68 protein-coding genes, 1 tRNA gene and 7 pseudogenes are annotated in these 81308 nt (G+C 64.8%); 37 read left to right on the top strand and 39 right to left on the bottom strand.

All coding sequences use genetic code 11. From position 1 onward, the window contains the following. Window positions 1-288 (top strand): hypothetical protein (locus AC629_RS23570; protein ID WP_210419101.1); only part of this gene is annotated, 288 nt, incomplete at its 5' end. A gap of 349 nt (window positions 289-637) precedes the next feature. Here the strand turns inward: AC629_RS23570 and AC629_RS23580 are convergent. Together AC629_RS23580 and AC629_RS23585 are read right to left on the bottom strand one after the other, a co-directional pair. Further along, entirely contained in the window at window positions 638-823 is a 186-nt protein-coding gene (locus tag AC629_RS23580; RefSeq protein WP_084807352.1) for a hypothetical protein, read from the bottom strand. 72 nt (window positions 824-895) lie between these two features. Next, window positions 896-2176, bottom strand: a complete 1281-nt coding sequence (locus AC629_RS23585) for a flavin-dependent oxidoreductase (protein WP_084807353.1) — start codon at window positions 2174-2176, stop codon at window positions 896-898. A 128-nt stretch (window positions 2177-2304) separates the two neighbouring features. On the opposite strand from AC629_RS23585, the gene AC629_RS23590 reads away from it, so the two are divergent. Further along, window positions 2305-2925 (top strand): glutathione S-transferase family protein, encoded by a 621-nt coding sequence (locus AC629_RS23590; RefSeq protein ID WP_084807400.1) that lies wholly within the window; start codon window positions 2305-2307, stop codon window positions 2923-2925. A gap of 102 nt (window positions 2926-3027) precedes the next feature. Here the strand turns inward: AC629_RS23590 and AC629_RS23595 are convergent, their stop codons facing one another. Continuing rightward, complete coding sequence (locus tag AC629_RS23595; RefSeq protein ID WP_084807354.1) at window positions 3028-3780, bottom strand: FkbM family methyltransferase; 753 nt, start codon at window positions 3778-3780, stop codon at window positions 3028-3030. 88 nt (window positions 3781-3868) lie between these two features. Then, on the bottom strand, window positions 3869-4783 hold the full coding sequence (locus tag AC629_RS23600; protein ID WP_084807355.1) for a LysR family transcriptional regulator: 915 nt from the start codon (window positions 4781-4783) through the stop codon (window positions 3869-3871). Between the two features lie 91 nt (window positions 4784-4874). Here AC629_RS23600 and AC629_RS23605 point away from each other — a divergent pair, with 91 nt between their 5' ends. After that, complete coding sequence (locus AC629_RS23605) at window positions 4875-5303, top strand: nuclear transport factor 2 family protein (protein ID WP_084807401.1); 429 nt, start codon at window positions 4875-4877, stop codon at window positions 5301-5303. A gap of 149 nt (window positions 5304-5452) precedes the next feature. Here AC629_RS23605 and AC629_RS23610 read toward each other — a convergent pair whose 3' ends face one another. The 3 genes from AC629_RS23610 to AC629_RS23620 form a co-directional block, all read right to left on the bottom strand. Beyond that, a complete protein-coding gene (locus tag AC629_RS23610) occupies window positions 5453-6139 on the bottom strand; it encodes a glutathione S-transferase family protein (protein WP_084807356.1) in 687 nt (228 codons plus the stop codon). Between the two features lie 142 nt (window positions 6140-6281). Continuing rightward, a complete protein-coding gene (locus AC629_RS23615) occupies window positions 6282-6608 on the bottom strand; it encodes a hypothetical protein (RefSeq protein WP_084807357.1) in 327 nt (108 codons plus the stop codon). A gap of 184 nt (window positions 6609-6792) precedes the next feature. Then, window positions 6793-7923, bottom strand: a complete 1131-nt coding sequence (locus AC629_RS23620) for a site-specific DNA-methyltransferase (RefSeq protein WP_084807358.1) — start codon at window positions 7921-7923, stop codon at window positions 6793-6795. Between the two features lie 444 nt (window positions 7924-8367). Between AC629_RS23620 and ypfJ the strand changes: the two genes are divergently transcribed. Next, window positions 8368-9309, top strand: a complete 942-nt coding sequence (gene ypfJ, locus AC629_RS23625) for a KPN_02809 family neutral zinc metallopeptidase (RefSeq protein WP_084807359.1) — start codon at window positions 8368-8370, stop codon at window positions 9307-9309. Between the two features lie 136 nt (window positions 9310-9445). Beyond that, complete coding sequence (moaB, locus tag AC629_RS23630) at window positions 9446-10009, top strand: molybdenum cofactor biosynthesis protein B (protein ID WP_084807360.1); 564 nt, start codon at window positions 9446-9448, stop codon at window positions 10007-10009. A gap of 260 nt (window positions 10010-10269) precedes the next feature. Here the strand turns inward: moaB and AC629_RS23635 are convergent, their stop codons facing one another. Continuing rightward, a complete protein-coding gene (locus AC629_RS23635; RefSeq protein WP_084807361.1) occupies window positions 10270-11199 on the bottom strand; it encodes a bifunctional helix-turn-helix transcriptional regulator/GNAT family N-acetyltransferase in 930 nt (309 codons plus the stop codon). Window positions 11200-11261: 62 nt separating this feature from the next. Further along, window positions 11262-11837, bottom strand: coding sequence for a glycosyltransferase family protein (locus AC629_RS23640; RefSeq protein ID WP_084807362.1), 576 nt, complete (start codon window positions 11835-11837; stop codon window positions 11262-11264). Window positions 11838-12172: 335 nt separating this feature from the next. Here AC629_RS23640 and AC629_RS23645 point away from each other — a divergent pair, with 335 nt between their 5' ends. Next, entirely contained in the window at window positions 12173-13012 is an 840-nt protein-coding gene (locus AC629_RS23645) for an RMD1 family protein (protein ID WP_084807402.1), read from the top strand. A 190-nt stretch (window positions 13013-13202) separates the two neighbouring features. On the opposite strand, the gene AC629_RS23650 is transcribed toward AC629_RS23645, so the two are convergent. Then, entirely contained in the window at window positions 13203-14399 is a 1197-nt protein-coding gene (locus AC629_RS23650) for an acetate/propionate family kinase (RefSeq protein ID WP_084807363.1), read from the bottom strand. 4 nt (window positions 14400-14403) lie between these two features. After that, a pseudogene (locus AC629_RS23655) lies at window positions 14404-16790 on the bottom strand (phosphoketolase family protein). Window positions 16791-17000: 210 nt separating this feature from the next. Here AC629_RS23655 and AC629_RS23660 point away from each other — a divergent pair. From AC629_RS23660 to rnhB, 3 genes are all read left to right on the top strand, one after another. After that, window positions 17001-18176, top strand: coding sequence for a PA0069 family radical SAM protein (locus AC629_RS23660; protein WP_084807364.1), 1176 nt, complete (start codon window positions 17001-17003; stop codon window positions 18174-18176). A 24-nt stretch (window positions 18177-18200) separates the two neighbouring features. Further along, window positions 18201-18656, top strand: coding sequence for a VOC family protein (locus tag AC629_RS23665; RefSeq protein ID WP_084807365.1), 456 nt, complete (start codon window positions 18201-18203; stop codon window positions 18654-18656). A 76-nt stretch (window positions 18657-18732) separates the two neighbouring features. Then, window positions 18733-19605 carry a ribonuclease HII gene (gene rnhB / locus AC629_RS23670; protein WP_084807403.1) on the top strand — a complete coding sequence of 291 codons (873 nt, stop codon included), beginning with the start codon at window positions 18733-18735 and terminating at the stop codon, window positions 19603-19605. Here rnhB and AC629_RS47055 read toward each other — a convergent pair. Then, window positions 19602-19757, bottom strand: a complete 156-nt coding sequence (locus AC629_RS47055) for a hypothetical protein (RefSeq protein WP_168195572.1) — start codon at window positions 19755-19757, stop codon at window positions 19602-19604. The genes rnhB and AC629_RS47055 overlap by 4 nt on opposite strands. Here AC629_RS47055 and AC629_RS23675 point away from each other — a divergent pair. Continuing rightward, entirely contained in the window at window positions 19756-21264 is a 1509-nt protein-coding gene (locus AC629_RS23675; protein WP_084807366.1) for a glycosyltransferase family 39 protein, read from the top strand. The genes AC629_RS47055 and AC629_RS23675 overlap by 2 nt on opposite strands. Window positions 21265-21432: 168 nt before the next feature. Here the strand turns inward: AC629_RS23675 and AC629_RS23680 are convergent. After that, a pseudogene (locus tag AC629_RS23680) lies at window positions 21433-22238 on the bottom strand (uracil-DNA glycosylase). Window positions 22239-22373: 135 nt separating this feature from the next. On the opposite strand from AC629_RS23680, the gene AC629_RS23685 reads away from it, so the two are divergent. The 3 genes from AC629_RS23685 to AC629_RS23695 all read left to right on the top strand — a co-directional run bounded on the left by AC629_RS23685 (window position 22374) and on the right by AC629_RS23695 (window position 27097). Next, a complete protein-coding gene (locus AC629_RS23685; RefSeq protein ID WP_084807367.1) occupies window positions 22374-24035 on the top strand; it encodes an electron transfer flavoprotein-ubiquinone oxidoreductase in 1662 nt (553 codons plus the stop codon). A 294-nt stretch (window positions 24036-24329) separates the two neighbouring features. Next, on the top strand, window positions 24330-26126 hold the full coding sequence (locus AC629_RS23690; RefSeq protein WP_084807368.1) for a tetratricopeptide repeat protein: 1797 nt from the start codon (window positions 24330-24332) through the stop codon (window positions 26124-26126). A gap of 86 nt (window positions 26127-26212) precedes the next feature. Continuing rightward, window positions 26213-27097: a 4-(cytidine 5'-diphospho)-2-C-methyl-D-erythritol kinase gene (locus AC629_RS23695; RefSeq protein ID WP_084807369.1), complete on the top strand. Its 885-nt coding sequence runs from the start codon at window positions 26213-26215 to the stop codon at window positions 27095-27097. 78 nt (window positions 27098-27175) lie between these two features. On the opposite strand, the gene AC629_RS23700 is transcribed toward AC629_RS23695, so the two are convergent. The 6 genes from AC629_RS23700 to AC629_RS23725 all read right to left on the bottom strand — a co-directional run bounded on the left by AC629_RS23700 (window position 27176) and on the right by AC629_RS23725 (window position 32827). Further along, window positions 27176-28051: an alpha/beta fold hydrolase gene (locus tag AC629_RS23700; protein ID WP_084807404.1), complete on the bottom strand. Its 876-nt coding sequence runs from the start codon at window positions 28049-28051 to the stop codon at window positions 27176-27178. 240 nt (window positions 28052-28291) lie between these two features. Continuing rightward, the gene (locus tag AC629_RS23705; RefSeq protein WP_084807405.1) at window positions 28292-28708 is read right to left on the bottom strand and encodes a RidA family protein; all 417 of its coding nucleotides are present in this window, start codon (window positions 28706-28708) and stop codon (window positions 28292-28294) included. A 68-nt stretch (window positions 28709-28776) separates the two neighbouring features. Next, a complete protein-coding gene (locus AC629_RS23710; RefSeq protein ID WP_084807406.1) occupies window positions 28777-29409 on the bottom strand; it encodes a LysE family translocator in 633 nt (210 codons plus the stop codon). A 144-nt stretch (window positions 29410-29553) separates the two neighbouring features. After that, window positions 29554-30816, bottom strand: a complete 1263-nt coding sequence (fabF, locus tag AC629_RS23715) for a beta-ketoacyl-ACP synthase II (protein WP_084807407.1) — start codon at window positions 30814-30816, stop codon at window positions 29554-29556. A gap of 1 nt (window position 30817) precedes the next feature. Then, window positions 30818-31333, bottom strand: coding sequence for a winged helix-turn-helix transcriptional regulator (locus AC629_RS23720; protein WP_084807370.1), 516 nt, complete (start codon window positions 31331-31333; stop codon window positions 30818-30820). A 486-nt stretch (window positions 31334-31819) separates the two neighbouring features. Further along, on the bottom strand, window positions 31820-32827 hold the full coding sequence (locus AC629_RS23725) for a polyprenyl synthetase family protein (RefSeq protein WP_063692598.1): 1008 nt from the start codon (window positions 32825-32827) through the stop codon (window positions 31820-31822). A 129-nt stretch (window positions 32828-32956) separates the two neighbouring features. Between AC629_RS23725 and AC629_RS23730 the strand changes: the two genes are divergently transcribed. From AC629_RS23730 to glyS, 6 genes and pseudogenes are all read left to right on the top strand, one after another. After that, window positions 32957-33184, top strand: a complete 228-nt coding sequence (locus tag AC629_RS23730; RefSeq protein WP_084807371.1) for a putative signal transducing protein — start codon at window positions 32957-32959, stop codon at window positions 33182-33184. Next, a complete protein-coding gene (locus AC629_RS23735) occupies window positions 33177-33944 on the top strand; it encodes a tRNA1(Val) (adenine(37)-N6)-methyltransferase (RefSeq protein WP_084807372.1) in 768 nt (255 codons plus the stop codon). Before AC629_RS23730 ends, AC629_RS23735 begins: the two co-directional genes overlap by 8 nt. 214 nt (window positions 33945-34158) lie before the next feature. After that, the gene (locus AC629_RS23740; RefSeq protein ID WP_084807373.1) at window positions 34159-35067 is read left to right on the top strand and encodes a S49 family peptidase; all 909 of its coding nucleotides are present in this window, start codon (window positions 34159-34161) and stop codon (window positions 35065-35067) included. A gap of 115 nt (window positions 35068-35182) precedes the next feature. Continuing rightward, window positions 35183-35374: a hypothetical protein gene (locus tag AC629_RS23745; RefSeq protein WP_084807408.1), complete on the top strand. Its 192-nt coding sequence runs from the start codon at window positions 35183-35185 to the stop codon at window positions 35372-35374. A 163-nt stretch (window positions 35375-35537) separates the two neighbouring features. Continuing rightward, window positions 35538-36486 (top strand): annotated as a pseudogene (locus AC629_RS23750) (glycine--tRNA ligase subunit alpha). Beyond that, window positions 36486-38591: a glycine--tRNA ligase subunit beta gene (glyS, locus tag AC629_RS23755; RefSeq protein WP_084807374.1), complete on the top strand. Its 2106-nt coding sequence runs from the start codon at window positions 36486-36488 to the stop codon at window positions 38589-38591. The pseudogene AC629_RS23750 and the gene glyS overlap by 1 nt, the downstream one beginning before the upstream one ends. A 294-nt stretch (window positions 38592-38885) precedes the next feature. Here the strand turns inward: glyS and AC629_RS23760 are convergent, their stop codons facing one another. After that, window positions 38886-39230 (bottom strand): DUF1236 domain-containing protein, encoded by a 345-nt coding sequence (locus AC629_RS23760; RefSeq protein ID WP_074122885.1) that lies wholly within the window; start codon window positions 39228-39230, stop codon window positions 38886-38888. A 223-nt stretch (window positions 39231-39453) separates the two neighbouring features. Between AC629_RS23760 and AC629_RS23765 the strand changes: the two genes are divergently transcribed. The 3 genes from AC629_RS23765 to AC629_RS23775 all read left to right on the top strand — a co-directional run bounded on the left by AC629_RS23765 (window position 39454) and on the right by AC629_RS23775 (window position 44615). After that, window positions 39454-39609, top strand: a complete 156-nt coding sequence (locus tag AC629_RS23765; RefSeq protein WP_074077234.1) for a DUF3096 domain-containing protein — start codon at window positions 39454-39456, stop codon at window positions 39607-39609. A 102-nt stretch (window positions 39610-39711) separates the two neighbouring features. Continuing rightward, a complete protein-coding gene (gene ppdK, locus AC629_RS23770; protein WP_084807375.1) occupies window positions 39712-42660 on the top strand; it encodes a pyruvate, phosphate dikinase in 2949 nt (982 codons plus the stop codon). 503 nt (window positions 42661-43163) lie between these two features. Continuing rightward, window positions 43164-44615, top strand: coding sequence for a cell wall hydrolase (locus AC629_RS23775; protein WP_084807376.1), 1452 nt, complete (start codon window positions 43164-43166; stop codon window positions 44613-44615). A gap of 160 nt (window positions 44616-44775) precedes the next feature. Here the strand turns inward: AC629_RS23775 and nadC are convergent, their stop codons facing one another. From nadC to nadA, 3 genes are all read right to left on the bottom strand, one after another. Beyond that, entirely contained in the window at window positions 44776-45654 is an 879-nt protein-coding gene (nadC, locus tag AC629_RS23780; protein WP_084807377.1) for a carboxylating nicotinate-nucleotide diphosphorylase, read from the bottom strand. A 10-nt stretch (window positions 45655-45664) separates the two neighbouring features. Then, window positions 45665-47272: an L-aspartate oxidase gene (locus AC629_RS23785; protein ID WP_084807378.1), complete on the bottom strand. Its 1608-nt coding sequence runs from the start codon at window positions 47270-47272 to the stop codon at window positions 45665-45667. A 173-nt stretch (window positions 47273-47445) separates the two neighbouring features. Continuing rightward, the gene (nadA, locus tag AC629_RS23790) at window positions 47446-48552 is read right to left on the bottom strand and encodes a quinolinate synthase NadA (RefSeq protein WP_084807379.1); all 1107 of its coding nucleotides are present in this window, start codon (window positions 48550-48552) and stop codon (window positions 47446-47448) included. 337 nt (window positions 48553-48889) lie between these two features. Here nadA and AC629_RS23795 point away from each other — a divergent pair, with 337 nt between their 5' ends. From AC629_RS23795 to AC629_RS23825, 7 genes and pseudogenes are all read left to right on the top strand, one after another. Next, the gene (locus tag AC629_RS23795) at window positions 48890-50140 is read left to right on the top strand and encodes an MFS transporter (protein ID WP_084807409.1); all 1251 of its coding nucleotides are present in this window, start codon (window positions 48890-48892) and stop codon (window positions 50138-50140) included. A gap of 206 nt (window positions 50141-50346) precedes the next feature. Further along, entirely contained in the window at window positions 50347-51333 is a 987-nt protein-coding gene (gene acuI / locus AC629_RS23800; RefSeq protein WP_084807380.1) for an acrylyl-CoA reductase (NADPH), read from the top strand. Window positions 51334-51447: 114 nt separating this feature from the next. Next, the gene (locus tag AC629_RS23805; RefSeq protein ID WP_084807410.1) at window positions 51448-52035 is read left to right on the top strand and encodes a hypothetical protein; all 588 of its coding nucleotides are present in this window, start codon (window positions 51448-51450) and stop codon (window positions 52033-52035) included. A 285-nt stretch (window positions 52036-52320) separates the two neighbouring features. Continuing rightward, window positions 52321-54078 (top strand): methyl-accepting chemotaxis protein, encoded by a 1758-nt coding sequence (locus AC629_RS23810; RefSeq protein ID WP_084807381.1) that lies wholly within the window; start codon window positions 52321-52323, stop codon window positions 54076-54078. Between the two features lie 110 nt (window positions 54079-54188). Then, on the top strand, window positions 54189-55895 hold the full coding sequence (locus AC629_RS23815) for a methyl-accepting chemotaxis protein (RefSeq protein WP_084807382.1): 1707 nt from the start codon (window positions 54189-54191) through the stop codon (window positions 55893-55895). Between the two features lie 300 nt (window positions 55896-56195). Next, window positions 56196-58166 (top strand): annotated as a pseudogene (locus tag AC629_RS23820) (methyl-accepting chemotaxis protein). Window positions 58167-58444: 278 nt separating this feature from the next. After that, complete coding sequence (locus AC629_RS23825) at window positions 58445-60133, top strand: methyl-accepting chemotaxis protein (protein ID WP_084807383.1); 1689 nt, start codon at window positions 58445-58447, stop codon at window positions 60131-60133. Window positions 60134-60136: 3 nt separating this feature from the next. On the opposite strand, the pseudogene AC629_RS23830 reads toward AC629_RS23825, so the two are convergent. The 6 genes and pseudogenes from AC629_RS23830 to ygfZ form a co-directional block, all read right to left on the bottom strand. Further along, window positions 60137-62837 (bottom strand): annotated as a pseudogene (locus AC629_RS23830) (DUF2339 domain-containing protein). A gap of 47 nt (window positions 62838-62884) precedes the next feature. After that, the gene (locus AC629_RS23835) at window positions 62885-63856 is read right to left on the bottom strand and encodes an NUDIX hydrolase (protein WP_084807384.1); all 972 of its coding nucleotides are present in this window, start codon (window positions 63854-63856) and stop codon (window positions 62885-62887) included. Between the two features lie 19 nt (window positions 63857-63875). Continuing rightward, a complete protein-coding gene (locus AC629_RS23840) occupies window positions 63876-64382 on the bottom strand; it encodes a tyrosine phosphatase family protein (protein ID WP_084807385.1) in 507 nt (168 codons plus the stop codon). Window positions 64383-64509: 127 nt separating this feature from the next. Continuing rightward, window positions 64510-65125 (bottom strand): annotated as a pseudogene (locus tag AC629_RS23845) (YfbR-like 5'-deoxynucleotidase). After that, a complete protein-coding gene (locus AC629_RS23850) occupies window positions 65122-65748 on the bottom strand; it encodes a DNA-3-methyladenine glycosylase I (RefSeq protein WP_084807386.1) in 627 nt (208 codons plus the stop codon). Before AC629_RS23850 ends, AC629_RS23845 begins: the two are co-directional and overlap by 4 nt. Then, entirely contained in the window at window positions 65745-66626 is an 882-nt protein-coding gene (gene ygfZ / locus AC629_RS23855; RefSeq protein ID WP_084807387.1) for a CAF17-like 4Fe-4S cluster assembly/insertion protein YgfZ, read from the bottom strand. The genes AC629_RS23850 and ygfZ overlap by 4 nt, the downstream gene beginning before the upstream one ends. Before the next feature lie 101 nt (window positions 66627-66727). Here ygfZ and AC629_RS23860 point away from each other — a divergent pair, with 101 nt between their 5' ends. From AC629_RS23860 to AC629_RS23880, 5 genes are all read left to right on the top strand, one after another. After that, entirely contained in the window at window positions 66728-68062 is a 1335-nt protein-coding gene (locus tag AC629_RS23860) for a dihydroorotase (RefSeq protein WP_084807388.1), read from the top strand. Between the two features lie 278 nt (window positions 68063-68340). Continuing rightward, entirely contained in the window at window positions 68341-69210 is an 870-nt protein-coding gene (locus AC629_RS23865; RefSeq protein WP_084807389.1) for a sulfurtransferase, read from the top strand. A 109-nt stretch (window positions 69211-69319) separates the two neighbouring features. Then, window positions 69320-70009: an RNA polymerase sigma factor gene (locus tag AC629_RS23870; RefSeq protein WP_084807411.1), complete on the top strand. Its 690-nt coding sequence runs from the start codon at window positions 69320-69322 to the stop codon at window positions 70007-70009. 90 nt (window positions 70010-70099) lie between these two features. Continuing rightward, window positions 70100-70633 carry a DUF4142 domain-containing protein gene (locus AC629_RS23875; protein WP_084807390.1) on the top strand — a complete coding sequence of 178 codons (534 nt, stop codon included), beginning with the start codon at window positions 70100-70102 and terminating at the stop codon, window positions 70631-70633. Between the two features lie 10 nt (window positions 70634-70643). Then, window positions 70644-70964: a cupredoxin domain-containing protein gene (locus AC629_RS23880; protein ID WP_143199391.1), complete on the top strand. Its 321-nt coding sequence runs from the start codon at window positions 70644-70646 to the stop codon at window positions 70962-70964. Between the two features lie 180 nt (window positions 70965-71144). Here AC629_RS23880 and AC629_RS23885 read toward each other — a convergent pair whose 3' ends face one another. The 4 genes and pseudogenes from AC629_RS23885 to AC629_RS23900 all read right to left on the bottom strand — a co-directional run bounded on the left by AC629_RS23885 (window position 71145) and on the right by AC629_RS23900 (window position 73067). Next, complete coding sequence (locus tag AC629_RS23885; protein WP_084807391.1) at window positions 71145-71411, bottom strand: hypothetical protein; 267 nt, start codon at window positions 71409-71411, stop codon at window positions 71145-71147. 276 nt (window positions 71412-71687) lie between these two features. Continuing rightward, on the bottom strand, window positions 71688-72065 hold the full coding sequence (locus tag AC629_RS23890) for a TIGR02301 family protein (RefSeq protein ID WP_084807392.1): 378 nt from the start codon (window positions 72063-72065) through the stop codon (window positions 71688-71690). 46 nt (window positions 72066-72111) lie between these two features. Continuing rightward, window positions 72112-72547, bottom strand: a pseudogene (locus AC629_RS23895) (NUDIX hydrolase). 19 nt (window positions 72548-72566) lie between these two features. Next, entirely contained in the window at window positions 72567-73067 is a 501-nt protein-coding gene (locus AC629_RS23900; protein ID WP_084807393.1) for a hypothetical protein, read from the bottom strand. A 63-nt stretch (window positions 73068-73130) separates the two neighbouring features. On the opposite strand from AC629_RS23900, the gene AC629_RS23905 reads away from it, so the two are divergent. Beyond that, window positions 73131-73889: an SOS response-associated peptidase gene (locus tag AC629_RS23905; RefSeq protein WP_084807394.1), complete on the top strand. Its 759-nt coding sequence runs from the start codon at window positions 73131-73133 to the stop codon at window positions 73887-73889. A 189-nt stretch (window positions 73890-74078) separates the two neighbouring features. On the opposite strand, the gene AC629_RS23910 is transcribed toward AC629_RS23905, so the two are convergent. The 6 genes from AC629_RS23910 to AC629_RS23935 form a co-directional block, all read right to left on the bottom strand. After that, a complete protein-coding gene (locus AC629_RS23910) occupies window positions 74079-75272 on the bottom strand; it encodes a CaiB/BaiF CoA transferase family protein (RefSeq protein ID WP_084807395.1) in 1194 nt (397 codons plus the stop codon). Window positions 75273-75308: 36 nt separating this feature from the next. Further along, entirely contained in the window at window positions 75309-76238 is a 930-nt protein-coding gene (locus tag AC629_RS23915) for a glycine reductase (protein ID WP_084807396.1), read from the bottom strand. 169 nt (window positions 76239-76407) lie between these two features. Further along, the gene (locus tag AC629_RS23920; RefSeq protein ID WP_084807397.1) at window positions 76408-76989 is read right to left on the bottom strand and encodes an NUDIX hydrolase; all 582 of its coding nucleotides are present in this window, start codon (window positions 76987-76989) and stop codon (window positions 76408-76410) included. 20 nt (window positions 76990-77009) lie between these two features. After that, the gene (locus tag AC629_RS23925; protein WP_084807413.1) at window positions 77010-77459 is read right to left on the bottom strand and encodes a GNAT family acetyltransferase; all 450 of its coding nucleotides are present in this window, start codon (window positions 77457-77459) and stop codon (window positions 77010-77012) included. A gap of 2 nt (window positions 77460-77461) precedes the next feature. Next, the gene (locus AC629_RS23930) at window positions 77462-78889 is read right to left on the bottom strand and encodes an FAD-binding oxidoreductase (RefSeq protein ID WP_084807398.1); all 1428 of its coding nucleotides are present in this window, start codon (window positions 78887-78889) and stop codon (window positions 77462-77464) included. Window positions 78890-78911: 22 nt separating this feature from the next. Further along, a complete protein-coding gene (locus AC629_RS23935; protein ID WP_143199392.1) occupies window positions 78912-79901 on the bottom strand; it encodes an L-threonylcarbamoyladenylate synthase in 990 nt (329 codons plus the stop codon). 68 nt (window positions 79902-79969) lie between these two features. Here AC629_RS23935 and AC629_RS23940 point away from each other — a divergent pair. Together AC629_RS23940 and AC629_RS23945 are read left to right on the top strand one after the other, a co-directional pair. Beyond that, window positions 79970-80046 (top strand) — tRNA-Pro (locus AC629_RS23940). A 338-nt stretch (window positions 80047-80384) separates the two neighbouring features. Beyond that, complete coding sequence (locus tag AC629_RS23945) at window positions 80385-80894, top strand: hypothetical protein (RefSeq protein ID WP_245331982.1); 510 nt, start codon at window positions 80385-80387, stop codon at window positions 80892-80894. The last annotated feature ends 414 nt before the right edge of the window (window positions 80895-81308 follow it).

An 81308-nucleotide genomic window follows, 5' to 3' on the forward strand; every position in this document is an offset into this window, starting at 1 on the left:
AGATCAGATTGCGGAAAGCTGTTTCCAAACTGGGCGACCGATCCGGACAAGGTCGAGGTGCTCAGCCTGCGCGAGGCCTGCAACAAGATCATTCACGCAACCGACATTCGGTTCGATGTGGAGGTCCCCGATGCAGCCATCAACCCAGATGAGGAAGGCGCTTACTACCAACCGCGCCTCTACCTGTATGGAAGCAAGGGGCGCAATGATTGGCGCGCCGAGCTGTCGTTGATCGACTTCGCACGATGGGGCGCGGTGGCGTTCAAATGGTTTGCCTTCTTGAAGTGAGGGCCACGGACCAGCAGGGGAGCCCGCTGACGCGCGTCCGGCAACTCGGCCGATGCTGATGCGCGGAGCTGGAATTGACGTATGGGCGGGGCTCGCTCTCGGTCAGGCAAGCCGAGCGGCAACGTCCTTGAGGACCCGCCGATAGGCCTTCTGCTTGCACGCCGCCGAGCAGAACTTCGCGTCACGGCGCTTCGGCACGAATCGAATCCCGCAGATGCAGACAGCTCTGCTGCGCTGACGGTGACGCTGCCTCCGCTCGCGCTGGGCGCAGCGGTCCGAGCAAGCGATGATCTTCCTCCCGAATGCTTCGTTGAGCCTCATCCGCTGGCCGCAACCCTTGCAGGTCGCATCAACGGTCGCCATCGCCGCTTCCTGCGGCGTCACGCAAGCGTCGCACACCGGATTGGCTGAAGCCGAATCCTTTTGCGTAGATGGTCGTCCAGTACGCGCCTTGCCCGTCGCTGACCTTCGCGACCGATGTGCCGTTGGCCTTGTTGCGCCGATAGAGCAGACTGGCACCGCGCGCGATGTGCACCTCGCCTCGTGCGAGAGCCTTGCATATCCTAAGGCGAGCGCGATGCTTTCCTTCGGTGCCTCTCTAGAAAACTCAAGCCCCCGCGCGCCTCGCGCCCGCGCTCACGATCGGCGGTTTCGCATTCAGCGCCTCGACCTGGAATCCCGCGACGCGCTTGTAGTTGGCGGCGATGTCTTCCAGCTCCTTTTGCGACAGCACGTCGGTGACGACCTTGTAGCCGTCGGGCGCGCGCTCCTCGACGAGCTGCATCACTTGCTCGGGGCCGTTCCTGCGGTTGAGCAGGACGAGGTCAGTGGTCGCGGGTCTCCGCTCGGCTTCATAAGCCAGCAGCGCCGCGGTCGTCGGGCCATGCGCAAGGATCTCGCGGGTCAGGACGCGGGCATCGAGGATCGCCTGCGAGGCGCCGTTCGAGCCGATCGGGTACATCGGATGCGCGGCATCACCCATCAGCGTGACGCGGCCGAACGTCCACTGCGACACCGGATCGCGGTCGACCAGCGGATATTCGTAGGCGTGCGGGCAGTTCCGGATCAGGCCGGGCACGTCGAGCCAGTCGAACTGCCAGCTCTCGAACCAGGGCAGGAACTCCTCGAGCCGCGCGGTGCGGTTATAGTCCTCGCGCCGCCACTGATAGGTTGGCGGCATGTGGCGTTCGGCGACCCAGTTGATCAAATGGTTGCCCGCGGCATCCGGCTCTTTCGAGATCGGGTAGCAGACGAATTTCAGGATCTCGTGCCCGGCCATGATCATGGTGCGGCCGGTGAGGAAGGCCTTTGCCGGCGTGACGCCGCGCCAGAGAATGCGGCCGTTCCAGATCGGCGGGCCTTCCTTCGGATAGAGCTTTTCTCGTACGGCGGAATGGATGCCGTCGGCGGCGATCAGGATCGCGCCTTCGTAAGTCCCTGCGGCCTTGCCAGTTGCCCTGTCGATGAAGTCGGCGCGCACGCCGTTTGCCGTCTCGCTCCAGCCGGTGAGGTGATGGCTGGTGAGGATGTTGTCGCGCCCGAGCCGCTCGATCGCGGTGTCGAGCAGGAGCTGCTGCAGCGTGCCGCGATGGATCGAGAATTGCGGCCATTTGTAGCCGGCCTCGAGCCCGCGTGGCTCGCTCCAGATCGGCTTGCCGTGCTTGGAGAAATAGGCGAGCTCGCGGGTCCGCACGCCGCTGGCATCCAGCTTGTCCATCAGCCCGAGCTCGATCAGCTCGCGCACCGCATGCGGCAGCACGTTGATGCCGACGCCGAGCGGCTTCAGTTCTGCGACGCTCTCGAACACTTTTACGGGAACGCCGATCTGGTGCAGGCTGAGCGCAAGCGTGAGCCCGCCGATGCCGCCGCCGGCGATGAGTACGGTCATGACAAAACCCCTCCGATTGCGGGCGTCTTGGCACAGGCGGGCGGCGGTGGGCAACTGCGAAGAGAAGGTCGTGCTATGGACCTCGGGGACGACAGTCGTTAATTTCCGGCTTTCCCATGAGGTTCGACATGCTCAAGCTCTACTACGCCACCGGCACCTGCGCGCTCGCCACCTACATCACGCTGGAAGAGGCGGGGGCCGACTACACGGCCGAGCGGCTGAGCTTCAAGACCAACCAGCAGAACAGCCCGGAGTACCTGGCGATCAACCCGAAGGGCCGCGTCCCGGCGCTGGTGACCGATCGCGGCGTGCTGACCGAGACGCCGGCGATGCTCGCCTATATCGCGCAGACTTTCCCCAAGGCGAAGCTCGCGCCGCTCGACGATCCCTTTGATTTTGCTCAGGCGCAGTCGTTCAATTCCTATCTCTGTTCGACCGTGCACATCAACCACGCCCACAGGGTGCGCGGCGCGCGCTGGGCGACCGAGGAGAGCTCGTTCGCCGACATGAAGCAGATGGTTCCGAAGACCGTGGGCGCCTGCTTCGCGCTGATCGAGCAGAAGATGTTCAGGGGACCCTGGGTGATGGGCGAGCAGTTCACGATTTGCGATCCCTATCTTTACACCCTGTCGACCTGGCTCGAAGGCGACAGTGTCGACATCAACGCCACGCCGAAGATTGCCGATCACTTCAAGCGCATGTCCGACCGCCCCGCAGTGCGCAAGGTGATGGACGCGCAGAAGGCGTGAGGCGTCAGGGAACGTAGGGCGGCTGACCAACCCGCCCTGCGAAGTTTTCCAGCTACAGCGTTTTCGAGCGAAGTGGATACCGGTTCGCGTAAAGAAAACGCGTCAAAACAAGAATCTAGAGCCCCGTTCCGATTCAATCGGAACGGAAATGGCTCTAGAGGACGGAGTGCCCCATAATTCACGCTCTCCGACCGGCTCTATCCGATAGCCATGCTGTTTCAAAATGGCCGGCGCCTGTTCAAAGGCGCCGTCGTGCAAGGCAAGGAAGATCGTGCTCTTGTGTTCGGACAAGAGCCGCGCCGCACCCAAAAGGGCAAGTGTCTCGGCGCCCTCGATATCCATCTTGATCAGGTCCGGGGTGGGGAAGTCGTCGAGCCGAACTGTCCTGACAGGCGTTCCGGACTCTGAAATCTTCCCCATGTAGCCGTATTTGCCGGCATCATCGTTCGTACGGAAAAACGTCTCCCCGGCCCGGTCGGTTACGGCCGCCTCGATCATCTCGACATTCCTGGTGTCGTTGAGGTGAAGATGCTTGCGAAGCGTTGCCGCGTTGGCGGGGTTTGGTTCGAACGCAAAAACCCGGCCTTGTGGTCCAACAAGCCTGGACAGCATCAGGGTGTAGTATCCGGCATGTGCGCCGACATCGAAAACAGTCATGCCTGGCTTCACGCGGGCGGCGATCGCTTTGGCATGATAGCTTTCATATGTGCCGAGCCAGCAACTCTGATTACCGGCTCCGACGACCCACTTCAGGCCGCGGTTCGGTCCGGTGAGCACCCGCATGACGGAAGAGGGCGAAATCAGCTTGAATGGAAGTCGGATCAACCATCCAAGTGGTTGGTGAGGGTCCAGCATGCTTGCGATCCCCTTCGATTTCCGTGGTCGGCCGGCTCATATAGGCGCGTAGATTCCTTTTGCGCTCCGAATGGGGCCCCTTCGAGGCTCATCGGTTGTGCCGGTCAAGCTCCCGTCCCGTCTCCAGCATCAGCCGGCGCAGCCAGATCGAGCCGGGATCCATTTGCGCGCGGGTCGGATAGAACATGAACTGCTCGTCGATTCCGGGATCGAGCGGCGGCGTCACCGTGACGAGGGCGAACTGTTTCGACAGCGCCGCGATCAGCCGCCGTGGCACGAATGCGACGAGGTCGGTGCGCGCGGCGACGTGCAGCGCTTCGAGATAGCCTGAGACGACCAGCGAAATGTGCCGCTCGATGCCCTTGCTGCGCAGCCAGGTGTCGATCAGATCCTCGGGCTGGCCACGGATGATCACGCCGACATGGCGTGCGGCCAGGAAGGCCTCGCGCCGCTTCAGCTTCGCAGCCAGCGGATGGCCGCGCCGCACCGCCAGCGCGTCGCTATCGGTGTAGAGCAGCTGGCGGTGAAAACCCCTGAACGCATTGCCGATCGAGATCACGAGGTCGATGGTGCGGGCGAATTCGGCGTGGAAGATCGCAGGTCCCCGCCACGGCACGACGTCGATGCGGACATTGGGCGCAGCCCGCGTCACCTTCTCCATAAAGGGCGGCATCAGGAGCTCGACCGCGAGATCGGGCATCATCAGGCGGAATTGCCGCTCGCTGCGCGCGGCGTCGAAGTCGTCGGGCACGAAAAGCCCGCGCACCTGATCGAGCGCCTGCGCCAGCGGTGCGCGCAGGGCTTGCGCCCGGGGCGTCAGCTCCATCCGCGCACCGGCGCGCACCAGCAGTGGATCGCCAAAGATATCGCGCAGGCGCTGAAGGGCGTGGCTCGCGGCCGGCTGCGACAGCCCGATCCGCAGGGCGGCGCGGCTGACATTGGCCTCGCGCAGCAGCGCGTCGAGTGCGGTCAGCAGATTGAGGTCAAGCGAATTCAAATTCATGGAGCGAATAGATATCATATTGGTTATCGATTTGAAGAATGATGCTTGCGCGGCCATCATCTCCGCGTTGCCACAAAACGGAGATGCCGCCATGAGCGCGAGCGCCAACAAGAAACTGATGCAGGATATTTTTGCCGCCGCCGCCAATCCCGATCCGGCCGCGCGCGATCGCACGCTGTTCACCGCAAGCCTTGCCGACGACGCCAGATGGATCGTGACCGGGCAGTATTCCTGGTCCCGGACGTTTGCGGGCAAAGAGGCAATCCTCAACGACCTGCACGCCTATGTGCGCTCGCGCCTTCGCGACCGGACGCGGACGGTTGCCCATCGCTTCATCGCCGACGGCGACATCGTCGTGGTCGAAGCCAAGGGCGACAACGTCACGCCGGAGGGCGTGCGCTACGACAACGACTACTGCCTGGTGTTCCGCCTAGAGGACGGCAAGATCAAGGAGATCAGGGAGTATTGCGACTCGGTCCTGACCGAGAGGGCACTGGGCCCATTTCCGCAGGGCGGCTAAAATAGGTAAGCAATCGCGACGGGAGCCGCCGTCGAGTTGATGCCATCCATCGCGGCGGAGATTTCGCGATGAGTGGCCGGCGCGGGCGGTCTTGAAAGATAAGGAAAGGTCCACGCGCGTGCGCGTGGACGTGCCGGCGTCGTAACGGATCAGGCGACCTTGGTCTTCATGTGCTTGAACATGTTGCCGCGGGCCTCGTCGTCCATCTCGGCCTTGAAGGTGAACTTGTCCTTCAGCCCGATCGCGCGTGCCGCCGCAGGCCGCGCCGAGATCTCGTCGACCAGCCGCTTCACGTTCGGATACTTGCTTGGCGCGTCCTCGCCGAGCACGAAGGCAGCCATGCGCGCCCAGCCCCACAGCGCCATGTCGACGATGGAGTAGGCATCGCCGACCATGTAGCGGTTCTTGGCGAGGTGATCGTCGAGGATCTGGTAGTGCCGGTGACCCTCGAACTGGTAGCGGGCATGAGCGTAGTCGTGGTTCTGGTCCTTGGGCGCAAAATGCTTGAAGTGCACGGCCTGGCCGGAATAGGGCCCGAGGCCGGTCGCGATGAACATCAGCCATGACAGCGTCTGGCCGCGAACGTTCGCGGCGGGCAGGAATTTTCCGGTCTTCTCGGCGAGATAGAGCAGGATGGCGTTGCTGTCGAAAACGATCGTGCCGTTGTCGTCGATCGCCGGCACCTTGCCGTTCGGATTGATCTTCAGGAATTCCGGCGTGAACTGCTCGCCCTTGCGGGGGTCGATCGCCACCGGGTCAAAGGGCAGGCCGGATTCTTCCAGAAACAGCGCGACCTTGGTCGGGTTCGGCGACCCGTTGAAGTAGAATTTCAGCATCGTTTGTCTCCCCAGTTCTCCTGCGAATGCCCGTGCCGAGAGCGGACGCAGCGTCATTGCCGCGGGCGGCCTTCTCTTGCCTGAACCTCGTCCGGGAGAGCAACCGACGAGTTTGCCGGGCGGTGTCTGCGCGCCGCGCAGATCAGCCGGCGTAACAGAAGCCGATTGCCGCCGTAATTACAATGGCCGCGCCGGCGGCCTCCAGGCGCAGCCCGCGCCGCGTGGCGAGATGCATGTCGGAAGCCCGCGCCGCGCGCTCCGATCCCCGCCCATAGCCGTGCACGATGGCGTCCTGATTGAAAGTGTCGTGGGCCTCGTTGCTGCTGGCGAGCCCGACGCAGACCACGAGCACGCCGAAGATGGCGAGGCCGAAGAATCCCAGTAGGGCGATCAGGAACATCGGAAACATGCCGAGCAGGAAGATCGGCAGCAGCGGCACCAGCAGCAATGTTTCGGACTGTCGTCGCATGGGAGCCGGCCGGTGAGGACGCACACGATGCGATAATCCTAGTCCTGCCGGCGGCTGCGTTCAACCACGCTCGCCATTCCGGGGCGCGCTCTTGGCGCAAGCCCGCTATCCTTTCGCCGCTTGTTCCCTGGTCCGATGGATTTCCGGGTTCTCGCTTGGCGAGCCCCGGAATGACGAAGGGAAGCTACTCCGCCGCCATGCCGGCGCGGATTTCGGCGCGCAGCTCGTCGATCAGCTTGAGACCTTTCTTGGTCTCGACGTGCCAGAACGTCCAGCCGTTGCAGGCCGCCGCGCCTTGCGCCACCGCGCCGATGCGGTGGATCGAGCCGACCTTGTCCCCTAGCATGATGGCGCCGTCGGCGCGCACCAATGCCCCGAGCTTCTTCTTGGAATCGAACAGCTTTGTGCCCGGCATGATCATGCCACGCTCGATCAGCTCGGAGAACGCGACGCGCGGCGCTTCGCGCGCGGTCATGAATGGGGCGAGGCTCTCCTCCGGCAGCGGCTCGACGGCGGCGATGCGCGCTTCGGCGGCCTTGGCATAGGTCCTGTCGCGCTCGAAGCCGATATAGGAACGGCCGAGGCGCTTTGCGACCGCGCCGGTGGTGCCGGTGCCGTTGAAGGGATCGATCACGAGATCGCCGGGCTTGGACGACGACAGCAGGACACGTGCGAGCAGGCCTTCCGGCTTCTGCGTCGGATGCACTTTCTTGCCGTCCGCGCCCTTGAGGCGCTCCTCGCCGGTACAGAGCGGGATCAGCCAGTCGGAACGCGCCTGCACGTCCTCGTTGGCCGCCTTCAGCGCTTCATAGTTGAAGGTATAGCCCTTGGCCTTCTCGTCACGCGCGGCCCAGATCATGGTCTCGTGCGCGTTGGTGAAGCGGCGGCCGCGGAAATTCGGCATCGGGTTCGACTTGCGCCAGACGATGTCGTTCAGGAGCCAGAAGCCGAGGTCCTGCATGATCGCGCCGACGCGGAAGATGTTGTGATAGGAGCCGATCACCCAGATCGTTGCCGACGGTTTCATCGCGCGGCGGGCGGCGAGCAGCCAGGCGCGGGTGAAATTGTCATAGGCGGCAAACGAATCGAACTTGTCCCAGTCGTCGTTGACGGCATCGACATGGGATTCGTCAGGGCGCTTGAGATCGCCCTTGAGCTGGAGATTGTAGGGCGGATCGGCGAACACCAGGTCGACCGAACCAGCCTGAAGCTTCGACATCTCGGCGACGCAATCGCCGACGACGATGCTGTGCGAAGCGGACTCAAAATTTGTGCGGGGCGCCTTTGCAGACGCCCCGCGACGCGACACTACCATGACTCAAGGACTCTGACTCAGGCGACGCTGTCGGCGACGCGGGACCAAACAACCGACTGGCCATTACATTGCAGCGGCAAAGTAAAAATCGACTTAACCCGCTGCTTTTGTGAGCATGCGTCGCATCGCGCGTTGCGCGCGGGTCGCTGCGCGCATTCATCGTGTTTTACAGTGTATTTCGCATTTCTTCGCGTTGCGGCGGCAATCATGGCTGCAAAAAGGCGCCAAATATCTCTCGGAAAAAACTGCGCGCCCCCCGGAAAAAATTGCTGGCACCGGCATGCTCCCGCACTAGGCAATTTTTGCCGAGCGCGATATTGATAAGTGCAACGGAATTTTTACGTATGCGGCGCGTTCAGCTTTCGCGCAATTTGCGCGCCGACGAGATGCAATCAGGACCTCACAATCCAGACTTCAAGGTCAGGACCTTAAAGGAAGGCCGCCATGCGTTACGATGACTTCCGCCGCAGCGACGACGTCGAGGATCGTCGCGACGAAGGTGGTGGTGGCTTTGGCGGCGGAGGAGGCGGGTTCGGACTGCCGATGGGCGGCGGCGGGCTCGGCATCGGCACCATCATCGTGCTCGGCCTGATCGGCTATGCCTTCGGCATCGATCCGCGCCTCCTGATCGGCGGTGCCGAGATCCTCAGCGGCGGCAACCAGGCGTCGACCTACCAGACCGATCGCCAGGCGTCCTCGGGCAAGCGTGGCGCGCCCAAGGACGAGATGGGCAGCATGATCTCCGGCATCCTCGGCGAGATCGACGACCGTTGGAGCGAGATCTTCCAGGCCAGCGGCCAGTCCTATACCGGTCCGAAGGTCGTCCTGTTTCGCAACGCCACCAATGGCGGCCGCTGCGGCATGGCCCAGTCGGCGATGGGGCCGTTCTATTGTCCGCCCGACAAGACCATCTTCCTCGACACTGCTTTCTTCCGCGAGGTCGAGACGCGTTTCCGCGGTTGCTCCGGCAAGTCGGCGTGCGATTTCACCACCGCCTACATCATCGCCCATGAGGCCGGCCATCACATCCAGAACCTGCTCGGCATCATTCCGCGCGTGACGCGGCTGCAGCAGCAGGTTGGCAGCAAGGCCGAGGCCAATGCGCTCCAGGTGAAGGTCGAATTGCAGGCCGACTGCCTGTCCGGCGTCTGGGTCAATCGCGAGGCGAAGAAGCGTCCGAACTTCCTGGAACCGGGCGACATTGACGCCGCGCTGACCACGGCGAGCGCGATCGGCGACGATACGCTGCAACGCCAGGCCACCGGGCGCGTCGTGCCCGATTCCTTTACTCACGGCTCGGCGGCGCAACGCAAACAGTGGTTCATGACCGGCTACCAGCAGGGCACGGTCCAGGCCTGTAACACGTTCGGCAGCGGGGCGCTGTAATATGGTCGTAGCGTCATCCTGAGGTGCTCGCCCTTGCGAGCCTCGAAGGATGGCGAGCCCCGGGCCCATCCTTCGAGGCGCGCTGACGCGCGCACCTCAGGATGACGCCGGAGAATGGGCAAGGAGGTATGAAGTCGTGGCGTCCATCGACGAGTCAAAGCAGTTCATCCCGCTCAACATCGCGGTGCTCACCGTTTCCGACACGCGCGTCCTCGCGGACGACAAGTCCGGCCAGACGCTTGCTGACCGCCTTACCGCGGCCGGCCATCGTCTCGCCGCGCGCGAGATCGTCACCGACGACGTCGAGGCAATCCGTGCCATCATCCGGCGCTGGATTGCCGACGCGGGCGTCGACGTGGTCATCACCACCGGCGGCACCGGCTTCACCGGGCGCGATGTCACGCCGGAGGCGATCGAGCCGCTGTTCGAGAAGCGCATGGACGGCTTCTCGATCGCATTCCACATGCTGAGCCACGCCAAGATCGGGACATCGACGATCCAGAGCCGCGCCACCGCCGGCGTGACCGGCGCGACCTACATCTTCTGCCTGCCCGGCTCCCCCGGCGCCTGCCGCGACGGCTGGGACGGCATCCTCGCCGCCCAGCTCGACTACCGCACGCGCCCCTGCAATTTCGTCGAGATCATGCCGCGGCTGGACGAGCACCTGCGTCGGCCGAAGGCGCAGGGCGCGACGGCGTAGTCGCAGATAATGGCTCTTCTTCCCTTCTCCCCTTGCGGGAGAAGGTGGCATAGGCGGCCTTCGGCCGCCGTTCTTAAGAACGCCGAAGCGAAGCTTCGGCTATGGCGCCGGATGAGGGGTTCCCTCTGCGGCCTATAATGCGAGAGAGTCGTCCGCGGAGACATACCCCTCACCCAGTGAGGTTGTGACTTCCAGCGGAGTTGCCCTCTCCCGCAAGTGGCGAGGGCACAGTCATGCGCATCTCGCTCGTGGAGATATTGTCAGAGATCTTTTTCCCAGGTCTCGCCGATAAGGTTCTGCCCAAAGCTGCGATGCGGCTCGCTTGCTACCAGCTTGAAGCCGGCGCTCTGGTAGATGCCGCGTGCGGCGACCAAAATGCTCTGGGTCCACAGCGTCATCTTGATATAGCCCCTCTCGCGCGCGCCCCGGATACATTGCTCGACCAGCGCGCGGCCGACGCCGAGCCCCCGCGCTTTCTTCTCCACCTGCAACAGGCGTAGCTTGGCGATCTGGTCCGTGGCCTTGACCAGAAAGATCGAGCCGACCGGCTCGCCCGCCACTTCCGCGATCCAGCAGTGCTCACGCGCGGCGTCGTAATTCTTTATGAATTGCGCGCAGATCTCGGCCACCAGCGCCTCGTAGCTGATATCCCAGCCGTAGTCCGCGGCATAGGCGGCGGCTTGCTTGGATATGACCCAGCCCATGTCACCGACGCAATGGCTGCGCAGCACGACAGAAGCGGGCTCACTTCGATGTTGCTCCAGCACGGCCTCGATGGTCGCCATAGCCTGCGTGAGCCGCGTTGCATCGCCGGCCGATAGCTGGGCCAGCATTGCGGCGACCTCATTTTGCGAGCCAAGGTTCAGCTTGGCGAAGGTCTGCCGACCCTTCGCAGTGAGGCTGAGCTGGTATTGCCTGCGATCTGCGGGAAGGGGCTTTCGCGTGATCAGCCCCTTTTCGTCGAAGCTTTGGACGATTCGGCTGAGATAGCCGGGGTCGAGACCAAGCTCGTTTCCGATCTCTTTTGCCGCAAGGTCGTCGCGATGGGCGAGTTCATAGAGTACGCGCGCCTCGCTGAGCGAGAACGGGCTCTTTCCGAGATGCTGGTCGAGCACGCCAAGCTTGCGGGTATAGAAGCGGTTGAAGGCGCGAACCGCCGCGATCTGATCGTCGTTACCGTCGATTGACATGGTTCACCTCGATACTTGCCATTGTCAAATAATTATTTGACTTTGGCAAGTATGTGGTGGCCTCAGCCGACCATGACGATCCGGCTGCGCAGCATGGTCCGGGACGAGCGGCCGAGCCGCCGGAGCAGCTGCGCCTCGGAATGGCGGGCCTGGGGCGGGTAGCCGCCGATCCGGTCGTAATGATCACGCGCGATCAAAAGCCCCTGATCGCCGAAGGGCCCGACCAGCTTGCGCGCCACGGCCCAGAGGATGTCGCGGAAGCCGGTATCGGCGTAAGGCGAGTGCCCATAGCGGAACACCGCGGCGCGATCCCGGCCGCTAGTCGAGACGGCCTGGATGAACTGGGTGGTCTCCTCGATCCAGCCGGTTTCCAGCACGGCGCCTGCGGGGAGGAACATCAGCCATGGTGAACGGGCCTGGAGCGCGCCGGCGGCCAGCGCCGTGCCTTGCGAGGATCCCTCGAAACCGACGAAACGGCAGCCTGCGACGTCGGCAACGCGCTCGATCACGCCGTTGCGGGTGCCATCGACCAGGAGCACTTCCCGGATGATGCCCGCAGCGGCGCCGGGTACCAGCGCGGCCAGGGTTGCGACCGCCGTCTGTTCGACGCCTTCGGTCGGAATGATAACGCTCAGCATGATTGAGGCTTCGATGTCTGCGCTTCGGGAGAAGCGTAGTTTTGTTATGATGGTGTCATAAACACGCGGCGTTGCCGAGTGCAACTTTTCGGCGGTGCCGTGGCGTTCGAGGGTCAACCGTCCACCGCAGCCAAATGGGTCGTGCGCGGTGGCAAAATTGCCGGATGTTTCGGCGGAATGCGTCCTCCGGCCGGATGAAACCGGGCTTGTGTGATGCGATTGTCGACCACTGGGTGATCACATTTGCGCAAACGTCCGGCGTGTCGAATGGCGGGTTCAGGCAGGGAAAATGTGCCATGATGGAGCCTCGCGGTCGCCCCGAGCAGGATATTCGCGTGAACGTCGATCAACTTCCCGTTGGCACGACGCCAACATCGCCTAAGCCGGACGCCGCGCCTACCCTGCGGATCCGCGCCGTGATGCTGGGTGAACGCATCAATCCGTCCGGGCTCGAGATCGGTGCGCCTGTCTCCTCGACGCCCGCTGCCTTTCGCGTGCATGCCGGCCTCGTTGTGATCTTCCGCTACGGCGTCGTGGTGTTGATCGGCCTGCTTCCTTCGGAGGAGAAGGTCGTCCTCGACAGCCTGAAGCCGCGCGTGATCGGCGAACTCAGCCCCCATGAGGAGGAGACCGCACAGGCGCAGCTTTGCAAGGACGAAAACGCCGAGGTGATCCAGCCGGGCGGGCCGATCAACCTGGCAAAATTCTCCGACGATCGGCTGCTTCTGATCGCGGATGCGCTTGCCAAGAGCACATCGCTGGCCCGCGACGAGCGGCGCGTCGCTGCGGTCTTCGACGTCATCGAGCCGTTCGCGCGGGAGCTCGGCGAGAAAGGCCGTACGCCGCGGCGGCGCAAGGGCATCTTGCAGCTCATCGGCAACGCGCTTCTGGTCCAGCAGCGCGTCGCCGGCCGCGTTGCGGTTGCCGAAAAGCCCGATGTACTCTGGGAAAAGCCGCAGCTCGACCGGCTCTATTCGCGCCTCGAAGACGAATACGAGCTGAAAGAGCGTCTCGACACGCTCGAGCGCAAGCTCAAGGTCGTCGCGGAGACAGCCGATGCGCTGACCGACATCATCGACACCCAGCGCTCGCTCCGCCTTGAAATCGCGGTGGTGGTGCTGATCGTGATCGAGGTCGTAATTGGCTGCATCCAGATATTGTCGGGGACCCACTGAGCTCTTTGGCGATCGCATGTGTTCGCCTCGCGAGGCGTCCTCGGCCTAATGGTTCGAGACGCGCCGCAAGGCGGCGCTCCTCACCATGAGGGTCTAAGATTGCGCCGCGCAGCAGGACCTCATCCTGAGGAGCCCGCCAACGGCGGGCGTCTCGAAGGATGGCCACGAGGGGATTGCCCGCCACGTTCTCTCAAATGCGATGGCCTTGCCGCAGCACCGCCGCGCAATGCTGCGCGATCACCAATTCCTCGTTGGTCGGAATGATGAAGACATCGACGGTGCTGTCGCCGCCGTTGATGCGTTCACGCGCCTCATCATTCGCAGCGACATCGATGCGCACGCCGAGCCAGGCGAGACGTGCGCCGATCGCGCTGCGGATTTCCTTGGCATGCTCGCCGATGCCGCCGGTGAAGACCAGGCAGTCGATCCCTCCAAGCGTGTTCGCCATCACCGCGATCTCCTGCGCGGCACGGAAGGTGAAGAGATCGACCGCCTCCCGCGCCGTAGCCTCGTTGCTCGCGAGCAGCGTGCGCATATCGGAGGAGATGCCGGAGACGCCGAGCAGGCCTGACTCGTGATAGAGCAGCTGCTGGACATCCTCGACCAACATCTTCTCGTGCTGTTGCAGATAGAGCAGCAGGCCGGGGTCGACCGTGCCGCAGCGCGTGCCCATCACGAGGCCATCGAGCGGTGTCAGCCCCATGGTGGTGTCGACGCTGCGGCCATCGCATAACGCGCACAGACTCGCGCCATTGCCGAGATGCGCGATGACGGTGCGCTTCGCGATGAGCTGTGGCGCGATCCCGGCGATGCGCCCCGCGACATATTCGAAGGAGAGGCCGTGAAACCCGTAGCGCCGGACGCCGCGCTCTTCATACCGCCTCGGGATCGCGAAGCGGCTCGCCGGCGGCGCAAGGCCGTGGTGAAAGGCGGTATCGAAACACGCGATCTGCGTCAGCGCGGGCCGGGCGGCTTTGATGGTGCGGACCGGCTCCAGGCAGCGAGGTTGGTGCAGCGGCGCGAGTGGCGTCAGCGCCTCCAGCTTCGCATAGACGTCATCCGTCAGCTCGACCGGGCCTGAATAGTCCGGTCCGCCATGGACCACGCGGTGACCAACAGCGCGCAAGCGATGGTCGCCGAAGCGATCCTCGATGAAGCCGAGCACGTCCGCGAACAGATGACCGCTGTCGGCATCCGAAGCCTCCCTGTGCTTCTCGAACAGGTTCTCGCCCGCGAAGCCTTTCACGACGAGCCTGGGCTTGGCCTCGTGCTCGTCGAGCAGGCCCTTGCAGAGCAGGGCCGGCTCGACCGCGGCGATGTCGAACAGGCCGAACTTGATGCTCGACGATCCCGAGTTGAGCACGAGGACCGAATCTGGCGCCGGCATGACGTCAACCCGTCTTGGCCGGCCAGACCCAGTCGCGCACCGCCGGCATGTCCTCACCGTGCTCGCGCACATAACGCGAATGCTCGATCAGCGCGTCGCGGAATTGCTGCTTCACCTGCGCGGCCTTGGTCGCGAGCCGGGCACGCGCTCGATCGCCTCGATGGCGAGGTGGTAACGGTCGAGCTCGTTGAGCACGACCATGTCGAACGGCGTCGTCGTGGTGCCTTCCTCGGCAAAGCCGCGCACATGCATGCCGGCATGGTTGGTGCGGCTGTAGGTCAGCCGGTGGATCAGGTAGGGATAGCCGTGATAGGCGAAGATCACCGGCTTGTTGCGCGTGAACAGGCTGTCGAAGTCGCGGTCGGAGAGTCCGTGCGGATGCTGCTCCTTCGGCTGCAACGTCATCAGGTCGACGACGTTGACGACGCGGATCTTCAGCTCGGGCAGCGCCTTGCGCAGGAGATCGACGGCGGCGAGGGTCTCCAGCGTCGGCACGTCGCCGGCGCAGGCCATCACGACGTCGGGCTCGCCGTTCGCGTCTTCGTTGCCTGCCCAGGTCCAGATGCCGATGCCGGCATCGCAATGCGTGGCCGCTTCCTGCATCGAGAGCCATTGCGGCGACGGCTGCTTGCCGGCGACGATGACGTTGATGCGGTTATAGGTGCGCAGGCAGTGATCGGCGATCCACAGCAGGGTGTTGGTATCAGGCGGGAAATAGATGCGGACGATATCGGCCTTCTTGTTGGCGACGAGATCGACGAAACCGGGATCCTGATGGCTGAAGCCGTTGTGGTCCTGCCGCCAGACATGCGAGGTCAGGAGATAATTGAGCGATGCGATCGGGCGGCGCCATGGCAGATGCCGCGTGACCTTGAGCCATTTGGCATGCTGGTTGAACATGGAATCCACGATGTGGATGAAGGCTTCGTAGCAGGAGAAGAAGCCGTGCCGTCCTGTGAGCAGATAGCCTTCGAGCCAGCCCTGGCAGAGATGTTCGCTCAAAATTTCCATCACACGTCCGTCCTGGGCGAGATGCACGTCGTAGGGCTCAATGGGCTCCATCCAGACGCGTTCGGTCTCCTCGAACACCGCGTCTAACCGGTTTGACGCGGTCTCGTCCGGGCCCATGATGCGGAAGTTGCGCTCCTGCGCGTTGAGACGGATGACGTCACGAAGGAATTTGCCGAGCTCGCGCGTCGCTTCTCCCGTGACGCCGCCGGGCTGCGGCACCTCGACTGCGAAGCTGCGGAAGTCCGGCAACTTCAGCTCCTTCTTCAAGAGCCCGCCATTGGCGTGCGGGTTGGCGCCCATGCGGCGATTGCCTTCAGGCGCCAGCGCCTGAAGCTCGGGAGCGAGCGCGCCGCTCGCGTCGAACAGCTTTTCCGGCCCGTAGCTGCGCATCCAGTCTTCGAGCACTTTCAGATGCGCGGGATTTTCACGGCAGTTCGCAACGGGCACTTGATGCGCGCGCCAGAAACCTTCGACCTTCTTGCCGTCGACCTCCTTCGGGCCGGTCCAGCCCTTCGGGCTGCGCAGCACGATCATCGGCCAGCGTGGCCGTTCGACGCTCTTGCGCCCGTCGCGGGCGTGCTGCTGGATCGAGCGGATGCTGGCGATCGCGACGTCGAGCGCGTCCGCCATGGCCTGATGCATCAATTTGGGATCGTCGCCCTCGACGAACAGCGGCTCGTGGCCGAACCCGCGGAAGAGATCGCGGATTTCTTCGTCGCGCATCCGCCCGAGCACCGTCGGGTTGGCGATCTTGTAGCCGTTGAGATGCAGGATCGGCAGCACCGCGCCGTCGTGGGCAGGGTTCAGGAACTTGTTGGAGTGCCAGGACGCCGCAAGCGGGCCGGTCTCGGCCTCGCCGTCACCGACGACGCATGCGACGATCAGGTCGGGATTGTCGAGCGCCGCGCCATAGGCGTGCACCAGCGCGTAGCCGAGCTCACCGCCTTCGTGGATCGAGCCCGGTGTTTCCGGCGCTGCGTGGCTCGGGATGCCGCCGGGAAAGGAGAACTGTCTGAAAAGTTTTCGCAATCCGTCCGCGTCGCGCGCGATGTCCGGATAGATCTCGCTGTAGCTGCCCTCAAGATAGGTGTTGGCCACCATGCCCGGCCCGCCATGGCCGGGACCGCAGACATAGAGCACGCTGAGATCCAGCGCTCGAATGACGCGGTTGAGATGGGCGTAAATGAAGTTCAAACCGGGCGTCGTGCCCCAATGGCCGAGCAGGCGCGGCTTGATGTGCTCGGGCCGCAGGGGCTCGCGCAATAGCGGATTGTCCAGAAGATAGATTTGCCCGACGGAGAGGTAGTTCGCGGCGCGCCAGTAGCGATCGAGGAGATCGAGTTCGCTGCTCGTGGCGCCCGATTGTCGTTGATTTGTCATGTTTCTACCAACCTTCAGCCAGCGATCGCTATCAACGATGTTCCCACGCGATCGATCCTTCGACATCATCAAACGGGATTGCGGCGGCTCTACTGTTGCGTGAGGTCAAAGCCGCGCGCCCGAAATTTGGGCGGTTACTTTGCATGGGGTTGTTTTTCAGTTTTTTATTCTTGTTCTTGATTTGTTCCTTTGCCGTGCTATCTTCGCTTCATGAGTCCAGCATCTTCACATGCTCTCAAGCACCCGCCGGTCACGGCGCCCTCCGAGCCGGCGGGTGCGCCTTCTGATTTTCCCGCCGATTTTCCCGAGCTTGGCGTAGCTATCGACCGCGCGCGCAGGCGCGGGCGGGGCGCACAGTCCAATGCCAGCGGCCGCTTTGAGGCCGAGGCGCGCGTTGCCTTCGACGATGGCTGGCAGAGCCTGGAGGAGCTGCCGCCGTTCAAGACCACGGTCGGGCTCGACACCTCGCGCAAGGTGATCACCCGCAACGACTCTCCCGACATCGGCTTCGACCGCTCGATCAATCCCTATCGCGGCTGCGAGCACGGCTGTGTCTATTGCTTCGCGCGGCCGACCCACGCCTATCTCGGCCTGTCGCCGGGGCTCGACTTCGAATCGAAGCTGTTCGCCAAGCCCGAGGCTCCGGCCCTGCTTGAGAAGGAGCTCGCCGCTCCCGGTTACGAGCCGCGGATGATCGCGATCGGTACCAACACCGATCCCTATCAGCCGATCGAGCGCGAGCGCAAAATCATGCGCGGCATTCTCGAGGTGCTGGAGCGTACCGGCCATCCCGTCGGCATCGTCACCAAATCCGCGCTGGTCGTGCGCGACATCGACATTCTCGCGCGCATGGCCAAGCGCAACCTCGCCAAGGTCGCGATCTCGGTCACCTCGCTCGATCCGAAGCTCGCGCGCACCATGGAGCCACGGGCGTCGACGCCACCGAAGCGGCTGGAGGCGCTGAAGCAGCTCTCGGACGCCGGCATTCCGACCACCGTGATGGTCGCGCCCGTGATTCCCGCGCTGAACGATTCCGAGATCGAGCGCATCCTCGATGCGGCGGCTCATGCCGGCGTCAAGGAAGCCTCCTACGTGCTGCTGCGGCTGCCGCTGGAGGTGCGCGATCTCTTCCGTGAATGGCTGATGGCCAATTATCCGGACCGCTATCGCCACGTCTTTACTTTGATCCGCGACATGCGCGGCGGTCGCGACTACGATTCGAAATGGGGCGAGCGGATGAAGGGAACCGGTCCGATGGCCTGGACCATCGGCCGCCGCTTCGAGATCGCCTGCGAAAGGCTCGGGCTGAACAAGCGGCGATCCAAGCTGACGACGGATCATTTTGCGAGACCCAAGCGGAACGGCGATCAGCTCAGCCTGTTCTGAGCGGCGAAGTGGAAGAGGCATAGCATGAGTAAAGAACTACCGGTCCCGGTGCCGCGGCTCACCGTCATCACGCTGGGCGTGAGTGACATCCGCGCCAGTATCGCTTTTTACGACGCGCTCGGCTTCTCGCGCCGGCTGAAGGTGACCGGCGAAGCCGTCGCCTTCTTCGACACCGGCGGTCCGGTGCTCGCCTTGTATCCCTGGGATCAGCTCGCGGCCGACGCCGCGTTACCGGACAATCCGAGGCCAGCGGCCTTCCGCGGCGTCACGCTCGCCTGGAACTGTCGCGCGCGTGAGGAGGTCGACGCGGTGCTGGCTTTCGCCGTCAGCAAGGGAGCCGCGCTGCTGAAAGCGGCGCATGAGACCGACTACGGCGGCTATTCCGGTTATTTTACCGACCCCGACGGCCATCCCTGGGAGGTCGTGGTCGCGCCCGGCATCGAGGTCGGCGAGGACCGGCGGGTGCATCTGGCGGAGTAGGCCACTGGCCTGAATATCGGGAATTGTCCGGGGTTCCCGGTTGCGCTGGCCAGCCCGCTTGCGCACGATACCGGCCATGATTCGAGATAAATCCGCCAAGAAGCCGGCCAAGGGCGCTCCTAAGAAGGATGTTGCCAAGAAGGCTACGTCTGCGAAGGCGACAAAGGCTTCCGCGACCAAGGCTTCTGCGAGCACTTTGACCGGCAAGGGCGTGGGCAGGAAGGGCGTCATCACCGTCGCTTCGCCGAGTTTTCGCCGCGAGCGGGCGCTGATCAAGCGCGGCGTCTGGCCGGTCGCGGGCTGCGACGAGGCCGGCCGCGGGCCGCTCGCCGGCCCCGTGGTGGCGGCCGCGGTGATTCTCGACCCCAACCGCATTCCGCGTGGCATCGACGATTCCAAGCGCCTGACGGCGGAGGAGCGCGAAAAGCTGTTCGACAAGATCTGCGCCACCGCGCAGGTCTCGGTCGCCGTCGCCTCGCCCTCGCGAATCGACCGCGACAACATCCTGCGCGCCTCGCTATGGGCGCTGAAGCGCGCCGTGGTGGCGCTGCCCGAGGCGCCCCGCCACGTCTTCGTCGATGGCCGCGACCGGCTCGATACGGCCTGCGACTGCGAGGCCGTGATCGGCGGCGACGGGATTGTCCTGTCGATTGCGGCGGCTTCCATCGTCGCAAAGGTGACGCGCGACCGTCTGATGTGCGCGCTGGCGCAGGACTGCCCCGGCTACGGTTTTGAGCAGCACAAGGGCTACGGCGTTCCCGAGCATCTCGACGCCCTCGACCGCCTCGGCCCCTCCATCCACCACCGCAGCTTCTTCGCGCCGGTCGCCGCCGCCCGCGCCAAGCACATGCCCTGGACCGTCGAGCCGGTGCGGGACTTGTTTTCTGTCACCGAGATTGAGGTGCAGGTCGAAGCGAGCGTGGAAGTCGACGCGTCGGCGGAGCTCTAGGATTTATCCTTCAGGGGAGAAGAGTTGCCGCGCTTCTCCCTGAATGCTTCCACGGAAGTCCAGTTGCCACGACGAGCAGCGCCCTTTATCAAAATACGGGTGAGCGAATAGGGCCGGCTGGACGGGTTGGCTGCATCTTTCGGACGTTGCATGCGGTTTACCTCCCTGGTCATCGAGCTCATTCGCGCCCGGCCGCGGCTGATCGTGTGGATCGCCGTGCTGCTCCAGGCCGCGATGTGGCTGTTCGTGGCGCTGGTGTTCTACCGCAGCCCGCCCGGCAGCCTCGCGACGCTGCTGGCCTTTGGCCGCGAATACCAGGTCGGCACCGATCTCGGTCCGCCCTTGCCGATCTGGCTTGCCGACATCGCCTATCGCGCCGCCAGCGGCCACATGTTCGGCGTCTATGTGCTGGCCGAGCTCTGCGAGATCGCGACCTTCATCGCGCTCTATCATCTCTCCCGTGCCGTGGTCGGCTCGCAGCAGGCGGTGCTCGCGGTGCTGCTGACCATGACGGTGCTGGCGTTCTCCTCGCCCGCGCTCGACTTCGGGCCGCTGGTGCTGGCGCGGCCGCTATGGGCGCTGCTGCTGTTGCATTCCTGGCAAATCATCGGCCAGCGCCGCGGCAACGCCTGGTTCGCCTGGTCGATCGAGGCGGGCCTGCTGCTGCTCACCACGCCCGCAGCGATCTTCCTCCTCTTGCTGCTCGTCGTCTTCGCGATCTCGACCGCCGGCGGCCGGCGGACGCTGCGTGCGCTCGATCCACTGTTCGCGCTGGTCGTCGTCGCCGTCCTCGCGCTGCCCTACGCGGTCTGGCTGATGCGCGCCGAGACGCTGGTCCTTCCAGCGCTGCCGCGAGTCGCCGAGCTGAACGCCCGCGCGATCCACGCGGCTTGGCTGCTCGGAGGGCTCGTGCTTGGGGCTGCGGCAATCCCGGCGCTGACCTTCCTCAACACGCGCCTGTTCGTCGCCAAGGGCGAGGAGGCGCCGATCATCTTCCGGCCGCCGGTCGAGCCGCTGGCGCGCAACTTCGTCTATTTCTTCGCGCTTGCCCCGGCGCTCGGTGCGGTGCTGATCTCGGGCCTGCTCGGGCTCGATTCTGTCGTGGGCGGGGCCGGTGTCGTGCTGGTCATGTCCGGGCTTGCCGTGGTCGTCACGGCCGGTGACCTCATCGCGATGCGCCGCGCGCGGATGCTGCGGATGGTGTGGGCCGCAGCTGTCGTGGCGCCTGCGATCGGTGTCGTGCTCGCCGTGCTTTTCTTGCCCTGGACCGGCGTCCATGAGATCGCGACCTCGATGCCGGCGCGCGCGATCTCGGATTTCTTCGACGAGAGCTTTGCCCGCCGCACCAATCATCGCCTGCGCGCGGTCGCCGGCGAGACCCAGCTTGCGAGCCTGATCGCGCTGCATTCGGGCCGGCCGCATCTGTTCATCGACGCCCAGCCCGCGCGTACGCCGTGGATGACGCCGGCCAAATTCAGCGAGACCGGCGGCGTCGTGGTCTGGCGCGCCTCCGACACCGCCGGCACCCCACCGCCCGAAATCCTCGCGCGCTTCCCGGGCATCGTGCCCGAAGTGCCGCGCGCCTTCGAATGGTTGGTGACCGGACGCCAGCAGCTGCTGCGCGTCGGCTGGGCCATCGTACGGCCGAAGGGGACGTAGTTGCTCTCGTGCCCCGGACGCAGCGCGGCATGCAATGCTGCGCTGCTGAGCCGGGGCCCATCTTTCAGCGGATACATGGGTCCCGGCTCTGCGATGCAGCGCCATAGCGCGTCAAAGACGCGCGTGAACGCGCTGGTGGCGCTGCATCGCGTCCGGGACACGAGAGCATTATCCCGCCAGCACTTTCGCGATCGTCCGCAGGTCCTGCCAGGCCAGCCGCTTGTACGACGGCGAGCGCAACAGATAGGCGGGGTGGAAGGTCGGCAGCGCGCGGATGGTGCGTTGACCCGTGTCGTAGTCGAACCAGCGGCCGCGGGTGCGCATGATGCCTTCGCGGGTCGAGAGCAGCGTCTGCGTCGAGGGATTGCCGAGCGTCACCAGCAGATCCGGGTTCGCGAGCTCGATATGGCGCTGGATGAAGGGCAGGCAGATCTGCGTCTCCTGCGGCGTCGGCGTCCGGTTGCCGGGCGGCCGCCAGGGAATGACGTTGGTGATGTAGGCCGTGGTGCGGTTGAGCCCGATCGCGCCGATCATGAGGTCGAGCAGCTTGCCGCTGCGCCCGACGAAGGGCAGCCCCTCGATGTCCTCGTCGCGGCCCGGTGCTTCGCCGACGAACATGATGCGCGCCTGCGGATTGCCGTCGGCGAACACCAGCCGCGTCGCGGTGTGTTTCAGCGCGCAGCCCTCGAAGCTCTGCATCAGCTCGCGCAGCGCCTCCAGCGTCGGTGCGGTGCGCGCAGCTTCCCGTGCCGAGGCGATCGCGACGTCGGGCGCCGGTGCGGCCTCGCCGCGCATGACCGCGGGCGCGGCGACCGGCCGCGGAGCCTGGCCGGCGGTGGTGGGCGCGGGGCCGGAGGCGGGGCGTCCACTTCCGCCAGGCGGTCAATTGGTTCCTCCGCCAGCGCGCAGTCGACACCCGCCTCCAGATAGAAGGCCAGGAGCTCGCGGACGGTGGGGGCGGGTTCGGGGATCATGGGAAAGTCTGACTATTAGTTCAGTTTAGGCCGCCTTGCATCCCAGCGGAACGCATTTCCGTGGTTGTCCTACCCGGAAAAATCGGAAACAAGGGAGCGCAAATGACAAGGAACCGTCTCAAGGGCTGAGATCAGATGAGCACCGAAGAACTTCCCCCGCGCGAATCTATGGAATTCGACGTCGTCATCGTCGGCGCCGGCCCCTCGGGCCTGTCGGCCGCGATCCGGCTGAAGCAGCTCAACGCCGATCTCAACGTCGTTTTGGTGGAGAAGGGCTCCGAGGTCGGTGCGCATATTCTCTCGGGCGCCGTGATCGACCCCGCCGGGCTCGACAAGCTGATTCCCGACTGGCGCGAGGATTCCGACTGCCCGCTGAAGACGCAGGTCAAGGACGACCGCTTCTACTGGATGACGGGTGGCGGCGCGATCAAGCTGCCGAACTTCATCATGCCGCCGCTGATGAACAATCATCACTGCTATATCGGCTCGCTCGGCAATGTCTGCCGCTGGCTGGGGCGGAAGGCCGAGGCGCTCGGCGTCGAGATCTACCCGGGCTTTGCCGCCGCCGAGGTGCTCTATGACGAGGAGGGCAAGGTCAGGGGCATCGCCACCGGCGACATGGGCATCGGCCGCGACGGCAAGCCGAAGGACTCATTTACCCGTGGCATGGAATTGCTCGGCAAGTACACGCTGTTCGCCGAAGGCGCGCGCGGCAGCCTGACCAAGCAGCTCATGGCGAAGTTCGCACTCGATTCCAAGAGCGAGCCGGCGAAGTTCGGCATCGGCCTCAAGGAAGTCTGGCAGATCGACCCCGCCAAGCACCAGAAGGGCATGATCCAGCATTCGTTCGGCTGGCCGCTCGACCTGAAGACCGGCGGCGGCTCGTTCCTCTATCACTACGACGACAATCTCGTCGCGGTCGGCTTCGTCGTGCACTTGAACTACGACGATCCGTATCTGTCGCCGTTCGACGAGTTCCAGCGCTTCAAGACGCATCCCTCGATCCGCGGCACCTTCGAAGGCGCCAAGCGGCTCGCCTATGGCGCGCGCGCCATCACCGAGGGCGGCTACCAGTCGGTGCCGAAGCTCAGCTTCCCCGGCGGCGCGCTGATCGGCTGCGCGGCGGGCTTCGTCAACGTGCCCCGCATCAAGGGCGTGCACAATGCGATGGGCACCGGCATGCTCGCCGCCGAGCACGTCGCAGGCGCGATCGCGGCCGATCGCGCCAATGACGAGATCGTCGAGTACGAGAACGCGTGGCGCCAATCCTCCGTGGGCAAGGACCTGTTCCTGGTCCGCAACGTCAAGCCGCTGTGGTCGAAGTTCGGCACCGTGCTCGGCGTCGCGCTTGGTGGCTTCGACATGTGGTGCAACACGCTGTTCGGTGCCTCGCTGTTCGGCACGCAGTCGCATGGCAAGCCCGACCGCTCCACGCTCGATCCGGCCAAGCAGCATGCACCCAGGAACTATCCGAAGCCGGACGGCAAGATCTCGTTCGACAAGCTGTCCTCCGTGTTCCTGTCCAACACCAATCATGAGGAGGACCAGCCGGTCCATCTCCGGGTGGCCGACATGAACCTGCAGAAGACGTCCGAGCATGACGTCTTTGCCGGTCCCTCGAATCGCTATTGCCCGGCCGGCGTCTATGAGTGGGTCGAGGAGGGCGGAAGCCCGCGCTACCAGATCAACGCCCAGAACTGCGTCCACTGCAAAACCTGCGACGTGAAGGATCCCAACGGCAACATCACCTGGGTTCCCCCGGAGGGTGGCGGCGGCCCGAACTACGAGGCCATGTAAGGGCGCCAAGTGACCAAATAGGTCACGAAGGGTGATGTAGCGCACGTTCGCGTGAGAACGGGGGCGCGGCACGCGGTCGCGGCCACGATAAGGCCATAGTAGCAGCGTCTTGGGGCTCGACTGGCCGATTTGGAGCGTGCGGAGGGGACCGCACGGTCCGAATCCTTGCGGTGAAGCGCCAAAAGCGGCATTGTCCGGCCCGACGGTTCCGGGTCCCGATGCCACCGGCCGCGTTCGCATGCGAGACGGCCTACTGCTGCAAACCCAGGCACCACCAACTCAAGGCGAGCCCTGATGTTTTCAAATCGTTTCAACCGCTGGACTGCTGCTGCCATCGCCCTGATGGGCACCGCGATCGCAACAGTCCCCGGCGCGGTCCTGGCGCAGACGCCGGACCATCCGTCCGACACGGCGGCGCAGTTTCCGAGCCGAAACGATCTGAAGTCGCTCACGACCTCGGGCAGCTATCTCGCCGCCCGCCACGCCAGCGTCGAGCGCGACGCGGCTTCGGCCGCCGCCTTCTACCGCTCGGCGCTCCGCACCGATCCGAAGAACAACGAGCTACTCGACCGCGCCTTCATCTCCTCGGTCGCCGACGGTGACATCGACGAGGCGGTCAAGCTCGCCGAGCGCATCCTCACGATCGACAAGACCAACCGCGTCGCGCGTCTGGTCGTCGGGGTGCGTGATCTCAAGCTGAAGAAGTACGCGACCGCGCAGACCAATATCAATCAGTCGATCCGCGGTCCGATCACAGATTTGGTCGCCACGCTCCTGTCCGGCTGGGCCGCCTACGGTGCGGGCGATGCCAAGGGCGCTGTTGCTACCATCGACAAGCTGGCCGGCCCGGAATGGTATCCGCTGTTCAAGGACCTCCACGCCGGCATGATCCTCGAACTCGCCGGCAAGGAGAAGGACGCAGGCACTCGCTTCGAGCGCGCCTACAAGCTCGACGATTCCATGCTGCGCGTGACCGAGGCCTATGCACGCTGGCTGTCGCGCAACAAGGATGCCGCCGCTGCGACCACCGTCTATGAGGCTTTCGACAAGAAGCTCGCCCGCCATCCGCTGGTCGTGGAAGGGCTGCGCGAGACCCGCGCCGGCAAGAAGATGCCGCCGCTGGTCGACTCCGCGCAGGCCGGCGCCGCCGAAGCGCTGTACGGCATCGGCGCGACGCTGACCCGCCGCGGCGGCGAGGATCTGGCGCTGGTCTATCTCCAGCTCTCGCTCTATCTCCAGCCCACTCATCCGCTGGCGCTGCTCTCGCTCGCCGACCTCTATGAGTCGGTGAAGCGGCCGCAGATGGCGATCAAGATCTATGAGCGCGTGCCCTCGAGCTCGCCTCTGAAGCGCAACGCGCAGATCCAGCTCGCCATTGACCTCGATTCCGCCGACCGCACCGACGAGGCGATCAAGATCCTCAAGGGCGTCACGTCAGACGATTCCAAGGATCTCGAAGCCATCATGGCGCTCGGCAATATCGAGCGCGGCCGCAAGAAATTCGGCGACTGCGGTACGACTTATTCGCAGGGCATCGAGGTTCTGCCGGCCGGCAACGACAAGGCCAACAGCGTCTGGTACTATTATCGCGGCATCTGCGAGGAGCGCTCCAAGCAGTGGGCCAAAGCCGAAGCCGACATGAAGAAGGCGCTCGAGCTGCAACCCGACCAGCCTCATGTCCTCAACTATCTCGGCTATTCCTGGATCGACCAGGGCGTGAACCTCGACGAAGGCATGAAGATGATCAAGCGCGCCGTCGAGCAGCGTCCCGACGACGGCTACATCGTCGACTCCCTTGGCTGGGCCTATTACCGCATCGGCAATTACGAGGAGGCGGTGAAGAACCTCGAGCGCGCGATCGACCTCAAGCCCGAGGATCCCACCATCAACGATCACCTTGGCGACGCCTATTGGCGCGTCGGTCGCACGCTGGAGGCCAAATTCCAGTGGTCGCATGCCCGCGACCTCAAGCCCGAGCCGGATGACCTTCCGAAGATCGAGGCCAAGATTGCCAACGGTCTCACCGAGGACAATTCGAACTCTTCAGCGGCACAGGCCGAGAAGAAGAAGGACGACGGCAAGGGCGGTTGATCCAGACGCATGATCCGGAAAAGTGCGTAGCGGTTTTCCGATAAGATCATGCGCGACAAAGAAGTGCGTTTGGGGGTTGGTCGCCAATGTCGGCGTTGATTGAAGAGGGGCGTGCGAAGGTCAATCTGAGCCTTCGCGTCGTCGGGCGTCGCGCCGACGGTTATCATGATCTCGAAAGCGTGGTCGCGTTTGCCGACTGCGCCGACCGGCTCACGCTGGAGCCGGGCGGCGAGTTGAAGCTCGCCACCACGGGACCGCTGGCCGCGGCCTGCGGCGAGGCATCCGACAATCTCGTGTTCAAGGCGGCCAAGCTCCTGGCCGAAGCTGTACCAAACCTGAAGCTGGGCGCCTTCGCGCTCGATAAGGTGCTTCCTGTTGCGGCCGGCATCGGCGGTGGCTCGGCGGACGCCGCGGCGGCGCTGCGGCTGCTGGCGCGTCTCAACGATCTTCCGCTTGATGATCCGCGCTTGCAACAGGTCGCGCTCGCGACCGGCGCCGACGTGCCGGTGTGCCTGCTCTCGTGCGCCTGCGACATGACCGGCGTCGGCGAGCAGCTGCTGCCCTTGAAGCTGCCGAGCATGCCGTGCGTGATGGTCAATCCGCGCGTGCCGGTTGCGACCAAGGACGTGTTCCAGGCGCTGGGCCTGCGCAACGGCGAATTGCTGGTCGGCGCCACTGACGTCCTCGAAGCCCCGGCCTGGCCGGAGGAGGGCGGGTCGATTGCCGATTGGGTCGAGGTCCTCGAAACCGTCGCCAACGATCTCGAAGCGCCTGCGCTGCGCATCGAGCCCGTCATCGGCGACGTGCTCGAGGCGTTGCGGGACTCCGCCGGCGTCAAGCTCGCCCGCATGTCCGGCTCGGGCGCGACCTGCTTTGCGATCTATGGTACGCCGGCCGAGGCCCATGCGGCGGCTGAACAGATCCGCAGGGATCACCCCGGCTGGTGGGTGCATGCGGGGACGTTGAGCTGAGTTTATTCGTCATTGCGAGCCAACGGGTCCGCACAAAGCGCGGCCACGTTGGCTCGCAATGACGTGGATGCAGCGGAGTTAGCCTTCGCAATCCTCGCCGAGCCCCAGAAACGTTCGGATCGCACCCAGCACCTCTTTCGGCTTGTCGTGCTGCAGCCAGTGCCCGGTCCCGGCAATGGTCTCGACGCGCGCCTGCTGGAAATAGCGCTCCAGGCCTGCCGCCCTGGCGCCTGCGAGAAAGCTTTCACCGGCATTCAACAGCAGCGTCGGGCAGGTGATGCGCGACCAGAGTTCGACGTGATCGTCCGGCCAGAGTCGATGCGGCGCACTGGCGCGCTGATAGGGATCGAACTTCCAGCTATAGGTGCCATCCTCGTTCTGCCGTGCGCCATGCGTGGCAAGATGCAGTGCGAGCTCGCGGGACAGCCGCTTGTTGTGGAGCACCATCTGAGCGGCCGCGTCCTCGAGCGTGCGATAGCGGCGCGGCGTGCGGTCGTGCAGTTTGTCGAGCTGGCCGATCCATTTGGTGATGCGCTCATGCGTCGGCGGCTTCGGCGTATCCGGCAGCATGGTCACGCCGTCGAGGACGACCAGCTTCGATACCTGCTCGGGGAACGACCCCGCAAAGATCAGGCTCACCATTCCGCCCATCGAATGGGCGATGAGGGTCACCTTTGACGCTGCGATACTGCGAACGAGCTGGGCGAGATCGTACACATACTCCGTCAGCGCGTAGCTGCCGCCTCTGGTCCAGTCGGAATCGCCGTGCCCGCGGAGGTCGGGCGCGAGCACGCGAAAATGCGGCTGCAACGACCGGGCGATGGCGTCCCAGCTCCGGCAATGATCGCGGCCGCCATGGACCAGGATAACGGTGGGCGCGCTCTCGTTGCCCCAATCGGCATAATGCAGCCGCAGGCCGTGGGATTCGTAATACCGGCTTTGCGGGGCGAGCATCGTGCCGCGATCCTCTTTCATTGGCAGGCAGGGTGATGATTGGATTGGATTAGCCCGCCGCCGGTCGTTCGACAAGCGATGGAGCGTGCGGTCGCTGCCGCCCGCCCGCTCCATCGCGCGCAGCTTCAACGCTTTCTTGGCGGCCGCATTTCGTTGGTCAGCACATTATCCTTCATGCGCAATTCACCGCCCGAGATGCGCTAGTTCCCGCTCCAGTCCGGGGGAGGGCGGACCGATACGTCACGGCTTGTCCGAAGATTCGCCGTGCCGGGTCACCGCCGTCAGATTCATGGTGAGCAGAACCCCCGGCTTGGGAATCTCCTGAACCGCAAAGACGGTACGAGCGGGGCGGTGCTCTCCCATCATGTCGACATAGGCCGCGTTCATCGCCTCGAAGTCGGCCATCCGCTGGAGAAACACGTTGATATGAGTGATGTGATCGAGGCCGGAGCCCGCAGTCGCAAGCATCACCTCGAATGATCTGAAGATCTGTCGGGTCTGGGAGTCCACGTCTGGACCTGCCAGCAGTCCTGTCGCCGGATCGACGCCCGCAGTCCCTCCAATCCAGATCAGCTCACCGACCTTGGCGATGTGATTATAAGGACCGATCGGCTTTGGGGTGTTCGGCGGCGTCAGTGTTTCGACCCGTGACTTCATTGCCGGCCTCGTTCTGTTGCCCATGGACAAGTGTACGGTGAATGCGGCGCAGGCGCATCCGCCGACAGCTAGTCATTCACCGGCCGCCGCGCCAGCGCGAGCGAGAGGCCCAGGCCGGCGATGAAGACGCCGGAGCCTTGCGTGAGACGCCGCATCAGATGCGGCCGGCCGATCAGCTGCGTGCGCGTTGCGGAGGCCATCAGCACCACGACGACATCGGCAAGCGTGTTCAGCATCACCGAGATCGAGCCGAGCATGATGAATTGCAGCGTGGGGCTCGATCCCGCCGGATCGAGGAACTGCGGGATGAAGGCGAGAAAGAACGCGGCGGTCTTCGGGTTCAGGGCCTCGACCAGCACGCCGTCGCGAAATGCGCGCTTGTCGCCGACGGGCTTGCTCTCGAGCGACGGCGTGCGGCCGGCGCTGCGGAAGGTCTTGATGCCGAGCCAGACCAGATACAGCGCGCCGACGAACTTGACGGCGGCAAACAGCTCAGCGCTGGCAAGGATGATCGCGGAGATGCCGAGACTGCCCGCGACCACATGAACCAGGCCGCCCAGCGCGGTGCCAGCAGTCGACGCGAAGCCGCTGGCCCGCCCCTCCGACAAGGTCCGCGCCGCGACGTAGAAGATGCCGGGGCCGGGAACTGCCGCAATGAGAAATGCCGCTGCCAGGAACAGCCAGAAATTCGTCTCGCTCATCCTGAATTCGTAACGGAGCTTGCCGCGATTGCAAGTCCTCCGGTCAAGCGCGATGAGATCGGGATGAATCGTCATCGCGCTTTAGGTTGTTGTTTGAGCATGATCTTTTCGGAAAACCGCCTCACACTTTTCCGGATCATGCATCTAGGCGATCCGGCGGAAGATCGCGCTGGCATTCACCCCGCCGAAGCCGAAGCCGTTGGAGATGGCGTGCTGCATCGGCATCGGTCGTGCGGCACCGGCGACGATGTCGATGCCTTCCGCGCCCGGATCAGGGTTTTCGAGATTGAGAGTCGGCGGAGCGATCTGGTCGCGCAGGGCGAGGACGGTGAAGATTGCCTCCAGCCCGCCGGCAGCGCCGAGCAGGTGGCCGGTGGCCGATTTCGTCGCGCTCACCGCGATGCTTTGATTGCGGCCGAACAGCGCCGCGATCGCGCCAAGCTCGCTCTCGTCGCCGGCCGGCGTCGACGTCGCGTGAGCGTTCAGGTGCTGCAAATCCGCAGGCGCAAGGTTCGCCTGACGGAGCGCGATCTCCATCGCACGCCGAGCGCCGTCGCCATCGGGCGGCCCCGATGTCATGTGATAGGCGTCTGCCGTCGTGCCGTATCCGACGATCTCGGCGACCGGGGAGGCGCCGCGCGCCAGCGCGTGCTCCAGCTCTTCGATCACGAGGATGCCCGCGCCTTCACCCATGACAAAGCCGTCGCGGTCGCGATCGAACGGGCGCGAGGCGCGCACGGGCTGCTCGTTGAAGCCGCTCGACAGCGCGCGCGCCGCCGCAAAACCGCCAAGGCTGACGATATCGATGCAGGCCTCCGCGCCGCCGCAGATCGCCACATCGGCTTCGCCTGCCCTGATCATGCGCGCGGCATCGCCGATCGCCTGCACACCGGCGGCACACGCCGTGACCGGTGTTCCCAGCGCGCCCCTGTAGCCGTATTTGATCGAGACGTGGCCGGCGGCGAGATTGGCGAGGAACGAGGGGATCGTGAACGGTGAGAGCCGGCGCGCGCCGCGCTGTTCGGTGGTGCGCACTGCTTCCGCCATCGCCGGAAAGCCGCCGACGCCGGAGGAGATGATCGTCGCCGTCCGTTCCAGCGCCGCTGCGTCCTGCGGCGCCCATCCGGCCTGCGCGACCGCTTCTGCGGTGGCGAGCAGCGCAAACAGGATGAAGCGGTCCATCTTGCGCTGGTCCTTTGGCGCGGCAGCTTGCGCGGGATCGAAGCCGCCCCCGGGATCCCCGGCTTTATCGGGCACCAGACCGGCAATGCGCGCCGGCAGCGCCTGCGACCATTCGGGCAGGGGGCGCAGCCCGCTTTGACCGGCGAGGAGCCGGCGCCAGGAGAGTTCGACACCGCAGCCGAGCGGTGACACCGCGCCCATTCCGGTCACGACGATACGACGCATGTCAGTCTCCAGCCGGCGCAACGGCCGGGTTCATAGCCCTAAGCGAAGCGAGCCGATTCCGCATCCCGCGGCTTGCGCGGGGACCTGCGATGACGACCGCATTGGCGAGGGTGATGGGACGCTTGTCGGCGGCATCGACGACCACCGGATCGAACGGGCGAGCGTCATCCCGGTTCGCCAGCAGGATGGATCCGCCCTTCGGCGCGAGATGCTTGTTGCCCCAGGCGAGCAGCGCCACGACCACGGGAAAGAAATCGCGCGCCTTGTCCGTCAGTACATATTCGTAACGCGGCGGCCGCTCGCTGTAGCGGCGGCGAACGAACATGCCGCTCTCGGTGAGATGGGCGAGGCGCCGCGACAGGATGTTTGGCGCGATCCCGAGGCTTTGCGAGAACTCGTCGAAGCGGGTCGCGCCTTGGAACGCATCCCGCAGGATCAGGATGCTCCACCATTCGCCGACCGTCTCCACGGCGCGGCCGACCGGGCATTCCTGGATGGAGGAGAGCTTGGGCTGCATGGCGGGAGAGTAGGTGAGTAGCTTTCAAAATGCAAGTTACTGGGTGAGGTGAGCGGGGGGGGGGGACGGAAAGTGGGGTCGGCGGGAAGCAGGTGTGTCTGACGATAAGGTGGGCGAGCGCTTGCTAAACCGATCTCGTGTCCCGGCTCTGCGCAGCAGCGTTTCACGCTGCAGCACGTCCGGGACACGAGAGGGAACCGTGCCGTCGCGCCTTGCTCCGTCATTGCGAGCGCAGCGAAGCAATCCAGTCTGCCGCGGCGACAAGATTCTGGATTGCTTCGCTGCGCTCGAAACGACCATAGGAGCTACGCACATGGATATCGCCGTCACCCTGAGGTGCCGGAGCGTAGCGGAGGCCTCGAAGGGCGACGCCGGCTGCAGGCCGCTCATCCTTCGAGGCTCTCGGCGCGGTGCTAAGCACCGCTCGCACCTCAGGATGACGGAGCTGACGGTTGTGCGAAATCGATGGGGCGCTAAGCGCCGCGCCTAGTGCGACCGAGCCAGACAGAACGCCACGACCTGCTCCAGCGCGCTCTTCATCGGCGAGGACGGGAACAGCGCGAGCGCGTCGACGGCCATGGCGCCGTAGTGCTGGGCGCGGCTGAGCGTGTCCTCGAGCGCGCGGTGCTTGTTCATCAGCCCGATAGCATGATCGAGGTCGGTGTCGCCGATCTCGCCGCGCTCGAGCGCCCGGATCCAGAAGGCGCGCTCGGTGTCGTTGCCGCGGCGGAAGGCGAGTACGACCGGCAGCGTGATCTTGCCTTCGCGGAAATCGTCGCCGGTGTTCTTGCCGAGCTTGGCGCTCTTGCCGCCATAGTCGAGCACGTCGTCGACGAGCTGGAAGGCGATGCCGAGATTCATGCCGACCGAGCGGCAGGCGGTCTGCTCCGCCTTCGGGCGGTTGGCGATCACGGGGCCGACCTCGCAGGCCGCTGCGAACAGCTCGGCGGTCTTGCCGCGGATCACGGCGAGGTATTCGTCCTCGGTGGTCGCGGTGTTCTTGGCGGCGGCGAGCTGCATCACCTCGCCCTCGGCGATGGTGGCGGCGGCCGCGGAGAGGATGTCGAGCGCGCGGAGCGAGCCGACCTCGACCATCATGCGGAAGGCCTGGCCGAGCAGGAAGTCGCCGACCAGAACACTGGCCTCATTGCCCCAGAGCATGCGCGCCGAGAGCTTGCCGCGGCGCATCTCGCTCTCGTCGACGACGTCGTCGTGGAGCAGCGTCGCGGTGTGCATGAACTCGACGGACGCGGCGAGCTTGATGTGGCCGTCGCCGGTGTAGCCGGCGAGGTTGGCCATGGCGAGCGTCAGCATCGGCCGCAGGCGTTTTCCCCCGGAGGAGATCAGGTGGTTGGCGACCTCCGGGATCATGGTCACGTCCGAACCGGTCCGGGACAGGATCGTGGCGTTGACGCGCTCCATGTCGGGGGCGACAAGGGCAACCAGCTCTTCGATCGACGCGCCGGGAGTTTCGAAAGGTACGATGACGGCCACGCCGGTCTCCAATATTTGCCCCGGAAGGGCTATTCTGATGGAAATACAATAGAAACTGGCGGCGGATGCGGCAAGTGCTGCGGTAGCATTGACATTTGCCGCCTGATCCCTCCAGGCAGGAGACGTGATTTGCGTGAACTGGTTCGGACCAACGACATGGTGCTGGTGTCGGCGATTGGCGCGCTGCTCGACGGCGCCAACATCCATCATCTGGTGCTGGACCAGAACATGAGCATCATCGAGGGCTCGCTCGGCATTTTGCCGCGGCGGATCCTGGTCCATGAGGACGACGCCCAGGAGGCCCGGCGGCTCCTGACCGAGGCGGGCCTCAGCCACGAACTGCGCGGCGATGATTGAGGCCGCAGCAGACATCACCGAGGACGCCTTTCTGGGCGGGCAGCTGCGGCTGAAGCAGAAGCGGTCCGGCCATCGCGCCGGGCATGACGCCATCCTGCTCGCGGCGGCGACGGAGGCCCGGACCGGCGACCGTGTGGTCGATCTGGGCGCCGGCATCGGCACGGCCGGGCTGGCGCTCGCCCGGCGCGTCCCCGGGATCAGGCTGAGCCTGGTCGAGATCGATCCGGAACTGGCAGAGCTGGCGCGCGCCAATGCGGCGGCGAATGCGATTGCGGCCGAGACGATCGTGCTCGACATTACGGCCGATGCGCAGACCTTCGCGGCAAACGGGCTGTCGCCTGACAGCGTCGACTTGGTGTTGATGAATCCGCCTTTCAACGATCCCGCACGGCATCGCGGCTCGCCGGATCAGGGGCGCCAGATCGCGCATGTCGCGAGGCAGGAGACCTTGCAGGCCTGGGTCCACGCGGCGCGGCGCATCCTCCGATCGGATGGCGCGCTGACCCTGATCTGGCGTGCAGATGGTATCGCGGAGGTTTTGGCAGCGCTGTCACGCGGCTTCGGCAGCCTGTCGATCCTGCCGGTTCACGGCGAGGCGGGACGGCCTGCGATCCGCGTGCTGGTGCGCGCGGTCAAGGGCGGCAGGGCCCCGACACGATTGCTGCCGGGCCTCATGCTCAACGACCAGTCACGCGTGCCTAAAAAAGAGGTGAAGGAGATTCTGGAGGGGCGGGCGGTTCTACCCCTGGTGGAGCCGTGATGGCCTACTGCGGAAGCGATTCCGACTGCTGTTCCTGCGGGGACGTCAAGCGGATTGCGGTGAAAAGTGCGCCGATCAGCAGCATCAGCAGGTAGATTTTCATGGCGTCCTCCGCTGCCCCATTGCAGCCTCTCGGCGAGAAATCTGCAACACACGTTCCACGCACTTCCAATGACAGTCGCGTGATAAGAAATGGTTAAACAGAGGTAACGGCATGGCCGAACAATTGAACGATCGCAGAGATTCCGGCCTTGTCGACAAGCTCATGCAATATCTGCCGGCGCGCTTCCGTCCCGGCGTCGCAGTCGTGCCGGTGGTGCGGCTGTCCGGCGTGATCGGCGCAGTGACGCCGCTCCGCCCCGGCATGACGCTCGCGGGCGTTGCGCGGGTGCTGGAGCGGGCGTTTTCTGTCCGCCATGCGAAGGCGGTTGCACTCGTGATCAACTCGCCCGGCGGCTCGCCGGTGCAGTCGCGCCAGATTTATCTGCGCATCAAGCAGCTCGCGGCGGAGAAGAAGCTGCCGGTGCTCGTGTTCGTCGAGGACGTCGCGGCCTCCGGCGGCTACATGATCGCCTGCGCCGGCGACGAGATCCTTTGCGATCCCTCGTCCATCCTCGGCTCGATCGGCGTGGTCGGCGGCAGCTTTGGTTTCCAGGAGGCGATCAAGCGGCTCGGCATCGAGCGACGCCTCTACACCGCCGGCGCGCATAAGGCGATGCTCGACCCGTTCCTCCCGGAAAACGCTGATGATGTGGCGAAGCTGAAGGCGATCCAGCGCGAGATCCACCAGATATTCATTGCGCTGGTGAAGGAGAGCCGCGGCGCACGTCTGAAGGGGACGGACGACACCCTGTTCACGGGCGAATACTGGGCCGGCGACAGCGCGATCGCGCTCGGGCTGGCTGACGGGATCGGCGATCTCCGCTCAACTCTTCGTGCCCGCTATGGCGAGAAGGTTCTCACCCCCGTGATCGCGCAGCCGACCGGGCTGCTGTCCGGCCTTCTGGGGCGGAAATCGCCCGGCGCGGGTCAGCTTTCGGCCCTGGAATCGGTCGCCGGCCTCCCGGACGAACTGATTTCGGCGGTCGAGACGCGGGCGATTTGGGCGAAATTCGGGTTCTAGGCGGCGGCCTCCCGCGCCATTTGGTCCGAGGGGAATCGGAGCCGAGCCAATTGCAGCGCAGCCTCATCTGCGCGACAATGATCGTGGGGGCTGAGCATTGAACAAGGATCGACCGATGCCGCCGTTCGTTGCATTTGCGGGCGTCTTGGGCGGGCTTGCCGTGGTCCGCTGGGCCTACAAGACCGCTGTCCGGATCAACCAGGAGCTGGAGGAGATGCGCTTGCAGCGCGTCGCCGAGACCGCCCGTATGGGGGACATCCAGACGCTGAAACGGGACCCCGTGACCGGAGCCTATCGTCCGGGATAGTTGCTGATTTTCCAAACGCGCCCTCATTTCGGGGGCGCCCTCTGGGCGCCCCCGAAGGATGGGCTGTTTGGCCCGAATCCATCCCCCTTTGCCTTGATTCCCATCCCCGCCGTCGATACGGTCCCGCGCGATTCAAAACCCCCCGCGAGAGCCTGATCTGCCGATGGACGCCTCATTGCCCGCCCATATGCGCCCGGAACGCTCGTTCCAGGGCTTTATCCTCGCGCTCCAGCGGTTCTGGGCCGAGCAGGGCTGCGTGATCCTGCAGCCCTACGACATGGAGATGGGTGCGGGTACGTTCCATCCGGCCACAACCTTGCGCGCGCTCGGGCCCAAGCCCTGGAACGCCGCCTATGTGCAGCCCTCGCGCCGGCCGAAGGACGGCCGTTACGGCGAGAACCCGAACCGGATGCAGCACTACTACCAATTCCAGGTGATCATGAAGCCGTCGCCGCCGAACCTTCAGGAGCTGTACCTGAAGTCGCTCGCGGCGATCGGTATCGATTCTGCCGTGCACGATATCCGCTTCGTCGAGGACGACTGGGAAAGCCCGACGCTGGGCGCCTGGGGCCTCGGGTGGGAATGCTGGTGCGATGGCATGGAAGTGAGCCAGTTCACCTATTTCCAGCAGGTCGCGGGCTTCGAATGCGCGCCGGTCGCGGGCGAGCTCACCTACGGGCTCGAGCGTCTCGCGATGTATGTGCAGGGCGTCGACCGCGTCTACGACCTCAACTTCAACGGCCGCGACGGCGACGCGAAGGTCACCTATGGCGATGTGTACCTGCAAGCGGAGCGGGAATACTCGCGGCACAATTTCGAAGTCGCCGACACCGCGATGCTGTTCGAGCAGTTCAAGATGGCGGAAGCTGCCTGCAAGAAATACCTCGATGCAGGCTGGCAAAAAAAATTCTGAGTCCGGCAAGCGCGAGGCCCACCTGATGGCGCTGCCGGCCTATGACCAGTGCATCAAGGCGAGCCATGTCTTCAATCTGCTCGATGCGCGCGGCGTGATCTCGGTGACCGAGCGGCAGAGCTATATTTTGCGCGTGCGTGAACTGGCCAAAGCCTGTGGCGAAGCCTGGTTGCACACCGAAGCCGGTGGAGCGGCCTGATGCCTGATCTGTTGCTTGAACTTTTCTCGGAAGAAATCCCCGCGCGCATGCAGGCCAAGGCGGCGGACGATTTGCGCCGCATGGTCACCGACAAGCTCGTCGCCGAAGGCCTCGTCTATGACGGCGCGAAGGCGTTCGCGACGCCGCGCCGCCTTGCGCTGATCGTGCACGGCATTCCCGTGCGCCAGCCCGACCTGAAGACCGAACGTCGCGGACCGAAAATCGGCGCGCCCGATGCGGCCGTGCAGGGCTTCCTGAAAGCGACAGGTTTGCAGTCGCTCGACGAAGCCAAGATCCAGCGCGACCCAAAGGGCGACTTCTACATCGCGCTGATCGAGAAACCCGGCCGCGACGCGATCGACGTGCTCGCGGAAATCCTGCCCGTGATCATCCGCACCTTCCCCTGGCCGAAATCAATGCGCTGGGGCGCGCGCTCCGGCAAACCCGGCTCGCTGAATTGGGTGCGCCCGCTGCACGCGATAACCGCGACCTTCGGACTTGAGACCGAAGAGCCTGATGTCGTGAAGTTCTCGGTCGACGGCATCGAGACCGGCCAGACCACCTACGGCCATCGCTTCCTCGCGCCATCGGCGATTCCTGTGCGCCGGTTCGAGGACTATGAGGCCAAGCTGCTCGCGGCGAAGGTCGTGCTCGACCCCGAACGCCGCAAGGATGCGATCCTCACCGACGCTAAGCAGCTTGCGTTCGCGCAAGGGTTCGAGCTCGTCGAGGACCAGAACCTGCTCGACGAGGTCGCTGGCCTCGTCGAATGGCCGGTCGTGCTGATGGGCTCGTTCGACCCGGAATTTTTGGCGACGCCTTCGGAGGTCATCCGCGCCACCATTCGCAACAACCAAAAGTGCTTTGTGGTCAGCGACCCCAAGAGCAATGAGGGCAAGCTTGCCGCAAAATTCATCCTGGTCGCCAATATCGAGGCGACCGACGACGGCAAGACCATCATCGCCGGCAACGAACGTGTGATCCGCGCGCGGCTGTCGGATGCGAAGTTCTTCTACGAGACTGATCTGAAGACGAAGCTTGAGGATCGTCTGCCGAAGTTCAAGCAGATCGTGTTCCACGAGAAGCTCGGCACGCAGGCAGAGCGCATTGAGCGCATCGAACGCCTTGCAGGCAAGATCGCGCCGCTTGTCGGCGCCGATGTTGCAAAGGCGACGCGCGCCGCACACCTGGCGAAGGCGGACTTGCTGACCGAAGTCGTCGGTGAGTTCCCTGAGGTGCAGGGCTTGATGGGCAAGTACTACGCGCTGGCGCAAGGCGAGGATGATTCCGTCGCGGCGGCCTGCGAGGAGCACTACAAGCCGCAAGGCCCCGCCGATCGCGTGCCGACCGATCCGGTCAGCGTTGTGGTCGCACTCGCCGACAAGCTCGATACGCTCGTCGGCTTCTGGGCGATCGACGAGAAGCCGACGGGAAGCAAGGATCCGTATGCGCTCCGCCGCGCTGCGCTCGGCGTGATCAGGCTGATTGCCGAGAACGCGCTGCGCCTGTCGCTCATGAAGGTGGCGGCATCCGCGCTCGCGGGCTTGTCGGTGAAGCCCGCCGATGCGCAGAAACTTCCGAGCGATCTGCTCGCCTTCTTCGCCGACCGCCTGAAGGTCCAGCTCCGTGAGCAGGGCGCGCGCCACGATCTCGTCGACGCCGTGTTCGCGCTCGGCGGCCAGGACGATCTTCTGATGATCGTCCGCCGCGTCGAGGCGCTCGGCAAGTTCCTCGATAGCGACGACGGCAGGAACCTGCTCGCTGGCACCAAGCGCGCCAGCAACATCCTCTCGATCGAGGAGAAGAAGGACAAGCGCACGTTCGACGGTGCGCCTGATACCGCGCTCTACAGCCTCGACGAGGAGAAGGCGCTGGCGAAGGCAATCGGCGAGGTCAAGACGGAAGCAAGCGCTGCTGTCGCGAGGGAAGACTTTGCCGCCGCAATGAGCGCGATGGCGAAGTTGCGCCCGCCGGTGGATGCGTTCTTCGACAAGGTCCGTGTCAACGATGACGATCCGAAGGCGCGCGAGAACCGCCTCAAGCTGCTGAACGAGATCCGCAGCGCGACGCGTGCGGTGGCGGACTTCTCGAAGATCCAGGATTGATCGCGCTACAATTGAGGTTGTCATTCCGGGGCGCGCGAAGCGCGAGCCCGGAATCCATAACCACGATCGTGAGTATGGATTCCGGGCCCACGCCTTTGGCGTGCCCCGGAATGACGGCTGCTTCTGAGCACAAAAAAGCCCCGCCCGGCGGGGGGAAGACCGGGCGGGGCCTGATGTCCGATTTGACTTTGCTCGCGCCAGCCTGATGCGGCGCGCCGGACATCGAGTAGAACGGCAGCGTTTTCAAGCGAAGTGGATGCCGGTTCGCGTGAAGAAAACGCGTCCAAACAAGAGCTAGTCCATCACCTCGACGATGCGTCGTGAGCGAGGCTCGACCAGCACGGTCTCACCGTTCACGACGGTGTAGCGATACGTCGTTGCGCCAAAACGTTGCGGCACGTCATAATAGGTGATGCCGGTCTCGGGTAAGGTGGCACCGACCACCACGCGATCCGGAATACGGAAGGCCGGCACACGTTGTTCGATGACATATTCGCGGAAAGCCGGCCGCTGTTCGACCGCTATCGTCGGACCGCCATCGACCACGACGGGCGCGCGTCCCACCGTTTGCGCCTGCGCCGCGACGGGCGAGCCGATCGCGGCCGCGAGCGCTGCAAGAGCAAGAATCCTGTTCCGCATGGTCAACTCCTTCGAGAAGATTTTCGGGAAGCGCCAGTGGCGCAACTGGTTGCCAATGCATGCCTCTTCGCAATGTTCCGGGAAAAGCCCTGCCGCATTCGCGGCAATTTCGGGCAGTTTTCGCGAAGGCAGGAACCCGTGCGGCGCTGCTGCGTCTCTACCCGCGGAACTCGGTCCGCTATGATCCGGCCGCGATTCGCCTCACTCCACAGAAAGACAATCCATGCACATCACCGTCGCCCACATTTCGCCGATCCTGTCGTTGATTGCGGGTGTGCTCATTCTGATCATGCCGCGACTCCTCAATCTGATCGTCGCGATCTTCCTCATCATCAACGGTGCGATCGGGCTTGGGCTCCTGAAGTGGCTCCACCTCTAGCTCCGGTGGTTCATTTTCCGGAACAGTTCGACTTGCGCGGGCCCGCTCAAAGTGGTGTAAGGCCCGCGATTTCCCGTCCCTCTCGCAGGTTGTGTGCAAGCTATGGCCAAAGCCGCCTCGAAGCCTAAGAAAATACCAGCGAAATCAAAGTCCTCTGCCAACGCTAAAGCCGCGCCCCCGGCCCGCAAGGCGCTTGCCAAGAGCGCCCCGAAGCCGGCCGCCAAGCCTGCTGCAAAGGCTGCTGCCAAACCCGCTGCCAAGCCGGCCGTGAAGCCCGCCGCGAAGGCTGCGACCAAGCCGGTTGCGCCGAAGGTTGCCGCCAAGGTCGCTGCGAAGCCGGCACCGAGTAAGGCAGCGCCGAGCGCGGCCAAGGCCGGCAAGTGGGTCTTCACCTTTGGTGACGGCAAGGCCGAGGGCCGGTCGGAGATGCGCGACCTGCTCGGCGGCAAGGGCGCCAATCTCGCGGAGATGGCCAATCTCGGCCTTCCGGTGCCTCCGGGCTTCACCATACCGACCTCGGTCTGCACCTATTTCTACGCACACGACAAATCCTATCCGAAAGAGCTGCAGTCGCAGGTTGAGAAGGCGCTGGACTATGTCGGCAAGTTGACCGGCAAGATCTTCGGCGATGCCAAGAACCCGCTGCTCGTCTCCGTGCGCTCCGGCGCGCGCGCCTCGATGCCGGGCATGATGGACACCGTGCTCAATCTCGGCCTGAACGACGAGACGGTGGAAGCATTGTCGGAGCTGTCGGGCGACCGCCGCTTCGCCTATGACAGCTATCGCCGCTTCATCACCATGTATTCGGACGTGGTGCTCGGTTTCGAGCATCATCACTTCGAGGAAATCCTCGATACCTTCAAGGACAGCCAGGGCTATACGCTCGACACTGATCTGTCCGCCGAAGACTGGGTCGAGCTGGTCGGCAAGTACAAGGACGCGGTCGCGCGCGAGACCGGCAAAGACTTCCCGCAGGATCCGCACGATCAGCTCTGGGGCGCAATCGGCGCGGTGTTTTCCTCCTGGATGAACGCGCGCGCGGTGACCTACCGCAAGCTGCACGACATTCCGGAATCCTGGGGCACCGCTGTCAACGTGCAGGCCATGGTGTTCGGCAACATGGGCGAGACGTCGGCCACCGGCGTTGCCTTCACCCGCAACCCCTCGACCGGCGAGAGCAAGCTTTACGGCGAGTTCCTGATCAACGCGCAAGGTGAGGACGTGGTGGCGGGCATCCGCACGCCGCAGGACATCACCGAGGACGCGCGGAAGGAATCGGGCTCCGACAAGGCGTCGATGGAATCGGCGATGCCGCAGGCCTTCAAGGAGCTGACGCGGATCTACACGCTGCTCGAGAAGCACTACCGCGACATGCAGGACATGGAGTTCACGGTCGAGCAGGGCAAGCTCTGGATGCTCCAGACTCGCGGCGGCAAGCGCACCGCCAAGGCGGCGCTGCGCATCGCGGTCGAGCTCGCCAATGAAGGCCTGATCTCGAAGAAGGAAGCGGTGACGCGGATCGACCCGGCTTCGCTCGATCAGCTGCTGCATCCGACCATCGATCCCAACGCCAAGCGCGACGTGATCGCGACCGGCCTGCCGGCCTCGCCCGGTGCGGCCTCCGGCGAGATCGTGTTCTCCTCGGATGAGGCGGCCAAGCTCCAGGCCGACGGACGTAAAGTGATTCTGGTCCGCATCGAGACCAGCCCCGAAGACATCCACGGCATGCACGCCGCCGAAGGCATCCTGACCACGCGCGGCGGCATGACCTCGCATGCTGCGGTGGTCGCGCGCGGCATGGGCAAACCCTGCGTCTCCGGCTGCGGCACCATCCGCGTCGATTACGGCCGCGGCACCATGAGCATCGGCTCGCGCACCTTCAAGACCGGCGACGTCATCACCATCGACGGCTCGCTCGGCCAGGTGCTCGCCGGCCGCATGCCGATGATCGAGCCGGAGCTCTCCGGCGAGTTCGGCACGCTGATGAATTGGGCCGACCAGGTCCGCAAGATCGGCGTGCGCGTCAATGCCGACACGCCGGAAGACGCGCGCACCGCGATCAAGTTCGGCGCGGAAGGCATCGGCCTTTGCCGTACCGAGCACATGTTCTTCGAGGAGACGCGCATCCGCACAGTGCGCGAGATGATCCTCTCCGAGGACGAGCAATCGCGCCGTGCCGCGCTCGCAAAGCTGCTGCCGATGCAGCGTGCCGACTTCGTCGAGCTGTTCGAGATCATGAAGGGCCTGCCCGTCACGATCCGTCTGCTCGATCCGCCGCTGCACGAGTTCCTGCCGCACACCCATGCCGAGGTCGAGGAAGTGGCGCGCGCCATGAATACCGACCCGCGGCGCCTGGCTGACCGCGCGCGCGAGCTCTCGGAGTTCAACCCGATGCTCGGCTTCCGCGGCTGCCGCATCGCGATCGCCTATCCGGAGATCGCCGAGATGCAGGCGCGCGCGATCTTCGAGGCGGCGGTCGAGGCGCAGCGGCGCACCGGCAAAGCCATCGGTCTCGAGGTGATGGTGCCGCTGATCGCGACCAAGGCCGAGCTCGATCTCGTCAAGGCGCGAATCGATGCGACCGCGCAGGCCGTGATGCGCGATACGAACACGAAGCTCACCTATCAGGTCGGCACCATGATCGAGCTGCCGCGCGCCTGTTTGCTCGCGGCCGAGATCGCGGAGAGCGCCGAGTTCTTCTCCTTCGGCACCAACGATCTCACGCAGACGACGTACGGCATCAGCCGTGACGACGCGGCGAGCTTCCTCGGCCCCTACGTGACGAAGGGCATCCTTGCGGTCGATCCCTTCATCGCGCTCGACCAGGAAGGCGTCGGCGAGCTCGTCAAGATCGGCGTCGCGCGCGGCCGCAAGACGCGTGCTTCGCTCAAGGTCGGCATCTGCGGCGAGCACGGCGGCGATCCCGCCTCCGTTGCCTTCTGCCACAATATCGGCCTCGACTACGTCTCCTGCTCGCCCTACCGCGTGCCGATCGCCCGCCTCGCTGCCGCGCAGGCCGCGCTCAGCAAGGCGATCGCGAGCCAGGCGTAAGCGAAGACTGAGACTACGAGATGCGAGAGAGGCGGGGCCAACCCCGCCTCTTTTCGTTTGAGGTGACCTTCGCGCCACACACTCGCTGTCATCGCCCGCCTTGTGCGCGATTGCGCACTGGGGCGGGCGATCCAGTACGCCGAGACAGTAATGACTGAATCGAGAAGCCGCGGCGTACTGGATGCCCCGCTTTCGCGGGGCATGACAGTGGTGGCGTGGAGACACATGTCGCAACGATGGAGCCGTGCGCGTCCCGCAATGAGACGCGCCGTCAAGAGTTTCTTCACCATACGCGTTGACCGAATCTTTACCGCTTCGCGTGAGGGCGCATTTACCACCCCGCGCGATCACTCCGTGAAACCACCTGTGTTCGCTTGAGTGTGCTGCGCGCGCAACGTCGATTAACGCCCCGGCAACCTAAATTGGATACTGACAATAAAGATCGAATTGCACGGATGTGCTGACGTCGATCAGACGAGCGTAAGCGTTGCGTGAGCGTATCGATGTTTGTGTTGCGTAACCATCCGAAGGGCGCGCGGTTCGCGTCCTTCGGAATCGGTCTCTGCATCTTCGCATTGATGCCGAGAGAGACCGGCTATCAGGACATTGCCTCTCTGCTGGCGCGTCAGCCCGGCGTCGCCGAGCGCTGGCAGAAGCAGGTGTTTTCTGCGGCGTCCTCTATACAGCTCGCCACCTATAGTTTTTCGCGGCCGATCGGAACCTCGGTTCCGCAGAGTGCGATGGTTCGCCTCGCGAGCCTCGACGGTCGCGACGTCACCGGCGCGATCACCCGCAATCCGGCGCTGCAGGCGCCGCCGCGCTATCAGGCCGCCGATTTTCCCAAGGTCGATCGTTCCCTGAAGGGTGATCGCCTTGCAACCGTCACGCCCACGCTGGCTCCCGAGACCGCCGCCCCGGCGGCAGCACCCTCGCAGGACGATCCCGCGACGTCGAACAGCTCGGTGTTCGGAGCCAAGACCGTTGCGTTGCCACAGGCGATGTCGCCGGAGTCCGCGGCCGCGCTCGATCCCGAACTCCAGGAAGCGTTGCGTGCGCCGCCGCTGCCGCAATATGCCAATCCGCCACAAGCCAGTGACGCCGCGCGCTCGCTTGCGATCGAGCCGCTCGAAGCGCTGAAGCAAGCGATTCCGGCTGCACCGCCGCGCGATCCATTCCGGGTGAAGACCTCGAACCTGTTCTTCGGCAGCTCCTCGCTCGGCGGCAGTCTCGAGAGCATCGAGAGCTGGGAGCCCGGCGCCGAGCCGCTGATCGTGATGCCCGACCCGGATATGAAAGCGACGGCCTCGCTGTCGCCGCCGTCTGAGGACGTTGCAAGGGACATTGAGAGCGGCGAGAGCGTCGCGCCGAAAGGCGAAGTCAACGCCGAAAATCAGCGCGGTAAATCACCTGCGGAGCGACTCGCGCTCGACGACAAGTCGCGGGCGAAATCGGAAAAGTGCCTCGCCGAGGCGATCTACTTCGAATCGCGCGGCGAGGCCGTGCGCGGCCAGATGGCGGTTGCGCAGGTCGTGATGAACCGCGTGTTCTCGGGCAAATATCCCGACACCGTGTGCGGCGTGGTCTACCAGAACAAGTATCGCCACTTCGCCTGCCAGTTCACCTTCGCCTGCGACAATAATCCCGACGTGATCCGCGAGCCCGAAATGTGGGAGCGCGCGAAAAAGATCTCGAAGGCGATGCTCGACGGCCAGATCTGGTTGCCCGAAGTCGGCAAGTCCACGCACTACCACGCCTATTGGGTGCGTCCGTCCTGGGTTGCCGAGATGAAGAAGATGTACAAGTTCGGCGTTCACACCTTCTACCGGCCGCGCGCCTGGGGTGACGGCAGCGAGGAGCCGAGTTGGGGCACGCCGGCCCAGACCGCCGCACTCTCCGCCGAGCTCATCCAGGAAGCCAAGAGCTCCGCCGAGATGGGTGTGAGCGAACGGCGGTAGTCTTCCTTACCTCGCCCCGCTTGCGGGGAGAGGTCGGATTGCATCGAAGATGCAATCCGGGTGAGGAGGACTCTCCGCGAATGCGATTCTCACCGTCTTTGCAGCAGCAGCCCCTCACCCCCACCTTCTCCCCGTAAGAACGGGGAGAGGGAGTAGACCGTCACGCCTCGATATCCAGCGCGCAATCGAAGTTCGGCGCCGAATGCGTCAGTGCGCCGGATGAGGCGTAGTCGACGCCGGTTGCCGCAATCGCTGCGATCGACTCCAGCGTGACGCCGCCGGACGCTTCCAGTTTGAGGCGGCCTTCGGAGAGCCGCACCGCCTCGCGCAGCGTTGCAAGGTCCATGTTGTCGAGCAGCACGGCGTCAGCCATTCCGCTGTCCAGGACTTCGCGCAGTTGCGCGAGCGTATCCACCTCGATCTCGATCTTAACGAGATGGCCGGCATGGGCGCGGGCGCGCTCCAGCACGGGGCGGATGCCGCCGGCGACCGCGATATGGTTGTCCTTGATCAGGATCGCATCATCGAGGCCGAAGCGGTGATTGAAACCGCCGCCGCAGCGCACCGCGTATTTCTCGAGCGCCCGCAATCCCGGCGTGGTCTTTCGCGTGCAACAGATGCGCATCCTGGTGCCTTCGGTGCGCGCGACATAGTCGGCCGTCAGCGTTGCGACGCCCGACAGGCGGCCGACGAAGTTGAGTGCGGTTCGCTCCGCCGTGAGAATGGCGCGCGCCGGGCCGGAGATGGTCAGCACGTGCTGGCCGCGGGTAACGCGCGCGGCGTCGCGGACATGCGCGCGCACCTCGATGTCGAGTGAGAGCTTCTGCAGGGTCGCGAGCGCCAGAGGCAATCCGGCGATCACGCCGGGCTGGCGCGCGACGAGGATCGCTTGCGCCTTTGTCGCCTCCGGGATTGTCGCAAGCGAGGTGATGTCGCCGGCGCGGCCGAGATCCTCGTCGAGCGCGCGATGGACCGCCTCGTCGATCGCAAGCGGTGAGAGGAAGGCGTCGGGATTGAGCAGTGAGGTCAGGGTGATCATGGGGCTTCCTTCAGGCGATCATGGATTGCGCGGTGCGTGGCCGTGGACGGACGCGCAGGCTTTCCGCGACATCGCGCGCCGCGGCGAGTGTGGTCGTCGTTCTCCGCGCCAGCGCGGGCACATCCGCCGGATGGTCGGAGCGGAAATGCGCGCCGCGACTCTCGCAACGTATCCAGCCTGCGGCGGCGACGAGCAGAGCCGACGTCGCCATGTTCCGGACAGCGATGCTTGCTGTTTCTCGCTCGAGCGCGGCGAAGCTGCGGACCGCTTCTGCAAGGCCATCTCCATCGCGGATCACGCCGACATGCGCGCTCATCATCGCGCGCAGCCGCTTCACAGCCGCCGCATCCGGTCCACTGCTGCAAGGCGTCACCGGCATGTCGGGAAGGCGGGCAGGCGAGGGGATCGGGCGGCCGGAGATGTCTTCGGCGATACGCGCGGCATAGACAACCGCCTCCAGCAGAGAATTCGAGGCGAGGCGGTTGGCGCCATGCGCGCCGGTAGATGACACTTCGCCACCGGCCCAGAGCCCGTCGATCGAGCTGCGGCCGCGGCCGTCGACCGCGATGCCGCCCATGTGGTAATGCGCGGCCGGTGCGATCGGGATGGCCTGCGTGGCGGGATCGATGCCGGCGGCGATGCAGCTCGCATGCACTGTCGGAAATTTCTGGGCGAAGCGCGTGCCCAGCGCCTCGCGCGCGTCGAGGAACGCGCCTCGCCCGGCGGCGATCTCGGCGAACACGCCGCGGGCCACGATGTCGCGCGGCGCAAGATCGGCGAGCGGATGGCGCGCGATCATGAAGCGCTCGCCTTTGCCGTTGATCAGCGTCGCGCCTTCGCCGCGCAGAGCCTCGGTCGCGAGCGGCGCCGGGGCGCGCCCGACCATAATGGCGGTGGGGTGAAACTGCACGAATTCAGGGTCGGCGATCACGGCACCAGCGCGCGCGGCGATCGCCAGGCCCGATCCGCTGGCTTCAAGCGGGTTGGTCGTGGCTGCATAGAGATGGCCGATGCCGCCGGTCGCAAGCACGACCGCGCGCGCAGCGAGCAGGATCGGTCGTGCAGCGGGATTGCCGGCCTCGCGCAGCTGAAGACCGGTCACGGCGCCGTCCTCCGTCAACAACACCTCGGCGACGAAACCTTCGATCAGGCGGATCGACGGCGTTTGGCGCACGGCCTCGCTCAAGGCCGCGATGATTGCGGCGCCTGCGCCATCGCCGCGCACATGCACGATGCGCCGCGCCGAGTGCGCGGCTTCGCGTCCGACTGCGAGCCTGCCTTCGAGATCGCGATCGAACGGCACGCCATAGGCGAGAAGGTCGTGGATCCGCGGTGCGGCCTCGCGTGCGATCCCGAGTGCGACCGCCTCATCGACGAGGCCTCCGCCGACGGCGATGGTGTCGGCGGCATGCGCCTCGGCACTGTCGCCCTCGGCCACGGCCGCAGCGATGCCGCCTTGGGCCCAGGCGGATGAGGCGCCCTGTCCGAGCGGCGCCGCCGAGATCAGCGTCACCGGCCGCGGCGCGAGTTTCAGCGCACAGAAGAGTCCGGCAAGGCCTCCACCGACGATGACGACGTCGTTGGTGCTGCGGGCGAGGTTGTGTATGTTGTTTGTCATGACTCTCTCCAATCACTCCGCTGTCGTCCCCGCGAAGGCGGGGACCTATACTCCGCGGCGGTAGTTGTTGTGCGAAGCTGTTCGACGTCGTTCTTCGTGACCACATCTCCCTGTGGTTATGGGTCCCGCGCTCCGCTTCGCTGCGCTTGTCCGGGACGACAGCGAGTGTGCTGCTAGTTCTTCAGATTGATCATCCGCTCGACCGAGCGCCGTGCGCGCCTCGCAAGCGCGGGATCGATCGTGACCTCCTCGCGAAGCGTCAGCAGGCTGTCCAGAATGTTGGCGAGCGTGATGCGCTTCATATGCGGGCAGAGATTGCAGGGGCGCAGCATCTCCACATCCGGCAGCTCGGCCCGCACATTGTCGGCCATCGAGCATTCGGTGATCATGACGAGCCGCCGCGGCCGCTTCGCGCGCACCCAGTTGATCATGTGCGCGGTTGAGCCGGTGAAGTCGGCTTCCGCCAGCACGTCCGGCGGGCATTCGGGATGCGCGATGATCTGCACCGAGGGATCGGCCTCGCGAAGGTCGCGCAGCTCCTCGCCGGTGAAGCGCTCGTGCACCTCGCAGGCGCCCTTCCAGGCGATGATCTTCACATCGGTCTTGGAGGCCACATAGGTCGCAAGATAACGGTCGGGCAGGAAGATCACGCTTGGCGCGCCGAGGCTCTCGACCACCTGCACCGCGTTCGACGAGGTGCAGCAGATGTCGACCTCGGCCTTCACCTCCGCCGAGGTGTTGACGTAGGCGACGACGGGCACACTGGGAAATTTTTCGCGGAGCAGCCGCACGTCGGCGCCCGTGATGCTGGCGGCAAGCGAACAGCCGGCGCGTGCGTCGGGGATCAGCACCGTCTTGTCCGGGTTGAGCAGCTTCGACGTTTCCGCCATGAAGTGCACTCCGCACTGGACGATGATGTCGGCCTTCACCTTGGTGGCTTCGACCGCGAGCTGGAGCGAGTCGCCGCCGATGTCGGCGACGCAGTGGAAGATTTCGGGGGCCTGGTAATTGTGCGCGAGGATCACCGCGCCCCGTGCCTGCTTCAGTTCGTTGATCGCCTTGATCGTCGGCGCCATCAGCGGCCACTCGATCGGCGGGATCACGTGCTTCACACGATCATAGAGAGGCGCGGTGGCGCGTTCGACTTCCGCCGTCCATTCCAGCGCGGGCATCGGCAGCGCAGGTCCCGTTCGGGCCGGTGCTGCGCGGGGGAGGGTGATGGTTTGACCCTGCGGCCGGTCGGCAAAGTCGTCGGGGCCGTAAATTCCAGTGATCGGCATTGAAGCCTCCCGTAGATTAATTATGCTCCAAGAGAGCATATATCGAGCCCGAGAAATCCGGCGCAGAGGCCGGGTCAGATTTATCGCTGCTCTAATATGCTCAATATGAGTAAATCAAAGATAGCATGCCGCACGGGAAGCCGCTAGGCCCTGTCGCACACATTCCTGTCAAGTCGTGCCGGACGCGTCAGGTGAGGCCGCGATGAAACGCAATGCTCCCACGGCAGCCCTTCGTGGAACGCAACCATTTTTGACTTGGGGTTTTCATGCATTTGCATTAAACAGCCTGGCTCGCGGCTGCCTATTCCGGATCCGCGAACGACAGATGAGGAAGCGCATGTCGACGCAAGTGGGCGAACTCGGTCCGGTTTCGCGTTCCACCAACTGGCGAACGCCAGCCGTTATCATTCTCTGCGGCTGTGCGATCGGCATGCTGGGCTTCGGTCCGCGCTCGGCGCTCGGCTTCTTCGTGCAGCCGATGAGCCACGAATTCGCCTGGGGCCGCGACGTGTTTGGTCTGGCGATCGCCGTGCAGAATCTGTTGTGGGGATTGGGCCAGCCGTTCGCCGGCGCGGTCGCCGATCGCTTCGGCTTGTTCCGCGTGATGTGCGTCGGTGCTCTGCTCTATGCCGGTGGCTTGCTGCTGATGCGTTACTCCTCGACGCCGCTGTCGCTCAATATCGGCGCCGGCGTCATGGTCGGCTTTGGTCTTGCCGGTTGCTCGTTCAATCTGGTGCTGTCGGCGTTCACCAAGCTCTTGCCGGCCGAGAAGCGCGGCCTGGCGCTCGGCGCCGGCACCGCGGCGGGATCGTTCGGACAGTTCCTGTTCGCACCCATCGGTGTCGCACTGATCGACAATTTCGGCTGGCAGCAGGCGCTCACCGTGTTCGGCTTCCTGATGCTGCTGATCATCCCGCTGTCGCTGGCGCTGTCGACGCCTCCGGTCGCAAGCACGGCAAATGCTGCGCCTGCGGATGAGCAGACCATCACAAGGGCGCTCGCGGAGGCCTTCGGCCATCGCTCCTACGTGCTGCTGGTGCTCGGCTTCTTCACCTGCGGCTTCCAGCTCGCCTTCATCACCGTGCATCTGCCGGCCTTCCTCGTCGACCGCGGCATCTCGGCGCAAACCGGCGGCTGGGTGATCGCGGCGATCGGCCTGTTCAACATCATGGGATCGCTGAGCGTCGGCTATCTCCAGAACAGCCTGCCGAAGCGCTACATCCTGTCGACCATCTATTTCACGCGTGCGCTTGCGACGCTCGCCTTCATCTCGTTCCCGATCACGCCGTTCTCGGCGATCGCATTCGGCGCGGTCTCAGGCCTGACCTGGCTGTCGACGGTGCCGCCGACGTCCGCGCTGGTGGCGCTGATGTTCGGTACGCGGTGGCTTGCGACGCTCTATGGCTTCGCCTTCGTCAGCCATCAGGTCGGCGGTTTCCTCGGCGTCTGGCTCGGTGGCATCGTGTTCGAGCGGTTCGGTTCCTATACGCCGATCTGGTGGCTCTCGATCCTGTTCGGCGTGCTCTCGGCGCTGATCAATCTTCCGATCGTGGAGAAACCTGTCCAGCGACTAGTGCCGGCGATTTGAAGTTCCTGCAGAGCAAGCCGCGAATTCGTTCAGGAACTTCAAATCGATAACCGGCACTAGGATCATGTATTTGCTGGCGCTCCTCTTAATTCCGAAGTTCGCGCCTGTGGTGCCGATAAGGTTTGCGAACTGCGGAATTGGAGCGCCAGTTGCGCAGCCTGCCTGATCGGCTAAACATTCCCTGAAACAAGTCAGGGAGTTCAGTCGTGGCCACATTCAAGGCGATCCGGATCGACAAGGCGGACAAGGGCACCACCGCCGCGCTCACGCAGTTCGACGAAGCCGAGCTGATGGACGGCGACGTCACCGTCCGCGTGGAATGGTCGACGCTGAACTACAAGGACGGCCTCGCGCTCACCGGCAAGGCGCCGGTGGTGCGCCGTTTCCCGATGATCGCCGGCATCGACTTCGCCGGCACCGTGGAGCAATCCTCGCATCCGCAATGGAAGGCGGGCGACAAGGTCGTCTGCACCGGCTGGGGCATGGGCGAGACCCATCTCGGCGCCTACGCCGAGAAGGCGCGGGTGAAGGGCGACTGGCTGGTCGCCTTGCCGCAGGGCCTGTCGGCGCGCGACGCGATGGCGATCGGCACCGCCGGCTTCACCGCGATGCTTTCGGTGCTGGCGCTGGAGAAGCACGGTCTGTCCCCCAAGAGCGGCCCCGTGGTGGTGACCGGCGCCGCCGGTGGCGTCGGTTCGGTCGCCACAGCCGTGCTGTCGAAGCTCGGCTACCACGTCATTGCGTCCACCGGCCGTGCCTCCGAAGCGGATTATCTGAAAGAGATCGGTGCGGCCGAAATCATCGACCGCAACGAACTGTCGGCGGCGGCCAAGCCCCTTGCCAAGGAACGCTGGGCGGGCGGCGTCGACAGCGTCGGCTCGACAACGCTCGCGAATCTTCTGTCGATGACCAAGTATGGCGGCGCGATCGCGGCGTGCGGCCTGGCGGCCGGCATGGACCTGCCGTCTTCCGTCGCTCCCTTCATTTTACGCGGAGTGTGCCTTCTCGGCATCGATTCCGTAATGTGCCCGGTCGAGCCCAGGAAGGCTGCCTGGCAACGCCTCGCGTCCGATCTGGATCGGACAAAACTATCTGAAATTACTAAGGAAATTTCTCTCGACGAGGTTCCGGAGTGGGGCGCGAAAATCCTTGCCGGCCAAGTCCGGGGCCGCATCGTGGTTAAAATTGTCTAACGGCGTTTAGACTTTACCAACCAAGCTGCGCCAATGTTGCCTTGGTTAGTATGGTAAGCAGTGGGTAAAGAGATCGGGCATCGCCCGCTGCGGGGGTTGAGTTCGGAGTTGAGCATGCTTGCGCGTATCATGTTGGGGGCTGTCACGGCGGCAGCGACGTTTGCGCCGGCCATTGCAGGAAGCATGAACGCCGACGAGGCGCGCCGCTTCGTCGCCGGCAAGGTGTTCGCCTTCACCTGTTTCGACGGCACCCGCGGTGCAGGCCGCATCCTCGACGATCTTGGCGCTGCCGGCGCGGTGCAGTTCTCGGGCGCAGGCCCGGTGCGCCATCTCCGCCTGCCCGGCAACACGCTCCAGATTCGCGGCCAGAACGTCTGCGCCTCGATCAAGGGCATTCCGTTCGAGCCCTGCTTCAACCTGGAAAAGACCGACGATCGCAGCTTCCGCGGCTCGGTGTCGGGCATGGGCTTCGCCTATTGCGACTTCCACCACCAGGGCGGCAACCAGATGCTGATGGCGCGCTCGGTGGCGCGTCCGCGCTCGCTGCGCGCCTCGGAGCACACCGGAACGGTCGGCGCGTCGAACACCGAAGTCGCCGTGCGCGTCGAGACGCCGCGTGTCGAGAGCAGCCGGCTCGAGCCGGTGAAATCGGAGCCCGCCAAGACCGAGGCCCCGTTGGAGCTGCGTCGCTCGACGCAGTGAACAGGCCGCGCGGGGCCTCTCGCGTAGCTTTTCGTTGAAGACCCTCATCGAACAGGACGCCACCGCGCCGTAGTCATGCGGACAGCGGCCTTCTGCGGCTATTGCGCGCAGTCGATGCAAGTGCTGCGCGCTTTGAAAGCTTTTTACGTAATTCTACTGAGTTCGAAGCAGCCGTTCTTAACCATACGCTCGAACCTCGGAACTAGCCTCGCCGGATTGGAGCACCGTCGCTCATGCGGCCGAGAACCTCTATGGGCCGGCTAAGCTTTTCGGGGAGGGATTTCGATGTCGCGCATCATCAATATGCGTATTGGGACCAAGCTCGCATTTGCGGCCGTTCTCAGCATCCTTCTTATCGGCGCAATGATCGTCGTTCAGACCAGCGGCAACGGTGCTGTCCGCCATGCCAATCAACTCGCGAACTCGCAGCAGATGTCGGCACGAGATGCGGTCGATGCGAAGGCGTCGATCCGGGCGATGCAGATCGCCGTTCGCGACATTCGCCTGGCGAGCAATCTGGCGGATTTGCAGAAGGCGCGCGAGTTCCTCGAAGAGCGGCGGAAATCGGCGATTGGTTTCGTCGATGCAATCCTGAAGGTTACGACCTCCGGTGAAAATTCGGATCGCGCGACCAGGATGAAAGTGCTGGTCGGGGACTATGCGGCCCGAGCACTGGAGATCGCAGCCGTGCGGAGCGAGTTGATCGGTCTCGAGTCGCGGCGAGTTGCTGGCGAAATGCCTGCCGACGCGTCCGCGCGCGTCGTCAAGCTCAACGAGGAGGCGGTGCGGATCGCCCGCGAAACGACGCTGCCGATCGCTGCGGAACTCGAGACGCTGGCGGGCAAGGCGTCCGAGTTCGCAGCGAACAGGGCTGCCGAGGAGAGTGCCGCGGCGACTCAGGAGATGTCGCTGGCGGAGAGAAATTCGCTGCTCATCGCAGCGCTGGTCACTCTTCTGCTGATCGGGACTTCCCTCCTCAGCGTCTTCACAATTGCGCTGCCCATGAAGGCCTTGACGGCGGCGATGCTCGAACTCGCCAACGGCAATTTCGCCATCGTGCTGCCCGGGCTCGGACGCAAGGATGAGATTGGCGATGTCGCCGCTGCTGTCGAGCGATTCAAGATCGTCTCCGAGCAGAAGGCGCGGGCGGAAGCCGAAGCCAAGGTCCGGCAGGATCAGATCGCAGCGGAGCAGCGCAAGTCGGAGATGCGCAAGCTCGCCGACAGCTTTGAGGGCGCCGTCGGCGAAATCGTCGGGACGGTGTCATCGGCCTCGACGGAGCTCGAAGCATCCGCCACCACGCTGACCTCGACCGCGGAACGCACACAGGGGCTCACCACCATGGTCGCGGCGGCCTCGGAAGAGGCGTCTAGCAACGTGCAGTCGGTCGCATCCGCCACCGAGGAGCTGTCCTCCTCGATCACCGAGATCAGCCGGCAGGTGCAGGAATCCGCCCGCGTGGCAAGCGAGGCCGTCGGTCAGGCCCGCACCACGACCGACCGGGTCAGCGAATTGTCGCAGGCGGCAACGAGGATTGGCGACGTCGTCGAGCTGATCAACACCATCGCGGGCCAGACCAATCTTCTGGCGCTCAACGCCACGATCGAGGCCGCGCGCGCCGGCGAAGCCGGCAAGGGCTTTGCGGTCGTTGCTTCCGAAGTGAAGGCTCTCGCCGAGCAGACGGCGAAGGCGACCGGCGAGATCGGCCAGCAAATCTCCGGCATCCAGGCGGCGACGCAGGAATCGGTCGGCGCCATCAAGGACATCAGCGACACCATCGAAAAGCTCTCCGAGATCTCCTCGACCATCGCCGCGGCCGTGGAAGAGCAGGGTGCGGCAACGCAGGAAATCTCCCGCAACGTGCAGCAGGCCGCGCACGGCACGCATCAGGTCTCGTCCAACATCACCGACGTGCAGCGCGGCGCGAGCGAGACCGGTTCGGCATCGTCACAGGTGCTGTCTGCGGCACAGATGCTGTCCAACGACAGCGATCGTCTCAAGCGCGACGTCGGCAAATTCCTCGAGACGGTACGCGCGGCGTGAAACTCCGTGTTTCTACGACCAACAAGGTTAAGGGAACCGGAATCATTCTTCGCCAGATTGCTCGATATCGCGCCGCCGGCGCAGGCGCTTTCTCCTGAAGGATTCCCGTTATGAATTTCCTCGGCCGCTTCCGCATCCTGAGCAAGATCCTCGGGAATGTCGTTCTGTTGTGTGGAATCGGCGCTGCGATCGCCTGGATTGGCGTCTCCGCACTGAGTGACCTCAGCGAAAAGGCGGACGTGATGTCCACTGCGGCGCGGCGAGCCCTGTTCGCGGCGCGTGCCAACCAGAACGTCATTGCATTGAACCGCGCTGAATTCCGTAGCGCGCTCGATCCTCGTGACGACAACCGCCTGGCCGCACGCGAGATCATCAACAACCAACTCAAGCAGTATCAGGAACGTTTCGACGAGGTGAGCCAGACCCCGGACGAGAAAGCCAAGGCATTGCTTCCCGGTGTGCGCGATGCGTTCGCTGCCTACAAGAGCCAGATGGACGCGACGCTCGCGGCGGTCGAAGCGGAGAAGTCGAGCAAGCTGAGCGAGAGCGCCGACAAGCTGCGCGACACGGCCATGAAGAGCCGGGTCGCCGCCGAATATCTCCAGGGCAAGATTCGCGAGCTGGCCGAACGCCTCAACACTCGCGTCGAGGAGAAGAGCAAGGAGGCGCGCGAGCAATATGAATCGACATCGCGCTTCCTGATCATCCTTGCCGCGCTCGGTGTCGTCGTTGGTGGTGTATTGGGCTTCATCACCGGCCAGTACGGCATTGCCAAGCCGATCCGCATGATCGTCGGCGTGCTTCAGGAGCTGGCCGCCGGCCGCTATCAGGTCGCGATCACCGGCCTCGATCGCAAGGACGAGGTCGGCGAAGTTGCGAAGACCGCGGAAGTGTTCCTCGAGAACGGCCTCGCCAAGATCCGCATGGAAGCCGAGCAAAAGGAGATGGAGCAGCGCGCTGCGGCACAGCGTCGCCAGGACATGCTGCGGCTCGCCGACCAGTTCGAGAGCGCCGTCGGTGAGGTGATCGAGACCGTGAGCTCGGCTTCGACCGAGCTCGAGGCCTCCGCCACGACGCTGACTTCGACCGCCGACCATGCCCAGCAGCTTGCGACCGTGGTCGCCACGGCGTCGGAAGAAGCCTCGACCAACGTGCAGTCGGTGGCGTCGGCGACCGAAGAGCTGTCGTCCTCGATCACCGAGATCAGCCGCCAGGTGCAGGAATCCGCCCGCGTCGCCAGCGAGGCGGTCGGCCAGGCCCGCACCACGACCGATCGGGTCAGCGAGTTGTCGAAGGCGGCAACGCGGATCGGCGACGTCGTCGAGCTGATCAACACCATCGCGGGCCAGACCAACCTGCTGGCGCTGAATGCCACGATCGAAGCGGCGCGCGCCGGTGAGGCCGGCCGCGGCTTCGCCGTCGTCGCCTCCGAGGTCAAGGCGCTGGCCGAGCAGACCGCGAAAGCGACCGGCGAGATCGGGCAGCAAATTGCCGGCATTCAGGCCGCGACCGAGCATTCGGTCGGTGCCATCAAGGACATCAGCGACACCATCGAAAGGCTGTCGGAGATCTCTTCGGCGATCGCCGCCGCGGTAGAAGAGCAGGGCGCGGCGACGCAGGAGATCTCCCGCAACGTCGCGCAGGCCTCGCAAGGCACCCAGCAGGTGTCGTCCAACATCACCGACGTCCAGCGTGGCGCGAGCGAAACCGGCGCGGCATCGTCGCAGGTGCTGGCGGCCGCGCAATCGCTGTCCGGCGACAGCAACCGCCTCAAGCTCGAGGTCGGCAAATTCCTCGGCACCGTGCGCGCCGCCTAAGCCCGGCTCAGAGCCATTTCCGTTCCGATGGAATCGGAACGGGGCTCTAGATTTTGTTTTGACGCGTTTTGCTCACGCGAACCGGTACCCACTTCGCTCGACAACGCTCTAGTACCGACTCGATCGAACGACCGCCGCGCTTGAATGCGCGGCGGTCGTTCGCGTTTATGTTGCAGTGCCGCGACGAATAACGCGCAGGGTTAACGTTCCAGAAAAGCGAAGCAGGCATCATCTGCCGAATTTCTCGGCACGATTCGCTGCCGCCCCGCCATTTGATCCCAAGCCCTTTGGAGCTCGTCCATGAGCGCCCTTTCCATTCGCCTCACCCATAAGGTCATGGCGATCGGACTTTTCGGCCTCGTCGGTCTCGTCGCCTTCGGCGCGATCTATGAGATCGGCAGCTTCTCCCAGGATGCGTCCCGCGACCTTGCCAGCCGCGCCCGCGCGATCGCCGACCTCAACAAGCAGCTCTCGATCGAGATGCTGGAGGCTCGCCGCAACGAGAAGAACTTCCAGCAGCGCCGCAACGAAAGCTACGCCAAGGCGCATGCCTAGCTGATCGGGCCGATCAACCGCGATTTCGACGAGCTCGAGCGAATGACCTCATCCGTCGATACGCGTGTTCTGTCGGACAAGGTCCGGCAGGCGCATGAGGGCTTCAAGCGTTATGCAGCGAACTTCGGATCGGTGGTGGCCGCCGAGATCAGGCTCGGGCTGAACGAGACGCTCGGCCTGTCCGGCTCGCTCCGCGCCGCCGTGCACGACATCGAGGTTAAGCTGAAGGAGATCGACAATCCGCGGCTGACGAGCTCGATGCTGATGATGCGCCGGCACGAGAAGGATTTCATGCTGAGGCGTGATCCCAAATACGTCGCCGAGTTGAAGAAGGCCGCGACCGAACTCTTAAAGGCGATGGAGGCGGCCGCGGTCCCCGCGACGGTAATGACGGACATCACCGCCAAGCTCCAGAAATACCAGGCCGAATTCGTGGCCTGGGCGGACACCGCGCAGCAGAGTGCGGCCCACGATGCCAACATGATGAAGACGTTCCGCGAGCTCGAACCGATGATGCTCGAGGTGCGGGCCGCGGTCGAGAGCCTGTACAAGAAGGCCGACGCCGCGGAAGCCGCAACGCGCGATGCCGTGCGCCTGTGGATGACGATCGCCTTCACCGTCACCTTCATGGTGCTTGCCGTCGTCGGCTTCTTGCTGGGACGCTCGATCTCGAAGGCGTTGTCCGGCATGGTCGCTGCGATGACACGGCTTGCGCGCGGCGAGCTCTCGATCTCCGTCGCCGGCGTCGGGCGCAAGGACGAGATCGGCAAGATGGCCGCTGCGGTCGAGGTGTTCAGGACTAACATGGCGGACGCCGATCGGCTGCGCGCCGAGCAGGCGGAAGCGGATGCGCGCCGCCGCGCGCAGCGCAAGGCGGACATGCAGCGGCTTGCCGATGGGTTCGAAGGCGCAATCGGCGAGATCATCGAGATCGTCTCGTCGGCGGCAACCGAGCTCGAGGCGTCCTCCAACACGCTGACGCAGGCGGCCAAGCGCGGCAACGGGCTTGCCACGGCCGTGGCGGCGGCTTCGGAAGAGGCATCCGCGAACGTGCACTCGGTCTCGTCCGCCAGCGAGGAGATGACCACGTCGATCTCTGAGATCAGTCGCCACGTGCAGGAATCAGCACGTGTCGCCGACGTCGCGGTCGAGCAGGCAAAGCGCACCAATGCGCGCGTCTCCGAGTTGACGAGAGCGGCGGGCCGCATCGGCGACGTGGTCGACCTGATCAACACCATCGCCGGCCAGACCAACCTGCTGGCGCTGAACGCCACGATCGAGGCGGCGCGGGCGGGCGAAGCCGGCAAGGGCTTTGCGGTGGTCGCGACCGAAGTGAAAGCGCTCGCCGATCAGACCGCGAAAGCGACGGGCGAGATCAGCCAGCATATCGGCGCGATCCAGGCTGCGACGCAAGACTCCGTCGGGGCGATCAGGGACATCGGCGACACGATTGCGCGGATGTCGGAGATTTCGTCGACCATCGCCGCCGCGGTGGAGGAGCAGGGCGCCGCGACGAAGGAGATCTCCCGTAACATCCAGCATGCCGCCCATGGCACCTCGGAGGTTTCGGCGAACATCGGTCACGTTCAGCGCGGCGCAGGCGAGACTGGCGCCGCTTCCGCCCAGGTGCATTCGGCGGCCCAGTCGCTGTCGCAGGAGAGTAACCGGCTGAAGAGCGAGGTCGCGCGCTTCCTGGAGTCGGTGCGGGCGGCCTGACGATCCGTTCGAGCGGCACGTTGCATGAAATGCGGTGCGCTGGTGTGGTGCTGCGCGACGTCCGTGTGGCTGCAGCGCATAATGCGGAGCACATAATCTCGGCGACAGCGAATTCCGTACTTTTACGTAGGTTCCTGTTAACGGCTGTTTGTAACTATGGGCGCAATCTTACCGGATAAGAACCAGCCAGCATTGTTGAACCGACTTTCGTCCCATCGTCCGTCGTGGCGATCGCGGCGCAGGCGATTTGCGTTCAGGTATCATCGGGAATTGTTGTGATGTCGAAGTTGTCGATCGTTTTCAAGCTTCTGACCGTGCTGTCGGTCCTGGTGCTCTCGCTCGCCGGCGTCGGCGTGACGGCGATCGGTACCATGCAGAACATCAACTCCCATACCGTCGAGATCGCACAGAGCTGGCTGCCGAGCGTGCGTGCACTCGGCTCGATCCGCGCTGACGTTAATGAGCTGCGTGTCGCGCTCCGTCTGCACCTGATGCAGGACACTGCCGAAGGGAAGGAGGCCGCCGAGAAGCGCCTTGCTTCGCTGCGCGCGCGCATCGAGCGGACGCGGAAGGTCTACGAACCCCTGATCGCTTCGGCTGAAGAGCGGAGCATCTATGAGCAGTGGACGAAGGCGTGGGCCGAGTACCTGAATGGCGTACAGGACGTGATGGCGCTGTCGCGCAAGAGCCCCGGCCGCTTCCCGACCGACGCCAACGAGATGTTGCAGACCAAGGTTGCGAAGATGGCCCAGGCGGCCGACCCGCTGCTTCTGAAAGGTATCGAGCTCAATAACCAGGGCGCCGAGACGGAGACCAAGCAGGCCGCCGACAGCTACGCCACCATCTTCCGGGTGCTGGTCGGCATCATCGTGGCTGCGGTCGTGATCGCGATCGGCGCCGCCTACTATCTCGTGCGCGACGTCTCGCGTGGCATCGCCTCGATCATCCGCCCGATGCAGTCGCTCGGCGAAGGCGATCTCTCGGCCGAGGTACCGCATCGCGGCGAGAGGACCGAGATCGGCTCGATGGCGGATGCGCTGCAGATCTTCAAGGAAGCGCTGATAGCGAAGAAGGCCGCCGACGAGGCGGCCGCGGCTGACGCCGAGGCCAAGATCCAGCGCGGCCGCCGCGTCGACGCCATCACCCGCAAGTTCGAAGCCATGATCGGCGAGGTCGTCGGGACCGTGTCGTCTGCCTCGACCGAGCTCGAGGCCTCCGCGACCACGCTGAGCAGCACCGCGCAGCGCGGGCAGGAGCTCGCCACCGTCGTTGCCGCTGCTTCCGAGGAAGCCTCCACCAACGTCCAGGCCGTGGCATCCGCTTCGGAAGAGCTGTCATCCTCGATCACCGAGATCAGCCGCCGCGTGCAGGATTCTGCGCGCATGGCCGCGGAAGCGGTCGGCCAGGCGGCACGGACCAACGACCGCGTCAACGCGCTGTCGCAGGCGGCCTCCCGCATCGGCGATGTCGTCGAGCTCATCAACACCATCGCGGGCCAGACCAACCTGCTGGCGCTGAATGCGACCATCGAGGCGGCGCGCGCCGGCGAAGCCGGCCGCGGCTTCGCGGTCGTTGCCTCCGAGGTCAAGGCGCTGGCCGAGCAGACTGCGAAGGCGACCGGCGAGATCGGAGCGCAGATCTCGGGCATCCAGGCCGCGACGCACGAGTCCGTCAGCGCCATCCAGGAGATCGGCGGCACCATCGAACGGCTGTCCGAGGTGTCTGCGGCCATCGCCGCCGCTGTCGAGGAGCAGGGCGCAGCCACGCAGGAGATTTCGCGCAACGTCCAGCAGGCCTCGGTCGGCACGCAGGAGGTCTCGGCGAACATCACCGATGTGCAGCGCGGCGCGGTCGAGACCGGCTCGGCCTCGACGCAAGTGCTGTCGGCGGCGAAATCGCTGGCGACCGACAGCACCCGCCTGAAGGTCGAGGTTGCGCAGTTCCTGGATTCCGTCCGCGCGGCCTGATCCTCACGGGCTCGTCTGCGGAGCCGGCGGCGGGACCTGCCGCCGGAACAGGATGCGCTGGTAGAGCCAGCCGATCGCGACGAGCACAACGCCGAGGCACATGAACGACAGCGCGCGGTAGACGCCGGTCAGCGTCGACATGTCGATCACGAAGGCCTTCAGGATCGTCAGGGCAATCACGGCGGCGGACGCCAGCCGTGCCCGTTCGGAGTTGACGAGGATGCCGACGCCGAGCAGCACCACGCCGAAGGCGAGCCAGCCGATCGAATAGGTGTATTGCTCGGCGCCCGTGGTGCCACCGTAAAGCAGGACCGGGCCGTGATAGAAGCGGCGGATCTGCAGCGTCACGTAGGCGAGCGCGAATACCAGTGCACCGCCTGCAAGCGTGTTCGCGTATGCGACAGGGCGACGTCCCGCCACCGCATAGGACAGCAGCAGCATCAGCACCGCCGGAAGCGCGTAGCCGAGCAGCAGCAGGTTGAACACGGCACCGCCGACATTGACGCTGCTGAGCAGCCACGGGTTCTCGAGGATCAGGAGGCCAAACACGCTGATGAGTCCGGCGATCACGGTCAGCGCGACCGCGCCGACATTGTGCACGATGCTGCGGCTCCGCAGCCGCAGCCGCTCCAGTCCGATCGCCATGGCGAGTGAGATGCAGACCTGCAGCGCGAATTCGAGCAGCGACGGTGCTGCCGTCATGTGTCCGCCGGTTGCGAAGTGGCGGATCTCCATGAAAGCGAGCAGCGCGGTGAACAGGATCGCGGCTGCCTCCACCATGCGCAGCGGTGCGTCGTCGCCTCGGCGGCGCAGGAAGATGCTCGCCGCCCAGAACGACAGCGCCGGCAGGCCATAGCCCCACAGCAGCCAGTTGAAGATGGGTGTTGTGCCGACGGCGTCGCCGACGATGCGCGGATCATAGGCGATGCGGGCGGTGACGACGCCTGCGAAGATGGCGGCGAGCCAGCGCAGGAACGGGATCGGCCGCTGCATCGAGATCCATGCGGTCCCGAGTGACATTAGCGCCAGCGCGATGGTGAGCCAGCCCTTCTCTAGCGCAAAGGTCAGCGCCAGTGCCAGCGCGCCGAGCGTGCCGGTCGCGAACAACGCCGTGGAGATTGCGAGGCCGGGCCGCGTCGCGCGGCGGGTGAGCGCTTCAGTCGCGGCTGCAAAGGCGGCGGCGAGCAGGACGGCTAGGATCGCGAATGGGATCGAGCGGTCGAGATGGGCGATACGTGCGTAGAGCGCAATGAGGATCGCGATTGGTGTCGCGACCGATGTCGCAGACCACACCACCGGGATGATCGCTGAGTTCGACCGGCCCTGCGCGAGGAAGCCTGCGATGCCGAAGCCGGCGGCGATGATCGCGGCCATCACCAGATGCAGCGTCACCGCGCTGTCGGTCGCTGCCGGTCCGATGCCGGGCATTGGACCGCCCGGCAGTACCAGCATGTCCGGATTGGCACGCACCGCCCATTCGGCGAAAACGATGAAGACGGTCGCGGCGGCCGCGCCAAGTGCGCCAGTCGCCGCCGGCGCCCGCCAGGCGACGAACAGTGTCGCGAAGACGAGAAGCGTGAAGGCGACCAACGCAAGATCGGCATGCGCGCTCGACAGCACAATCAGCATCGCACCGAACAGATAGGCGCCGAGCGAGCTCGACGACACCGGCTCGATTTCGCCGTTTTCGATCGTCGGTCCGAACATGAAGCCGCAGACGACGAGGAGTGCAGCCAGCACGAAGCCGGCGATCACATGGAAAGCATGCGGCGCGACCTGCAACTCGCCGGTATCGAGACCAGGGAAGATCCAAAGCACCGCGAAGACGATAGTGGTCACCGCGAGCCAGCGCCACAACCGGATGCGGGCAAGGCCGAAGCTCGCGGCGGTGACGATGGCGAGATAGATGTAGAGCGCCCAATAGTCCGGCTTTCCGCTGGACACGAGGATCGGCGTCACGAACGCGCCGACCACGCCGAGGCCGGCGAGCGCGGGCCCATGCAGCAGCGCGGCGGCGAGCGTGCCGAGTGCGACGAGGCCGAGCAGCACGAAGGCGGTGGCGGGAACGAGGAAGCCGTAGAGCGCGTAGGCGGCGTAGATGGTCGCAAACGCCACCGCCGTGCCGGCCGCGGTCAGGATCGCGGGAATGTTGGCGATCGGGAGCGCCTGGATGCTGGAGATGCTTTCCTTGCGCCGCGTCCATTCGCCGGCACCTAGCAGCGCCAGCGCGAACAGGCCGCCGAGGAACACCCGCACGCCGGGACCGACGAGACCGGCCTCGATCGAATAGCGCACCATGAAGAAGCCGCCGAGCGCGAGTGCGAGGCCGCCGATCCACACCACCCAGCGCGTGCCAAGCCGCTCCTCGAAGCCGGGCGCCGGCGCGGGCAGTGGAGGTGGTGTCTCGGCGCCGGTGCTTGCTTCGAGCGGGGGGTGGCGAAACAGCTTCGGCGACGGGCGGCGGCACCGGCTCGACTTCCGGCGCGAGTGGCGGCGGCTCTGCGGCCGTCGTTTCGGCCGCGGGCGCCTGCTCCTGCGCGGGCATCAGAGGCGGCGGCTGGACCTGTCGCTGTGCATACAGCATCGCTTCGAGAGAGTTCAGTCGCCGGCGCAACTCGGCCGCCTGACTGGAGGCCTTGATCGCGATCAGGAAGGCGACGATCGCAATGATCACCGCAAAGACGTCAAACGGGCCGTCGAACATGAAGCCTCCATGCAACCGGCGGACAGGGACCGATCATGCAAACCTTGTTAGCGCCGGGAGCGTACGCGCAAGCCCGGCGCGGGCCGCTCCTGGTGCACGTCACGGCGGAAGCGATAGAGCGCCGCCGGCCGTCCGCCCGTCTGTGTCGACATCACGCCGGTTGGTTCGACCAGGGCTTCGGTTTCGACCAGGCGGCGGAAGTTCTGCTTGTGCAGGTGCCGGCCGGAGACCGCCTCCACCGTATGCTGCAATTCCGTCAGTGTGAACTCGGCGGGCAGAAGTTCAAATACGACAGGACGATACTTCAGTTTCGCGCGCAGCCGCGCGATTCCCGTGGCGAGAATCCGGCGGTGATCGAACCGCATCGAGGTGCCGAGCGCGGGAAGCGTCTTGCGCGCTAATGCCGCAGGGCGGCCGTCGCGCCGCGCCTCCTCGATCAGCCCCGCCTCGTAGAGCAGCTCGTAGCGGTCGAGCACGCGCTCCTCGTCCCAGGGCGCGCCATCGAGGCCGAAATAAAACCGCACGCGATCCCTGCGCGGCAATGCGCGCGTGGTCTCCGGCGTCTCCTCCTCGGCCCACTTCGTCAGCGCGGGAATGATGTCGCGGGCGATGATCGCGGGCGGCTCCTCACGCCAGTCTTCCCAGGGAAAGAAGCGATACCATGGCTCGAAGCTCGCGCCGGTTGCTGCGAGCTCGCCATTGACGGCGCGCGTCAGCGCGAGATAGCCGATCGATACCATGTGGGCGCCGGTGTCGCCGGCCTCCGCATGGCGGCCGCGATCGCCGAACGTGTAGAGTTGCTCGACATAACCGAGCCGCAAGCCCGTCTGCGCCTCGACCCAGGCGCGCAGGCCGATTTCGAAAGTGCGATGGCTCAGCGCATCGAACGGGCCGAACGGCAGTCCGGCAAGACCGTCACTGCCGCGCGCGGTGAGGATCTGCGGCTCATGATCCTCGATCGCGACGATCGCGGCGGTCAGGCCGATCTCGATCGGCTTAAGCGGCGTCGTCTCGCTCATGCGGTGATGATCGCAGCTGTCATTCGAGCTCGATCACGAAAGGACGGCCCTCGACCATCATCGCGCCGGGGCCTATCTCGTCGAGCGCGCGCAGCATCCTGCCGTTGCGTCCGAGCGCGCGGTCGGCGAGGCCAACGATGCGCCGGTTCGGCGAGGCGATGGGCGATGCCGCGCGGATCTTTCGCGCGATCTCGATCTCGTCACGATTTGGATTGAGCGCACACACCGCAGCGAACGCGCTCGCGGTGGAACGGCTGATGCCGGCATAGCAGTGCACGACCAGGGGCGCGCTGCGGTCCCAGCCACGCACGAAGTTCAGCACCTGATCGATATGCGCCTCGGACGGCGCGACAAAACCGTCCATCTCCTCGGTGATGTCGTCCATCGACACCTTGAGATGGTTAGCCGGCAGCACGGACACCGGCCGCGCCACCTGTTCGACATTGGCCATCACGGTCAGCACATGGCTGGCGCCGGTGAGGCGGACGGTTTCGGGAAGCGCGGCGAGGGAACAGACGTGGATCATGATGGACCTTTTTCTTGATTATACGCGGCTGTAGAGTGGGCAAAGCGAAGCGTGCCCACCACTTTTATCGCAATCGCGAAGGGATGGTGGGCACGGCGCAAACGCGCCTTAGCCCACCCTGCGGGACTTACGCAAACACCGCGCTGAACCGCTCCAGAAACTGCTTCTCGGCCCGCGCTGCCGTCCAGGGGGTGAGATAATCGCGCCGGACGCTGTCGGAGAGGCCGGGGTCCTTGCCGAACAGGCGCTTCGCCTCGCTCTCGCTGAAGCCGGCAAGCTCGGTCGCCTCCAGATAGGCCGCGCCGCGATCGGCGGCCTTGATGGCCAGCGTGATCTCGTCCGGCAGCACCGGCGGCAGGCCGAAGCGGATGTGGATGGCGCCGAGCAGGCGTTTCTCGACCGCCTTGTAGTGGCCGTCGAGCACGGCCTTGAACGGCGAGATCATGTCGCCGATCACATATTCGGGGGGCATCGTGCAGCAGCGCGGCGAGCCGCATGCGCTGATCGACGCGTGGCATCTCGTGCCGCATCACGGTTTCCACCAGCAGCGTGTGCTGCGCGACCGAGAATATGTGTGCGCCGGTGGTCTGCCCGTTCCAGCGCGCCACCCGCGCCAGGCCATGCGCGATGTCGGCGATCTCGACATCGAGCGGGGAGGGATCGAGCAGATCGAGCCGCCGGCCTGACAGCATGCGCTGCCAGGCGCGGGATTGCGCATCGCGCGCCGTCTTCTTCGCGGTCATTTGACCTTGAGGCGCGGCTTGCGCTGCGTCTTGCCGCAGGTCGCGTGACAATGGCAGTCGACGAGATGGTCGTTGACCATGCCGGTCGCCTGCATGAAGGCATAGACGATGGTCGGGCCGACGAACTTGAAGCCGCGTGCGGACAGCTCCTTGGAGATCTGCACGGAGAGCGGCGTCGAGGCCGGCACGCTCGCGCTGGTCTTGAACTGGTTGACCTTGGGTCTTCCGTCGAGGAAATCCCACAGCAGCTTCGAGAAGCCCGGCCCCTTCTCCATGATCTCCAGATAGGACTTCGCGCTCAGGATCGTGCCGTCGATCTTGGCGCGGTTGCGCACGATGCCGGCATCGTTCATCAGCGCGTGAACCTTCTTGGCGTTATAGCGCGCGATCTTCTCCGGCTGGAAATCGTCGAACGCTTTGCGGAAATTGTCGCGCTTGCGCAGGATCGTGATCCAGGACAGGCCAGCCTGGAAACCGTCGAGGATCAGCTTTTCGTAGAGCGCGCGGTCGTCATATTCCGGCACGCCCCACTCAGTGTCGTGATAGGCGACATAGAGCGGATCTTCGCCGGGCCAGGGGCAGCGCGTCAGACCGTCAGGATGCAGGCGAGGGGCGCGGCTCATGCGGTGGGCTGCTTTGCTGGAATGCGCACGACTTCGGGTTCGGCGAGCGTTACGGCGAGGCCGCCGGCGGTGAGCGGCTGGCCGGCGTCGAGGGCGTCGGCGACGCGGTCGATGCGCACCAGCGCGATGCCCTTGCCCTGCGCCGATGAGCCGATGGTGCCGACCGGCTTGTCGCCGGCGAGGATAGTGGCGCCGGGCTCGGGCGAAGGGCCGTCGAGCAGGACCTTGATGCTGCGAGTGCGTGCGGTGCCGCGATGCTGCATGCGCGAGACGACCTCCTGGCCGACATAGCAGCCCTTGTCGAAGTCGACGCCGGCGAGCCTGTCCATGTTGGTCTCGTGCGGGAAGGCATCGCTGTACATGAAATCGAGCCCGCCGCGCGGCACACCGAGCGCGATACGGTGCGCCTCATAGGCGGCGGCATCGACCAGCTCGGCGCCGATGAGGTCGGCGAGCTTCTCCTTGAGTCCCTCGGGAATCAGGATGCGATAGCCGAGCTCACCGTTGCGCGGATCGGCGAAGGTGAGGTCCGGCTGAGCGGCAGGCTGGCCGTCCCAGGCCGCGAGCACGCCGAGATCGTCGGAGAGGTTTTCCACCGTGACCTTGGCGCGAAGCTTGTAGAACTTTAGCTTGGTGGCAAAGCCCTCGGCCAGCGCTTTCGGGCAATCGATCAGGAACCCGCCGCCATGGCCGGCGGGCGCTTCCGTGATCAGGAAGTCCACGATGATCTTGCCCTGCGGCGTCAGCAGCGCGCCGAATCGCCCCAGGCCCGGCTTGAGCCTGTCGAGGTCGGTCGTGATGAGGCCGTTGAGGAAGTTGCGCGCATCCTCGCCCGCGACCTTGACCACGCCCCGGTCGGGAAGAAACGCTGATTTCATGCGAAAATCTCTTGCGACATGTTGCTCCGGAACGTAAGCCCGCGAGGATTAAACGACAAGACCTTGAGCCCTGCGCTTGGGGATGAGAGAGGCCTGCAGCCATGACCCAGCGTTTCGATGTGATCCTCAAGGGCGGCACCGTGGTCAACCAGGACGGCGAGGGCCTCCGCGACATTGGCATCGCGGGTGGCCGCATCGCCGAGATCGGCGCGCTGTCGCAAGCCTCCGCCGCAGAGGTGATCGATTGCAAAGGCCTGCACATCCTGCCCGGCGTGATGGACACGCAGGTGCATTTCCGCGAGCCGGGACTGACGCAAAAGGAAGACCTCGAGACAGGCTCGCGCAGCGCCGTGATGGGCGGTGTCACCGCCGTGTTCGAGATGCCCAACACGTCTCCGTTGACCGTGACGGAGGCCGAGTTCACCGACAAGGTGAAGCGCGCCCGTCACCGCATGCATTGCGATTTCGCCTTCTTTATCGGCGGCACCCGCGAGAACGTGCAGGACTTGCCGGTGCTCGAACGCGCGCCGGGCTGTGCCGGCGTCAAGGTGTTCATCGGCTCTTCGACTGGCGCGCTGCTGGTGGAGGACGACGAAAGCCTGCGCCGCATCTTCCAGGTGATCCGCCGCCGTGCGGCGTTCCATGCCGAGGATGAGTACCGCCTCAACGACCGCAAATCGCTGCGCATCGAGGGCGATGCTCGCTCCCATCCGGTCTGGCGCGACGAGACCGCGGCGCTGATGGCGACGCAGCGGCTTGTGAAGCTCGCGCATGAGACGGGCAAGCGCATCCATGTGCTGCACATCTCGACGAAGGAAGAGATCGAGTTCCTGCGTGACCACAAGGACGTCGCCTCCTGCGAGGCGACGCCGCATCACCTCACACTGGTCGCGCCCGAATGCTACGAGCGGCTCGGCACGCTGGCGCAGATGAACCCGCCGGTGCGCGGGGCCGATCATCGCGCCGGTATCTGGCGCGGCATCGAGCAGGGCATCGTCGACGTGCTCGGCTCCGACCACGCTCCGCATACGCTCGAAGAAAAATCGAAGACCTATCCCGCTTCGCCCTCCGGCATGACCGGCGTGCAGACGCTGGTGCCCGTTATGCTCGATCACGTCAACGCGGGCCGCCTGTCGCTCGCCCGCTTCGTCGACCTCACCAGCGCCGGCCCCGCGCGCCTGTACAACATGGCCTGCAAGGGCCGCATCGCCGCGGGCTACGACGCCGACTTCACCATCGTCGATTTGAAGCGCAGCGAGACCATCACCAACAAATGGGTCGCCTCCAGGGCCGGCTGGACGCCCTATGACGGGATGCGCGTCACCGGCTGGCCCGTCGGCACCTTCATCCGCGGCCGCCGCGTGATGTGGCAGGGCGAACTGGTGACACCGTCGCAAGGCGAGCCGGTGCGGTTTCTGGAGACGCTGAAGCCCTAAGTTGCTGCGGCCTCGTCATTGCGAGGAGCTCGTGACAAAATTGCAAAGCAATTTTGCACTGAAGCGACGAAGCAATCCAGACTGCCGCTGCGGAAAGGCTCTGGATTGCTTCGCGGAGCCTGTCATCGGGCCGCGCTTTGCGCGGACCCGTTGGCTCGCAATGACGAGGGGAGAGGTCGTAGCCCGCATGAGCGCAGCGATATGCGGGATTTCGCTTTGAGTCGTTCACGGGTTTCGCTACGCTCACCCGGGCTACGGCTTTGCAACGAGAGGCGATAATGACCCAAGCCGCACCCCTCATCACCACCGAGCAACTCGCCGCGATGCTCGGCGATCCCAATCTGCGCCTCTACGACTGCACGACCTACAACGAGCCGGTGCCGCCGGGGAGCGACGCGCCTTATCGCGCGGTGCCCGGCGACAAGACGTTCGAGGCCGGCCATATCCCCGGGGCCGATTTCCTCGACCTGCAGGGCGAGTTCTCCGACACCTCGGCGCAACAATTCTTCATGATGCCCGACGTGGCCCAGTTAGAAGCCGCCTTCGGCCGCCATGGTCTTGATGCGTCCAGGACCATCGTGCTCTACAGCATCGGCACGATGATGTGGTCGACGCGGTTCTGGTGGATGCTGCGCTCGCTCGGCGTCGATGCGTGTGTGCTCGACGGCGGCCTCGACAAATGGAAGGCCGAGGGACGGCGGGTCGTAACAGGCGCACCGAAGGGCTACCCGGCGACGACCTTCAAGGCCGCGCCGCGCGCGGGCTTCTTCGTCGACAGGAATACTGTGAAGGCGCGGATCGGCGATCCCTCGACCGTCATGGTCAATGCGCTCGGGCCGCAGTTTCATCGCGGCCTCGAGCCGAGCCGCTACGGCCGGCCCGGTCGCGTTCCCGGCAGCGTCAACGTGCCGGCCGCCGCACTCATCAATGCCGACAAGACGTTGACGACGCTTGCGGATGCCGAAGCGAAGTTCGCTGCGGCAGGCGTCACGCGCGACAAGAGCGTGATCTGTTATTGCGGCGGCGGCATCTCGGCGACGATTGACCTGCTGCTGCTGACGCAGCTCGGCTACGACAAGCTGACACTGTACGATGCCTCCATGGGCGAATGGGCGAGGGATCCGACCCTGCCGATCGAAACGGATTAGGGAGAGGCGCTTCTTACCCTCCCCCTCCAGGGAGGTAAGAAAGCCGGGAACCTTTTCCGCCTAGCTGCATCCAATGTCCGGAATGAAGCGAAACGAGCGGGTGACCACCATGCAACGGACCGCAGCCGGCCTGTCCGCCGGCGCCAGGACATCGGAGGCCGAACTGGTCGACCGCGCGCGGGGCCGTGACGAGGCCGCGTTGCGCGAGATCATGCAGGCCAACAACCGCAGGCTCTACCGCCTCGCACGCGGAATCCTGCGCAGCGACAGCGAAGCCGAGGATGTGGTGCAGGAAACCTACGTCCGGGCCTTCACCCATCTCGATGGCTTCAGGGGCGAGTCCGGCCTGTCGACCTGGCTGTCGCGCATTGCCATCAACGAAGCGCTCGGCCGGGCGCGAAGCGCCAAACCGCATGTCGAGCTCGGCTCGGTGCCCGAAGCCGCGCTCGAGGCGCAGATCATAAAATTTCCCTTTTCCCCCGCAGGCGATCCGGAAAGGACCATGGCCCAACGTGAAATCCAGCGCGTCGTCGAACGCGCGATCGATGAATTGCCGGATGTCTTCCGCATGGTGTTCATCGCGCGCGTCATGGAGGGCATGAACATCGAGGAGACCGCCGATCTGCTCGGGGTGAAGCCCGAAACCGTGAAGACGCGACTGCACCGCGCGCGGTCTCTGCTGCGCGAGAACGTCGAGAAGGAGATCGGCCCGGTGATGATGGACGCATTCCCGTTCGCCGGCTGGCGCTGCGAGCGCCTGACCGTGTCGGTGCTGAAACGTCTCGGCGTCGGCGGCTGAATTTTTCGGGAACCTCTGCGGCGATTTTCCATCCAATTCCTGTGAAGCAACGCGCCGGCAAAACGCCCGGCACCACAGGAGTGTCAAACCATGTTCATCCGATGGAGCGCGGCGATCGCCGCAGCCGTTCTGTTGTCGAGTCCCGCGCTGCTGCAAGGCGCCAGCGCGGCCGACAAGCCCACCGATCCGCAGATCGCCCACATCGCCTACACAGCGGGCGTGATCGATATCAACGCGGCCAAGCAGGCGTTGAAGAAGGCCAAGAGCAAGGACGTCAGGACGTTCGCCGAGGACATGGTGCGCGACCACGAGACGGTCAACAAGCAGGCGCTCGCGCTGGTCAAGAAGCTGAACGTCACGCCCGAGGATAACGACACCAGCCGCGCGCTGTCGAAGCAGGCGAGCGACAAGCTGGCCGAGCTCGACAAGCTGAGCGGCGCGGCCTTCGACAAGGCCTATGTCGCGAACGAGGTCGCCTACCACAAGACGGTCAACAGCGCGCTGGAAACCCAGCTCATTCCGTCCGCCAGCAATGCCGAGTTGAAGGGCTTGTTGCAGACCGGCCTGAAGATATTCCAGGGCCATGAGCAGCACGCCGAGCACGTCGCGGCTGAGCTGAAGTAGGGGAGAGGTGATGATGCCGGGACGCGTCGCTACGATCGCGCTTGCGGTCGCCTTCCTGCCGATGGTCGTCCCGGCGCACGCCGCGACCATAGAGATCACGATGGAGAATCTCGTGATCTCGCCGGCGGAAATGTCGGCGAAGGTTGGTGACACTATCGAGTGGATCAACAAGGACGTCTTCGTGCACACCGCGACGGCGAAGAACGGCGACTTCGACGTAAACCTGCCGCCGAAGAAATCGGCGACGTTCGTTTTGAAGAAGGCGGGAGTGGTCGATTATTACTGCCGCTATCATCCCAACATGAAAGCGACTCTCAAGGTCGAGCCGTGATGGAGAAGGTGCGCAATCCCGACTCGATCGGGAATATCTCCCGGCCATCGCGAGACTAATGCTTGTCCGGGGGAAACGGCTTCCGCGCGATAAACGCCACAGACTTCGCGAATAATTTCGCCAAGTCATTCATCCGTAGACTGGCCCCGCCCGTGTGGCGGGGTCATTTTCGGGAATGGCTTACTGCCTTGCGAGGGTGACCGAGAATTCGCCGTTGCGGATGCGGCCTGGAAAGCCCTCGACGAATTTCGCGACCGCGTCCTCGCCATAGGTGCCGACGAGCTCGGCAAAGGCCGCAAACAGGCTCGCCTGCGCCAGGCAGTCGCCGTCGACGCCGTCATGGCGCGCTTCGGCCCAGGCCTCGTTCAGATAGCTCAGTGCTGCCTGTTTCTGCTCGTGATCGGGCAGCGGCGCGCGGTCGGGGGCGTAGGAAATCGGCTGGCTCATGAAACTCGATCAGGCTGGGGCGCGATCCACGGCGATGCGCTGCACGAGAGGTGTAGCACGCGTATTAACGCCCGCTAGGCCACATCTTTAAGAACGGTTAACGGGTGTGAACAAATACGATGTCGTTGTTCCATCACGTGTCATTCCGGGACGCGCCGTTAGGCGCGGGCCCGGAATCCATCGTGCGGCAGTCTCTTGTAGCCCAATGGATTCTCAGATGCGCAATTGCGCATCGTAGCTCGCGACGTTGTCGCGCCCCGGAATGACGGAGAGAGCTCAGTTCGCGTACCGCGCCGTCAGATCGCGCGAGATTTTCGAGCCTTCCTCGATGTAGCGGCGGATCGCCACCGTGGCCGCCGGCGTGCAGCTCCGATAGGTCTGCTGAAAGCCGTTATAGCCGCGGTTGAAGCCCGCGATCATGCGGGTGCGGCGCTCGCCCGAGGGGGTTTCGGCATCGATCAGCGCCTGCATCTCGCTGCGCCATTTGTTGCCTTCGTTGGAACCGCAGATGCCGCGCAAATAGTGCAGGCCGCCAAGGATCTCCGCCAGCCGCTGCAAATCGGCGTCAAACGGGGCCGCTACGTCCTCGGCCCGGGAAGGCACCGCGGCGCAGGCGAGAATCAGGGCAAAAATGGCCAGAATTCGCGTGGACATCGACGGCTGTATGCCCCCTTGGGGCGGTGGACGCAAGGCGGGGCCGTCAGGGTCCGATAAGCCGGTGGGCGGACTGGATGACCTCTTCCAGCCCCCCCGGTCAGCTTGAGGTCGCCGAGGCTGGCCAAGGCATCCGGGGCGATCCAGCGGTAATCGTCGAGCTCGTCGTTGAGAGCCGGCTCCCTGGCCACCCAGCGGGCGGCAAAGGACATGATCAGGTAATGGCCGGCGCCGGCCGTCGCGGGCAGCACCTCGCGCCAGCCGGAAAGGCCGATGATCTCGATGGCGAGCCCGGTCTCCTCGTCAACCTCGCGCGCCAGCGCCTGGTGCAGCGATTCGCCGAACTCGACCCGGCCGCCCGGCAGCGAATAGAACCCTTTTGCGGGCGAGCGCGCGCGGCGGACCAGCAGCACCTTGCCTTCACGGAAGATGGCCGCGCTGACCGCGAGCTGGGGATGGGTGGGCTGGACAACCGAGGTCATATCTCTCACCTTCCCGAGCTCAGCTCGCCATGATGGTGTCGACGTCGGCTTCCGCTCCGCCATTGATGATGCCGCCGCAGGCCGCGATCAGCGGCTTGACCCAGAGCGTGGCCTGCTCGGCGAGGCGGACACGGGTCGTGTCCTTCTCGACCTCGCGCATGGCTGAGCCGACCGCGGTCAGGATCGAGGTCATGGTGTCGGTGATGTGGTCGAACTGGGCGCGCACGCTGGGATCGGCCTTCTCATAGGCCTCGATTGCCAGATCCCGTGCCTTGAAATTCGAGGCGGTGAAATGCTCGGCATAGGACAGAGGGGTCCAGGTCAAAAAGTCTTCCGCGCATTCCGGCATGTCCGGTACCATTTCAAGCAGCATCACGGCTTCATTGAAATGGTTGAGATAGTCGGTGGCAAGCCCGGTCCGCGGGTTGATGTTGGCCACGCGCAGCCGCTCGGCCCAGGCTTCCGCCTCGGGGCCCGTCTGTACATGCGTCCGCGCGGGTCGGGAGGCCGTTGAGCTCATCTGCCGCAGTGTTAGGGTTCGGAGTTAAAAGGACCTGAACGTACCCTATATAGGCTCCCAAGCATGTGTGGACGCTTCGTCATAACTTCAGCCCCCGCGGCTTTGCGGCAACTGTTCGGCTATCGGGAGCAGCCGAATTTCCCGCCCCGATACAATGTCGCTCCGACACAACCGATTCCGGTCGTGCTGATCGAGAACGGCGCGCGCCATTTCCGCCTGATGCGCTGGGGCCTGTTGCCGAGCTGGGTCAAGGATCCCAAAGGGTTTACGTTGCTGATCAACGCCCGCTCGGAGTCCGTGCTGGAGAAGCCGGCCTTCAGGCACGCGATTCGCCGGCGGCGCGGCCTGATTCCCGCCGACGGCTACTACGAATGGAAGGCGATCGACGGCCGCAAACAGCCGTTCTTCATCCATCGCGCCGATGGCGAGCCGCTCGGCTTTGCCTCGGTGTTCGAGACCTGGGTCGGGCCGAACGGCGAGGAGCTCGACACCGTCGCAATCGTCACGGCGGCGGCCAGCGAAGATTTGGCCACACTGCATGACCGCGTGCCGGTGACCATCAGCCCGCGCGATTTCGAGCGCTGGCTCGACAATCGCGGCGACGAGGTCGATGCGATCCTGCCGCTGATGACCGCCCCGCGCATCGGCGAATTCGCCTGGCACCCGGTCTCCACCCGCGTCAATCGCGTCGCCAATGACGACGAGCAGCTCTTGCTGCCGATCAGCGCGGAGGAGATGGAGGCGGAGGCACCGAAGCCGAAGAAGGTCGCGCGGAAGGCGGCGGTTGGCTCGGCGGATGACGGGCAGGGATCGTTGTTTTAGTTGAGCGCGCGCCATTTACTCCGCTGTCGTCCCGGGGCGCGCGTAGCGCGAGCCCGGGACCCATCACCACCGGCTTCAATTTGACGAAGACTCGTGGTTATCAGCTCGCGCTACAACTTCCCCCTGTGGTTATGGGTCCCGGATCTGCGCTCCGCTTGTCCGGGACGACAGTGAGTGTGTGGCAATACCTCATACGATCTCCCGCGCCCTTAGCGCTGCGATCTCCGCCGCATCAAAACCCAGCTCGCCCAGCACCGCGTCCGTATACGCGCCCAGTTCCGGCGCCATCCGGTCCAGCCTGCCGCCACCATGGGCGAGCTTGAATCCGCTGCCGGCAAAGCGCAGGCGGCCGTATTGCGTATCCAGTTCCTGGATCGCACCACGCGCCTTGATTTGTGGGTGGTCGATGACCTCCTCGACTTTCCAGATGCTGGCGCAGGGCGCGCCGGCGTCTTCCAGAATTTTCTCCCATTCGCGCGCCGGCTTTGCCGCAAGCGCCTGCTCGATGATGGCGCGCAGTGCGGGCTCGTTCTCGTTGCGCGCGAACCAGTCGGCAAAGCGCGGATCGCTAAGCGTATCCTCGCGGCCGAGCGCAGACATCAGCGCGCGGTATTGCTTCTCGTTGTTGACAGCGAGCAGGATGTGGCCGTCGCCGCATTTGAACAAATTCGCAGTGGTTCTGCGGCTTACCGCCTGGTTGCCCGAGAGCTGCTGGCGATGGCCGGCGACCGACCAGTCCGCGATCTGCCCCGAGAGAAACGCCATTGTCGCTTCCAGCATGGAGACGTCAATGAGCTGGCCCTTGCCGGTGCGGTCGCGCTGGTAGAGCGCGCTAGACACGCCGAACGCGGCGGTCGCGCCCGACAGAACGTCGCAGACGGCAAAGCCCGCGCGCGTCGGTCCGGTTTCGGGATGGCCGGTGATCGCCATGATGCCCGACAGCGCCTGCATCTTGCCGTCGTAGCCGGGCCGCAGGCGATCGGGGCCGGTCTGGCCGAAGCCGGACACGGCGCAATAGATCAGTTTTGGATTGATCGCGGAGAGCGCTTCATAGCCGATGCCGAGCTTGTCCATCACGCCCGGACGAAAATTTTCCATGACCACGTCGACCGTTGCGGCGAGCTTTTTCACGATCGCGATCGCCTCTGGCTTCTGCAGGTCGAGCGTGAGGCTGCGCTTGTTGCCGTTGATGGCCTGGAACGCCGGCGCGAGGCCGCGCTCGGCCCATTCGCGCGAGAGCGGCGTGCGGCGCATGTCCTCGCCCTCGCGCCGCTCGACCTTGATGACGTCGGCCCCCAGCAGCGCGAGCTGGTAGCTCGCATAGGGGCCGGCCAGCACTTGCGTGAAATCCAAGATCTTCACGCCCTCGAACGGTCGCGTCACGTCGCTCTCCCCTTTGATTGTCGTTATCGGAGGACGTCAGGCGGCGCGGTTGCCGCGAGCGATCTCCTTCTGCTTGTCGAATTCGGCGCGGCGGCGCGCCAGCTCCTCAGGGCTAAGCTGTGCGACGTTGTTGTAGTCGAGCTTCCAGGAGGCGTCCTCGCTCCAGCGCAGCGGCGACTGCATGGTCGTCTGCGGACCGCTCGCGGTCTCCAGCAGCCGCAGCGCCAGCTCGAGCGTCTGCGCCTGCGAGGCGACGTCGTGCGGCTTTCCGGCGGAATTGCCGAGCGGGAAATCACTGAACAGGAGGCGCGGCACGGCGGCGTACTCGATGATGTCCTTGGCGCAGCCCATCACCACGGTCGGAATGCCGTTCCGCTCCAGGTGCCGTGCCACCAATGCCGTGGTCTGGTGGCACACCGGGCAGTTCGGCACCAGCACGGCGACATCGACCTTGTCCGCAAGGCACCGCGCCAGGATTTCCGGCGCGTCGGTGTCGAGGGTGACGCGATGGCTGCGGTTGGTCGGCGCACCGAAGAAGCGCGGGGCGACTTCGCCGATCCGGTCCGCAGCGCTCGCTTTAAGGAGCTGGGGCAGCGGAAACCATGTGCCGTTGTCAGTGGCCGCGGTGTGCTTGCGGTCGTAGCCGATGTGCGAGATGCGAAGATCGTGCTGCTTCGACGTGTCGCCGTCATAGACCTGGTAGAACTTCGCGCTGCCGTTATACGCCGCGCCCGGACCCTGGTCGCCCTTGGTCGGATCGAAAGGCGCCGCGGTGGTGATGATCGTGACGCGCGATTGGGAGAGCCGCTTCTTCAGCGGCTGGAACGGCGCCTCGGTGTAGTGCGCCCAGCGATAGGGCGTGGTGTAGCCGATCGCGGTGTAATAGTCGCGCGTGCGCTGCATATAGGGGACGGGAGAGTCATAGTCGGGCGCAAAGCCAAATTCGTCGTCGCGCGGAGCGGACATGGGGCGCGTCTCCTGGTTCTTGGTTAGGGCCAGACTAGAGATAGTCGGCGATCAGCTCAACGGGGGGCAGGGCGGCGCAGGTCTGAATTGCAGTGCGCAATGGCTCGCCGCGCAGCAGGTCCGCTCCCTCTCCCCGCAAGCGGGGCGAGGTGAACGAAGCCAGCGGGCACTACCGAAATACATGCAGCGCCGCATATTGCAGCAGCATGATCGCCTTGGCGTCGATGATCCGTCCGTCCGCGATCATGGCCAGCGCCTCGTCGATTCCGAGTTCCAGCACCTCGATGTCCTCGCCTTCGTGCGCAAGGCCGCCGCCGTCGCTGACGCGCATCTCCGGCTCGTACTCGGCGACGAAGAAATGCAGCTTCTCGGTCACGGCGCCGGGGCTCATGAACGCCTCGAACACCTTGTGGACGTGGTGCAGGCGATAGCCGGTTTCCTCCTCGGCCTCGGCGCGGATGCGCACCTCGGGGGAGGCATCGTCCAGCACGCCGGCGGCCGCTTCGATCAATAGATCGTCGTAGCCGCGGATATAGGCCGGCAGACGGAACTGGCGCACCAGGATCACTGTGCGCCGTGCGCGATTGTAGGGCAGCACGGCTGCGGCGTTGTCGCGCTCATAGGTTTCCCGCTGCTGCGTCTGCCACTCGCCATTGGCGCGCCGGTACTCGAGCGTCGTGTTCTTCAGGACGGTCCAGTTGTCCGAGAGCACGCGAACGTCCTTGATGCGGACGCGGTCGGAAATGGTCATGGCTGTCTTCCAGATACGAGTTACGGCGTGGGACCGCGGCCATCGAGCCACTTCTGGAACATCACCGAGGTGGATTCCGCAAAGCCGAGCGACTGGTAGAACGCGCCGGCCTGTGTGTTCTCGCGCCGGACGAGGAGCTGGAGCTTTGCAATGCCGGCCTGACGCAGCCAGTCCTCGGCTGCCGCCATGATCACCCGGCCATGGCCGCGCTTGCGGCTGTCAGGATCGACCGCGACGTAATAGACCCAGCCGCGATGGCCGTCATGGCCGACCATGACGGTCGCGACGATCGCGCCGCCATCGCGGCCAATCAGCACGGTCGAGTTGTCGCGCCGCCGCGCCAGCGCGATGTCGGCATGCGGATCGTTCCAGGGCCGCGTCAGGCCGCAGCGCTGCCACAGCGCCACGACGGCTTCGATATCGGCATCCGCGATCGCTGCAATCGCGAGCGGGGCCGGGGCGACGGACACGTTCACAGCACCTTCCCCGGATTCATGATGCCCAGCGGATCGAGCATCGCCTTGATGGAGCGCATCAGTTCGATCGCGGTCTTGTCCTTCACATCAGGCAATTCATCGCGCTTGAGCACGCCGATGCCGTGCTCGGCCGAGATCGAGCCGCCCATGCGCAGCACGATCTCGAACACCACCGCGTTCATCTCGTGCCAGCGCGCCAGATAATCCGCGGTGTTGGCGCCGACGGGCTGGCTGACATTGTAGTGCAGATTGCCGTCGCCGAGATGGCCGAAAGGCACCGGCCGTGCGCCGGGGATCAGCTTCACCACGGCTGCGTCGGCCTCCGCGATGAAGGCGGGCACGGCGGCGACGGGCACGGAGATGTCGTGCTTGATCGAGCCGCCCTCCGGCTTCTGCGCCGCCGACATTTCGTCGCGCAGCTTCCAGAAGCCGGCACGCTGGGTGAGGTTGGCCGCGATCACGGCGTCGTCGACGATCTGCTCTTCCATGGCACGGCCGAGGATCGTTTCCAGCGGCGTGCGGGCATCGTCGCTGGCTGCGGACAATTCCATCAGCACGTACCAGGGGTGCTTCTGCTCCAGGGGATCGCGCACGTCGATGCCGTGCCGGATCGAGAAGTCGACTGCCATCTCCGACAGCAGCTCGAAGCTCGTCAGTGCATTTGCAGCCTCGCTTTGCGCGATCGTCAGCAGCTTCAGCGCCGCCGCCGGCGACTTCAGCCCGACGAAGGCGGTCTCGACCGCCCGCGGCTTCGGGAACAGCTTGAGGGTCGCGGCCGTGATGATGCCGAGCGTGCCTTCCGCACCGATGAAGAGGTTATGCAGATTATAGCCGGTGTTGTCCTTCTTCAGCTTCGACAGCACGTTGAGCACGCGCCCGTCGGCCAGCACCACCTCGAGCCCCAGCGCCATCTCGCGCGCGACGCCATAGGCGAGCGCGGCCGTGCCGCCGGCATTGGTCGAGAGATTGCCGCCGATGGTGCAGCTTCCCTCCGCGCCCAGCGAAAGCGGAAACAGCCGATCCATTTCGGCTGCCTTCTGCTGCGCGATCTGCAACACGACGCCGGCCTCACAGGTCATGGTGTTCGAGGCAGTGTCGACCTCGCGGATCTTGTCGAGCCGGCGCAGCGACACCACGACCTCGCCATTGTGCGGTGTCTGTCCGCCGACGAGCCCGGTGTTGCCGCCCTGCGGCACCAGCGCGATCCTGTGTTCGGAAGCGAGCTTGCAGATCGCGGAGACTTCCGCGGTCGAGCCCGGACGCAGCACCAGCGGCGAGCGGCCGTGAAACAGGTTACGCTCCTCGGTGACATAGGCCTCGATATCGGCCGCATCCGTGATCGCATGGCGGTCGCCGACGATTTTGCGGAATTGTTCGATCAGCTCCGGCGCAAGCGGTGGGGTGGCAGATTTGTTGATGTTCATCGCTTCGTCTCTTCTTCCACTCTTATCGCGCAACCGCCGCCCGGCGCAGCCGGTCGTTGATCGCTTCGCCCAAACCGTCCTCGGGGATCGCCATCACGGCGATCGCCCGCGGGCTCTTCGCATCGAGGGCCCGAAGATAACCGAACAGATTGGCGGCAGCTTCATCGAGATCAGCCGCGGGCGACAAATTCATGACAGCCGCGGCGGTCTCCAGGCCGGGCAGGCGCGCAGGGCCGAACGCCAGCAGCGCTTCGCCCGGCGCCACGTCGCGCGCATTGAGACGCACATTGGCGCGCGGCGCGTAGTGCGAGGCCAGCATGCCCGGCGCCAGCGGCTGGTTATCGTCGCCCTCGGCCTCCACAGGCGGCCGCGCCAGCGGCGTGCCCAGCACGGCCTCGATTCGCTCGCGTGATAATCCGCCGGGGCGGAGCAGCATCAAGGCCTCGAAGCAGCCCACGATGGTCGACTCGACGCCGACTGCGACCGGCCCGCCGTCGACGATGAGGTCGATCCGCCCCGAAAGGTCGCTTTCGACATGGGCGGCGAGCGTCGGCGAGACATGGCCGGAGATATTTGCAGACGGGGCCACCACCGCCCCGCCAAAGGCGCGCAAGATCGCTTCCGTCACCGGGTGAGCGGGGATGCGGATCGCGACCGTATCGAGGCCTGCGGTGGCAAGCTCCGCGACCGGGCAGCCGTCCGCCTTCGGCACCACCAGCGTCAGCGGCCCCGGCCAGAACGCCTCCGCAAGGCTCAGGGCGCGTGCATCGAACCGGCCTATCCGCCGCGCGGCGGCAATATCTGGGACATGTGCGATCAGCGGATTGAAGGCCGGTCGGCCCTTGGCGGCGTAGAGATGGGCGATCGCGGTGGCATTGGCGGCATCCGCCCCGAGCCCGTAGACCGTCTCGGTCGGAAATGCGACCAGCCCGCCGGCGGCCAATGTCCGGGCGGCGGCTTCCGCACCGGCCGGGCCGGCCGGCAAAATCAGCGTTTCAAGATCCGTTTTCACAGAGACAAAATTCCTCGTATCGGCCGCTTGCGGTGCGTCAAACCCGACGCTATAAGCCGCCTTCTTGTCGGAGTGTGGCTCAGCCCGGTAGAGCACTGCGTTCGGGACGCAGGGGTCGCAGGTTCGAATCCTGCCACTCCGACCAAGAGCTTCAAATACTTAGACATTCTCTCTTTTCCAACCCCCCCGAATAATCTCCCGAAGAATAGCTGCTCCCCGAAAATCAGGCCGCAGCGCGCTTCTTCGCCATCGCTGTGATGTTCTCGATCGCTTCGGCCTGATAGTCCGGATGGTGTTGGCCGTAGACTCGGGCGCGAAAACGACTTCGTGAGGCACTGGCGTTGCGATCGTTCCCATCGTGCTTTGAAGCATCGCAGGACTGAGGCGCTGACACGAGAACGTGGCGTGGCTCATGGTTGAGCCCCTCTCAACTTTTGTACTTCATTGGACCAGTTCATCGCGATATATCGCCCGCCGGAGAGCATGGCGATGTTTCGAGGACGGAAGAGCAAATCTCGCGCACGTGATGCGCAGCTTGCGGAGCAACGGCGCGAGCACAACAAGAGCTCCGGCGGGGACATCCGGGCTTCTATCGCCGAGTTGAGAAGCGTGCCGCGGGAGAAGCTCGCGGATGCGGTGTTCCTGCTTTCGATGGCGGCAAAGCACCAAAGCAATCAGATACGACGATCGATCGATGAACGCGCCGGGGCCGAGTTCGAGTTTGAACCGCCACCGAATGGAGACCTGGCCGACTATCTTGCGGCGGAGGCAGTTTCGGTTTTGCGCCATCATGAGGCTGATGTGCCGAGGTTCGTGGATCTCCTGACCCAGCGATCGCCTGACGTCGACTTCACTGTCGACAAAAGAGACGCCGCTTCAATGCTTGCCTCGACGATCCGGGAGCAACGGCTCGAAGGCATTCTCGAAGGTCTCAGACTTGCCGGCCTTCTGAACGAGTCCTCAAAGGATCGTCATTCCGCTTCTGGTTCATAGGCGCGAAGCGATTTACCGGAGCCTCCGGCCGTTGGCGGATGGCACGTACGTGTTCTCGGCGCGCGCCAAATGCGTGCAATTGGGAGCCGGTCTGGCTGCATCACGCTCGTGCGGCCTAAACAGGACGAGCAGGCTTGCTGCTCTGCTACGTGGGCACGAGAAAATGGGGGTGTGGAAAACTTTTCATTTTTCGCTTGCAGTCACACGAGCGAGCGTCTATCCCTCCAACCACTGAGCGCGGCGCCGCCGGGTCACTGACCAGGGCGAGCGAACGCGCCGCTGATGCTCCTCACCTTGTTGAGTGAACACAACAACTGACGCCAGTCGGTTGGGTTCATTCTTCGTCGGTAAGGGTATCGAAGCCTTCCGCTCAGGAAGGTTGGGACCTCCACGGTTCCGGGCTGTTTGACAAGT

This window comes from Bradyrhizobium sp. NAS80.1, from assembly GCF_001908205.1.
Taxonomy (GTDB): domain Bacteria; phylum Pseudomonadota; class Alphaproteobacteria; order Rhizobiales; family Xanthobacteraceae; genus Bradyrhizobium.

What these genes read in the sequence shown, in the direction of transcription:
- AC629_RS23945 (WP_245331982.1), top strand. Translation starts at nt 80,385, where the DNA reads ATGGCGATGTTTCGAGGACGGAAGAGCAAATCTCGCGCACGTGATGCG.
- AC629_RS23720 (WP_084807370.1), bottom strand. Translation starts at nt 31,333, where the DNA reads ATGCAGCCCAAGCTCTCCTCCATCCAGGAATGCCCGGTCGGCCGCGCC.
- AC629_RS23865 (WP_084807389.1), top strand. Translation starts at nt 68,341, where the DNA reads ATGACCCAAGCCGCACCCCTCATCACCACCGAGCAACTCGCCGCGATG.
- AC629_RS23595 (WP_084807354.1), bottom strand. Translation starts at nt 3,780, where the DNA reads ATGCTGGACCCTCACCAACCACTTGGATGGTTGATCCGACTTCCATTC.
- AC629_RS23915 (WP_084807396.1), bottom strand. Translation starts at nt 76,238, where the DNA reads ATGTCCGCTCCGCGCGACGACGAATTTGGCTTTGCGCCCGACTATGAC.
- AC629_RS23890 (WP_084807392.1), bottom strand. Translation starts at nt 72,065, where the DNA reads ATGTCCACGCGAATTCTGGCCATTTTTGCCCTGATTCTCGCCTGCGCC.
- AC629_RS23765 (WP_074077234.1), top strand. Translation starts at nt 39,454, where the DNA reads ATGCACATCACCGTCGCCCACATTTCGCCGATCCTGTCGTTGATTGCG.
- AC629_RS47055 (WP_168195572.1), bottom strand. Translation starts at nt 19,757, where the DNA reads ATGCAACGTCCGAAAGATGCAGCCAACCCGTCCAGCCGGCCCTATTCG.
- ypfJ (WP_084807359.1), top strand. Translation starts at nt 8,368, where the DNA reads ATGCGTTACGATGACTTCCGCCGCAGCGACGACGTCGAGGATCGTCGC.
- glyS (WP_084807374.1), top strand. Translation starts at nt 36,486, where the DNA reads ATGCCTGATCTGTTGCTTGAACTTTTCTCGGAAGAAATCCCCGCGCGC.
- AC629_RS23650 (WP_084807363.1), bottom strand. Translation starts at nt 14,399, where the DNA reads ATGCCGGCGCCAGATTCGGTCCTCGTGCTCAACTCGGGATCGTCGAGC.
- AC629_RS23835 (WP_084807384.1), bottom strand. Translation starts at nt 63,856, where the DNA reads ATGAGCGAGACGACGCCGCTTAAGCCGATCGAGATCGGCCTGACCGCC.
- AC629_RS23705 (WP_084807405.1), bottom strand. Translation starts at nt 28,708, where the DNA reads ATGAAGTCACGGGTCGAAACACTGACGCCGCCGAACACCCCAAAGCCG.
- AC629_RS23905 (WP_084807394.1), top strand. Translation starts at nt 73,131, where the DNA reads ATGTGTGGACGCTTCGTCATAACTTCAGCCCCCGCGGCTTTGCGGCAA.
- AC629_RS23635 (WP_084807361.1), bottom strand. Translation starts at nt 11,199, where the DNA reads ATGTCAATCGACGGTAACGACGATCAGATCGCGGCGGTTCGCGCCTTC.
- AC629_RS23825 (WP_084807383.1), top strand. Translation starts at nt 58,445, where the DNA reads ATGTCGAAGTTGTCGATCGTTTTCAAGCTTCTGACCGTGCTGTCGGTC.
- nadA (WP_084807379.1), bottom strand. Translation starts at nt 48,552, where the DNA reads ATGCCGATCACTGGAATTTACGGCCCCGACGACTTTGCCGACCGGCCG.
- AC629_RS23880 (WP_143199391.1), top strand. Translation starts at nt 70,644, where the DNA reads ATGATGCCGGGACGCGTCGCTACGATCGCGCTTGCGGTCGCCTTCCTG.
- AC629_RS23775 (WP_084807376.1), top strand. Translation starts at nt 43,164, where the DNA reads ATGTTTGTGTTGCGTAACCATCCGAAGGGCGCGCGGTTCGCGTCCTTC.
- AC629_RS23785 (WP_084807378.1), bottom strand. Translation starts at nt 47,272, where the DNA reads ATGACAAACAACATACACAACCTCGCCCGCAGCACCAACGACGTCGTC.
- AC629_RS23700 (WP_084807404.1), bottom strand. Translation starts at nt 28,051, where the DNA reads ATGCTCGCCCCGCAAAGCCGGTATTACGAATCCCACGGCCTGCGGCTG.
- AC629_RS23620 (WP_084807358.1), bottom strand. Translation starts at nt 7,923, where the DNA reads ATGGTAGTGTCGCGTCGCGGGGCGTCTGCAAAGGCGCCCCGCACAAAT.
- AC629_RS23665 (WP_084807365.1), top strand. Translation starts at nt 18,201, where the DNA reads ATGAGTAAAGAACTACCGGTCCCGGTGCCGCGGCTCACCGTCATCACG.
- AC629_RS23870 (WP_084807411.1), top strand. Translation starts at nt 69,320, where the DNA reads ATGCAACGGACCGCAGCCGGCCTGTCCGCCGGCGCCAGGACATCGGAG.
- AC629_RS23900 (WP_084807393.1), bottom strand. Translation starts at nt 73,067, where the DNA reads ATGAGCTCAACGGCCTCCCGACCCGCGCGGACGCATGTACAGACGGGC.
- AC629_RS23840 (WP_084807385.1), bottom strand. Translation starts at nt 64,382, where the DNA reads ATGATCCACGTCTGTTCCCTCGCCGCGCTTCCCGAAACCGTCCGCCTC.
- AC629_RS23660 (WP_084807364.1), top strand. Translation starts at nt 17,001, where the DNA reads ATGAGTCCAGCATCTTCACATGCTCTCAAGCACCCGCCGGTCACGGCG.
- AC629_RS23760 (WP_074122885.1), bottom strand. Translation starts at nt 39,230, where the DNA reads ATGCGGAACAGGATTCTTGCTCTTGCAGCGCTCGCGGCCGCGATCGGC.
- AC629_RS23810 (WP_084807381.1), top strand. Translation starts at nt 52,321, where the DNA reads ATGTCGCGCATCATCAATATGCGTATTGGGACCAAGCTCGCATTTGCG.
- nadC (WP_084807377.1), bottom strand. Translation starts at nt 45,654, where the DNA reads ATGATCACCCTGACCTCACTGCTCAATCCCGACGCCTTCCTCTCACCG.
- AC629_RS23710 (WP_084807406.1), bottom strand. Translation starts at nt 29,409, where the DNA reads ATGAGCGAGACGAATTTCTGGCTGTTCCTGGCAGCGGCATTTCTCATT.
- AC629_RS23675 (WP_084807366.1), top strand. Translation starts at nt 19,756, where the DNA reads ATGCGGTTTACCTCCCTGGTCATCGAGCTCATTCGCGCCCGGCCGCGG.
- fabF (WP_084807407.1), bottom strand. Translation starts at nt 30,816, where the DNA reads ATGCGTCGTATCGTCGTGACCGGAATGGGCGCGGTGTCACCGCTCGGC.
- AC629_RS23875 (WP_084807390.1), top strand. Translation starts at nt 70,100, where the DNA reads ATGTTCATCCGATGGAGCGCGGCGATCGCCGCAGCCGTTCTGTTGTCG.
- AC629_RS23590 (WP_084807400.1), top strand. Translation starts at nt 2,305, where the DNA reads ATGCTCAAGCTCTACTACGCCACCGGCACCTGCGCGCTCGCCACCTAC.
- AC629_RS23615 (WP_084807357.1), bottom strand. Translation starts at nt 6,608, where the DNA reads ATGCGACGACAGTCCGAAACATTGCTGCTGGTGCCGCTGCTGCCGATC.
- AC629_RS23745 (WP_084807408.1), top strand. Translation starts at nt 35,183, where the DNA reads ATGCCGCCGTTCGTTGCATTTGCGGGCGTCTTGGGCGGGCTTGCCGTG.
- AC629_RS23690 (WP_084807368.1), top strand. Translation starts at nt 24,330, where the DNA reads ATGTTTTCAAATCGTTTCAACCGCTGGACTGCTGCTGCCATCGCCCTG.
- AC629_RS23695 (WP_084807369.1), top strand. Translation starts at nt 26,213, where the DNA reads ATGTCGGCGTTGATTGAAGAGGGGCGTGCGAAGGTCAATCTGAGCCTT.
- AC629_RS23805 (WP_084807410.1), top strand. Translation starts at nt 51,448, where the DNA reads ATGCTTGCGCGTATCATGTTGGGGGCTGTCACGGCGGCAGCGACGTTT.
- AC629_RS23885 (WP_084807391.1), bottom strand. Translation starts at nt 71,411, where the DNA reads ATGAGCCAGCCGATTTCCTACGCCCCCGACCGCGCGCCGCTGCCCGAT.
- AC629_RS23685 (WP_084807367.1), top strand. Translation starts at nt 22,374, where the DNA reads ATGAGCACCGAAGAACTTCCCCCGCGCGAATCTATGGAATTCGACGTC.
- AC629_RS23860 (WP_084807388.1), top strand. Translation starts at nt 66,728, where the DNA reads ATGACCCAGCGTTTCGATGTGATCCTCAAGGGCGGCACCGTGGTCAAC.
- AC629_RS23585 (WP_084807353.1), bottom strand. Translation starts at nt 2,176, where the DNA reads ATGACCGTACTCATCGCCGGCGGCGGCATCGGCGGGCTCACGCTTGCG.
- AC629_RS23795 (WP_084807409.1), top strand. Translation starts at nt 48,890, where the DNA reads ATGTCGACGCAAGTGGGCGAACTCGGTCCGGTTTCGCGTTCCACCAAC.
- AC629_RS23930 (WP_084807398.1), bottom strand. Translation starts at nt 78,889, where the DNA reads ATGAACATCAACAAATCTGCCACCCCACCGCTTGCGCCGGAGCTGATC.
- AC629_RS23735 (WP_084807372.1), top strand. Translation starts at nt 33,177, where the DNA reads ATGATTGAGGCCGCAGCAGACATCACCGAGGACGCCTTTCTGGGCGGG.
- ygfZ (WP_084807387.1), bottom strand. Translation starts at nt 66,626, where the DNA reads ATGAAATCAGCGTTTCTTCCCGACCGGGGCGTGGTCAAGGTCGCGGGC.
- rnhB (WP_084807403.1), top strand. Translation starts at nt 18,733, where the DNA reads ATGATTCGAGATAAATCCGCCAAGAAGCCGGCCAAGGGCGCTCCTAAG.
- AC629_RS23850 (WP_084807386.1), bottom strand. Translation starts at nt 65,748, where the DNA reads ATGAGCCGCGCCCCTCGCCTGCATCCTGACGGTCTGACGCGCTGCCCC.
- AC629_RS23920 (WP_084807397.1), bottom strand. Translation starts at nt 76,989, where the DNA reads ATGACCATTTCCGACCGCGTCCGCATCAAGGACGTTCGCGTGCTCTCG.
- ppdK (WP_084807375.1), top strand. Translation starts at nt 39,712, where the DNA reads ATGGCCAAAGCCGCCTCGAAGCCTAAGAAAATACCAGCGAAATCAAAG.
- AC629_RS23610 (WP_084807356.1), bottom strand. Translation starts at nt 6,139, where the DNA reads ATGCTGAAATTCTACTTCAACGGGTCGCCGAACCCGACCAAGGTCGCG.
- AC629_RS23815 (WP_084807382.1), top strand. Translation starts at nt 54,189, where the DNA reads ATGAATTTCCTCGGCCGCTTCCGCATCCTGAGCAAGATCCTCGGGAAT.
- AC629_RS23605 (WP_084807401.1), top strand. Translation starts at nt 4,875, where the DNA reads ATGAGCGCGAGCGCCAACAAGAAACTGATGCAGGATATTTTTGCCGCC.
- AC629_RS23640 (WP_084807362.1), bottom strand. Translation starts at nt 11,837, where the DNA reads ATGCTGAGCGTTATCATTCCGACCGAAGGCGTCGAACAGACGGCGGTC.
- AC629_RS23740 (WP_084807373.1), top strand. Translation starts at nt 34,159, where the DNA reads ATGGCCGAACAATTGAACGATCGCAGAGATTCCGGCCTTGTCGACAAG.
- AC629_RS23600 (WP_084807355.1), bottom strand. Translation starts at nt 4,783, where the DNA reads ATGAATTTGAATTCGCTTGACCTCAATCTGCTGACCGCACTCGACGCG.